Genomic DNA, 115,343 nt, shown 5'->3' with positions numbered 1-115,343 from the left:
CCATTCATACCCATGAACACGGTGACCGTCCACGCGGCATCAAAGTCTCTCCTGATGGCAATACTTATCTTGCAACATTAGAGTACGGCAACAAGTTCATGGTGCTAGATAAGGACTTTAACTTTGTACGCACTGTCGATACTGGCGAAACCCCTTATGGCATTGCTTACGATACAAAAGGCGAGCGTATTTTTGTCGCAACTAATAAACAAAAAGCATTGCAGGTATTTGATGCTAAGACTTATGAAAAAGTGAAAGATATCCCAACTGGTAACCGTTGCTGGCATTTCACTTTCACGCCTGATGACAAACAAATCTTGTTGGCATGTGGTAAATCAGACGCCGTTTTCGTCATTGATGCTGAAAAACTGGAAGTTACTAAGCAAATCGAAGTGAAAGATATGCCTTGGGGCATCGTGACCTATCCAAAATCAATGGGTAGCCTCGATAAAAAATAGAAATGGAAATAAAGTTGCCAACTAGTCTGGTGATATAAAAAACAGTGTTTCAATAAAAAGCTCCTATCCGTGATAGGAGCTTTTTTTATGTCAGCTTTTCGATAATAAAAGCCCAGTCTCTTGGGTCTACAGGAGTAATTGATAAACGATTACCACGCTGTAAGATACGCAAATTTTCTAGCGCTGGCGTATCTCGCATCTCTTTCAAACTTAACAAGCGCGTCTTACGCACTAACTTCACATCCACATTAAACCAGCGCGGGCTTTCTGGCGTGGCTTTAGGGTCAAAGTATTTATGCCCTTCTATAAACTGCAAGCGATCAGGATAGGCAAGGGTAGCAACTTCAGCAATTCCAGCGATACCAGGTTCATCACAATTGGAATGATAGAACAGTACGCCATCGCCAACCTGCATCTGATCACGCATAAAATTGCGCGCCTGATAATTACGCACACCATACCAATCGACTGTTTGATTTTCAAAGCCAGCTAGATCGTCAATTGAAACATCAGATGGCTCAGACTTCATTAACCAATATCGCATTACGTTTTCCTGTCAAAAATGATTGTCTATGATAATCTATATCCAATCCAATTGAATAAATCTTACAATGACAAAACCACAACAAAAAAACGTAATTGGTACCGCATTACAAACTTGTAGCTTAGATCCAATCACAGGTTTTACTCGCTCAGGCTGCTGCGAAACTGGCGCTGAAGACCTTGGCAGCCACACAGTGTGTGCACAAATGACTGAAGAGTTCTTAGCATTTTCAATATCAAGAGGAAATGATTTAAGCACACCACGCCCTGAATATGGCTTTGCAGGCCTAACGGCTGGAGATCGCTGGTGTTTATGTGCAAGCCGTTGGCTAGAAGCATCAGAGGCTGGATTTGCACCGCCGGTGATTTTAGAGGCTTGCCATGAAAAGTGCTTGGAGATTGTTAGTCTGGCTGATTTGAAATATCACGCATTAAGATAATTGGTGATAAAAAGTACGCGCCACACCCACCCTTAAGCATTAGGGAGTTCTCCACGGACATAGCCTAAGCCAGCATCCTGAACCAAAAAGGCTCAAGTGGTAACAGCCTAGAGCGCATTAGGTACACCCGCCACAAGTGCTCTAAAAGAACACCTATTAGGGCGCGCACACAACAACTCGAATGACTAAAACCGATGCTATAAACTAGTTCAAGGAATTATTAGCCTAAACCACGCCGCAGAGAACAAACTGTATAACCTGACGTTTTATCTTTAACAATAAAACGATTGAATTGATTTTACTCTACTTACCAGAAAATTCTATTACCTATTTAAATATATATTACTTCTCACAAGCTTGATCAATTTGATCTTGCATCATTAAGATTCTACGCTTGATATCTCCAATATTCACATCACCGCTTTTACTATTTAACAGCTCGTATGACAAATTAAGCGCTGTCATAATGGCAATACGTTCAACCCCGATGACCTTACCACTGTCTCGGATATCACGCATTTTCTTATCTAAATAATTAACGGCATTCAGTAAACCAGGGCGCTCTTCATCCGTGCACGACACAGTAAAGTCACGCCCCATGATATTGACATCAACGCCTTTAATTTCACTCATTAGCTTTTACTCAACAATCATCATTTATTGAAACTCAAGGCAGGCTTTGCATTAACGCTTCGATACGCTCACTAGCTTTTGCCATATTAGCTTTTAACAGCGCTGTATCAGATTCCATCGTGCCTAGGTCAACACGTAGACGCGCGTTTTCATCACGCAACTCGTTATACAGTGCGATTAATTGCAACAGTTTTTGTTCCAGTGCTGATAAGTCTGCGTCCATACACTCACTATAATTGAAAAAATTGATTGTAGTCAATACTTAACAGTGATTTTTAAAAGTATTACAACACATTGTAAAAAAAATTGTCCAGGATAATTATCTCCTTTGAATCTTTAAGCGCTATAATTGTCGCTGTTGATAGGTGCCGAGTTTGTGATTAAACGAACAAGGTGAAACTGGGAAATAGGTGCGCTAATATTTTATTAAAGTATTGCAATGCCTACGCTGCCCCCGCAACGGTAAGTGAGCATGATTCCAAATCATTCTGTTTTACAATAGACCACTGAACAGCGCTATTTTATGGCGCATATTTGGGAAGGTGTAAAACATAGACCTCACAAGCCCGGAGACCGGCCTCGCGACAATTAGTTGGGAATACCGCGGGGTGACGGTTTATCAGAACGTACTGCATAGGCCAATCACCTTGATGCAGTTGCCTTTCGTTTCGATGCTTTAAACTCTCCAGTATTTCCTTTTTCACAGTTGCATGCGGGGTCGCATGTCACAAAAGGAAATCGAATGAACAAGAAAGTCATCGCAGGGCTGATCAGCCTTGCGTTTTATCACACCACATCTGCTACAGAAAGCATCAACTTAGACGAAGTTGTTGTCACAGCATCCAGAACATCACAAGCCCGTGAAAACGTCATCGGCGACGTCACAGTGATTGAGCGCCAAGAAATTGAACGCATGGGGGCAGGCTCTGTGACTGATGTTTTGCGTATGCAGCCAGGTGTGCAAATTAACGCTAACGGTGGCGCAGGCACCTCTAGCAGTGTTTACCTACGAGGCACAAACGATCAACACGTCGTGGTATTAGTGGATGGCTTACGTATCAACTCCGCGACATCAGGCACGACTGCCTATGAAAATATTCCATTGGCTCAAATTGAGAGAATAGAAATTTTGCGCGGCCCCGCTTCAAGTCTTTATGGCGCAGATGCGATTGGTGGCGTGATTCAGATATTTACCCGCAAAAACTCATCTGAAAAGCCATTGATCAATGCCGCAGTTGGGTTAGGTTACTTCAACACAAAAACAGCAGAGTTTGGCATCAATGGTGGCTTCAAAGCACTTAAATATGGTGTCAATATCAGCAGCATGGATACGGATAGCTTTTCTGCCAAACGTATTCGTACAGGTGAGGATGATGATAATGACGGTTATCACAATTTAAGCACCTCTGGCTTTTTAGAGCTTGAATTAAAAGAAGGCCACTCTTGGGGACTGCAGTATTTTGAAAGTAAGGGCCGTAATCATTACGATAGCGGTTATAACAACTATGGTAACCAGACGCTGCAAAGCTATGCGTTTACCAGCAAAAATCAATTTACCGATGCATGGCATAGCACGTTCAAATTAGGGATGGGTATCGATGATTCAGACAGCCATGCACGCCCAGTGACTAACATAGCACTTTCTTCCTACAACCCTAGTGGTGTTACAAACTATCGCACTGAACAAAAGCAACTGACCTGGCAGAATGATTTGAAATTACCAGTAGGGATGTTAACCCTGCTGTATGACCGTTTGGAACAGGATGTTGATAGCGATCCGGGACCTAAAGTAAAGTTTAAAAAAGAACGCAACAATGATGGTTTTATGGCTGGCTATTTACTTAATTACAACAAGCACTCATTGCAATTATCAGTACGTGAAGACCACAATACTCAGTTTGGCAATTACACTACGGGTGGTGCCGGCTACGGCTTTCGCATTACGCCTGAATGGCGCGTAACAGCAAGTTATGGCAAAGCATTTAAAGCGCCAACGTTTAACCAACTGTATTACCCAAGAATTACAGGCTTCTCTGGGAACCCAAATTTAGACCCAGAGAAATCACGCAATCGCGAAGCTTCTGTTCGCTATGAGGTTCGTCAATTTTCGGCTGGCATGACAGCTTTTTATAATGACATTGAAAACTTAATCGTCAATGGCGACCCTGTGAAGAATGTGAATCAGGTAAACATACAGGGCGTTACTTTTGACGGAAATTGGCACATCACCGACAACCTAACACTGGCTGGTAACTTTACAACGCAATCACCAAGAATTGAAAAGTCAGCAAATATCAGTGAAAACGATCAGTTATTAGATAGGCGCGGTAATCGCTATGGCGCACTCAGCTTACTACACACATGGGGAAATTTACAGTGGGGCTCTGAAGTTATCGGAGCATCAACACGCTACAACAACTCCACCAACACAAAACCAATGAGAGGTTATATGTTGGTTAACTTAAGTGCCAACTATAAGCTCTCACCTGAATGGAAGCTGGAAGCGCGTGCAAATAACGTGTTCGATAAAAACTATATTCTTTCTTACACTGGCAACACAGCAACTTCTGTGCCTTACAACACAGCAGGCAGCAACTTGTTTGTAGGTTTGCGCTATAACATGCAGTAGTCATTGCAACAATCCTTGGGTGAGTGAAAACTCGCCCAAGAAAAACGCATTTACGCTAAAATCGTGTTCTATTTAATTGTATTTTTAAAATGACTCAACCGGAGGCTGCACCTATCATGCTAACACTTTCTAAAACACAACAAATTCTTATAGGTGTTGCGCTTGCTACACTTATTTTTGTGACGCGCGGCCATCACTTTGCTTCTATCAATAGCTTGCCTAGCGCTTCTTATGCTGTATTTTTTCTTGCTGGTTTATATCTAAGCCCAGCCTTAGCATTTGCAGCGTTATTAGCCCTATGTGTGGGGTTAGACCTTTATTCAGTGACGTTCCAAGGCGTTAGCAACTTCTGCGTGACACCTGCGTATGGCTTTTTATTACCGGCTTATGGTGTGATGTGGTTAGCTGGTCGCTGGTTTGCAAAACGCTATAGCTTTAGCACCAAGGCAATTTTACCTTTAGTGGCGAGTGCTACGATTGCCGGTGCGGTAGGTGAGTTGTTCTCTAGCGGTGGTTTCTACTTCTTTGGTGGCCGCTATGCTGACCCAACCATTGCTGAATTTGGTGCGCGTTTAGTGAAATACGCACCTAACCAATTTGAAAACCTAGGCTTCTGGTTAGCAGTTGCAGCGGTAGTACACATTGCTTTTGCATTAGCTAGCGGTGTAAGTCGCGCTAAAGCATAATTTAAATGTCATCTGATGATAAAAACACGCGCCATACCTCACGTATGGTGCGTAAAAAAGCAGTGATTGATGCTGCGATTGAACAAGCAAACCAAGAAAAAGGCTTGTTATTAGTACTCACAGGCAATGGTAAAGGCAAAAGTTCATCTGCGTTTGGCATGATGGCGCGCGCTTTGGGGTACGGCATGAAAGTGGGCGTAGCGCAGTTTATCAAAGGACGCAGTGATACTGGTGAAGAAGCCTTTTTTCGTGGCCAGGCCAACGTAGAGTGGCATGTACTGGGTGAAGGCTTCACCTGGAATACACAAGATAGAGAACGCGATACAAAAACTGCACAAGCAGGATGGGCCATTGCGCAACGCATGTTGCGCGACCCTGACATTAAACTGGTGATTCTGGATGAACTCACCTACACCATGAAATATGGGTATCTTGATCTGCCCCAAATATTAGCAGATATTGCAGCGCGACCTGCGATGCAACATGTGGTGGTGACTGGCAGAGGCGCTCCAGCAGCGCTCACCGAGATGGCGGATACCGTCAGCGAGATTATGGACATTAAACATGCATGGCGTGCTGGCATCAAGGCCCAGCCAGGCATAGACCTTTAAAGAACAGCTATGACTACCTGCAGCGCTGTACTCATTTCAGCCCCAGCATCTGGGCAAGGAAAAACCTTTATTACAGCGGCGCTGGCACGTGCATGGCGCAATCAGGGTTTACGCGTTCAAGCATTTAAATGCGGCCCTGACTTCTTAGACCCGATGATTTTAGAAGTTGCCACGGGGCGCCCTGTATACAACCTAGATTTTACGATGTGTGGCGAAAGCGATGCGGAAGCGCAACTCTATCGCGCGGCACAAGATGCTGATTTGATTATCGTCGAGGGCGTGATGGGTCTGTATGACGGCTCCCCCTCAAGCGCAGATATTGCAGTTCGATTTAACTTACCTGTATTACTGACAATAGATGCCAGTGGCATGGCACAAACGTTTGGTGCGCTAGCCAACGGTTTGCTATCACACTACCCTAAGCTAAAATCGGCAGGCGTCGTTGCGAATAAAACTGGGAGCGTGGGGCATGGAAAATTGCTGCACGACTCACTACCACCACACATCAACTGGTTTGGCGCATTACAAAAAAACGCAGCATTGAGCTTACCGGAGCGGCATCTTGGCTTATTCCGTGCAGGCGAAATCAGTGACCTGGAGCAGAAAATTGAGGATGCAGCCAGTGCACTTGCACAAGATTTATCGCGCCCGCCTACAGTCACATTTAGTGTGCCAAGCACACTACCGCCACCTAAACTCCTTGCTGGCAAAACAATCGCCATCGCAAGGGATGAAGCATTCTGCTTTATTTATCAGGCCAACTTAGACTGTTTGCAAGACATGGGAGCATCGCTGCGGTTTTTCTCGCCATTAGATGACCACATATTGCCAGAAGCCGACGCCTACTGGCTGCCCGGCGGCTACCCTGAGCTGCACCTAAACAAAATCAGCACCAATTTAGCCATGAAAAATGCCCTACAGGCAGCCTTTGATGCGAACAAACCGATACTGGCCGAATGCGGCGGCATGATGGCATTATCTACCTGCTTAAATGATGAACCTTGCTTTGACTTGCTATCAGGTGTGAGCAAAATAGAAGACCGCCTACAGGGGCTAGGTTCACTAAAAGTCACATTACTGAATGATGAGCTGGGCGCACATACTTTTCACTACGGTAGTTTTACAACAGAACTAACGCCTATCGCCACCGCTAAGACCCGCTTTGGTAAAGTTGAGAATATTTACCAGCATGGTTCGATTATCGCGAGCTTTTTGCATTTTTACTTTGCCTCTAACCCCAATTTAGCCGCACAGCTTTTTACAGTAAGGTAAGCCAAATGCCTTTAATCAAACCTAGATTAATCAGTATCAGCATTTTGCTATTGAGCCTCTTTACAGGCACGGCGCATAGTGCGACATTACTTGGCATTGTCACTGACAGAACCGCACCCGCCGCTGCTGAAGCAGCGAAAAACGCCCTTGCCGCACGCAGTGGCGACCACATTATCTTACGCTCACAATCGCAGCTGATGGCGGCAGACAGCCGTACATTAAAGCGCTGGTTACAAGAGGCAGATGCAGTATTTGCCGTAGCCCAGTATGCAGAATCATCTGCGCAGCTGCAGCGAGCACTTGATACGCTCAAGTCTGAGTCTGCAAAAATGCAGCCGGCTACGTTCATGGCATTTAATGGCGATAGCGCACTTTCACTCAGAAGCCGCTTTAACAAAAGTGAGGTCAGTGATTTTTCTGAAGCAAAAGCACTGACACAAACCCAGGAAAAAACGCCAGATGCGCTTGTAGCCTCTGCACAAAAACACGCAGCTGCGGCAAAGTGGCTGGCTCTCAGCGACGTTTGGCAAGCTGGCGGTCAGGAAAACTTGGCCGCATTTATGGTGTATTTATTAAGTGCCCAGTCTGCAAAAAACAGTACGCCATTACCTAGCGCCAAGCCCATGCCTCCGATTCGCCTGCGCGTTAATGGTAAAGAGTTAGCGGCGAATCATGTAGTATTTCCATCGCCCGCCAAGCACAACCTTAAAACGACATTAGCGGTGCTGGATTTAAGCACCAGCGACCCGCAGGTGGCAGACGCAATTTGCGCGCAAGCCCAACAACAAGGCACCAATTGCGTTGCGGTTATGGCTAAATGGGGTGATGCATCCAAGCAAGCCATAGAAAAACTACCATCCATGCTGGCTCCAGCCAAACTAAGCGGGTTAGTGGTATTGCAAGACTTTGTGGTGGGAGCGGCTGAAGGTCGAGAATCGGTCACCACACTCATCAAGAAATTAGACGTGCCGGTATTTAAGGCGATTCGACTCACCGACCGCAGTGCGACTGCCTGGCAGCTATCTGAAGATGGCCTGCCTACCAACTCCATACAATATCGTGTGGCGATGCCAGAGGTACAAGGCAGCAGCCAGCCTATGGTGGTGGCCGCAACGGGCACCCCAAGCATTGATAAACTGACCGGAGTAGAGCTGCGCTTGCCTGAGTTGCTACCCACGGAAATTAACTCACTGGTTAGCCGTGTGACAAACTGGCAGGCCCTGCAGCGCAAGGCTAATGCAGAAAAACGCGTCGCAATTATTTACTATAACCATCCACCCGGACGCCATAACATCGGTGCCGACAACTTGGATGTGCCACAGTCTTTATTTGATATTTTGCACAGCATGCAAGCGGCCGGCTACCAGACAGGCGAGCTACCGGCCACACACGAGGCGCTGTTAGATTTAATGCAGGATAAAGGCGTGAACCTGCCTGAAAACAACGAAGAGCTGAGCAACATGCTGCCCAAGGTGGCCACCATGGATAACGCGAGTTATGCACAGTGGTTCAATACCCTACCGGCCGTGGTAAAGGGTGAAATGGTGCAAGGCCCGCTAGGGCGCCTACATGCAGAGATTGTGGCAGCACAAGCCGCCGGCGAGCTAGCCATTGCCCATAACCGCCTCACTAAATCTATGCGCGAACTACATCACTTAGTGGAGGGCGTTGATCACCCAAAGCGTAGTGAAGCCATTAAGCTATTGGCAGAACTCAATGACGGCTATGAGGTTTGCTTGAGCCAACACAGCCCCTGCGCGGCAATGGATGCCTTGAAAACACGCATAGCCAATTTAAATATTGAGGGCTTGCGTGGCTGGGGACAAACGCCGGGCAAGGTCATGGTTGTTAACAAAAAAATGGTATTTCCCGGCATACAGTTTGGCAATATTTTCATTGGGCCACAGCCACCGCGTGGCTGGGAAGTAGACGAAGAGCTACTGCATGCCAACACCACCATCCCGCCGCCGCATCAATATTTAGGTTTTTATCACTGGCTTAAAGATAGCTTTAAAGCCGATGTGCTGGTGCATCTGGGCCGACACTCCACTTACGAGTTTTTACCAGGCAAAGCCGTGGGGTTATCTGCAGAGGATTACTCGCGAATTATTGCGGGCGACTTACCCGGACTGTACCCCTATATTGTGGATGGCGTAGGTGAAGGTACACAGGCCAAACGGCGCGCACTGGCGGTGATGATAGACCACTTAACCCCGCCACTGACCGCCACCACGCTGTACGACCGCCTGCTCACCCTGCGTCAGGTAGTGGAGAGCTACGAGTCTTCCAGCTCGGACACCATGCGGATTGCATCTGCCAAAGAAATACGTCGCCTGGTAGAAACACTGGAACTGCGCGCCGAGCTGGAGTCCAGCATGGCAGATGTACTAAAAGTGCGCGGCATCAATTTTGAGCAGGCAGACGACGATTTATTAGCGCATGAGGTCGGACACTACCTGACCAAACTTCAAGAGAAATTCATGCCGCACGGCTTACATGTGTTTGGTCGCCCGTGGTCTGATGCCTCATTGCAACTAATGCTGGATTCGATGGCACCCAATAAGACTGACAATATTAGCGCTCAGATACGCGACAATTTAATCGACTCGCCCAAACTGGAAATGCAAGCGCTGCTGCATGGCTTAGAGGGCGGCTTTATTGAGCCGGGTAAGGGCAATGATCCGCTACGCTCACCTGAAGCGCTGCCGACAGGGCGTAACTTCCATGCGCTGGATGGTGACGTGTTACCGACGCCGCTTGGCTTTCAGCTAGGCTACAACATGGCGGACAACGTGCGTAACCGTGACGATATTACTAAAAGTGAAGGCGTTATTTTATGGGCATCGGATGCCGTACGCGATGAAGGCGTGATGGTGAGCTTTATTTTATCGCTAATGGGCATTACGCCAGAGTGGAACTCACGCGGCATTGTGCAAAAAATGCAGCTAGTACAATCGCCAGAATCAGATACCAAGCGCTATGACGTTATCGTCACCACTTCCGGCCTGTTCCGCGACCTTTACCCTAACCTGATGCAATGGATTGATATTGGCGGCAGAATGGCATTGGCCGCATCGGCAAAAAGCATATTGCAAACCAACCCAGACTTAGCGAGCGCGCTAGATTCAGCCTTAAAACCACTCGCAAACAGTCCCCGTGGCAATGAATCCATGGCGAGCAACGGCGTGGCCATGCATTGGGTAAAACGTACGCAAGCACTGTTAGCGCAAGGCATGCCAGCAGAGCAAGCTGGACGTGAGGCAGCCTGGCGTATCTTTGGTGATGCACCAGGCGCCTATGGTGCCGGTGTGAACAGCTTAGCCGAACGCTCAGGCGCATGGCAAAGCCGCAACGAAGTTGGCCGCGCCTATTTGCAACGCATGGGGCATGCCTACGGTGTAGATGCACAGGGTGAACCTGCACACGAAGCGTTTGATACCTCATTACACAATATTGGCACCACCTACCACGGCCGCGCATCTAATTTATACGGCCTCATGGATAACAACGATGCTTTTGACTACCTGGGCGGTTTATCCCTAGCGATTGAAACCATCACTGGCAACAAGCCACAGGCACGTATCCTAAACCATGCAGACCACAAGGGCTTCACGGATGAGCCGCTGGAAACGGCATTGCTGATGGAACTGCGCGGGCGTTATTTAAACCCATCGTGGATTAAGCCACTTATGGGCCACGGCTATGCTGGCGCACGCACCATGAATCAGGCATTTATGGAAAACTTATGGGGCTGGCAAGTGACGCGCCCGGATATTATTAAAGACTGGGCGTGGAACGAAGTGAAACGCGTGTATATTGATGACGACTTAAAACTAGGCCTGAATCAATTTTTAGAGCAAGGACACAACGCCCAAGTTAAAGCCAGCATGGTCGCACTAATGCTAGTGGCGGCACAAAAAGGTTTCTGGAAGCCAGATACGGCTAGTGCGCAGCAACTCTCACAAACGCTGGCCAAGTTAGTCATCAAAAATGGCTTACCCGGTAGCGGCCATACTGCCCCTAACCACCCGATGTGGGCATGGATGAGCCAACACCTAAATGCAGAAGACAAAGCTGGACTGGCGCGGGTACTGGCCAAGGCGCGTGGTTACGACAAGCCGCAATCCGTTAGCGAAGCTTTACAAAGCCCAACACAAACCGCACAGCATGATGCCCCTCAAGTAGCCCCTAACAAGGCTAGCAAACAGATGGCTGCGAAGCAGTCACCAACCAGCGCGGCCAAAGCCAAGCCAGAAAAGCCTATCAACAAAGCAGTCCGCGCTTATGAGCTGACCGTAGAGACGGTCAAAGACAATCTCATCTGGATACTGTTACTGTTGCCTATTTTTGCGCTAGGGCTTTGGTTTGGCACCCGCAAGCCTACTACATAAAACCATCAAGATAACTAGCAATTAAGATTACTATGGAAGACCCATCATATGTCTATTAACTTAAACTCCCTGCATAGCGCCATTACTTGGCTGTTAGAACCAGTGATTATCGTCTTAATCGCGGCAGTAGTCATTGCCGTATTAGAAGCCGGCTTAGCTATTGGTGAGCGTTTATTTGGGCTCAAGCAATTACGCAAGGCTGGCGAGCAAGCGGTGCTGAGGATAGCGCGCAAACGTCTGGAACGTGCAGACTTTTTAGCGCGCATACCGCCCATGCTTGGTCTAATGGCAACAATTATCCCGTTAGGGCCAGGGCTTGCCGCATTGGGCCAAGGCAACCCATCGTTACTTGCACAAGCGGTCACCACCGCATTTGATGCCACGGTACTAGGTTTGCTGGCTGGCATCATTGGTTTGGTGATAGGCAAATGTCGCCGCCGCTGGTATGAAGATGTACTAGTGTCCCTGGAAACACAATCAACATCATCAGCACAATAAATCACATAGACTATTCAGCCCTAACATCATCATGCAGAAAAAGCGCAGCCTAGACAGTCGTTTAAATGGTCGTTTCAATCACGAAGACGAAGACCCGCGTGCCAGCCTAGTGAACTTGGTGGATGTGATGCTGGTATTTGCCTGTGGCTTATTAGCTGCACTCAGTGCCGGCCAGCAATCTACCCTCACCCGCCCGCAGGAAGTCAATAAGGGCAGGGAAATTGACGCCCCGGCCAAAGGTGAACAAAGCGCTGGCAGTGGCTATGATGCCATCGGTCAAGTGTATCGTGACCCGAAAACGGGCAAATTGTTTTTGATTGAATCCACAGCGGAAGCTGACAAAGGATCAAAAGGTAAGCCTTAATGCAAGATTTTAGTTACCCAGAGCAAGATAAAGAGGCGATTTATCGCGTGATTGCAGAGCGCCGCGATATGCGCCACTTTCTGCCAACGCCGGTCGCCCCAGAAATACTCACCAAGATTTTACACGCAGCCCATCACGCCCCCAGCGTGGGCTTGATGCAGCCGTGGCGCTTTATTAGGATTACCGATATCAATACGCGCCAGCAAATTCATCAGCTGGTAGATCAAGAGCGCATCCATACGGCACAAGCCATAGGTGAGCATGAAGACACCACACGCATGGCTGAGTTTCTGCGTTTGAAAGTAGAAGGAATATTAGAGTGCGGCGAGCTTATCGTCGTGACTTTATGCGATAAACGGGAAGAACACATCTTTGGCCGCAGAACCTTGCCGGAGATGGACATTGCCTCCGTGAGCTGTGCGATACAGAACATGTGGCTGGCATCGCGCGCAGAAGGGCTAGGTATGGGCTGGGTGTCTATTTTTGACCCCGTGGCGCTAGGCGCATTGCTTAATATACCGAGCGGAGCCAAACCAGTAGCCATTTTATGCCTCGGCCACGTCAGCTCGTTTTACAAAGAACCGATGCTGATAGAAACCGGCTGGAAACAAGCCAAACCGTTGGCCGATATGGTGATGGAAAACCAGTGGAAAAGTACAGAATGAGGTATCCGCAGCGTATCGTATGCCTGACCACCGAGCCCACAGAGGTGCTGTATCTTCTAGGTGAGCAAGACCGTATTGTCGGTATTTCCGGCTTTACCACCCGCCCCGCCATTGCGCGTAAGGAAAAGCCAAAAATCGCCGCATTTACCAGTGCCAAGATTGATAAAATCTTGGAGCTCAAACCTGATTTAGTGATTGGCTTCTCCAACCTGCAGGCGGATATCGCCGCATCGCTGATTCGTGCTGGGGTAGAAGTGCATATCTTTAACCAGCGCTCTATTGCACAAATGCTGAACATGATTGCCACCGTTGGCAGCCTAGTTGGCGCTTCGGATAAGGCGTTTAAACTGATTGCAGAACTAGAGCACAAAATACAGCAGGCAAAAGATACCGCATCTCAATTGTCAGCAAAACCCGTTGTGTATTTTGAAGAATGGAACGAGCCCATGATTTGCAGTATCAAATGGGCAGCCGAGTTGATTGAAATCGCCGGCGGGAAAGATTGCTTTCCTGAGCTATCGCAGTTTCACAGTGCGAAAGACAGAACAGTACAGTCAGCCCGAGTGATCGAGCGCCAGCCTGACATTATCATCGGCTCATGGTGCGGTAAGAAATTTCAGCCCGAGCAAGTCATTGCCAGAGAGGGCTGGCAAACCATCCCTGCGGTAAAAAATGGCTTGGTATTTGAAATTAAATCGGCAGATATCCTGCAGCCCGGGCCATCACTGATTACCCACGGGTTACAGCAGGTGCAGGCCATTATCCAGCAATGGGCCTTGGCACACAGCAATTAAACGAACTTAGAGAAACCATATGGCTACACATCTTATTTTAGGCGGCGCACGCTCAGGCAAAAGCGCTTTTGCAGAGAAACTGGCGTTGGCATCTGGCCAGCCGGTCACTTACATTGCCACAGCACAAGTGTACGATAAAGAATTCGGCGCACGTGTTGACCAGCACAAGACTCGCCGCCCTGCGCATTGGGCAACCCTAGAGCAGTCATTTAACCTAGCGGAGGCGCTGCAAACGCATGCCAAAGCAGATACCTGCATTATTGTAGATTGCCTCACTCTTTGGCTGGCGCAATGCATATGCCCGGACTGTGACCGGCCAGATAATTTAGACTGGCAACATGAGCGCAGCAGGCTACTAGAAGTTCTGCCTAAGCTGGAAGGGACTGTATTATTGGTCAGCAACGAGGTGGGCATGGGCATAGTGCCTCTAGGTGAAATTAACCGTCAGTTTCAAGACGAGCAAGGCCGCCTCAACCAAGCAGTGGCGCAGTGTGTAAATAAAGTCAGCTTTATTGCTGCAGGCCTGCCACTTACCCTAAAAGGCTAACTATTTAAAGGATGAATATGGAAATCACGACTTTTGAACTACAAGGTGAATATATAGAACTTTGTAACCTACTAAAACTTGCAGGCATTGCCAATAGCGGCGGCCAAGGCAAAGTGATGGTGAGTGACGGCATCGTGCAAGTAGATGGCCAGATTGAAACCAGGCGCACTGCGAAGATACGCTCAGGCCAAGTTGTAGAGTGCCTAGGACAAACAGTTAAGGTGTTATAAACGCAGGTGCAAAACAGATTACGCTTAACTGACACGAAGCAGAATTAACCAAGTGGCTAATGGCATCTAATCAGTACGCGTTTAGAAGAACAACCACGTCAAAAACCTAAGCTGACAGGCTTGGGTTAATTGGTAACCCGAGCACATCCCAATCTAAATGCTGCTCTACGCAATCGGCCAAACGGTTTAGCTCGTCGTTTTTAAGCTGCTCATAATCAAAGTTCGGCTCAGTCTGCAGTCCAGCCCATGCCAACCAAGCTGCGCATGCTTCTTTGTGGTCAAACAGCCCATGCAGATAGGTACCGGCAATTTGATTATCTTGCGAAACTGCTCCCTCTGGGCGATTTTCAAGAGAGAGTGCTGGCGTGTTGAGAGCTGCGCCTGTTGTCACCCCCATATGGATTTCGTAGCCAGCCACTTGCGCATCGGCAAACGCCAAATGCCCGCTAACCTGCTTCAGCTGTTTGGTCTGCTCTAACGTGGTTTCCATGTCTAGCCAGCCTAAACCCTCACTAGAACCCGCATCACCTTCTATGGCATAAGGGTCATGGATATGTCGTCCCAGCATCTGAAAACCACCACAAATGCCTAATACCTTGCCGCCATAGCGCAAATGACGAGTGAGCGCTTGCTCCCAGCCATTAGCTCGTAGAAACTCAAGGTCGCCTCTTACATTCTTACTGCCAGGCAATATCATCAGGTCCGCAGCCGGTATTTCTTCGCTCACTTTAACAAACTGGAAATCTACCTGAGGGTGTAACCGCAGTGCGTCAAAATCGGTGTGGTTACTGATATGGGGAATCACGGGGACTACTACTTTTATTCGCTTGCCAGCAGTTGTATCGCTCGACTGCTGTTGCTTCGGCACTGAATCCTCGGCCTCGATATGCAAACCATGCAGATAGGGCAGCACGCCTAATACCGGTTTACCTGTTTCCTGCGTAAGCCAGTCCAGCCCAGGCTGTAATAATGCAACATCACCACGAAAGCGGTTTATGACAAAGCCTATCACGCGTGCGCGCTCGCTTTCAGAAAGCAAGGCCATGGTACCAACTATATGTGCAAACACGCCGCCGCGGTCAATGTCTGCAATTAAAATCACTGGGCAGTCTACCGCCTCTGCAAAGCCCATATTGGCAATATCACGGTCACGCAGGTTAATCTCGGCCGGGCTGCCAGCACCTTCCACCACCACACACTCGTATTGCAACTTTAAGCGCTCCCAAGAAGCTAGTACGGCGCGCATGGCTGTCGGCTTATAAGCGTGGTAGCCCATTGCTTCCAAGTTGCATGCAACCTTACCGTGCACAATCACCTGGCAACCAGTATCCGAGTTAGGTTTAAGCAATACAGGGTTCATATCGGTATGTGGTGCTAAACCACAAGCTTGTGCCTGCACCGCTTGTGCTCGCCCGATTTCACCGCCATCCACTGTCACCGCTGAATTTAACGCCATATTTTGCGGCTTGAATGGGGCAACACGCACACCTCTGCGATACAATACACGGCATATCGCTGCAACCAGCGTACTTTTACCGGCATCTGATGTCGTTCCCTGAACCATAAGTGATTTAAATGTCATTTGATTATTATCCCATAAATACCTATAGCACAGCCCTCGCGGTGATTGCGGCTGTATTATTAGATGCACTGCTAGGAGAGCCTAAACGCTGGCATCCACTGGTTGGCTTTGGTTGGCTTGCACACACTGTTGAACGTGCTTACAACAAAAACATGCTGCCTCGCAATGCCCGAGTTATCGGTTTATTGGCTTGGCTATTGCTACTGTTACCTTTTGCCACAATAAGCTATCTAGTAACACTCAATGCATTTGTGGGAGCCGTAGTAGCATGGGTCGCTGATGTCACCCTGCTTTATTTCGCCATCGGCGCTCAAAGCCTCACCCTGCATGCAAAAGCAGTGTTCAAACCGCTATCTGAGCAAAACCTCACGCAAGCTCGCCATGCAATTAGTATGATTGTCAGCCGCGATACTTCGCAGCTTAACGAAACGGAAGTCGCTACCGCCACGGTGGAATCAGTGCTGGAAAATGGTAATGACGCAATATTTGGCGCGATTTTCTGGTTTGTATTATTTGGCGGTACTGGCGCAGTGGTTTTTAGGTTAGCCAACACCCTAGATGCCATGTGGGGTTATAGAACCCCACGCTTTTTATACTTTGGCTGGGCAGCCGCTCGTTTAGATGATCTATTGAACTTAATACCAGCACGCCTCACTGCGCTAAGCTACGCCTTATGCGGGCATACCAAAAGTGCATTAAAATGTTGGCTTACCCAAGCCAGTACTTGGTACAGCCCTAATGCCGGGCCTGTGATGTCAGCAGGCGCTGGCGCACTACAAGTGAAGCTTGGTGGCAATGCGGTGTATCACGGGGCAGCCAAACAACGCCCTACATTAGGGATGGGAACATTAGCCAACCCTCAGCATATTTTAAATGCGGTCAAACTCGTCAGGCGTAGCATCGTACTCTGGTGTATCGCGATCATGCTGGGTTCAATACTCATCAACTTTACAGGAAGCCATTACCTTGCTTGAACATGGCGGCAACTTAAGCGCTGCGATAACGCGGTATGGAATTCCACTAGAAAACTGGCTGGATCTATCGACAGGCATTAATCCCAACCACTATCCAATCCCAGAGATGACGCCCAGCCTATGGCAGCAACTACCCAATGACGAAGATGGATTGATTAACATCGCCGCCAACTATTACGGCTGCCAATCCTTACTGCCCACCAGCGGCTCGCAAGCTGCTTTGCAAGCCCTGCCCAACCTTAGGTCTTTAGGCACGATTGCTATGCTCAAGCCCATGTATCAAGAGCACGCCCATGCGTGGCAACGCTGCGGACATCAGGTACTAAGTTTTAATGATTTAAATGACGAGCAAACGCTAAACAAAGCTGACGTGGTTTTGCTTTGCAATCCAAATAACCCGACGGGCAAACAATTTTCCGCGCCAGATCTACTCCACTTACATACGAAGCTTGCCAGCCGCGGCGGCTGGTTAGTTGTGGATGAAGCGTTCATGGATGCAACGCCAGAACACAGCATCGCACAGCACTCACACTTAGAAGGCTTGTTTGTGTTGCGGTCACTTGGTAAGTTCTTTGGGCTAGCTGGCGCCAGAGTTGGGTTTATGCTCGCCGCAGATGGGCAACTAAAAAAACTACAGGAAACACTAGGCCCATGGACATTAACAGGACCTAGCAGATTCATTGCAAAGCAAGCATTGCAAGATAAAGCCTGGCAAGAAAACACCCGCAACATCTTAAGAGGCAGTAGCCTACGTTTAGCAGCATTACTAAGCCAATACGGCTTAACGCCAACTGCGGGCACTGCTTTGTTTCAATACGTGATGACAGCGCAAGCCCAAGCGCTACAAGAAAGATTGGCAGCTAAAGGTATTTGGGTCAGGTTATTTAAAGAACAGCCCGCACTTAGGTTTGGCTTACCGCATGACAAGGGCTGGCAGCAATTAGAAAGCGCGCTTCAATCACTGTAGCCGCCTAAAGATTTCGACATGGCTAACTATGACAGCAAACACTCTATGTCGGCCAACAATTAGCGATTAACAAAATGGATTCTAGGCACAGCGTCACTCAAGGTTATTTGCGTGACACTTGCGTGATCAATCACCAACCTAAACAAACCCTTTAACGGCATATTCAACGCATCCGCCAACATCGCGCGTATCACACCGCCATGCGTCACAACTGCGACATTTCTCCCGGGTAAGCGATTACTCACTTCCTCTGTGAACGTTTTGGTTCTGTTATATAGCTGGGTGAAGCTTTCACCATTGGGTGGTGACAAATGCGCATAATCATGCGCCCAAACATCAAATACATCGCGCGGTATGCTATCCCAAGGCTGCATTTCCCAGTCACCGAAATGTAACTCTTTTAGCCTATCATCAACCTGCATTTCACCTAAATTAAGCGCTCGCGCTAACTTAGTACAACGCTGCAATGGGCTCGCATAGACCGCATCAAACTGAATACCATCCAACTTTGATAGTAAGGCACTGCACTCTGTTTCAAAGTTGGCCGAAACATCCACATCACTCTGCCCATAGCAAACGCCTGATGGAATATTAAGGGATGTATGCCGAATCAAATGTAAATTCATAATTGCTGAGCCCAAACGAGCAAGCCTAAATAAAATGCTAACTCGGTCATTTGCTGCATTGCGCCTAAACAATCACCAGTATAGCCGCCAAGCCAAAGTTTAATTTTGTTACGCCACCAAATCCAAGCAAGCGCAACTGGCGTTAAGCAACAAGCCGCTAGCCACAACCAGTCATTCACATTCAACATGACCGGAGAAAAGTTCCAATAAAACAATGGGATAGGCAGCGTACCAAATAGCACCGCAATGCATAAATCCCCAACTGGCACTTTAGTGGCAAGCGGCTTCGCTTTACCCTCATCTTTTACATAGTTTAAATCCGCCATCACAAGCAACGCACACAAACGGCTAAGCGAGTGCCCCACTACTAAGATAAACGGTAAAAAATAGGCAGGTAAGGCATTTAATAGCTGGTATTTTGCAAACAGCGTAAAGAACAAAGCAACAGCACCATAAGTGCCAAGGCGCGAATCTTGCATAATCGCCACAATGCGCTCTTTATCCCAACCGCCCCCTAAACCATCCGCGCTATCGGCTAAGCCATCCTCATGAAACGCACCGGTGATATAAATCGTCATCGCCATGCTAATCAATACTGCAATATTTTGTGGCAACACCTTACTGCTAAGCACAAAAGCACCCGCACCAATCATGCCGACAAAAATCCCCACTAATGGCAGATACTTAGCTGACCGATTTAAATCTTCAACGTGAAAATCACCAAACACCGGCACGGGAATACGCGTAAAAAAGCCAACCGCCAGCAACATATAGCGTCGCTCGTTACGCAAGAAGTTAATCATGAAGTGTCCTAATCACAGTGCATCCCTAATCACGGAGTATCTTTAGTGCTCACACCAGCACTTTCGAACGAGGCCATTTCATTCATAAAATTAACCGCAGCCTGCAATAAAGGATAAACCAAGGCAGCACCCGTGCCCTCGCCCAAACGCAAACCGATATCTAGTAAAGGCGTTGCTTCAAGATGTGCCAACAAACGGCGATGTCCAGCCTCGCCAGAGCAATGCGTGAATACACAATACTGCAAAATATTAGGTTGCAATTGAGAGGCTACTAATAGTGCCGATGTCGCAATAAACCCATCAATCAATAGTACAGAATGTTGCTCAGCGGCACCTAACATCGCGCCAGCCATCATCGCGATTTCATAGCCACCAAATGTTGCCAGCACATCCAGGATGTTTTCACCACTGACATGATGAAATTCTATGGCCCGCCTAAGAATAGACAGCTTTTGTGCCAAACCGGCATCGTCTAACCCCGTCCCGCGGCCAACACACTCGTCAATAGAGATTCCACACAACACACTCATCAAACAACTAGCAGATGATGTATTACCAATCCCCATCTCGCCAAAGCCAAACACATTGCACCCAGCCAATGCTTCCTGCTTTGCCAAAGAAGCGCCTGTTTCCAGCGCTTGCTGGCATTGTGCAGCGGTCATAGCGGGCGCCTGCAAGAAATTAGCAGTACCAGCTCCCACTTTTGCGTGAATTAAATCGGTGTTGGCATCAAACTCATAATTAACGCCAGCATCAATCACCCGCAACTGCATATTATTCTGCCGTGCAAACACATTAATCGCAGCGCCACCGTGCAAGAAATTAAGCACCATCTGCGCAGTCACAGCTTGCGGATAAGGGCTAACGCCTGCGTTTACAATGCCATGATCACCAGCAAACACCAATAAGGTAGGGTTAGAAAGTTGCGGCGCTAAGGTTTGTTGAATCAAGCCTACCTGTAACGCAATCGCCTCCAACTGCCCTAAAGCACCTAATGGTTTGGTCTTATGATTAATTTTATCAACAAGCGCAGCCTTCAATGACTGATCTAATGATTGGATATTTGGTAACCCTATATTTGGTAATTTTTTGTTTAAATTCATAGAGAAAGATTTTACATGAGAGCAACCGAGATAACACCACCACTCTGAACAAACTTTAGCATTAAAAATAAATATGCATAAATTGAAAATAATTTTTGTCAGTTCATTATTTAGTTGCTATAATGCGCGGCTTGCAAACATTAAACCGAAGTTTGTAAGTAGTAGTAAGGAAGGCCGGGTAGCTCAGTCGGTAGAGCAGCGGATTGAAAATCCGCGTGTCGCCAGTTCGATTCTGGCCCCGGCCACCAGAATTTATAAGGGGTTAGCTTTTGCTAATCCCTTTTTCATTTGGTGAACGTGACTAAAACGTGACAATTTAATCACGTTATCTGAAGCCAAAAAATCAATCCGACTTGCCGCATTTGCCAGATGTTCAGTAGCAAACTTAGCGTATCGATCAACCATTGACCGCGTTTTCCAACCTCCTAGTTCTTTCAGTTCATCACAACTGGTGCCAGCTTGACGATGCCAAGAAGCCCAAGTGTGACGCAAGTCATGAAATCTAAAGTCTTCTAACTCTGCTTTCTTTAACGCTGTAATCCACGCAGAGTTCGTAATGTTGTAACGAATCGGCTCACCGTTGTAAGTAAAACAAAATTTTGAATGCTTTCCAACTTGCTCCTGAAGAACAGCAACAGCACTTCTATTTAATGGAACCCCTCTCGGTGTACCATTCTTAGTTTGGTTTAACCAAGCAGTGTGTCTGTTTAAATCCACCCTACTCCATTCCAAACCCAGAATTTCCCGAGCGCGGCACCCCGTCGCTAAAGCAAACTTCACAACAGCTGCCAGATGATCAGGACAAACAGCGATTAGCTTATCTGCCTCATCTCTAGTCAACCATCGATCACGCTCCACCTCACCCGATAACAAACGAATTTTAGGGATATGATCTATCCACTGCCATTCATCACGAGCCATCCGCAATAAACTACGTAATGTCGCTAAGTAACGATTCACGGTTGCTGGTTTGTTTCCTTTTTTAAACTCACCTTGAATCACAGACCAAACCACGTCACCGTTGATCTGGTTTAGCATCAAGTCACCTAAATAAGGATGCAAATTACAACATATGCGCTTTACGTCACGATAGCTTTTGAGCGTTGCTTTAATTTCGAGATACCGAACAACAGCTTCTTTCCATGAGCGATGGGGCTTAATACCAAAATTCACTTCCTTATACGAATCTAGCTTTAATTTAGCTAAATACGCTTCGGCTTGCGCTCGGTCTTCAGTCCCAGAACTCTGGCGTACTCTTTTGCCGTTTGAGAGTGTTGCATTGATCCACCAATAGGGCGAATCACCTCTCTTGTAGATTCCGGTTTCACGGGCCATATAAACTCCTCTCCGGCCCGCCCTCGCTGCTTATATTCCTCCAACCAAAGATCCAAGTCAACTTTGTCATACACCAGACGGCGACCAAACTTCACCGCTGGAATATCCAGTTCACTCAGAAGCGTGACACCTATTCCTAGGTAACACGCAGCCTCGTCTTTAGAAAGACAACGTACAGCAGGCAAAGGCAGATCGTTATCTTTCATTGTTATTCACCGTTAGAGGCTTTGTTATAAGCTTCACGCATCGCGCGCACTTCTTCATCGATATAGGCTTCGTTGATCTCAGCATTGATATCTATCGTATTAAAGGCTTTGGCCTTTAAACCCACTTTTTCTTTAATGAGTGCTTCAAAGGTAGTGCCTTTATTCATCGATTGGTTATTAATGTGATGCCCTAAGTCTTCAAAGAAGGGATGAATCGCTAACTCATAGTCGGTGTAACCTTCAGCAGCCATCCATGTGGTTAATGCACTAAAAGCACGATCTAAGGCAGCTTCTTTATTGGGTGCGCGTGTGGTGTTAAAGCGGGGTTGTAATGCGCCTCCGTTGGTTTCCCAATCTAGCGAGGAGAGGGCAGCCCATAACGGATGGATGGGCCAGCGTGATCGTGTTTGATCAATATGATTAGGAATAGACAGCTTTAACCATTCTGTTGTGGCGTATGACCATAAACCGTTAAGATTAGCTAATACCTCAGTGAGTTTAGATAAATTCTTCTGTACTAGAAATTGACGCTTAAATTCAAACTCTAAACGCCAGATCGGTTCACCTTGTTGCCAGTGAGCTAGTTCCCATAATGGAATTAGATAAAACTTCTTACTTTTATCAATCTCAAATAGCTTGTCATAAAGACGACCAGCAATGACACCACCTAAACCAATCGCCCAGCCAGTGAAGTGACCATCAATAGAGTAGGCATTGATAGACTCAGCGTGTGTGATCCATGCTTCACGATGCCATGACTCCATATCCTGATGTGAAACAAAATCGACAAACATATCAACACGACTGACGTTTGCGGTTGATTCTAATGCACCTAGTTGTGACAGTATCGTTGATAGGCGATGTTCTGCATCTTTAGGGGATAGATGGGTTAGATATTCACTAGAAAGCTTTACATAGGCCATTGGCACAGCTTTATTCGGGCGTGATAACTGAATACGAAAGGCGTTATCTTCCAGTACATAACTAAACATGGAAGTGCCTTTGTCTTTGACCTCAAATAGATGATCACCTAGTTTGAGTTGTGCTTTAGCTTGCTCTTGGGGATTGTCGGATTGTGCTTGTTTCTTTAACTGAATCAGTTGCTCATGAACTTCTGGGTGTAAGTTACCTTGATAAGACAGATATAAACTATCAATCCCCCATCTTAAAAACTTAACTTCATGTTGGTTAATGCTGTTATTAGTAGCTGTGTTACTAGGCACCGCTACTGCTTCACGGTCTCCGTCCTCCACGCTGACGCGTGTGTGGGCGGCATCCCGTGAAGCAGTTTGGTTGTGTTGTGTATCTGGCTTTGTCATATCCATTCCTTTGGAATTTACCAGCAAGCCGATTTGGCGATCTGGAATGGAATGAACTTTAGGGATTAGTGCTCGATGACTTTGCTAGTGAAATTAGGGTACTTTTAACTAACAGGTTTTTGTTTCATAAACTGATACGCAAACTGGCGAAGGTTATTAGCAACGTCACCTATATCAGAATCACGATCTTTAGAGGCTATCTTTAATTGCTCAACAAATAGCTTATATAAATCCTCTGCACTTAATGAAGGAGTGTTTATTTCAAGTAAAACTTGCATAATTAAACGTTGTAACTGATACACACGATTTTCGCGTTTGGTGAATTTACCTTGAAAAGCTTTTTTAAGCTTCTTAATGAAGCCTTGATCATCCTCGAGAATAGCCTGACTGACGCGCCTTGAAATGGACTGGCAACCAATAACCGTAGGATCAATTTTTATTGCATTAAATAAAGCTTTATCACCTTCTGCACCGCCTTTTCGGGCAATAGCAACTAGCTCATTTATGTAAAGGCCAAAAGTGAGGAGCGACTTAAAATTTAGGTTTATAGAGTGCGTCACGCCAAGCAGCAAAGGCAATGCCAAACGTGACTCTTCGTCCAGCTCAAAATCAAACCCATCCTCAGATTCAAATGCATCCTGTAATGCAGCAATACCTGCTTGAGGTGGATTGTCTGAAGCAGCCATTTCTTTAACCTTATCAGCTAATCCAAAGACAACAACAAATCGAGCCAAGTGCTCAGGGTAAGATAACTCATACAAATGATGCCACGATGCTGACTCAGATTGAGTGGTGAAAATTTTGTCTCTTTTTTCACGAATCGAAACCTGACCATCTTTTATAATTCCTTCATACGTAGGAATTAAAATAATAAGTTTTAACAGATCGGCAGAAGATAACTTACCGAGATTCATAAGTATTTAACAAAAGACCAATAAGGTCCCCTTCATTTCTGCACATAAAAATGAAACTCGGCTAGCTGTACTTTTCGCTGCCTCTCTATGAATGGATTCAAACTCATCTCCTGTAGTTAAGTCGTATAGTTTTGAGTTAAACTGTTCTAGTTCTTTTTTAATCGAGCCTTGCTTTACATTTACAATTTTCAAATATCGAGAAAGTTGCATCAGCTTTGGCTCACGCTTCTCTTCTACATATTTTACATAGCGAGTAAGTAGTTTAAATTTTGATTTAAGTTTCACTTCATTTTTTATATCTTCCTGACTGTGATCTTTTGTCCAATACTCTACTGCTATCTCTTCAATCTCAGAAATCAAATTGGATATTTTGTTAAATGACTCAGCTTCTTTTTTCTTTTTTTCAGCATGCGCCCAGTGATACCTAGTGAATGAGTATGCAGCAAAAGATCCCAATAGAACTGCAAATATAGGCACATATGGTGTAAACCATTTTATGCTATTTTGATATTGCACAAGACTTAAATTCAGCAACTCTATTGAGTCACGTAACTTTTCATTTACAAGTAGATTTTCCTTAATAGTATCAGCCAAAACTTGGCAACCATTACTTGTTGGCATAAAGTAAAAAAATTCGTAAATATCTGATGACAAATCTGATTTTTCAGAACATATATATGCCATTATGATTTTGTTGGTACATAAGTTTTTGAATTATATTTTGCCGTATTCACGTATTCAATTATCTTACTTTTAAAAAACTCAAAGTCCTCATTCGTATATTTAATTTCAATTTTTCTATGAAATTCTTCTGCTGTAATAAAACCATATTTTACTAAACCAGCGAAACCCTCAGACAAGAATGATGAGCCATAGCTTTCAACTTCATCATCGATAATAATTTCAAGCTTCTCATTTGGTTCAAGACTATCTAATGCTGGCTTCAGAAAGTCTTCTCTAAAAGTCTCACCACTACGGTTACCATCAGACCTAAACCTTCCGATAGGATCAGAAGAAAAGTCTTTTCCTATATTTAATATTTTCATTTTATTGTCCTATAATTTTATTTATACAATCACAGTCCATATGATTAAAGTGCCGCTAACAGGATTATCAAAACGCGAAGTCCTTACCGACTCTGAACCATCTTTAATTTCCAACTCAAACAATCCCTTCAAGCTTAGAATTGATAAAGACCCGTCTCGCCTTTGGCGTGTGAACTCAAGAAGATCTTGCAGCCCCTTACCTCGATCAGGTTCATCTGTACTAGTTCTATCAAGCTGGACAGCAGCCTTCAAAAGAGTTTCATCCCTCTTTCTTTCAAGAATAGGAAAAGTTGATAAATACTCAAGTAATTTTTCTTTAAATTTTGATGCTGGTAGAGATTTAGGTATTCCTATACCTTGGTCATAAAATACTACTTTTAATTCATTATTTGAATTGTCGAATGACGCTGTTAAATACCAATTTTTGTCCCCTTCAGAGTAACCCTGTTCTTTAGGATAAGCATGATGAGATACATTAACTATGGCTTCCGACAATCCACTATGTAAAAACATCCATTTATTGATTTCGTCTCCAATAATGTCTGTAATACTGGTCTTTAATATTCTTGTCTTTTGATCATCACCGCACCGACCTTTAATGTATTTTACGATATGTCTATTTTGTGTAGTTTCATTTTTTAATTTATCAAAATTAACTGGTTTTGTTCTAAAAAGCTCAAAGAATCCAAGATCACGAAAGCTTATAAGGATTTCTGGATCCCAATTGGCTATGCTGGGTCTTAGTCTGTTCCTAATTGCGTCATCCCATTTTGAAAGTTCAGCTGTTAATACCAATGATGCTGATGTTGATATAGACTTCAAATAATCAAAATTCACCATGCCAAGCTTATAGACTTTGTGAGGCACAATTTTATTTTGAGTCAACTTTCGAATTGCATTAAAGTGAAGTGCTGTTGACTCAAGATCATTATTAAAATTTAATCGCTCCGGCAAAACAATTGTTACTTTGTGGCCTTTAACGAATGCGCTCAGCAATCCATCACTTATGTACTTATCAATCCATTTATTTAAACCTGAACCACTTACCTTATTGTAATTATTAGATTTTTTATTTAGCCTAGTTTTTCCTTGCCTGTGTTGTAACCCAATTTTTACGTCAAACTCTCTACGCCATCGTGTAAGCTTTTTCATGAGCTTTTTATCATCCTGATGTGATTCTTATTGTTATTTATGATTAAAAGTAATGATAGCGCAAACTCTGAAGTAACAGCTTTTTGTTTTTGAAAAACTTATTTATTATGACGTAGCCATAATGAATTATAAAAATATGGGCTACCCACTAATATACTGTTGAACTATAAAACGTATTATAGGAAATAAGATGCATCCCTTAGAAGACAACGAGAAAACAACGAAATCCCAAACATACCTAGATAGGCAAGTAAAAGATTTAGCATCTCATATTATTGGAGCTAAAGATGGTCTTGGAAATACAATCACCAAGGTATTCGCAAGCGGAGACGAGTATGTAATTTATGAAGTAGGAGATCTTCCAAAGATTGAGTCACTTAAGGTGAGGATTTATACAAAGATAGAGGATGATCTAACAGCAGTACGTAACTTTCAACAAGTGAAAGACGCTTTTGATCGTATAAAATCCGTGCTTTACAAAACAGGTGCTGACTCATCATTTCAGCACAGAATGGCTGCGGCATTATCACGTGCTATATTAGGTGATATTGAAGATTCAAAAACATTATTTGGTAAGATCGAGTCAGATGCGAATGAAGATTATAAGCATAAGGTAATTGGAAGATTATGCTATTTAGCAGGGGCATTTCTATTAACCTTGATATTAAGCATTTTTGCGATATTAACTTACATTTTCCGAAACTCGGAGCTACTAACTCACAATATAGAAGTTCCAATTATTTTGTATGTAATAGCATTTGGGAGTCTAGGTGGCTTTTTATCAATATCCTATAAAACAAAAGATGTAATTGCCCAGAGGGCAATCAGTTATTGGATGTATTCGGTTTATGGTGCTGAACGTCTTGTTATATCAATAATTGCGGCTATTGCAACATATATACTGATGAAGTCTGGGATTATATTCACTTCTTTTGCAGAGGCAAAAAATGGATTGTATTTCATATTGTCCATGTGCTTTGTATCAGGCTTCAGCGAAACCCTCATACCAACATATATGGGAAAATTAGAACAAAATGCTTAATCCTTTTGAAATAACGTGACAATTTTGTCACGATTTAGCGAGCCTAAGTGAGTGAGGACGGGCCTAAAACAATATATTAATGATGATTTTTAAAGTTGAAAATCCGCGTGTCGCCAGTTCGATTCTGGCCCCGGCCACCATCTAAATTAAGCTCACTTTTAAGTGGGCTTTTTTGTTTTCTGAGCTAATTAAGCACTTAACTGAATTTAAATGTCGAAGGCTAGCTATAAATATTGCATAATTAGCGTTAGCTAAATCTTTATTGATATAGGAATAGCAATGGCCAATGTAGAAGTAGTAATGATAAAAACAGAAGAGATTGATTTTGATCCTGAAAATCCTCGCTTCTATCGCCTTAATAAGTCCCAATCTGAGGATGCCGTTATTGAGGAAATGCTAGATGACGAAGGCGCTCAGGATCTAATGCTCTCAATTGGTCAAAAAGGTTACTTCCCTGGCGAACCATTACTTGTTATCAAAGAACAGAGTGGTCGATATACAGTAATAGAAGGTAACAGACGTTTAGCCGCTGTAAAACTTTTGAATGGGCAAGTTCTTCCTCCTACAAGAAGAAAAACAAGTATAGCTACCATTATTACTGAAGCTATTGAAAAACCACCTTTTGAACTTCCTTGTTTAGTTTATAAAACGCGTAAAGAAATACTCAGATACCTTGGCTATCGCCATATTACTGGCATTAAAGAATGGGATTCACTCTCTAAAGCTAAATATCTAGCCCAACTCCGAGATGAATTTTACAACGGTGTAGAGCAACAAAAACAATTGAAAGCCCTAGCAAAGGATATTGGTAGCAAACCTGGATATGTGGGTCAGTTGTTAACGGGCTTAGCAATCTACCTTCGCGCAGAAGATTCAAAGTTTTTTGGATTGAATTTAGAGCCAAAAGATATCGAATTCACATATATAACTACTGCATTAGGTTATAAAAAAATACATGAATGGCTTGGACTTCAAGGCAGCACTGATATAGAAATAGCGGGGCTTGTAGAAGAAAATCTTAAATTTGCTTATGCCTGGATGTTTATTAAAGATCAACAAGGTCAGACAATACTTGGAGAAACACGTAAGCTGGATGAATTAGCCGCTGTGGTGGCAAGCGATGACGCTAGGACTGTTTTAATGGAAACAGGTAATCTTGCTGAGGCATATCTGTACACCGAGGGGCCGCAAGCCTCACTTGAAAACGCATTAGATTCAGCAATTAAAAATGTGAAGGTTGTGTGGAGTATGATACTCAAAATCTCACCTTTAACAACAAGCCATCAAGCATTGGCGGAAAAGCTTTTTGAGGATGTTAAGTCTATTCGTAACGTTATCCGCGATAAATTAGAAGATTGATATGCTCACAAGGTTAGATACCCCTCCTAAAGGCGCTGATTCTTTTATTTGGACTGACTTTGTTGAACTCAGAGCGCTAATTCACCCTGATAAGTGTTTTTCTAGAGGTGACTTAGCAGGTATTGAGCATCGACACAGGGATTTGACCGGTCATGGATTCAATGTAGAGACCCGATGGAAACAATTAGCTGACTTCGCCTTTATACGTCAAATTGAATTTGATGATAGCTATCCTTTTGAAGTAAGCGATGATGGAGACACAATAGTCTGCAATTTTGATGCAAGTCAAAAGCAGCTAGCGTACATAACCTTACTAATAGCTTCCTGTATGAGAAACATTGAGAGTGCTAGGCAAGGTGATTTCGCACGCTTATTTGAGTTAACTTGTTTTCAAGTGTTTAGTAAATTGATGCCTGAAGGAAGCGAGATTCGGGCTACCTGGGCGAATGGGGGCCCAGAGGCTCCTTACATAGGTACTTTATATGACAAAATGCAGGCTATTGCTAAAGATTTAAGATGTACTCCAAATTTCAAAGCTCGTGATTTCAGAACTAATGACAGAGGCGATGGTGGAATAGACTTAATTGCTTGGCATCCGATGACGGACAATAGACCAGGCATGCCTATATCTTTTGCTCAATGTGGTTGCTCTAAAGATGAATGGACATTTAAACAGCTAGAAGCATCACCCGCGAAACACTACTCTCACTTACCCGTAATGCATCCATGGGCAACTTATTACTTTTTACCACTAGATCTCCGTCATACAGATGATGGATGGGCGGCAGAAAGCGATATTGGTCAAGCAATTATTGTTGATCGACTAAGGATGACTAGACTATTAGAGCAATACAATTTGTTTGCAAGCCTACCTGCCATGCCATGTGTTCAGGAGACAATTGACTACATCTATAGTTGACTTTATTTTTAGCGAATTCAACTGACATTTTTAAAACTTAATCCCAAATCGCAGGCAGCGCCTTTGCTACAGCCTCAAATAATGGAGGCGGAACAGCGTTACCAACTACCTTGTATTTCATGCTTAAGCTTGAATTTAGTGTTTCAGGAAATATAAAATCTTTTGAAAAGCCTTGCAAGCGAGCAGCTTCACGATAACTAAAGCGTCTTGCCTTATCTTCTGTAGTAAAAGCCCACTTATCATCACCAAGTTTAGTCATTATTGGACTAACAGGATGCAGAGGCATGTGCCTTGGATTACTAACAATAGTCTTTGAAGGTTCTGACCAATCTCTTCTGCGATCTCTAGACATGTAATACCAGTGAAAATCGTAGTCGTAAAACTCGCCTTCGGGCCACAGCGGAAGGTCACCAATTGCATCTTTAATAGTTACGTATGCATCTAGGTCTGGACCATGAGTAATTTCTGGGAATTGGTAAGTTAGCCCGAAATCACTACGTATGCCAACTATAAAAATTCTTTTACGCTCTTGTGCAACGCCATAGTGAGCTGCATTTAATACCTTGTATTTAACATCATACCCTGCATCAGAAAATATTTTCAATTGATGATCTAATAAGTGCTTGTAATTTGATCGCACCATACCAGACACATTTTCCACAATGAAAGCTTTGGGCTTGATTGCATTTAGTGCCCTCGCGAACTCTAGATACAGATAGTTAATAGTGCTATCTGCTTTACGCAGCCCTCCCTGTGAAAAACCTTGACATGGATAACATCCTACAAGTAGGTCGGATTTTGGAAAAGCTTCAATATCTGCGACAGACCCTAGGATATAGTGTGTTTCTGGATGATTTGCCACATAAGTATCTTTGGCGTATGGAATGATGTCATTTGCCATTAAGACGTTGAAGCCCGCTTTAATGACGCCAGCATCTGAGCCGCCACATCCTGTAAATAGTGAAACTGCTGTTGGTTTTATGATCATATATAAAATTATAACGGGTAATTAGAAATATGGTCACACAATCAAAATGTGATTGAAGGAAAAGTATAATTAAACTATAAAGTGCACAAGTAATTTCCATAAGATTTCTGAATTGTGCTCAGCTTTTCAACTCCATCCATTTACGAGCGATCAAGACCAAGCCATTGCAACTAAGGCCTCTTGAGATATCTCTGGACTTCATCTGCATTGATAGACGTTTCTTAGTTTCTATGTTGTAACACTTCAAATTCCTTCTAGCACTACATCACCACCATCAGTCCGCAAGTTTTGTATGGTGTTATCTGCATGTTTTGCAGATTATCAAATCCCCATTTGACAAAATTCTAATTAAAAAAATTATATCCTTTTGATTCTATTGTAATTTTATAACAAATATAAATATGGTACGTAAATTGCGATCAGTGTGAAGAATGTTTTTCGACGACAACTTCAATCACACTTAGAAAGCAAACCTCTTTTGAATACAACAAATCCAAAAGCCTCTATTTGGCCTCATGTTGCTTGGACATATCTACTTTTTTGGTACTTAACCAGTACCACTCAGCTTTTACTCTCCACTTTTGGTATTACTTCTTTTGAGGGATTAAAAGACACGACCCTAACTGCTGTGTTCTGGCTGATTCCGATACTCTTACTGCCAAAACATACCAAAAAAGTGAGTGCCATTCTGGGGGTTGCTATTTGGTTGTTTGCGTTGCCTGCTTTCGGATATTTTCTAATTTATAAACAAGAGCTTTCACAAAGTTTGATTTTTATTATTTTTGAATCCAATAAGGCCGAATCATCAGAATATCTTCTGAACTACTTTACATTCCCAATTTTATTTAAATTCATCATTTTCTCGATTATTCCTATATTCATATGGAAGAGAATCCCTAATCATTTAGCGATATCAAATAAAAAAGGTTACGTTTTTGCACTCATCATATTGATGCTATTTATCGCGCATCCGATTAAAAAAGCGGTGATGGTTGGCAAGGCCAGTGTTGCTTACAAAAATTTAAACAAACACCTAGTATCGGCTCCGCCATGGCAGCTGATTTTAGGTTACTCAAACTATCAAAGAGAGTTAAAAGAGGTTGAATCATTCTTAATGAAATTCAACCAAACACCACCTTTAGATAACTTTTCAGAACTTAAAAAACCATCGCCTACTACGGTAGTGATTGTGATTGGTGAATCATCAACACGCTTGCATTTTGGCCTGTATGGCTACCATCGGGATACCAACCCAAAGCTTAGCGCAATCAAGGACGAGCTATCTGTGTTTAAGCACGTTTATGCTTCAAGACCTAACACCATAGAAAGCCTAGAACAGGTACTAAGCTTTGCTGACCAAACAAATCCTGATTTATATAAAACTAAGCCCACATTAATTGCAATGATGAAACAAGCCGGCTACAAAACATTCTGGATTAGTAATCAGCAAACATTAACGGCAAGAAATACCATCTTAACTACATTTGCAAAACAAACAGATAAGCAAATATGGCTCAATAATGCCCGCGCGCAGAATTCCTATAGTTTTGATGAAAAAGTACTTGAGCCATTCAGTGAGACACTCAAAGATAATGCCGAGAAGAAGTTAATTATTGTGCATTTAATCGGCACACATATGTCTTACAAATACCGCTACCCTAAATCGTTTGATTATTTTAAAGATAGCAAAAATTTATACGCTGGGCTGTCTGAAGATAAAATCCAAAAGATTAATGAATATGACAATGCAGTTCGTTATAACGACAGTATTGTGTACGACCTGATTCAAAGATTAAAATCAACCAATCAGCACAGTATGCTTACTTACTTCTCCGATCATGGTGATGATGTTTACGACTCTAACAATCATGAGTTTCAAGGCAGAAACGAATATTCACCAACCTTGCCTATGTACGCCGTTCCATTTATCACTTGGTCGTCTAAAGACTGGTTTACCAACGACCTACTTAAAAACTCTGCGACTTTGGATAGGCAATATAGCAATGCAGACTTTATTTACACTTGGTCTCAATTGATGGGAATAACTTACAAGGGCTTTGATCAAGCAAAGAGTATTGTCTCTAATAAGTTTAAAGACTACCCAATCATCGTTGGAAATCCTTATGATGCAAAATCACTCAAAAAACTTGAAATAAATTAGCGCTCGTCCATTTTTTGCGTGATTGCAAATGACAGTACTTTTAAAGCCCACGCTAATGTGTGGCTTTTTCTTTGCAGTGACAGCTCATGATGCACTCAAATAAGTGCTAAATAAAGCAATAGCCCAGACAAAGCCACATCCACAATTTGTGTGGATAACTTTGTGGGTGCGATGGGGATAGCGCGTGTAAGTCACTGGCGGATATATCAAACGGCTAATCGTAGAAGTTTTGAGCAATAAGCTTACATGAGGTTAATCGCTAAATATTATTAACAGCCCCACCTTGCAACACGTTTATTTAATCATGCCAACTCTTAATATAGGCTTGATTGCTTCATTCCAATTGAAAACCGCATATTTGCGACTTAATGCTGGCCGCATTTCAACATCACGCCCAACCCAACTTAATCTTAAGTATGTTCTTGCACTTGGATTTGTCACATTACTGTCATAATATTGTAATATTAGGCGCACTTATCAAACAAAACTCAAAGTAACGCAGCCCCTTTAGTTGATATTGTGCGAGCAGTTTTAATCAACTGCATCGAGCAGACGCATATAGGCGCCTTAGCCTCTCTCTTTAGAATGCCATCAACAACTTTTGACAACTTCTTTAACAACAACTTTTATGGTGATTACATGAATATAACCAGAATGCCAATTGCCTTGCTAGCTATGATGAGTGCATCATGGTTCAACCCTGCATTCGCTTTAGATTTGTATGTCGACACTAATACGCAACAGATTTACGCTGCACCAGGTGACAATCGCGTCAAATTAGGGTCTTTTGAGAAAAAAGAAGAGATCGACCAATTAAAGGCAACGCTAAAAGCAGAAATTGAAGCAGAGCTTAAATCAAAACAACGCACTCAAGCAGATAAGCAGGCGCCCACCACAAAAGTAAGCAATAGCTTAGATGCAGATTCGACAAATACAGATTTGAGCGATGACGTTGCCATAACACCAGCCCAACCAAAAGAGAAAAAGGGCTACACCCCAGCTAATCTCAGCTACGGGAAAAATGGTTTCGAGTTTAGAACGGATGATGATAAGTTCTCACTCGCAATTCAAAATAGAGTACAAGCACGCTTTGCAGAGCCGTTTGATGGCGACCCGCGCACACTGGCGGACTTAGATAAAGACGAAAAGTCATTCATGATTCGTCGGGCGCGCACCAAGCTTAATGGGCATGCATACGTCCCTTGGTTAAAATATTACCTGCAATACGATTGGTCTCAACCTGTACTGAGAGATTTGAACTTAACTGTAGACAAATACAAATGGGCTCAAGTACGAGTTGGCCGCGGCAAGGTCTCTTACAATAATGAACGGATTACTTCATCTGGTAGCCAACAATTTGTTAACCGCTCTATTGTTAATGACATCTTCACGGTTGACCGTCAACAAGGTATTGAAGTGAAAGGGAATTTGTTTCCAGGTGCTTGGTATGACATGATTTACTATGCTGGTGCATTTACAGGGCTAGGCGTAGGTGAGAGAAATAATGACGATGGCAACATCATGTACTCTGGCAGATTGCAGTGGAATGCACTGGGTGGCGAAATGAAGTTTAGCCAATCTGATATCGAGCGTCATGAGCAACCCGCATTAAACATCTCTGTGGCAGCCAATTCAAATCGAAGCAAATGTACAGCCTTTGAAACAGATAGCAGGAGCTGTAGAAACCTAACGGATTTGATTACGCCAACTAAAAATAGGTATAGAGATCCCTCTAAAGCTTTTGCTGATGGTGGCGCAAAGTCTGGCCAATACGAAATCAGCCAAATGATGGAAGAAGTGCATTTCAAATGGAATGGCTTTTCTTTCTTGCATGAATTGCATGCGAAAAGAATTAAAGACACTCTCAATAACGATGAAGAAACAAAATTACTTGGTGGCTTTGTTCAAGCGGGCTATTTCCCACATCGTCAAATAGCTTTTATCCCGGAAAACCTTGAGCTAGCTGGGCGATACGCTTTTGTAGACATGGATACTGACCGTGACCATGATAAGCAGACCGAACTAAGTGCTGTGATTAACTACTTTTTGGAAGGTCACTTCAACAAACTAAGCTTGCAACTAAGCCGGCTCAGTGTAGAAGACCCGATTAAGCTAGAAAAAGATGATGAAACTAGAGTTTGGGCGCAGTGGGACTTTTCTTTCTAACACCCTCACCAATTCCGCACGTAAAAATAGCGCCTATTGGGCGCTATTTTTCGTAGTCTAAAAACTAATTGTGGCTAAGTCTGTCAATTGCTAAGAGATTGATGGTGTTTGAAAGTCACTTGCGTGGATAGCAAACAAGAGCAAGCAGATCACAGAACTCTATTGGTCTGACACTTTGGACTTCAGCTTTGCTGACTGCTTTGCGGCCTTCTTAATTGCATCCGCTGCTGCCCTTGCCTCATCACTGTCAACTAACTCACGCTTTAGTACATCATTTTGTATCGCATTACGTAAAAACTCATCTTCAACCTTTAAGGTTGGACTGATTTTTTTCAACTCTTTTTTCAGCGCCAAAAGCATATTATCTGTTGTAAGTAGTGCTGCTAAAGAAAACTTACTAGTTGCCTGTTGCTGCTGAAAGAAAGCTGTCATAGAACTTTGTGTAAATCCTTCTCGACTTAGCGTACCAAAGCATTCAATCAGTTGCTGGTTTTTGGGGGACGTTTTTATTAAATCAACTTCAAAGATAAGTGATTTATCTATTGGTTGTTTAAAGTAAATTTTATAGACTTGCCAAACAGCACCATTAGTTAATACAACCCATTCAATACCATGATTCGCACCATAATCAATAGCTTGTTTAATATGGTTATCTTTAAGCTCCACGTTAATGGCTTTTGCTTCAAGCAAAAATCTAACATCTTCACCTACCTTAACAGCCAAATCTACATAGGTTCCACGTATTGCAAACTCAGTTGTAATTTCAGTATACTTTTTATACCCAAGTAGCTCAGCAAGCATATCAGCCAATATTACTACTGTATCAGACTCGCTAATATCTCTATTCTTCGCCTCAGCAAGTATGGTTTGAAAGCGCTTTAGATTATTGACTATGCGATCTACTACCTTTTTTGGTATTGCCATACTTCCCCCTATTTTCTACGAAAATAACAAGCAGCTAGAGCATAACGCAGTTTGTATCATTTTGTAAAATTAGGTACCTATAATTCCAAATATTAAAATCTTGTTTTTTAAAACCTTAAGTTCTGCTTTGTATGCATATTATGATTTATTCAATAATATTTAAGCTTTGTACTTTATAAGTTATTTTTTGTATTACCATATGGTAGTCATAAGAAAATCAGTTTGTGTGACATGCCAGTTGTGTCTAGTGTTGCTGACAATTAATCGCAAACAAAGGATTATTTTTGGCTCCCTCTTATTTATTAGTTACTTCAGGTTTATTTAATGAGCACATACAACGAAATCGACGCCCATGACTTATCGGTCATGCTGACCACACAATCTCTGTTATTAGTGGATGTACGCAATGACGACGAAGTGGCACGTGGTGTGATTCAAAATGCAATACACATCCCACTCGCGATGCTGCCAGTGCAGTATGAGTCACTCACCAAAGCAGACAGCGTTGTATTTTACTGCCACAGTGGCGTGCGCTCTGCTCACGCGGCAGCCTTTGCGGCAAGTAAGGGCTGTAAGCATGTATATAACTTAGCTGGTGGCGTATTAGCTTGGGCTAGAGCGGGCTATCCGTTTGTTCAAATCAACACACCATCTAAATAAAAACACTATCCAAGCAACACAGGAAAACTAACATGGATTTTGACAAAGTAGTCGATGCAACAGGCTTAAATTGCCCTTTGCCAATTTTGCGTTGCAAAAAGGGGTTAAGCGACATGGCTGCGTCTCAAGTATTAAAAATAATCTCTACCGACCCAGGCTCAGTGAAAGACTTTAATGCCTTTTGCGTACAAACAGGACATGAGCTTTTATTATTAGAAGAAGACGAAACCGCATTTACGTTTTATATTAAAAAACGTGCGAGCTAATGAATGTTAGTTTAGGTGATAGTTTGAGTTTCACCTAAATACGAATCATGCAGCGACACCAGCAGTATCAAAAAAAATAGCTAGCCCATGGGCTAGCTATTTTTACGACTTGTGACCTAAAGCCTAAAGTTACTTAAGCTTTGCCAACTGACTGACCAACTTATCTAGGTTTGCACTAAAGTCAGCCACACGTGCTTTCTCTTGCTCTACCACCGCAACCGGCGCTCTTGCCACAAAACTTTCGTTATTGAGTTTTGCGTTTGCTTTGTTGATTTCGTTTTCTAAGCGTGCGATTTCTTTACTTAGACGCTCTTTCTCCGCCGCGACATCAATCTCAACTTTAAGCATCAGTTTAAAATCATTCACCAACATCACCGGCGCATCAGCTTCTGGCAACTCAGCAACAATCGCTACATCTTCCAGCTTAGCTAATGCTTTTAGGTAAGGTGCGTAGGCAGCTAATGCTTCTGCATCACCCGCAGCAAACAGTGGCACCCGCGCGGCTGGGGAAATACCCATTTCGCCACGTAGACTACGGCATGCATCAACAGCTTGTTTCAGCTGCGCCACCCAAGCCTCTGAGGCTTCGTCCAATTTATCCGCCTGCGCTTTTGGATAAGTTTCCAACATAATGCTGGCGCCATGTTTTTCTGTCATCGGCGCAATTGTTTGCCAAATCTCTTCGGTAATAAATGGCATGATAGGGTGCGCTAAGCGCAAGATGGTTTCCAATACACGTAACAAAGTACGACGTGTGCCGATTTTTTCTGCCTCATTGCCATTTTGTATCTGTACTTTGGCTAGCTCTAAATACCAATCGCAGTATTCATCCCACACAAACTCATAAATCGCTTTTGCGGCCAAATCGAAACGGTAGTCTTCAAACGCGCGCTCAACCTCAGCTTCTGTGCGTTGCAATATGCTCACAATCCAACGGTCAGCTGATGAGAACACACGACCGCCTTCTACGCAACTACCAAGGCCAAAGCCATTGTCCTGACCTTCTGTATTCATCAGCACGAAACGCGTTGCATTCCACAATTTATTGCAGAAGTTACGGTAGCCATCACAGCGTTGTAAATCAAACTTAATGTCACGGCCTGGGCTGGCTAATGCGGCAAAGGTGAATCGCAGCGCATCGGTACCATAGGCGTTAATACCTTCTGGAAACTCCTTACGTGTGCGCTTCTCGATTTTCTCGGCATCTTTTGGATTCATCAAACCGGTGGTGCGTTTTTTAATCAGCTCATCCAGACCAATACCGTCAATCAAATCGATTGGGTCTAACACGTTGCCTTTAGATTTACTCATCTTCTGGCCTTCAGCATCGCGAATCAAGCCGTGTACATACACATGCTTGAACGGAATCTTGCCAGTGATATGCGTGGTCATCATCACCATACGCGCTACCCAGAAGAAAATAATATCGAAACCTGTCACCAACACTGAGGATGGCAAGTACTGCTGTAAAGCAACATTGGCAGCATCTTGCGCTTCGTCACCAGTCCAGTCTAAGGTTGAGAATGGCCATAATGCTGATGAGTACCATGTATCTAGCACATCATCGTCGCGTTTTAAGTTGCCTGTATAGCCATCTTTTGCCGCAAGTGCTTTGGCTTCTGCTTCATCATGCGCCACATAGACTTTGCCGTCATCAGAATACCAAGCCGGGATTTGATGCCCCCACCATAACTGGCGAGAAATACACCAGTCTTGAATGTTATTTAACCATTGATTATAAGTGTTTACCCAGTTTTCAGGATAGAACTTGATTTCGCCACTGGCAACAACGTCCAATGCTTTTTGCGTAATCGATTTACCATCAGCCGCAGGCTTGCTCATGGCAACGAACCATTGGTCGGTAAGCATAGGCTCAATCACCACATTGGTACGGTCGCCACGCGGTACTTTTAGTTTATGTTTCTCTGCCTTGACCAAGTAGCCTTGCGCTTCTAAGTCTGCTACCACCTGTTTACGTGCAGCAAAACGCTCCAACCCAATCAGGTTGGCTGGCATCTCAATAGCTTGCTTGCTAGAGCCGTCTGCCGCCCACACTTCAGCTGCTGCTGGCACAAAGCCTTGTAAATTAAGAATAGCAATTTTATCCAAGCCCTGACGTTGGCCGACCATATTGTCGTTAAAGTCATGCGCAGGCGTCACTTTCACTACACCGGTACCGAATTCTAAATCTACATAGTCATCGGCAATAATCGGAATTTCACGGTTGCATAATGGCAACTGTACAGTTTTACCAATCAAGTGTTTATAACGCGCATCTTCCGGATGCACCATCACCGCTACGTCACCCAGCATAGTTTCTGGACGTGTGGTTGCAACAGTCAACATGCCTGAACCATCTACAAGCGGATAGTTGATGTGCCACATAAAGCCGTCTTCTTCTTCCTGCACCACTTCTAAGTCAGATACCGCAGTGCCTAGCTTCACATCCCAGTTCACCAGACGCTTGCCGCGGTAAATCAGGCCTTCGTTATAAAGCTGCACAAACGTCTTTGTGACTGTTATGTTGAGGCCTTCATCCATGGTGAAGCGCTCACGACTCCAGTCCGGGGAGGTGCCTAAGCGGCGCATTTGTTTAGTGATGGTACCGCCTGAGTATTCTTTCCATTCCCACACTTTTTCAAGAAATTTTTCACGCCCTAAGTCATGGCGCGATACGCCTTGTGCATCTAATTGGCGTTCCACCACGATTTGGGTAGCAATACCGGCATGGTCAGTGCCTGGCTGCCACAAAGTATTATCACCGCGCATGCGGTGATAACGGGTTAATGCATCCATTAACGTCTGGTTAAAGCCGTGCCCCATGTGGAGCGTGCCTGTCACGTTTGGTGGAGGCAATAAAATACAGAAGTTATCTTGCTTAGCAGTATCTAAACCAGCCGCATAGTAGCCCTTCCCCTCCCAGAATTCATACCATTTACTTTCAATGGTTTTCGGGTCGAATGATTTTGCTAACTCTTTATTTTCTTGCATCTTTTGTGGGGTGTTGTCAGTTGTCATAACCTGACATTTTATCACAGGGCAAACCTGCTGTTATAGCGCCAGATAGCTTGCGAGAAAAGAAAGTAAAATAGCCACAAGAAATATTGAAAAGTGCACAATTGACCAATGACCGTAACGCTGCCTGAGTGCCTGTGGCGTGATGCCAGAGATCACAAATAAGCGTTGATTTTTAGGTTTTGCAATTAGATGCCGCTCGCCCTTTAGTAATTGCGCCTGTTTAAGCTTTATTTCAGAACTAGCCTGCTCACGCGCTAGCGCCCACTCATGCATATCGATCTCACCATCTCGGTTGAGGTCAAATCGCAGTAAAAGTCTGGATTTAGATTGCTTCCATTGCGAAAGTAGCTTGCCAACCTCGCGGTTGATTTCGGCCTCGGTATGGGCTTGCGTACTGGTGTCTAAATCACCCAACACATAAATAGACTTATCCGCAAACAACACATCTTCAATATAGCGATGCCCATTTTGTGTAATGACATGGCGACTAGCTGCGTAAACATCAGCACCTTTCGGGTCAACCACACACACGCCAGACTCATCATGCAGCTCAAATACCTGCTCGCTAACTTGGTAATCCTCTAAACGCCACATGTAATTGCTATCACGCGCGTACACCCACAACCGAAACCAAACACAAGGCACACCTTGTATCGGGCTGCGCATAGGGGTTATATGTTTGGATTTTCCGAATAACTCAACATAACCTTGGGCAGCCGATGCAATCGTTGAGATGGGCACTTCAGATATCGCAAGCAGCCGTTTGTAGTTAAATGCCCAGGCAAATATAGCCACCAACGCACTTAACCCAAACAACATGGGGAGCTGGTGAGCCTGACGGTCGTGATAATCTAAATATACACCCGCCAGTACTAGACCAATACAAACACATAACGCTAGCGGATTTAAATAATAACTACGAAACTGCACACACTACCTATAGCTTTGCATTAAAGCGCTGACCAACCTCAACATCTGTCAATTCGGCCGAGGAGAACTTAAGTAGCTGTTCTTTTACAAAACCAAATAGTCTCGCCACAATTAAATCTGGAAACTGCTGAACACGGACATTGTTAATGTAAACGCTATCGTTATAAAACTCGCGCCGATCCGCAATTTGATTTTCAAGCCCGGTGATACGGGTTTGTAACATGAGAAAGTTTTGGTTCGATTTAAGCTCAGGATAATTTTCAGCCACCGCAAAAAGGCCACCCAAACCAACGCGCAGCGCACTCTCTGCCTGCCCCAATGCCGCAACATCGTGATGGTCGCGCGCGTCATTGACTTGGGTGCGTGCCTGAATGACTTTCTCAAGCGTTGCCTGCTCATGCTGCATATACTGCTTACAAGTATCAATCAGCTTAGGCAACTCATCGTGCCGCTGCTTTAGCAACACATTGATATTGGACCATGCTTTTTCAACGTTATTTTTAACACTGACCAAGCTGTTATACGTAATCACAAAATACAACACCACTACAGCAATCACTATCCACGTTAACATCGTATCCCCTTATTTTTATTTATATGGCCTACATGATGAGGGATAGTATCACTGACTGTTGGGATATTAAATATCTGCCATTAATAACGGGTTGACTTTTTCCCAGTATCGAGAGAACCGCTTTAATCGTCTTTCACTAATTCTCACATTGACTAACTTTTGCACAGGCTGCCATCTCGGTGCAAATGGCGCTAAAATCTCTCTGATTCTTAAGTTTGGCGTATCCTGTGTGAGCACTTGCCCAACACCCTTACGCATCAGCACTTCATGCGTATCGCCAACCCATACCTCAACATTCATCATCTCATTCACACAGTCCGCCACAAACTGCAAACGATTAAGCGACCAGTGGCCGCAGAGCACAGGGTCAAACACAAAGATTTTAGGATATGGCTTACCCATCAACTCGTTATGCGCTGACAGCATCTCATCATGCACAAAAATAGCATTCGCCTGAAAGTCATGGGCTGCTTTCATTGGTAGTGATTTAAGTGGGTATTGCTTGGTGCTCGAAGCGACTGATGGCGTAAATAAGCGTGCACTCAATGCCTCGTAACTGGCATCAAACGGGCATTGCACTGTACATGTCGCGCAATACTTTCCACCGGTATAGCGCTCCAAGTTTTCTTTATTGAAGTAATAAGGTTTAGAGCTAAAGGTAGAGGCAACCCATTGCCAGGACAAATGGTTACTTGCAAAATCACCATCCAACAAATGTGCTTCAAACCAATCAGCCGCCTCACGCCAGTCTATTTTAAGATGATGCACAACATAACTGGCAAACCACATGCGGGCATGGTTATGCACGTAACCATTGTCAAGCAACTCTTTCACAAAGCCATCCATGCAAGGCAAGCCCGTGTTCGCTTGTTTAACGGCATCGCTAAGTGGCTGGTACTGAATATCTACTTTAGGTGGCTCCATTTCACTAAAGATTGCATTACCTTCATAAAGCCAAACTTGCCGCCAATAATCGCGCCAAGCTAACTCCATCATGAGCTTTTCGCCTTGTGCACCAAACTTCTTTTTCACAAAGGCAAATACTTCATTGAGCGTCAGGCAACCATGACGTAAATACGGTGACAAATGCGTGACCGCACCATTGATAAAGTTACGATTACGGCCATATAGCGTAGCATCAACAGCATTGAGCTTCCTTAGCCCACTCGCTCTACCGCCAGACCACTCCACGGCAAGGTCCGGGCCTTTAGCCGCAGAGAAGATGCGCCGAATATAATGCAACCTTTCTACCCGATCACTAGGGATATTAAGTTTTTGTGCAGAGCCCATCGATGTATTTCCTACAAGGTTAAGGAGGTACTACATACCACCCAAAAGGGTACTCCTTTTATGCAAAATTTAATATTAAAAAATATTGAAATATCATGCAATAATAATCACCGATGTTTACGATTATCAATCTATAACCCTTTTTAGCAGGATATCAAATGATAGAATCAGCATGGATTTGGGGCGCGCTTGGTCTGATACTGCTTGCCGTTGAAATGGCAACTGGAACCTTTTATGTATTATGGTTTGGCATTGCAGGCTTATTTGTTGCATTTGCACTGTGGTTGTTTCCAAGCCTTTCCATCGGCATTCAATTAGTGATGTATGCCGCACTCTCATTAGGCTCATTAGCCATTTGGAAACTCAACTGCAAGAAAATCGAAACCCATTCACGCGTTGGACAAGCACAAGGCGAGGAAATCGGCCGCATTGGCACAATGATTGAAACTAGCAGTGCATCCCAAAATGGCAAAATTCGTTTTACGCAAGGCCTAATGGGTAGCAAAGAATGGGTTGCCGTATCAAACGAGACTATCGAATCAGGTAAAAATGCAAAAGTAGTAGCGGTTGAAGGCAACACACTTAGAGTGCAAGCAAATTAATTACTCAGCTTAATTTTAATAGGATAACTATCATGGAAATAATATCAATTTTTCTAGTACTTGCAGTCATCATTGCAATCATCAAAGGTGTACGTATCGTGCCACAGGGTGAAGAATGGGTGGTGGAAAGATTTGGTAAGTTTCACCAGATTTTAGTCCCGGGCCTAAGAGTGATCATCCCTATTTTTGACGCTGTCAGCTACAAAGTAACCACCAAAGACATTATTTTAGATGTGCCTGAACAGGAAGTGATTACACGTGATAACGCCGTGATTCTTGCTAATGCAGTGGCTTTTATTAAAGTTAGCAATATTGAACGCGCAGTGTATGGCATTGAGAACTTCCGTGAAGCGATGCGCAACATGGTGCAAACCAGTTTACGCTCCATCATTGGCGGCATGGATTTAAACCAAGCACTCACCTCACGTGACCGTATTAAGTCTGAGCTAAAAATCGCTATAGCAGATGAAGCATTAGACTGGGGCTTAACAGTTAAGTCTGTAGAGATTCAAGACATCAAACCTTCGCCTAATATGCAGGACGCAATGGAACGCCAAGCCGCAGCAGAGCGCGAAAGAGTTGCGGTAGTGACCGAGGCAGAAGGCGCAAAACAATCACTTATTTTAAATGCTGAAGCACGCTTAGAAGCCGCACGTAAAGATGCTGAAGCACAGATGGTGGCGGCAAAAGCATCTGCAGAATCCATTAAGTTTATTACAGAAGCCGTGCAAGAAAATAACGCGTCAGCAATGTTCCTATTGGGCGACCGCTACATTACGGCACTACAAAAAATTTCGTCATCTGAAAACAGCAAAATTGTTGTCATGCCTGGCGACTTGGTAGGTGCTGTTAAAAGCTTGGTAGGTGGCAAGTAAATAGCTTTTAATCAACAGATCTTCCGTTTCCTTCCCTCTACAAAAGGAAGGAACATTAAACACTACATACAGTACAAGCTGGGTCTTTACTTAGCTTGATTGTCCGCCACTCCATAGCGAGCGCATCCAGTAGCAACAGCCTGCCCTGCAGGCTATCCCCAATACCCATAAGGATTTTCAGCGCCTCGGCCGCTTGGCAAGTGCCGATCATGCCCACTAGTGGTGCAAACACGCCATTCGTTGCACAACGCAAATCACTGTCTTCACCATTGTCTGGAAACAGGCAGTGATAGCATGGGCTGGCATCCGAGCGCATGTCATATACCGTGACCTGCCCCTCAAAACCAATGGCAGCACCAGACACCAACGGTTTTTTCAGCTGCACACAAAGGCGGTTCAACAGATAGCGCGTCGCAAAATTATCACTACAATCAATGACGACATCCGCCTGTGCAATCAGCTTCTCAAAATCAGCCTCAGATGACCTTTCACAAACTGTATTCACCGTGACTTCTGGATTAATGGCTAACAGTGTTCTTTGTGCTGACACCGCTTTATTCACACCCACAGCGCTTGTGGTGTGTACAATTTGACGCTGTAAATTAGTTAAATCCACCACATCGAAATCACAGATGGTGAGTGTGCCCACACCCGCTGCCGCCAAATATAAGGCCACTGGTGAGCCTAAGCCACCTGCACCCACGATTAATGCGTGGCTATGTACTAGTTTATCTTGCCCTTCATATTCAATCTGCGGTAATAAAATATGGCGGCTATAACGGAGAAGTTGGTGGTCATTCATAAATTAATGCAATTGTCCTGCTTCGATCATGGCATTATAGAGAACATAAGGAGAAATCCAAGTGACGATATGGTCAAATTCGCCGTTAGGGTCATCCGCACTTCTAGGTTCGTGGCTTACGAATACTTTTTTAAGTGTTGTAGGCAAAATTGGATTTGCACTTTCATCAGCGCCTCCTGCCACCTCAGATCCTGTGGACCCTATAGAGTAAATAACTGCCACTGCATTATTAATCAAATAATTTGTCTCTGGAGAGGCTCCTGAACAAGCCAATGTGGTAATCCCCGTTGAACTACTACAAATCCTAAGTTCTGGGATTAAATTTCCCATACCTACAATAGCAAGGCCATCCGTCGCATTATTCGTTGTAAAGTCTGGTGTTGCTGTATTTGTTGGTGTACTTGTTGTACTACTTTGCGCAACCGCATACATAATACGATTACCCCATGCATCAACAAGATAACCCTCTAGATCCGTTGGTTCTAAACCTAACGTTGCTGCAGGCAAGAATCCTAATTGCTTATCACACTGCCCGCCTGCTAATGGATTTGCATTTGAGCTGTCGTCAGGAAATATACTTGTCCCATTATTTGTTGCAGGACAAGGTAACCTACCATTTGCCTGCGCATAACCGAGCAATGCTCTGTTAGCTAATTCAAGTGTGTTTTCAGTTTGTGATTGCGCAAGCTGATTGCGTTGTACTTGCAACGGAAGCAAGAGTGCGCCAATAACAAAACCTAAAATGACAATGACTATCGCCATTTCAACCAAGCTGAAACCTTGCTGCCTAGTATCAACTTCTAATTGCATATTAAAATTACTCATGGAGATACCACCACAACTTGATCCGTGTTTGTAGATGTTTTTAGCTGAGTGTGACTGTAGACATAATCTTGCCAACCATTACTCACAATAACATTTGTATTTTCTGCCGCACTTAAGTAGCTTGAAATATCACAAAAACCATTAGGGTTTGCAAGCGAAGTTGCAACCAAAGCACCAACCTTATTATTAACTCCAACTGTAATCTTAGGGGGTGAAGTCGAGCTCGAACAAGTGGACCCACTAACGCAATTGCTAGAAACCGCGTAAGTAATATATTTTTGCCACTCGTTTTGTAAGTACCAAGCAGGGAGCTGCCCACCCGCTGCGGGTAAAGATGTGATTACTTGACTTGCATCACAGGCAGCCAATGTAAACGTACCACTTGTATTATTCGAACAAGTTGCTTGGTTAGTGGTATTTGAACACCCGCCTGTTGAAACTGAAAATGAGCCTGTTGTGCTAAATCTGTTAATACCAGCCACTGTAGCAGAACAACTACCACATGCATTACAGCTAAACTGCACAGCCCCGCTCGCTCGTTTACAACTCCCTTCACCAGTGCAGGTGCAAGTTTTTCGGTCGCTTGCGGCAACTAAGCATGCCCCAGTTGGTGCATTGGCGGCAGATCCTGTGGCTACAAAGTTTCCATTTGTACGAGTAAATGCAATATTACTCACCACACTAAAATTACAATTACAAGCTCTAGTAGATGTGCAGCTACAAACATGTTCTGAAGATGCTACTACAGGTAACAAACCTCTAAGGTTTCCTTTTGTACACTGGTTCGGATTTGCAACGGAACCAAACCCAGCAGCAAAAGGATAATATCCTTTTGTTTGGTAGTAATCGTTTAGTGTGCTTTTAGCTTCTTGCAGCGCTCGCTTTTCGACACCATACATAAGCTCATCAATAGTGATGTAAACCAATTTATCATTAAAATAATATGGCTTTTGAAAGGTATTATCACTGTCACTAACGTTACGTTCATCCTCGCCCATAATGAATTGATTGTCATCAAACACGTTAGATGGATATCCATAGTTTTTAAATGGCTGAGAGTCAGAAGCTCTTACGATTCGGTCTAAATACTGTTCGGGTGTTGGGGGTGGCAGAACACTAGATCTATCTTGGTTACCCAAAGGTGCGCCTGGTGCAATAATTACGGCAGCTACCCGATCTGAAATCAGATTTCCATTACGGTCTAAAACCGTTATCCAGTCAGTTGTTTTAGTCAGTAATGCAGGGCTGATAATCGGGTTAAATGAAGGCGCTTGATATTCACGCACCAGATTACGCGAAACAGCATACCAAAGCCTATTGCCTTGTGCATCACGCCAATCTCCACCCAACCCTACCTGAGGATCAACACAGGGGTTTGTTTGTCCCAATATGGGGAGTTGCCCAATAAGAAACTTATAATCAAAAGTACCTGTATAACAGTCACTTTTACCATCATAGCCCCCACCTCCAGCCCTATCAGGAAAAGGCATCATTCCTGGCACCTGGGGATGACTCACAGCCCAAGCCATTAACGCTGTTTTAGCTTCATTCAACGCAAGATTAGTCTTCACAACTTGCTTAGCCTGCAAATTAGCCGCATCAAATGCTTTGAACATATAGGCAACTGCACCTAAACCTAATATAAAAGCCATTAAAAGTAGTGCTGCACCCCGTTGAAAAGAACTAGGTGCTTTTATATTAAATGAGTGTGTGGTTTTACAATTCATTGCTTATTATATTCAGTGCTATTATTAGGATTTCCTATAGATAGCTGATTATGCTCAGCGACTCCAACCTCTTGCAAACTAAGTCTTTTTGCCTTTTCCACCACTTGTAGCTCTTTGATTTGGCTAGTTTCAGGCTCATACATCTGCCCCGCTTTTAGCCGTATCTTTTTACCGCTGGCCTGTACATCAACACCCTCTGTACTTGCGGCTTTGCTTGAAAAGCCTCGGCGGTTAATTCGCCCAATTTGCACATTATCGACAGCACCATCTTCTTGCACGGCTTGGTTATTAATCCAAAGCGTACCTTTAACCCCATCGCTGCGCTTCACGTAACCTTGCATGGTAATTGGGCCAGTAATTTCGACAGAGGCATTATCAGCATCGCTTTCAGATGGCTCATTTTCTTGAGTAGTCACTACTTTTAACTGCTGACTTTGTCTAAGCTTATCAAGCCGCTCACGGTCAGCAGGCCTACTAAATAACCGCCCAAAATCATCATTTGGTGCGGCTTGTATTGCATTGAATCCAACACTTAATAGACTAAAGATAATCACTTTAATAAGTAAGTTCATCATGACGATGGCCCCACTACCGCTTGAATTGGCGCAGGCTCGCGCAAGGTAAGCCAATCTAGCTCACATTGTGCGTGTAGGTTTGCTATTAACTGCGCACTTAAAGCACCACCTTCACTCAACCTGGTAATTTCGCAGTCTCTCAATATCAGGGCTGCGGCATTAGCCCCACTTAAAGATTCCGTCAGTTGCAACAAATCGCCCTCATGTAACATATCCAGCTCAAACTGCATGATGGATCGATTTAATGCAAACCCACCTAGGTTTGTTGCAAAGGCAGGGGTATATTTTTCCTGTTGTTTAATACTGTATTTGATGCCAAATAATTTATGGCTTTTGTGCTGCGCTCTTAAACTTTCCACCCATTCGATACGGCGCTCTTCACCCACAAAGCCTTTGTTAATCAGCGCTTGGTATTGCGGCAAATACTCGGTGATGATCTCTTTTTCTAACCCAGATGACTGATAACGCTGACGAGCTGCATTTAATTGATTTTGCTGTGTGAGTAGGGCTTGCTCCTGTTCGGTACCATATTGTTGTGCAAACACAATACACGCCACCACAACGACAATAACCGCACCTAATACAGCTAGCGGTATTTGAAGTTTTTTCCAGTCTTTCTGCTCTAGCTTCATGATGGTTGCGCCTCAGCCGCACTGACTATCTCATCTTGAGCAGGTTTAAGTACTATTTTTAATTTAAAAAATGCAGGTTGCTTTTGTGCGGACTGTTCGTCTGTGGTACTTCCCTGCAAGCTAACAAATGAGCTCACGTTCACAGGCTCTTGTAACACAACCACTTCTGCCACCCTAGCATCTGCCTTAATGTTAGCAACAAACTGATTAAGGCTGTTTAGTGCACGGCGATAATCTCCCGTGAACCCTGATATCTGTGCCGTCAAAAAAGCTACTTCCATTAGTTTAGTAGGGTCTGCCGGCGGGGCCATATTGGTAATCGCTTGCTCTCCGCTAGCTGCGCTAGGCAATTGCGTAAACTTATCCAGATCATTGACATTTGTGTCATTGGTAAGCACCCAGTGCAACCTATCCACCTGCACCTCATCTAGTGAGCCCTTGGCAGTCGGGTCTAGCGCCGCGCTGATGACCTGCATCATGCGCCTTGGCGACTTTGGAAAGCTGGCGATGCTTTTATCTAGCTCCACCGCCACTTTTAAATCGTTCGCACTAATCTGAGTAACCGGGAAATCTTTTGCTGCTTCGTCATATCGGTGCTGCTGAATCAAAGTGTCTTGCTGCGCTTGCTCAAAGGCTGTTTTCTGATCCAGCCCCTCCTTGAACATCCACCCAGCAGCGACTAACCCAAAAAACCCAATCAAGGCAGTGCCAATGGCTAACCCCTGTTTTAATTTATTAAACTGAAAAGACTTGGTGAGCCAGTCTGGCGCTAGGTTATCAACAAAGTGTCCATTTGCCAGTAATTGCATATGCATTAACTCTGGTTTTTCTTGAAGCAACTTAGCTGGCAAGCCCAATGTTTTTGCTAGATTGCTGAGATTCACATCTACACAGTTCAAGCCTTGTTCTTGGCTGATGCCTTGGCTAATTTGCTGCGTCGTCCCATTAGCACTAACTAACGCTAGATTGAGGGGCGTGTCGCGCGAAATATAACGCTGACTCATTAAGTAAAGACGCGTTTTTTCAATTTCAACCAGATAGAAATAGCCGATTTGCCCAGAGGCTTCTGGCACATTAGGCACTAGCCGGCTCATGCGCAAACACCCATGATGAAAATAAGTCTGCCGGAGCCCTGAAGAAAGTTTTTCGCAGAACAAAAGATGAGGTGCCGTTAGCTTCAACTGCTTCATCAATACCAGGCTTAGCATTGGAAGTAAGTAAACGCCCACCAACTGCGATTCCTGTGCCTTGATGATGGCAACCCAAGCCTGCAAAAAGTCATCTTTACTGATAGCCACAAACAAAAAGTTATCGTCTTTGCGTTTGTCTTTGTCTCGATCAACAAAGTGTGCAGTTCGGTAATCCAACCCGCGATAATGTTGATTTAACTTGCGAGTCACCAGCTCATGTTTTGTGCTGCCTGAGGTGTGCGGCAAACTCTCTAGCCTAAAGTCTTCTTCTACTGCATCTGCAATTAAATACACTGGACTTGATGAATATTGCTGCAAAAATGCTGCAAATGCCTGATGCCCCGCTTCGTCGTTCTCAAAAGTTTGGCTACCGTGCAGCTTGCCCGCATGCCAAACACCAACCAACAGCTGGTTGGCCGTCGCACATAACACTAGTTTTTTGGGGTTGGCGAATATCATGCTTTTATATCAAATCACTTAAATTTTAAGCTTACTAAATGAGTCATACACAGGGCCCAATACTGAGAACATAATGAATGCAAGAATGCCACCTAACAACACAGTAAGTGCAGGCTCTATCATTTTCAACATTTTTTGCATGGCATCGTTCACATCACGGTCATAAAAATAGCTAATGTTAAGTAGCGATTTATCCAAGGCGCCGGTGCTCTCTCCCACTTTAATCATCCGGACTACAAGCTGTGGAAACAAGCCGGCATTGCGAAAACTCTCACTCATCGCATCCCCAGCATTAATCTGGGTATGCACCCGCGTAAGTGCGTCTGCCACGACTCGATTGCCCACGATGTTTTCACATATTTTAATCGCATCTAAAATAGGAATACCCGTTTGATACATCAAAGCAAAGTAACGGGCAAAACGTGCCATGATGATTTTATGTAAAATTGGCCCGGTAACAGGGATATTTAATTTAAACAAATCAAAGCGATAACGTGCTGCTGGGTTTGAACGAATAGCGGCTGCCATCATGACAACTGCAGCCACGGGCAAGCCTAGGATCAACCACCAATAGTTAACAAACGCGTTAGACATAGCGATCAGGATCTGCGTATTAAGCGGCAGTTCTTGCCCCATATTGCGCAAAAAAGACACCATTTGTGGCACAACATAAATCATTAAAAACACGACCGCTAACGACACAACCACCGCAACAAAGGCTGGGTAAGCTAATAGCTTTTTAGTCTGTGACATTAGCTCATCTTGCCAGCGTATCGTATTAAACAGGTTATTCAATACCACTGGTAACTGCCCTGTACGCTCACCCGCATCAATCAAGCTCACAAACACATCACTAAACACGGCGGGATGCTCGGCAAGCGCTTGAGATAGCATCTTACCGCCCTCTACCTCGGCACTTATGGCTCCTAATACTTTTTGGAAATAAGGATTATTGCTACTCTCACTCAAGTCGTTCAAACACTCCAGCAGGGGCACACCTGCGCTGGAAAGCTGCTCTAGCTGAAAGCAAAACATTACCAAGTCCTGATTGCTGACTTTATTACGGTTAAATAAACTAGTCGACCTTGCAGCTAATCGAAACGTAATTAAATCCAGCCCCATACGCTCAAGGCGAATTTCAAGATCCACCTCATTTAGCGCATCCACTTGCCCCATGGCGATGCGGCCCAATTTATCAACGGCTTTATAGCTAAATGATGGCATAAATTATGTACTAATCCTGCTAGTTAAGTCGATCACCCGCATCACCTCAGTCACACTGGTATACCCTTCTAGAATCCGTCGCACGCCATCTTCCGCCAAGGTCACAAACCCTTTATCTAGCGCAACTTTTTTCAGTTCATCTAAGTGAGCGCGACGAGAAATCAGCGCATCCAAATCACTATCGATGCGTAGCAACTCGATAATGGCCATTCGCCCTCTATACCCAGTTTGGTTGCAATGTTTACAACCTTTTGGTTTGTAAATTTGCGTTTTATCATTAGGCTTAAGCTGCAAAATCTTCTGCTCAAGATCATCTGGCTTATACTTTTCTTTACAATGCGGACACAACACCCGCACCAAGCGCTGCGCCACAACACCAATAATGTTACCTGCCATAATGTCAGGCAAGATGCCAATATCGGTTAAGCGTGGAAAAGCCCCTAATGCAGAGTTGGTATGTAACGTACTGAATACTTGGTGCCCAGTCATCGCCGCGCGAAACGCCATCATGGCGGTATCAGCATCACGAATTTCACCCACTAAAATAATATCGGGGTCTTGCCGCATAATAGATCGAATACCATTCGCAAAATCTACCTTATTCACCTCGGCTACAGAGGTCTGGCGCATCATGGTGACTGGATACTCCACAGGGTCTTCCAGCGTCATGATATTAACCGACTCAGTATTCTGATGCGTGAGCAATGAATACAACGTGGTTGTCTTACCACTACCTGTTGGACCAGTTACAATCAAAATGCCCTCAGGGCGAGTCATCATCAACTGCAACTCATCTAAGGTCTCTGGACGCAGCCCCATACGTTCCATCGGGATAATCGACTTTTCACGATCTAACACACGCAAGACAATATTTTCGCCATGGATGGTTGGATGCGTCGACACCCGAAAATCGATAGGGCGTCCACATAAGTTCATGTTCAGGCGGCCATCTTGTGGCGCCCTTGTTTCGGCAATATCAAGCCCACTCACTACCTTTAGTCGAACAGCTAAACCACCCCAGTAGCTTTTATGCAAACTTCTAATTTGCTGTAATACGCCATCGATTCTATAACGTATACGTAAAAATGCCTGTTCTGGCTCAAAGTGGATATCTGACGCACCACGCTTCACAGCGTCCATCAACAATGCGCCCACTAATCGCACCACAGGTTGCGTATATTCATTATCGTCAACACTTAAACTCTGATAATCAATTTCACCTGTTTCAATTTCCCGCAAAATGCCATCTACAGATAACTCATACCCATAAAACTGATCGATGACTTCTTCAAGCTGCGCTTCTGCTGCCAACACGGGTTTTAATTGAATCTGCCCACCCAACATGGCTCGCAACTGATCTAGCGCAACCACATTGAACATATCAGCCATGGCGACCACCATGGTTCTGGCTATCGCATCATAAGCTACGGGCAACAAATGATATCGACGCGAAAAGTCTTGCGGCACCATTTGCAGTGCCTCAAGATCAGCCACCACCGTAGACAAATCAATACTATCCGTCCCAATGGTATGCGCAACCGTATCACGCACCATCGCCTCAGTCACAAACCCTAGACGAACGAGCTGACGCCCTAATGGCAAGTCGTTATGCTCTTGCTCTATCAGCGCAATGCGTAGCTGGTCTTGGCTGATTAAGCCCTGTTGCACCATCAGCTCGCCTAAACGAATTTTACGCCGCTGTTCAGCCATTAAATTTAGCCTGTTTATTGATGTTCATTATTATTTTTTCATTTATCTGGTCGGCACTACATTTATCTTAAATAACTCACTTGTGCTGCAATACACCAAACAACACACCGCTGTAGAAAAGATAATCACTGCAATGCACGAATCCTTGCCACTAACTGGGCTCGGTCCGGACTTGTTGCGCCCGTTATATTCAGCAATTCAAGTGCTCGCTGATATTGCACTAACGCCAACTTTGGCTTACCTAAATGCTCTAAGCTAATCGCCAAGTTAAATGCATAGTCTGCACTAATCGGTGCATACTGACTTGCATTGAAATAGGCAGATTGTGCAGAGGCCCATTGGTTCTGTGCGGCATATAAGTTACCTAAAGCTGCATGTAAATTAGCTGCCTCAGGCTGGCGTGCCAACATACTTTTAATTTTACTCTCCGCCCCTACACCATCAGCATTCACTTCCAAATCCGCCATCGCAGATTGCGCGATAGTATTTCTAGGTTCGATTTCTGTGACCTTGCGATACCAACCAATCGCATCCATATTTCTATCTTGGCGCTGCGCGATTGCTGCCATCCCCAGCAGAGCATCAACATTTCTTACATCTTTTTGTAGCACTTGACGATACTTTTGCTGCGCCGTGCTGTCATCTCCGCGGTTAAATGCCTCATAAGCCGCTAGTAAGGTTGGGTCTACCCCTGCAACAGGTGTTTTGCTCACAAGCTTGATGGACTCTTTCTGCTCAGACGCTTGATTATCGCGCTGATTACCTTCATCGGCTTTCACCTGCTTACGCGCACTAACAGCAGCGGTCTTCTGAGGTGGCACACGCAACTCATCAGTTGCCAACTCACCACCAAATACCTGGGAGTTTACTTTTGCACCTGACGTAGGTTTATCTAACTCAGGCTTTACCGCTTCATTATTAGCTTGATGCTGTCTGCCAGCTTCACTCGCATTCACGTCAATCTCATGAATAGCCTGCTCAGTCATGCTGGCTTCTTCACCTAACTCGCTTGGCAATACTGAATCTGGTGCTACACTAGCTTCTATCGTTTCAACATGAACGACTGGGGTGACCGGTGCGACTGGCTTTACCACCACCACTTCATCAGCAAATAGTGGTTGTAAATACTGATAGCCTTGTAATCCCAACAAAATCATTAAAGCACCAGCGACACCTATTAATATAAGTGCAGAGCGTGAACTGGAAGCTTTTACTGCCTGATTAGCAACAAACACACTAGCCGCGGCTTGTTGACGCCCTTCTTTTGTAGCACTACCCTGTGCTTTTAAACTAGCAACGCTTGCCATCGCCGCCTCATTAAAAGCATCTGCTTTGCTTTTTTGCTTAGTTACGCTGTTGGTTGGCGGAACATTAGGCTTAGTAGTGACATCCTCTTTTAATTTAACATCAGGACTAATCAAGCCAGCCTCTTCAGCGAGAGATAAGCCTGTGTCATTAAAAGCGCCATCATCTGCACTTGACGCAAACGACACCGTACTATCGGTCGATAGAGCCTCATTCATACCCACCGGTGATGGAGAGTCAAATGGCGCTAAAGTCAATGCATCCGACGTCAAAGACTGCGTCTGCTCAGCGCCTTTAGCTTTCTGCTTATCTTTCTCGGCGGTAGCCAGTGCTTTAATTAGCAAACTCATTTGCTAATTACCTTTCACTCTCGGCGTCTAATGTATTTCCCAGTTGCTGCGAAGGCAGATACTGTTTATAAGAGGCCAACTCATCACTTTCTAGGCTGGCGTTAACAATCACTGTCGGCCGTAGGAAAATAACCAACTCGGTTTTGCGGTTTGCATCATTCTGCCCAGTAAATACTTTCCCGACACCAGGCACCTTTGATAGGCCCGGCACTTTATCAGTATTCGTCAGCACATCATCTTGCATTAAACCACCAAGCACGGCTGTGTTACCGCTCAGAATCTGCAACATCGACTCCATTTCGCGCACTTGTATTTCAGGCACCAAACTTTCAATCGTTAAATTAGGATTTGGGTCTTTTTTGAACCCCAACACCCTTGAAACAGTTGGTCTGATATTAATATTCACATTACTCAAATCATTAATTTGAGGGGTAACACTCATCACGACACCAACAGGCACAGTATTAGGCGTGGTTGTCACAGTCGACAATATGCCCCCCCCCTACAGAACCCTGTGACTGCTGCGACTGCACCGTAAAGTAAACCAAATTATCAACCACTTTTAATACTGCCGTTTGATTATTAAGCACCATCAATTTAGGGCTAGACAACACTTTAGTTGATCCAAACTGCTCAAGTAAGTTAATAGATGCTGCAATATTACCTATTTTGCTGATTGGATTGAGATATCCAGCAACAAATCCCCCATTAGTAGCCACCCCAAATGCATTCGCCGTCGTAGTGAAGGTATTCCCTGTAGCGCTAATGCTGTTAGTTTGTGCACCCAATTGCTGCCTAAACTGAAAACCACTATTAGTCGCACTGTTATTTAGCCTGCTCCAATCAATACCAGCCTGAAAGCTATCACTAAGCCTCACTTCAACAATGGTAGCTTCAATCAACACCTGGCGCTTAGCACTAACAAGCACCTTATCCAGAAACTCCTGGACTCGCTCATGTTGCTTGTTGGTGCCACGCACACTGATAACACCAGCTTCACGGTTAGAAATGACATTGGCAGCAAACAAGGTTTTGTACTCAGTAAAAGCCTGTTGTGCATCCGTTTTTACATTAGCCTCAGTTTTTTGCGCACTCACTCCAGCGGCACCCACCGCCCCCTCTTTACCGCCTTGATTATCAAGGCGTGCCGATTGCTTATCTGCCTCTAATCTACCAATAATGATTTCTTTATCACTCTCTGCCAACAATGCGGTGATATTTTTTTCCAAGGTTTCCCAAAAGTGATTATTGGATTCACTTTTAACCGTAGTACGAGAACTATTATTCGCGCCCGTGCCTGACGTATTACTTGTTGTACCGCCGCCCGCATTAGAGCTCTGACCAGTACTGGAAATTTGACCATCCACCCCGATAAAACCAGCAGCATCACGCGACATATTCACATAATCCACTTTATAAGTTCTTAATACTGGTTGATCTGGCGTAATCGTCAGCACATTACCCTTAACGTTATAAGTCAAATCAACCTGTTTAGATAAGCGCTCTAGAATTGCCGGCAAGGTTTGGTCTACGGCATTTAAAGTCACACGCCCTTGAATGGCAGGGTGAATATCAACATTAAGCTTGCTGTCTCTTGCTATCGCAAACAACACCTCTTTCACTGGTGTGTCGTACACAACAATGCTGTAAACAGGCTCTTTAGCTTTAGGAGTAGGTGGCGGCAGATAAGGACTGTTAGTGACCGGCTTAGGAATAGCCGATGAAGATGTAGCTGGTTTTGTTATTACAGAAGGTGTTGAAGTATTTTGTCCATCAATATGCCCCTTTGATGGCTGAACTTTAGATTGATGCGAGCACGCTGTCATACACAAAACCAAGATCATACTCAGCATTGCTAATACTGTTTTATTATTCATCACGGCTTGGTTACCCCTAATTCTGCAACTTTATCTATTCGCTATGCATCTAGTTGCATGATACCGCAAAAATACAAATAGCAACAATTAGTTACAACGATAAATCAAGGTTATTGATTAGGTAACATACAAAAGTCCATTTTAAACACAGCTTGTATTAAATTCCACATGCTCAGACTGCTATCAACCTTAGTAAACGCCATTAAATTAAGCCATCACTAGCTAATATAGAAATTATGGCACTATCACTTCAGGAGCTAGCGCCATATCTTTACTAATACCAGCCAACGTCCTCAAATATGGCCGACTATTTTTAACATACGGCGGCAAGCTTTTTAAGGCGGCTAGTGCGTCCACCCTCTGCTCATACACACCATACAAGACCACTGTATACAAACCATCTTTTTGGTGCATACGATATAGGTAGATATTGTCTACCTCCACTTGCTGACTTAAACGCTCAAGCTCCATTGTTAACTGATGCTCTTCGCCCTCTGCACCCATCGGTAACGCGTTAGGTACCGATTTAATTTGTAGCAACACCGCACCGGGCTTTGCACTCTGCAATAACTTACTCATCGCATCCAAACGCTGATTCACCAAGCCTGCGCTGCTTTTGCTTTCTGTAGCATCAGATTTATCGCTAGCAATTACCGTCTCCTTCAAAACCGCTGGCGTACTAGCATTAGCCAACGCGGACAAATCATTGACACCCATTTGCGTGTTGGTAACAGCAACTGCGGATTGCTTTACCACCTGAGGCATGCTGGGCTTAGTTGCGGATAACTTAGCTATAGCAGGCTGAGTTTGCTGTACCGTCACATTAACACTTGCTTTCTGAGCAGTCGATTGCTGCCATAACATCACTGCGATTGATATAGCACTTAAAATAACAAGCAAGCCTATAAACCAAGTTACAAATTGCTTATATCGGCCAAACCGCTGTCCATAAGCACTTTCTGCAAACTCACTGTCTTGGATAGCGGCCTTAATGTGCTTAGGAGTTACCTGATAGACATTATCAGCAAACGCTGCCAGCAACGCCTTATCCGCTAAGATATTAACGCGTCTCACGAGGCCCTGTGCGGCATGTGATAGCTTTTTAATTGATGCATCCGTAAACAAATGTGGACCATGATAACCTGCTGCACGGAGTCTAAAAATTAAATACTCACCCACATCTTTGGTTTGTAATGGCCCCAAATTAAAGCGATGCGTAATGCGCTCGCGTAGCTGGCGAATTTGATCCTGATTTAAATTTTCATCCAGCTCTGGCTGACCAAATAACACAATCTGTAGCAGCTTATCTTGCTTAGTTTCCAAGTTGGACAACAAGCGAATCTCTTCCAGCGTTGCCAACGGCATGCCTTGTGCTTCTTCAACAAAGATCACCACTTGGCGACCTTCTGCATGGCGACTCAACAGATGGTCTTGCAATGCTTGCATCACCTTTAATCTATCGGCATCTTTAGGTAATTGCAGTTGTAGCTCAAAAGCAATCGCATGCAACACATCTTCAGGCGCTACACTTGGGTTCGCAAGATAGATGCTCTCAATTCTTTCAGGAAGTATCGTTTGCAACATCCGGCACAACATTGTTTTGCCGCTACCTACCTCACCAACCACTTTGATAATGCCTTCACCATTAGCAATGGCATACACTAAAGCATCAAGTATTGCCCCTCGATTACCACCAGAAAAGAAAAAATCTGTGTTTGGTGTAATCTTAAACGGGGGCTGCTGCAAACCAAAGTGTGGATAATACAAGTAATTTCCTAGAGAGGATCAGTAGTAACGATTATTCATCTTGCGTATTCATACGACTATACAGCGTTGTACGATTCACACTTAGCAATTTAGCAGCCTGACTCAAGTTGCCATGCGTCATCTTCATTGCTGCATCAATATAAGCACGCTCCCAAGACTTAAGCACCGCATCCAAACTGACATTCACTTGGCGCTGCAGGTGTTTTTGCGCTTGCGCCGTCATGCTCGCGTCATCGTTAAAATTAAACGTATCAGTGGTTGATGCTTGCTCACTTAAATCAAACTCGGCAATCAACTCACTTTCTTTAACGGTCTTACCAGAGTATTTGGCAATTAACCGTATCACAATATTTCTCAACTCACGCACATTGCCCGGAAAATCATAATCAAGCCACCGCACCTCGGCTTTAGTCTCAAGCTTAAATGGTGTCTTGTCGATTTGCTTGGTATAAAACTCAATAAAATGTTCACGCAACAAATGCTTATCATCCGTCAACTCACGTAGCGGCGGCACATGCACCGTAAACACACTCAAACGGTGATATAAGTCCGACCTAAACTTACCGGCACGCACTTCTGCTCTTAAATCCCGGTTAGTGGCAGCCACGATGCGCGCGCGACTTTTACGCGTTTGCGTTTCACCAATACGCTGATACTCACCATTTTCCAGCACGCGCAAAAGCTTAGCCTGCAGCTCTAAGGGCAATTCACCAATTTCATCTAAAAATAAAGTCCCTTCACCCGCATCCTCAAAATAGCCAGCATGTGCGGCCACTGCGCCAGTAAACGCGCCTTTTGCGTGCCCAAACAAGATAGATTCTGCCAACAATGGCGAAACCGCAGCACAATTAACAGATAAATAAGGATATAACAAACGCTGACTTGCAAAATGAAAGCTGCTCGCCACCAACTCTTTACCGCTACCAGACTCTCCTTCAATCAGCACAGGAAATGGAGAGTCTGCGAACTGCCTAATCTGCATACGTAGCGCCTGAATGGGTAGGCTATTGCCAAGCAAGCCACCATGCTCTTGCTCCACCCGCATTTCATTCAACTCAACGTCTTGAACCTTGAGCGCATTCAACAACATGTCTTTAAGCTTTTCTACATCACAAGGCTTCGCAATAAAGTCTACTGCCCCTAATGTCAGCGCATGCTTCACATTGACGTCATCACTTTGGCCCGAAAGTACATGAATTTTAATAGTAGGTGAATGTGTTAGCAGTGCGCTAATCACTTTAAAGCCTTCTTCTGGTGTATGTGGAGTAGGCGGCAACCCTAAGTCAACCAAAGCCAAAGCGGGAGGGGCATCTAACTGCTGAAGCAAACTCTTCAATTGCGTGTACGACTCAGCCACGCATACTTCAAAATATTTACTCAACACAAAATGTAAGGTATCAGTGATTAGCGGGTCATCATCAATAATCATCAATACAGGACGTAGTGCTGCCATTAACAAACCCTTTTTTTAAATTAGATAACAACTGTAACCAACGCCACTATAGCCTGAATAGTTTGATGTATCAATACTTTCACCAGCGTGTAACATGGGGCGAAATCCATGGGTCAAAATCGAAGTGAAACCCATCAAACAAATACACTCGTCATTTAAAACAATCATCGAACTGTTTTAACCAACTGTTCGCAACGAACAATTATTGATGATCATAAAAAAACATGAACACAAACATTCAACAACAGTTAGCCCGGCTAAATCAACAACTCAGCTTTCTGACTTTAATCTAATGCCAGCATTTGACTAGATAAGGTATCCCGGTGTTTTTTCAGATGGGCCAAGAACTCGGTGCCACTTAACTCTCTAAGCTTCTGATTTAATTCTTTATCATCACTTGGGAAACTAAAAATCGACGCATTTTGTACAACCGCTTTCAAACCACCATGCTCAGAGTCCTGAATGATGTTTCTTACCTTATCCTGAACTTTCTCGGTGGCTGGCGTATACGGCACAATAATCCAAAAGTCACTGCCTATCCTAGCAACCAGATCCGTATTCCTAAAGGTTTTTTTAAGATGGCTTGTCATTGTGACAAGCTGCTCAGCGGCCTCTTTTGCACCATAAGCATTACCAAGCTCATTTTTATCGCCGTGATCAATATGAACCAAACCGAACGGCATCGGGCACAGATATCTCGACATGATGGCCATCAGCCATTCAAATATAAAAAGAAAACGATCTTTATTCTCAATGTCTTCAATTAGCATGATCTTCTGAACCCCACATTAAATTTAATGATTGGTTGCGATAACTGCCAGTACAAATTCACTTAGATGCCGAGCAATACTTTAGTATGCACTTGATACTATCTTAATAGAATTAAGTTAATCAAGAGTAATTTTACTTAGCGGAAAGGTAAAGCAGAAAGAAATAAGCCTCACATCGCTGTGAGGCTTATTAAATATGGGGTGGCTGATGGGGCTCGAACCCACGACAACAGGAATCACAATCCTGGACTCTACCAACTGAGCTACAGCCACCATAGAGACTTTAAATTTTTATGGCCTGCCCGACAGGAATCGAACCTGTAACCCCCAGCTTAGAAGGCTGGTGCTCTATCCGGTTGAGCTACGGGCAGATTTTGGTTACAAGACTTTATGTCATCTACAACATAAAATACTATACTTTTCGGGCTGACTTTTAATTTGGGTGTTAAAAGAAAAACTTACTTTTAACACCCAAAAATTTTGGTCGGCGTGGAGAGATTCGAACTCCCGACATCCTGCTCCCAAAGCAGGCGCGCTACCAGGCTACGCTACACGCCGAAGAGGCAGTAATATAACCAAAACTAAGATTAAGGTCAATCGCTATATGCTAAAATGACGTTTTATTTTACAAATTAATTGAATTTTTAGATTCTGACACCCAATGACTGCTCAAATTATCAATGGCAAAGCGATTGCCGACAATTTATTAGACTCAATCAAAGAAAGAATCAACCAACGCCTGCTAGCCAACAAACGAGCCCCAGGGCTTGCGGTTATCTTACTAGGTGAAGACCCTGCCTCTGCTATCTATGTGCGCAACAAACGCCTAGCCTGTGAAAAGGTTGGCATTCGCTCCGTTGCCTATAACTTACCGACATCAACTACTGAGCAAGAGTTACTTGCTTTAATCGCGCAGCTCAACCAAGACAACACGATAGATGGCATTCTGGTGCAGTCACCACTGCCGCCGCAAATCAAAGAGGAACACGTCATTGAATGCATTAGCCCGAATAAAGACGTAGATGGATTCCATCCATACAACATCGGGCGCTTAGCTGTACGCCAGCCTACGTTACGCTCATGCACGCCATTTGGTGTAATCAAACTACTTGAGGCAACCAACATCAACCTCATGGGCTTAGATGCTGTTGTAGTTGGGGTGTCGAACCACGTGGGTCGACCAATGGGCTTAGAGCTACTGCTAGCAGGCTGCACCGTGACTAGCTGCCATCGCCACACCAAAGACCTAGGGAAAATTGTCGCAAATGCCGACTTAATCGTTGCCGCAGCCGGCAAAGCTGGCTTAATCAAAGGTGAGTGGATTAAGCCTGGCGCCATCGTGGTTGACATTGGCATCAACCGTTTAGAAGATGGTCGCATCTGTGGCGATGTTGATTTCAACATAGCAAAAGAGCGGGCAGGCTGGATTACCCCAGTACCTGGCGGCGTGGGTCCAATGACTGTTGCCACCCTAATGGAGAACACGCTACTTTCGCTAGAGCTTAGCGAACAAGACGCCATTATTTAATCGTATTAAATCAATTAGATAGAGGTATGTAAATTACGGTTTTGCATCAAACCGTTAATCAGTGTACACTCATGCGCTAATTTTAGAACTAGCAGTTTAGCTAGTGCAGTTTTCAATATTTTTAACTTTTTTGTATTTGGGTAATTATTATGGCAGATGTAATTAGTAAGCAGTTCACGCCTTATCAGCCGAAGCCTGATGAAGAATACATGAGCAAAACTCAGCTAGCGCATTTTCGTTCAATTTTAAATGACTGGAAATCTGAGCTAAGCCAAGAGCTTGATCGCACCGTACACACGATGCAAGATGAAGTGACGATGTTTGCTGACCCTAACGATAGAGCCAGCCAAGAGTCTGATATGACGCTTGAATTACGCAACCGCGACCGCGAGCGTAAACTCATCAAGAAAATTGACGAAACCTTACGCAACATCGAGCACGATGAGTACGGTTACTGCGAAGGTTGCGGTATTGAGATTGGCTTAAAACGCTTAGAAGCACGCCCTACCGCCACCCTATGTATCGATTGCAAAACTTTAGACGAGCTTAGAGAACGCCAAGTCGCTAAGTAAGCACTCAAACTTACCGTTTAACGCATTTAAGCTTTCTTATTCAATCAACTTAAATATGCTCTAAATCATTTGATAACAAAAAGCCCGCATAAGCGGGCTTTTTGTTATCTAGCAAGCGATGACGTTTTAATATTACTCGTCAGCTTCTGTTTCAGCTTTTGCTTCTGCAACTGGCGGATCAATCAAAGCTTTCATGCTTAGACGTACACGACCTTTTTCATCAGCCTCAACCACTTTCACCTTCACTACATCGCCTTCTTTCAAGAAGTCAGCAACTGCATTTACACGTTGATGTGCAATTTGTGAAATATGTAGCAAGCCATCTTTACCTGGAATCAAAGTAACGATTGCACCGAAATCAAGTAACTTGATCACAGTACCTTCATAGGTTTGACCCACTTCAACTTCAGCAGTGATTTCTGCGATACGGCGTTGCGCTTCAGCACCTTGCTCAGAGCTAGTGCATGCAATTTTCACAGTACCGTCATCTTCGATATCAATCGTTGTGCCAGTTTCTTCAGTTAAAGCACGAATCACCGCACCACCCTTACCGATCACATCACGGATTTTTTCAGGGTTGATTTTCATCGTGATAATGCGCGGTGCAAATTGTGACATTTCAGCACTAGCACCACTCACCGCTTGTTTCATAATACCCAAGATATGCGCACGGCCTTCTTTAGCCTGGGCTAAAGCCACTTGCATGATTTGTGCAGTGATACCTGTGATTTTGATGTCCATTTGCAAGGCAGTGATACCATCTTCTGTACCAGCTACTTTAAAGTCCATATCACCCAGGTGATCTTCATCACCCAAGATGTCAGTCAACACAGCAACACGGTTACCTTCTTTGATCAAGCCCATTGCAATACCTGCAACGTGATTTTTCATTGGTACGCCAGCATCCATCAATGCTAAACAGCCACCACATACAGAAGCCATTGAGCTTGAACCGTTAGATTCTGTAATCTCAGAAACCACACGCATCGTGTAATCAAAATCCTCTTTAGCTGGTAATGCAGCCACCAAAGCACGTTTAGCTAAACGGCCATGACCGATTTCACGACGTTTTGGTGTACCTACGCGACCAGTTTCACCAGTTGCGTATGGAGGCATGTTGTAATGCAGCATAAAGCGGTCATTGTATTCGCCTTGCAATGCATCAATGGTTTGCTCATCGCGGCCAGTACCTAATGTAGCCACTACTAACGCCTGTGTTTCACCACGTGTAAACAGTGCTGAACCATGTGTACGTGGCAACACGCCAGTACGGATACTGATAGGACGCACAGTACGTGTATCACGACCATCAATACGTGGCTCGCCATTTAGAATTTGGCTACGTACAGTTTTAGCTTCTAAATTAAAGATTTCGTTTTTAATTTTGTTAGCTTCAGAGGTTGAAGTTTCTTCAGTAATCAACTCACCTAATACACGGCTGGTGATTTCATCTAATTTAGCTGAGCGTGCGCCCTTCGCTTTAATTTGGAATGCAGCATTAATATCAGCAGCAGCTAAGCTAGCTACTTTTTCAATCAATGCAGTATCTGGCTCTGGAGCAACCCAGTCCCAAGCATCTTTACCAGCCTCAGCTGTTAATTCGCCAATCATTTTAATCACAGCTTGCATTTGCTCATGACCATAAACAACCGCGCCCAGCATCACTTCTTCTGAAAGCTCTTTAGCTTCAGACTCAACCATCATTACAGCAGTTTCAGTAGCAGCAACCACCAAATCAAGCTCGGTTTCTTCTAATTGCACTTTAGTCGGGTTCAATACGTATTCTTCATTGATATAACCAACACGTGCCGCACCTAGTGGACCGTAATATGGAATACCTGACAATGACATTGCTGCTGATGCACCGATAATTGCAGGAATATCTGCATCGATTTCTGGATCTGATGACAACACAGTTGCCACCACTTGCACTTCGTTATAAAACGCTTCTGGGAACAGCGGGCGTAATGGACGGTCGATCAAGCGGCTAGTCAGTGTTTCTTTTTCTGAAGGACGGCCTTCACGTTTGAAAAAACCACCTGGGATTTTACCCGCAGCATAGGTTTTTTCCATGTAATCTACAGTCAATGGAAAGAAGTCTTGACCTGCTTTAACTTCACGCTTGCTGGTAACTGCCACTAACACTACCGTATCACCGTAGCTCACCATCACTGCAGCATCTGCCTGACGTGAGATTTCACCAGTTTCAAGGGTTAGCGTGTGCGCGCCGTATTGAATACTTTTAGTAACTTTATTAAACATTTATTTTCCTTTTTCAACAGACTGTTATTCACTACCCAATAACAATCTAACAATAAAAAAAGCCGACGCATATTGATGCTATCGGCTTTTTACAGCAATTATATAAGTGAAGCCAAAAAGCTAAGCACTTTTATAACTGTTACTTACGCAGACCTAAACGTTGAATCAATGTTTGATAACGGCTAGAGTCTTTACGTTTTAGATAGTCTAACAGGCTACGACGTTGGCTAACCAAAGCTAACAAACCACGACGTGAGTGGTTATCTTTTTTGTTAGATTTGAAATGCTCTGTTAGGTATGTGATACGGCTAGTTAAAAGTGCAACTTGCACTTCTGGGCTTGCTGTATCATTTGGTGCGCGTTGATATTCTGCAACGATTTTCGCGGTGTCTTGTGCTGTAATTGCCATAACTTTTTCCTAATTTAGATGTTTTGCGTCAATACAAAAGTAGCCTAGAATCTGTTTTAGAAACCAACCCACTCATGCATTCATTTACATGAACCGTGCATTATAGTGACAACTTTACTGCTTAACAAGTTATTTTAGCAAATAGCCTTTAATTATTTACTTGCTGCATCAATCGCTTAGGTGCAATCTTTCCGTCACTTTGTTGCTCACCCAGGCCTAAAAACACACTCCGCTCATCATACAGGCGCAACAAGCCTGCTGGTATATTGCCACTCCGCCACACTGCCTGACCTTGCATTAAATAAAAAGCACTATCAGCATCGAGTATCACAGATGGCAAATAATCCACCGCTGTTTCAGGCGGCGCTAATTTAGCCAATCGCTCCTCACTACCCAGCGCTTCAAATGCCTCTAAAGTAATGGTTTCAGCAATCACATAATTCGCAGTGGCAGTTCTACGCAAACCAATTAGATGTGCGCCACAGCCCAAATGTGCGCCTATATCTTCGGCGAGGGTGCGAATATACGTGCCTTTAGTACAGGTTACTTCAATTTCAGCGACATCACCCGCAAAACTAAGCACTTTAATGGCATGGATAGTGACCGTACGCACCTTACGTTCAATTTCCACACCTTCACGCGCATATTCATACAGCGCTTTACCCTCGTGCTTTAAAGCTGAGTACATGGGTGGGATTTGATTGATAAGGCCAACAAACTTGCGGCAAGCTTCACTAAACTGATCGCGAGTGACATTGACAGGAAAGGTGTTGAGCACTGCGCCTTCAGCATCGCCAGTAGCCGTTGTAATGCCTAACTTCATGGTAGCGTGATAGGTTTTATCTGCATCGGTTAGATAATGAGCAAATTTAGTTGCCTCGCCAAAGCAGAGTGGCAATAAGCCTGTTGCCAATGGATCTAAAGTGCCAGTGTGGCCGGCTTTGGCCGCCTGTAGCAACCACTTAACTCTTTGCAGCGCTTGGTTAGAAGAAAAACCTAAGGGTTTATCTAATAACAGAATACCGTTAATATTTTTTTTGACTCTTTTGAATTGCAAAGGAAGGTAACTTCTGAGAATTAAGACTTATTTTTATCTGAAGCGATCGCCTCATCAATTAATTTAGACATCATCATGCCATTATCAATCGATGCATCGTAAACAAAATGCAATTGTGGCACTGTGCGTAATAGCATACGTTTTGCTAACTGCGTACGTAGAAAACCTGCTGACTTTTCAAGCCCTTGCTGCATGCTTTCACTCGCTTTGGCGGCGCTGTAAAAAATCTTAGCATGCGCCATATCGCCAGTGACTTCAACAGCAGTCACCGTGACCATGCCCACGCGCGGGTCTTTAATTTCGAACATTAACAAATCTGCGATTTCTCGTTGCATTTGCTCAGCCACACGGTGACTACGTGAAAAATCTTTTGCCATTCTAATCCTAAATAACGCTGAACTTACTCTCTTAAACCTTGGTCACTTAAATCTTGAGCCATCTAGATATTAGCTATCTAACCTCATCACCCATAGAGCCCACATCAACGCCAAAACTAAGCGTCAACATAGTTAAGCACAACCAGATACAACCTAAATATATGCAGATTGTGTAATCTTTACACTACAACAATCGCATGCCTACAACACATAAAGGTCATAGGCATTTACTGTTAACTATAAGGTACGCGCTACTTCTACCATTTCATACACTTCTAAGATATCACCAACCTCAATATCGTTGTAGCCTTTTAATGACAGACCGCATTCAAAGTTGTTTTTAACTTCTTTAACATCATCTTTAAAGCGTTTTAGTGAATCCAACTCACCAGTATGCACGATCACGTTATTACGCAAGATGCGTACTTTAGAGTTACGTTTAATCATACCGTCTTGTACATAGCAACCAGCAATCGCACCAATTTTAGAAATACGGAACACTTCACGTACTTCTACTGTACCAATCATGCTCTCTTTTTGCTCTGGTGCCAACATGCCGCCAAGCGCTGCTTTGATTTCGTCTACTGCTTCATAAATAATGTTGTAGTAACGTACATCCACACCTAAAGTATCAATCAATTTACGTGCGCCAGAGTCGGCACGCACACTGAAACCAATCAACACTGCTTTAGAAGCTGCTGCCAAGTTCACATCTGACTCGCTGATTGCACCAACACCGGTATGAATAATATTCACTTTCACTTCGCTGGTAGATAGTTTTTGCAAACTTGTCGCCAATGCTTCGTATGAACCCTGTACGTCCGACTTGATAATCAAACCAAGTGTTTGCACTTCGCCTGATTCCATTTGTTCGAACATGTTTTCCAGTTTTGCCGCTTGCTGTTTAGCAAGCTTCACATCGCGGTATTTACCTTGACGGAACAATGCAATTTCACGTGCTTTACGCTCGTCATTCAACACGATCACTTCTTCACCCGCGCTAGGCACATCAGACAAGCCTAGAATTTCCACTGGCATAGATGGGCCTGCCTCTTGAATATCTTTACCAGTTTCGTCCAACATCGCACGCACTTTACCAAACGTAGTGCCGGCTAAGATCATGTCGCCACGTTTCAACGTACCTGACTGCACTAGAATCGTTGCCACTGAACCGCGACCTTTATCTAGACGGCCTTCAATCACCAAACCTTTTGCTGGGGTATTTTTAGGCGCTTGTAACTCTAACACTTCAGCCTGCAACAGCACAGCTTCTAGCAAGTCATCAATACCTTGACCAGTTTTCGCTGAAACTGGACGGAACATGACGTCACCACCAAAGTCTTCTGGTACAACTTCTTGGCTCACCAACTCCATTTTTACGCGCTCAGGATCTGCATCTGGCTTATCAATTTTATTGATCGCAACAACAATCGGCACACCCGCTGCTTTAGCATGGTGAATCGCCTCAATCGTCTGCGGCATCACGCCATCATCTGCTGAAACAACCAGAATCACGATGTCGGTCGCTTTAGCACCACGCGCACGCATCGCAGTAAACGCTTCATGGCCTGGAGTATCTAAGAATGTCACCATTCCGCGCGGTGTTTCTACGTGGTAAGCGCCAATGTGCTGCGTAATACCACCAGCCTCACCCGTTGCCACACGGCTACGGCGGATGTAATCCAACAATGAAGTTTTACCGTGGTCTACGTGACCCATCACAGTAACAACAGGTGGACGTGTTTCCATGACAGCTTCAGCATGTTCAGCTTCTTCGATAAACGCATCAGGATCATTCGGTGCTGCAGCTTGGGCTTTATGACCCATTTCTTCCACAATAATAATCGCGGTTTCTTGGTCCAGCACTTGGTTGATGGTTACCATCATGCCCATGCCCATCAAAGTCTTAATCACTTCGCCTGACTTCACTGACATTTTGTGCGCCAAGTCAGCCACAGTAATCGTTTCCGGCACTAATACTTCATATACCAACGGCTCGGTTGGCGCTGTAAAGGCATGCTGCTGATCATCATCATGATGCTTATTGCCGCCCTTACCTTTAGGCGCACGCCAGCCAGCTTTACCACCTGCAACATCCCCACGTGTTTTTAATCCACGCTTCTTGTTCTCAGCATCAGTCCACTCTTTATTGTTACCTTTGCCTTTTTTCGCATCTTTTGCACCTGGTTTTTCAGCACCTTCTTTGGCGACAGGCTTATGCAATGTACCTTCTGAAAGCTTAGCTGCTTTTACTTTAGCCGCTTCAGCTTCTGCCAGTTTTCTAGCTTCTTCGTCTAAACGACGTTGTGCTAACTCTTCTTTTTTGCGCTTATCTTCTGCTTGCAATGCTAACAACGTAGCATGGCGCTTAGCCTCTTGTTCACGCAGCGCAATCTCTTCTGCACCAAGCAAATCTTTACGACTAATGGTTTGCTGTCTAACGACAACTTTTTCAGGCTCAACCACCGGTTCAACAGGCGCTTCGATTGCTACTGGCGCGACAACTTCAGGCTCCGGAACAACCACAGCTTCAACCACTTCAGGCTCAACGACCTCCACAGGCAATGGCTCTTCGACCACTGGCGCGATTACCTCTTCAGGCACATCAACCGGCTCAACCACGTCTGCAATGGTTTCAGCAACAACGTCTTCCACAATTTCATCTTCAGCCATGTCAGCATCTTCACGCTGTTCTATCACACGTTTTTTACGAACTTCTACTTGAATCGTGCGTGCTTTACCGGTGTTGTCGGTTTTTTTGATTTCTGTGTTTGATTTACGGGTGAGCGTAATTTTATTTTTAGGAGCAAGCGTACCGTGCTCTTTACGCAAATGATCCAGCAATGCCGATTTGTCATGTTCACTTAGCTCATCATCTGCGCTTGTTTTATGCACGCCAGCACTTTTAAGCTGTTCTAATAACAATGCCGTTGGCAGCTTTAATTCGCCAGCAAATTGTTCTACGGTTGTTTGTGCCATCTTGTTGCTCCAGTATTCTTTTTTCTAAGCTTTATTGCCTAGCATTACTACTCATTATTACTTAGCCTCAGTTCGGTCAACGTTCATTGACCGATACCCACAAAGCTCTACATTTGAATGTTATTTAAACCCAATATCACTTAAACCAAGGTGCGCGTGCAGTCATAATGAGTGCCTTTGCTCGCTCTTCGTCCATATTCGTCAACTCAACCAACTCATCAATCGCCAGTTCAGCCAAATCATCCATCGTTGAAATACCTTTTGCCGCTAATTGATGTGCAGTCGCATCATCCATACCTTCTAACGTCAACAAGTCTTCAGCAGCTTCTTCCACTTTTTCTTCTTTAGCGATAGCCTCTGTCAACAATGCTGCACGAGCACGTTTACGTAATTCTTCTACCGTATCTTCATCAAAAGCTTCAATTTGATTCATTTCAGCCAATGGAACATAAGCGATTTCTTCCAAAGTACTAAAGCCTTCTTGCACTAGAATTTCAGCCACCTCTTCGTCCACGTCCAACTTTTCCATGAACAATTGACTAACACCAGCATACTCTTCTTGATTTTTCTGTGCAGCTTGGTCAACCGTCAAGATATTGAGCGTCCAACCTGTTAACTCTGATGCTAAGCGCACATTTTGACCATTGCGACCAATCGCTAATGCCAATTGCTCTTCTTCCACCACAACATCCATGCTATGTGCATCTTCATCCACAACGATGCTAGATACTTCAGCTGGTGACATTGCGTTAATGACAAATTGCGCTGGCTCCATGCTCCATAAAACGATATCCACACGCTCGCCAGCTAACTCACCAGTCACCGCTTGCACGCGTGAACCGCGCATACCAACACAGGTACCAACTGGATCCAAACGCTGATCATTGCTCTTCACTGCAATTTTAGAACGCAAACCAGGATCACGTGCTGCTGAACGAATTTCCAATAAACCTTCTTCAATCTCAGGCACTTCCAACTCAAACAAGCGCACTAAGAACTCTGGCGTGACTCTAGATAAGATCAACTGAGGACCACGACCACTGCGCTCTATGCGTAGCAAATACGCACGCACACGGTCACCAACACGTAAGTTCTCTTTTGGAATCATTTGCTCACGCGGCAACAATGACTCAATGCGACCCACTTCAATAATCGCATTGCCTTTTTCCATACGCTTGATTACACCAGTCACCAGCTTTTCATCACGCGCCAAGAAGTCTTGCAAGATTTGCTCGCGCTCAGCCTCACGTACTTTTTGCAAAATCACTTGCTTAGCAGCTTGTGCTCCAATACGGCCAAACTCAAGGTTTTCTAAAGGCTCTTCGTAATAATCGCCAATCGTTAAGCCTTTTGAGCGGTCATCTTCCTCATCGATTTGATAGGCCGAGTTTTCGAGCAAGTCGTAATCAACATACTGCCAGCGTCTAAATGTTTGATACTCGCCAGACTCACGATCAATTGCAACGCGCACATCGGCATCATCGTGATGTTTTTTCTTTGTAGCCGAAGCCAAAGCCAGCTCCAACGCGGTAAATATGACGTTTTTATCAACGTTTTTTTCATGCGCCAAGGCATCTACCAACAATAAAATTTCACGACTCATTTTCAATCTCCGACTATATATTGCAGGTTAACTGCCTTATTTATTAAATTCTTACACTACAAACACTTGCATTTAAAACACTGGATTTAACCGTGCTTTATCAATATTACTAAGCGCCATTTTGTAGATTGCACCCTCAAAATCAAGCATCAAGTGCCCATCTTCAACGCCTTGAATCAATCCTAAAAAGGTCTTTCTAGGCAAGGTAGTCTCTGTTGCATTAGGTCCTTCATCTTTCACACCAACGCGCAACTTAATAGATACACGTTCACCAACAAACCGTAGGTAGTCAGATTCTTTCTTCAGCACGCGATCTATGCCTGGTGACGACACTTCCAAGCGGTCATAATCAATTTCATGCTCAACCGCTAGCAAATTACCTAATTGGTTGCTTACCAGCACGCAATCGTCAATATTTACGCTATCTTTCATATCAACAGGATTTTGTTTATCAATAAACACGCGCAATAATTTGCCACGATTGGAAATCTCCAAATCAACAAGCTCATAGCCTAACTGACTTACCGACTTTTCTATTAACGTTTGCAAATCTTGCATAAACTCCACCCTTTACTCTCACCGCACAATCTGAACATGAATACGCAGATTGCAGAAACAAAAAATGGGCACAAAGCCCATCAAAAAATTCATCCGCATTATACCAATCAATTCAATGAATTGGAAACACTACAGTTAATAAAGTTTGCTTTTAACGCTTTTTACATAAATTACCCGCTTATATTCTTTTTAGTTATAAATTTATTCAAAATAATTATTTTTAATTATTAAATAGTTTATTTATAGTGCGTACTTTCTTACTTATTCAACATTAACAGCCAATATGACAAGCAAGCTAATCACACAAAATGTTACTCAAGAGATTTTACGTACTGTTGAAAATCTTAAGCATGGCACTGGATTTGGCTCAGTTGAGATCATCGTACATGAAGGCCGCGTGACACAGATTGAGAAAAGAGAAAGGCAACGCTTTAGTCAAGGCAAGCCAAGCTTACACAAAGGAAATACGTCTACTGCACTGAACACAATCAACAGTGAAGCGACTTAAATAATAATTCATTAGGCTTGTACTGGACAACCAAAGCGCAACCCTACTTAGCATTGAAATAAAAGGAACATCATGCAAACTAAAAGTAATCTTTCATTGAGTAAAAAGCTAGCAAAGCCTTTACTAATAAGCGGCCTATTTCTTAGCGGTAGTTTTGCATACGCTAATGAAGCTGAAATCAAACTTGCTGAAAACACTCAGCAAGCAGCGAGTAGTGTTGAAGACTTAGAGCAACAAGCGAAAGTAAAAGCACGTTTAAATGAAATCGCTGCAGAAGCAAAAGCGGCTGCAAAAGCCACAAACGGCTATTACGTAGAACGTAGAAGTTACGGAACGCAAAAAGAATCAGAGCCGCCACGTTACGTTAAACAAGCCAATAAAACTTGGTTGAAGGATTACGATGCTTTCAATGATGTGAACTGGTTAGATTTAGGTTTGGAATACCGTGCGCGTTATGAACATCGTGATAACGATTTTCGTCGCGCCGATGAAAATGTCGATGATCCATTGCTATTGCGTACACGCGCTTATGTTGGTGTGAAAGAGATTTTGGATCCGTTGCGTTTTGCTGTTGAAGTGCAAGACTCTCGCCGCAACCATGGCGACTACTCTCGTAGCTACGATACACGCGATGTGAATCAAGCCGATATTTTACAAGGTTATCTTGAGTTGCATTTCAAAGAGTCCATTTTTGGCAAAGATGACCTAGGCAATAATCGCCCATTCTGGGTTCGTGGCGGCCGCTTGGCTTGGGAGTCACTGGATCGTCGCTTGATCGCACGTAACGAATGGCGCAACACAACTAACACGTTCCAAGGCGTACGTGCCAACATTGGCGAAAAGAAGAATGATTGGCAATTAGAAGCGTTTGCCGTTAAGCCAGTGCAGCGCTTTACCCGCAGCCTAGATGAAGTAGATCACTCACAAGATTTTTATGGTGTTATCGGTGACTGGCGCGGCTGGTCTGAATATGTCACTTTGCAACCTTACTACTTTTTGCTGAAGCAAGACGGTAACAAGGTTAAATACAATTCTAACGGCCAAGAGCTAACAGGCGCAACACTCAGCTCGGCTCAAATCGACCGTAAGATTCACACCGCTGGCTTACGCGCTTATGGTGCTTTTAATTCTGGCTGGGACTACGACACTAGCTACGTTAAACAATGGGGCAACCAAGATCGCTTCTTGAGTAACATATTGGGTAGCATCAATGTAGACCACGAGGCTTACTCATATGGTGCCGAAGTGGGATACACCTTTAAAAATTCTTGGAAGCCTAGGGTAAGTGCTTACTATGGCGTAGCGACTGGTGATAGCACTCCAGCGACAGGCACAGACCGTACTGACAGCCAGCGCTTTGAACGTTTATTCGGCTTCGCCCGCCCTTGGTCTAACAATGACTATATCCAGATGGAAAACATCAGAACACCTAAGTTGCACTTGGAGTTTGAGCCGAAAGTGTCTTTCCTAGAGAACGTTAAAGTGGACACGAGCTTCAGCTGGTACCGTTTGGATGATTCATCTGATCGCTGGCAAGCTGGTAACAACCTTCGTGACAGAACTGGTGCTAGTGGCAACGATTTAGGTAAAGAAGTTGACTTACGTGTGCGCTTCCCAATCAACCAATATGCGTCACTGAACATTGGCTACGCACATTTTTGGGGTGGCGATTTCGTAAAAGAGAATGCTCGCAAAGTTGCAGGTGAGGCTAATCGTAATGACTCATCCGATTTCTTCTACACCGAGTTAACCGTATTAGGCTTTTAATCATTAGAAAACTAGAAAGAAAATACCATGCAAACATTTAAACACTTAAAGAAAGCCTTGTTGATTAGCGCGCTGTTTGTGCCGCTAGCCAGCTGGGCTGCAGATATCGCTTTATTAAACGTATCTTACGATCCAACCCGCGAGCTTTATGTTGATTACAACAAAGCATTTGCAAGCTACTGGAAAGCTAAAACTGGCGATAACGTCACCATCAAACAATCCCACGGCGGTTCAGGTAAACAAGCGCGGGCTGTGATTGATGGACTTCCTGCCGATGTGGTAACGCTCGCTCTGTCTTACGATATTGATGAGATTAGCGCCAAAGCTAAGCTTATCCCTAAGGATTGGCAAAAACGCTTAACGCACAATAGCTCACCGTATAGCTCTACCATTGTGTTATTGGTGCGCAAAGGTAATCCTAAAAACATTAAAGACTGGAATGATTTGATTAAACCAGGTGTTTCAGTGATTACCCCTAACCCTAAAACATCTGGCGGTGCACGTTGGAATTATTTAGCGGCGTATGCCTATGCACTTAAGCAAAACAACAATGACGATGCAAAGGCACGCGAGTTTGTAGGAAAACTCTTTAAAAACGTACCGGTACTTGATAGTGGCGCACGTGGATCTACCACGACCTTTGTAGAGCGCGGCATTGGCGATGTATTTATCTCTTGGGAAAATGAAGCATTCTTAGCGCAAAAAGAACTTGGTCCAGACAAGTTTGAAATTGTCATCCCATCTTTATCTATTTTGGCTGAGCCACCTGTCACCATTATCGACAAAACTGTTGATAAGCGCAAAACACGCACAGTGGCACAAGCTTATTTAGAGTATTTATATAGCGAAGAGGGTCAAGAGATTGCCGCTAAAAACTACTACCGCCCGACACTAGCATCTGTCGCTGCTAAATATGAGAAGCAATTTCCTAAAGTCAACTTAATCAAGATTGATGATGTATTTGGCGGCTGGCAAAAAGCCCAAAAAACGCACTTCTCTGATGGCGGTACATTTGATCAGATTTACCAAAAGTAACCACCAGCTCGCCTGCTTTAATGTTTTAAAAGGATATAAAAATGACAGCACCAACCAACGCAACTTCACCGATTGAGCAATTAAGATTGCAACTAAAAGAGTCTCTGTTTTTAGATTTAGATGACTATGGCTTAGTTGAGCAATCAACCGGTGAATTTAACAGTACGTTTTTAGGCGTTCAATTAAACACTGCATTTCAACCTATTTATGACATAGCAGCAGGCGACTTAATCGGTCACGAAGCATTATTACGCCCATCACTTGGAGGCGAACTGACAAGCACGCCAGAGTTCGCCTTCACTTATGCCGAGCAAACAGGAAAACTAGTACAGTTTGACCGTGTTGCCCGAACATTACATGTACTTAACTTTAAACAAATTTATGCAGAGAACGGGTTACTGTTTCTGAACGTTCACCCTAAACTGCTAGTTTCAGTGAATACGCACGGCAAAGTATTCGAGCGCATATTACATGCCAATTCGGTCCCTACTCACCGGGTCGTCATTGAAATCAAAGAAAGTGAAATTGAACAAGACAAACAGCTGTCAGAAGCCATCGACAACTATCGTGATAGAGCATATCGAATTGCTATTGACGGCTTTGGCGGTAAAAAGTCCCACATTGATCGCCTCTGGAAACTATCTCCTGATTTTGTTAAGTTAGACTTAAGCATCATTCAGCAAGCCGAAGGCAACCACCGCGTACAGAAAATACTGCCAGGCTTAATTAACTTAATTAAAGAAAGTGGCGCACAAGCCATCGTCACGGGCATTGAAACACAAGCGCAGCTTGATATTGCAATTGAATCAGGCGGATTATTCGTTCAAGGCTACTTCTTAGCAAGACCCGTCAACGCCAAGGCACTTCAACCATCATTGGCACTTAACAAGCTAGCCTCACTCAACAAGGCTGCATAAACACGCCACGTATCGACTACCTAACACATAATTAAATACCATTTAATTATATAAAAATAACAAAATATTATTTAATTGTTATTTAGCTATCGGTTACATTATCACGCGCTTACAACAGATTTAGAAGACTATGGCTAAACAAAAAAACATCCTACCAGGCTTTAATTTATCACTCGGCTTTACGATATTTTATTTAAGCCTGATTGTACTTATTCCATTATCGGCTGCCTTTATTAAGACGACAGAGTTATCCATACCAGAGTTTTGGGAGGTCATTACTGCGCCACGCGTAGTGGCATCTTACAAGCTAACGTTTGGGGCATCATTTATCGCTGCCATCATCAATGCTGTATTCGGTTTACTGACAGCATGGGTATTAGTTCGCTATCCATTCTCAGGTAAAAAATTTATAGATGCGTTAGTGGATTTACCCTTTGCCTTACCTACTGCAGTAGCAGGCATTGCGTTAACAGCCGTTTATTCTGGTAACGGCTGGATTGGGTCATGGTTAGAACCATTAGGCATCAAAGTCGCCTTCACACCAATCGGCGTAATTGTTGCCCTTACCTTTATTGGCTTACCGTTTGTTGTGCGCACGGTACAACCTGTACTAGAAGACCTAGAAGCCGAAACAGAAGAGGCCGCAGCTAGCTTAGGGGCGAATCGCTGGCAGACCTTTAGCAAAATCATATTCCCAGCAATCTGGCCTGCTCTGCTGACCGGTTTTGCATTAGCTTTTGCGCGTGCGATTGGTGAGTATGGTTCAGTGATATTTATCGCAGGCAATATGCCCATGGTGTCTGAAATCACGCCACTCATCATCATTACAAAACTAGAGCAATACGACTATGCTGGTGCTACAGCAGTTGCCGTAGTCATGTTGGTGATTTCATTCCTGCTGTTATTCGCGATTAACGGTTTGCAATGGTGGTCAAATCGTCAGCGCATTGCAGCACGGTAAGCTATTTCACATTCCCAATAAATTTATATTAGGTCATTTATGTCAGGTATCACACCATCACAATATAGCAGCTATCACAGCAAAGTAGCGCGAAGTCGCGCTACCTCTGAGCCGATATGGATACGCTATGCATTAACCACCATTGCCCTAAGTTTTTTAGCCTTATTTCTATTTGTGCCGTTAGCAGCGGTGTTTACTGAGGCTTTGCGCAAAGGCTTTGATACCTACATTACGGCATTAATCGATCCTGATGCATTGTCTGCAGTTAAACTCACCTTTATTGCAGCACTTATCGCAGTTCCGCTAAATCTGGTATTTGGTGTTGCCGCTGCATGGGCCATTGCCAAGTTCGAATTTAAAGGCAAAAGCATTCTTATCACTTTAATTGACTTACCGTTTGCGGTATCACCAGTGATTGCCGGCTTAATTTATGTGCTAATTTTTGGGCTACAGGGCTGGTTTGGCTCAGCACTAGTCGATAACGACATTAAAGTCATCTTTGCGATACCAGGCATCGTCTTGGCTACGATATTTGTTACTTTTCCATTTGTCGCTAGAGAGTTAATTCCATTGATGCAAGCTCAGGGAAAAGATGAAGAAGAAGCAGGGCTGGTATTAGGTGCTTCCGGCTGGCAGATTCTATGGCGCATTACGCTACCGAATGTGAAGTGGGGCTTGTTATACGGGGTGATTCTTACCAACGCACGCGCAATGGGCGAGTTTGGTGCTGTTTCGGTCGTCTCTGGACACATTCGCGGCATGACTAACACCCTGCCACTGCATGTAGAGATTTTATACAACGAATATAACTATGCAGCTGCATTTGCTGTTGCCTCATTACTTGCCTTACTAGCGTTAGTCACGTTGGCACTCAAAACTTTTGTCGAGTGGCAAGTTGCACGCAATGCGAGCAATAACGAAGCTGCTTAAGGACCATGTTTAATCGCGAGCTATCGCACTATCATCATATTGGAACACAACCATGAGTATAGAAATACGTAATATTAGAAAGAATTTTGGCCAGTTTAGCGTACTGAATGATGTGAGCCTAGACGTACCTAGCGGCGAGTTAGTTGCATTGCTAGGCCCGTCAGGTTGCGGTAAAACAACATTACTACGCATCATTGCAGGCTTAGAAACACCAGACTCAGGCAATATCTTATTTTATGGTAACGATGCAACAGAGCGTCAGGTGCGTGAGCGTGAAGTCGGTTTTGTATTTCAACACTATGCATTATTCCGCCACATGACTGTCTTTGAGAATGTGGCATTTGGCTTACGTGTGCGGCCTAAGCATACTCGCCCATCAGATGCAGAAATTAAACGCCGCGTGCACGAACTCTTAGCACTTGTGCAATTAGATTGGCTTGCGGATCGTTACCCACCACAATTATCAGGTGGTCAGCGTCAACGCATCGCACTCGCTCGCGCTTTAGCAGTTGAACCTAAAGTCTTACTGCTGGATGAACCATTTGGTGCACTTGATGCAAAAGTACGTAAAGAATTGCGTCGCTGGTTACGCCGCCTACATGATGAACTGCACATCACCAGTATTTTCGTGACACATGACCAAGAAGAGGCACTAGAAGTAGCCGACCGGGTTGTCGTCATCAATAAAGGTAAAATTGAACAAATCGGTACGCCACAAGAAGTCTACGACAAACCTGTGTCACCATTTGTATATCAATTTTTAGGTAACGTGAATCAGTTCGATAGCCAAATACACGAAGGTGCTGCAAACATTGCTGGCGTCAATCTAAAGTTAGACTCGCATCATGATACGCAAAATTCGCCGGCATTAGCCTTTGTTCGCCCTCACGACATTGAAATCTACAATGCACCTAAGGAAGATCGTGTCGGCTTTGAAGCAATTGTACGCTATGTAAATGCAGTTGGCCCACTGGTTAAAGTAGAGCTAGAGCGCGCTGACCATACAGAAGTAATCGAAGCAGAACTCACACAAGAGCGCTTCCGTGAGCTAGCGCTAGTAGAAGCGCAACATGTATATATTTACCCAAGAAATGTACGTGTGTTTTTAGCGTAAGTCATTTAAAACATGAGGAAGAGCCCAAATCTTTAGGCAATACAATTTCTTCCCTTTTCTTTAGCTACATACAACTGTCTATCCACCTTAGCGATGAACTTGATAGCCTCATCGCTATGTGTGGGAATAACCGTACTAATGCCAATACTAACCGTCAGTAGCTGACTAACCAAAGATTTTTCGTGTGCGATCTGTGCTTTAAAAATAACATTACGACATCGCTCCGCTATCTTAATCGCTGCCGCTTCATCTGTTTCTGGCAAGACTAATATAAACTCTTCACCACCATACCTAGCAAAGAAATCTCGTGACCTTGTTGCAACACCACTCAGCACTTTTGCCACATGCTTCAAGCACTCATCCCCTTGAATATGCCCATAGTAATCGTTGTATTGCTTAAAATAATCAATATCTAGCATAATCAATGAAAGTGGCTGGCGGTTACGCTTAGCATTGCCCCATTCCACCTCCATCACAGAATCAAACATGCGCCGATTAAAGACGCCAGTCAATCCATCTTTGAATGAGAGTTCTTCCAACTGCTTTTGCAGCTCAATCAGCTTCTGCTCCGTGTCTTTTCTTTCAGTGATATCGAACATAAACCCAATGAGTGAATCTACCTCACCATCTTCTTTGCGCACGACATGTACAACATCGCGAATCCAAATATATTCACCGTCTTTAGTTAAAGCGCGGTAATCCGCCTCATGATCAGTCCCTGCTTTAGATTGCGCCACACAAAAATCTACAACCCAAGCCCTGTCCTCAGGATGCATTCTCGACGCCCAATCCTCTACAGTTAGCCAGCTATCAGGAGACCAGCCTAATAAAGCCTCAATTTGAGGGCCAATATAAGAAAACTGCAAAGTGCTCCAGTTTATCTTCCAAGGAATCGCTTTAGTCGACTCCAGCAACGTTTTGTAAACCGCGCTATCAGCGTCAAGATATTCGTCAGAAATGCTCATTTAAGATCCAATATGCAAGAACAACAAACGTGATCCAACTCATCACTCCAAATATGCTGCTAAAGAACCGTTTGTTGTAACCATTAAGGACATGCTGTGTCCTAAACTTATACTAGCTTTACAGGATATTAACATACCAACAATATGAGCACATACCATCGGATAAAGCACAATCTGTACTTAAAAATGAAAAGAACAGGCGTATAGCCCTTTGCTGCAGTTTGGATTGAGCTAATCCATACGAATGGAAGAAAATATGATGAGAAATAGAGACTTAGCCGACTCCGATCAAGCCGCGATGAGTCACTGATTTGACGGACATAAAAAAACCCCACTACATGCGTAATGGGGTTTTTTGGTATAAATAGCTTGGCAGTGACCTACTTTCGCATGCAAGGAGCATACTATCATTGGCGCTGGTTCGTTTCACGGCCCTGTTCGAGATGGGAAGGGGTGGTTCCAAACCGCTATGGCCGCCAAGCATAACTGGTGTCTCGCATGTTTAACCTTCAAACACACAAGCGATTATGCTGTGTTGCCGTCTCATTTTCATGAGGCGTCTGTAACAAATTGGAAGAAGTAAAGTCATCGAAGTGTTCACTTCGGTTTAAATAGGGGTATTGATTACATTATCTTACTTTAGTACAACCATAGACTCGAACATGTTCAAGTTTTAAGGTTATAGGATCAAGCCTCACGAGCAATTAGTAACGGTCAGCTTAACGCATTACTGCGCTTCCACATCCGTCCTATCAACGTCCTGGTCTCGAACGACTCTTTAGGGGGGTTAAACCCCCAGGGAAATCTCATCTCAAGGCGAGTTTCACGCTTAGATGCTTTCAGCGTTTATCTCTTCCAGATTTAGCTACCCGGCTATACCACTGGCGTGATAACCGGTCCACCAGAGATCTGTCCACTCCGGTCCTCTCGTACTAGGAGCAGGTCCCTTCAAATTTCCAACGCCCACGGCAGATAGGGACCAAACTGTCTCACGACGTTTTAAACCCAGCTCACGTACCACTTTAAATGGCGAACAGCCATACCCTTGGGACCGGCTACAGCCCCAGGATGTGATGAGCCGACATCGAGGTGCCAAACTCCCCCGTCGATATGAACTCTTGGGAGGAATCAGCCTGTTATCCCCAGAGTACCTTTTATCCGTTGAGCGATGGCCCTTCCATACAGAACCACCGGATCACTATGACCTGCTTTCGCACCTGCTCGACCTGTCCGTCTCGCAGTCAAGCAACCTTATGCCATTGCACTATCAGTACGATTTCCGACCGTACCTAGGTTACCTTCGCACTCCTCCGTTACTCTTTGGGAGGAGACCGCCCCAGTCAAACTGCCCACCATACACGGTCCCCAGTCCGGATTACGGACCTAGGTTAGAACCTCAACAACATCAGGGTGGTATTTCAAGGTTGACTCCACGACATCTAGCGACGCCGCTTCATAGTCTCCCACCTATCCTACACAAATCTTGTCAAAGTCCAATGTAAAGCTACAGTAAAGGTTCATGGGGTCTTTCCGTCTAGCCGCGGGTAGATTGCATCTTCACAAACATTTCAACTTCGCTGAGTCCCGAGAGGAGACAGTGTGGCCATCGTTACGCCATTCGTGCGGGTCGGAACTTACCCGACAAGGAATTTCGCTACCTTAGGACCGTTATAGTTACGGCCGCCGTTTACTGGGACTTCAATCAAGAGCTTGCACCCCATCATTTAATCTTCCAGCACCGGGCAGGCGTCACACCCTATACGTCCACTTTCGTGTTTGCAGAGTGCTGTGTTTTTATTAAACAGTCGCAGCCACCTTTTCACTGCAACCCCATCGGCCTTCGAGAGTAAATCTCTACAACCTACCGGGGCGCACCTTCTCCCGAAGTTACGGTGCTAATTTGCCGAGTTCCTTCTCCCGGGTTCTCTCAAGCGCCTTAGAATTCTCATCCTACCCACCTGTGTCGGTTTGCGGTACGGTCTCTATACAACTGAAGCTTAGTGGCTTTTCTTGGAAGCATGGTATCAATCACTTCACGTACAAGTACGCTCGTTATCACGCCTCAGCATTGACTCTCCGGATTTGCCTAAAGAATCTGCCTACACGCTTGAACCGGGACATCCAACACCCGGCTGACCTAACCTTCTCCGTCCCCACATCGCATTGTATACAGGTACAGGAATATTAACCTGTTTCCCATCAGCTACGCATCTCTGCCTCACCTTAGGGGCCGACTCACCCTGCGCCGATGAACGTTGCGCAGGAAACCTTGGGTTTTCGGCGAGGGAGCTTTTCACTCCCTTTATCGCTACTCATGTCAGCATTCGCACTTCTGATACCTCCAGCATTCCTCACAGAACACCTTCGCAGGCCTACAGAACGCTCTCCTACCATGCATACATTCCGAAGAATGTAGCATCCGAAGCTTCGGTTACGTGCTTAGCCCCGTTACATCTTCCGCGCAGGACGACTCGACCAGTGAGCTATTACGCTTTCTTTAAATGATGGCTGCTTCTAAGCCAACATCCTGGCTGTCTATGCCTTCCCACTTCGTTTTCCACTTAGCACGTCATTTGGGACCTTAGCTGTCGGTCTGGGTTGTTTCCCTCTTGACCACGGACGTTAGCACCCATGGTCTGTCTCCCGTAATTGCATTTCTCAGTATTCGGAGTTTGCAATGGTTTGGTAAGTTCTTATGAACCCCCTAGCCATAACAGTGCTCTACCCCCGAGAATGATATACGAGGCACTACCTAAATAGTTTTCGGAGAGAACCAGCTATTTCCAAGTTTGTTTAGCCTTTCACCCCTATCCACAGCTCATCCCCAAATTTTTCAACATTTGTGGGTTCGGACCTCCAGTACCTGTTACGGCACCTTCATCCTGGCCATGGATAGATCACTTGGTTTCGGGTCTACACCCAGCAACTAGACGCCCTATTCGGACTCGCTTTCGCTACGCCTCCCCTATCGGTTAAGCTTGCTACTGAATGTAAGTCGCTGACCCATTATACAAAAGGTACGCAGTCACGGAACAAGTCCGCTCCCACTGTTTGTATGCATACGGTTTCAGGATCTATTTCACTCCCCTCCCGGGGTTCTTTTCGCCTTTCCCTCACGGTACTGGTTCACTATCGGTCGATTACGAGTATTTAGCCTTGGAGGATGGTCCCCCCATGTTCAGACAAGGTTTCTCGTGCCCCGCCCTACTTGTCGTTACCCTAGTTCCACACACGGGATTTCGTATAAGGGGCTATCACCCTCTATGGCCGGACTTTCCATTCCGTTCTACTATCGCATGTGCTAAAAATAACAGGCTATTCCATGTTCGCTCGCCACTACTTACGGAATCTCGGTTGATTTCTTTTCCTCGAGCTACTTAGATGTTTCAGTTCACTCGGTTTGCCACCATCTCCCTATATATTCAGGAGCGGTTACCCTTGCGGGTGGGTTTCCCCATTCGGACATTTCCGGATCAAAGCTTATTTGCCAGCTCCCCGAAACTTTACGCAGGCTATCACGTCCTTCATCGCCTGTAATCGCCAAGGCATCCACCATATGCACTTATTCGCTTGATCCTATAACGTTAAAACCTGAACCCTTTTTAAATTCAGATCTCATGATGCATGAGACATCCGTCATAGGTGTTTCTAAAGCAACTTTGTCATTATTCCAAGGTTATAGAATAATGACTGGTTTATCTTACTTCGCTTGTTTTGCTTAATTTAATAAGCTTAAGAACTTTCATTCTTGAAACTGAGCAGAAGCAAAATGTTTCGATTTTGCAATCAATTACTACCCATTTTGAATACACACATATCATCACAATAATGTGTACTCACTTTACTTCTTCCATTTTGTTAAAGAACAGTCTAGTTAAAAACTAGAAGTAAAGATTCATCATGAACACTTACTTCTAATTTCTTACTCACAACATCAATGCTACCGTTTATATTTTATTGAATAAAATATTGGTGGAGGATAACGGGATCGAACCGTTGACCCCCTGCTTGCAAAGCAGGTGCTCTCCCAGCTGAGCTAATCCCCCATTTTCAGGTGAATCTGGTGGGTCTGGATGGACTCGAACCATCGACCCCCGCCTTATCAAGACGGTGCTCTAACCAGCTGAGCTACAGACCCTCAAGGTTTACTAGCGTTTCCGCCAATGTTTGGTCAATCATTGATGCTGCTGACTACTAACAACTGATAAGTGTGAATGCTTGCAAAGTAAAGACGTCTCTAGAAAGGAGGTGATCCAGCCGCACCTTCCGATACGGCTACCTTGTTACGACTTCACCCCAGTCATGAATACTACCGTGGTAATCGTCCTCCTTGCGGTTAGACTAACTACTTCTGGTAAAACCCACTCCCATGGTGTGACGGGCGGTGTGTACAAGGCCCGGGAACGTATTCACCGCGACATGCTGATCCGCGATTACTAGCGATTCCGACTTCATGTAGTCGAGTTGCAGACTACAATCCGGACTACGATCGGCTTTCTGGGATTGGCTCCACCTCGCGGCTTGGCAACCCTCTGTACCGACCATTGTATTACGTGTGAAGCCCTGGCCATAAGGGCCATGAGGACTTGACGTCATCCCCACCTTCCTCCGGTTTGTCACCGGCAGTCCCATTAAAGTGCCCAACTAAATGATGGCAATTAATGGCAAGGGTTGCGCTCGTTGCGGGACTTAACCCAACATCTCACGACACGAGCTGACGACAGCCATGCAGCACCTGTGTTAACGTTCTCTTTCGAGCACCAATCCATCTCTGGAAAGTTCGTTACATGTCAAGGCCAGGTAAGGTTTTTCGCGTTGCATCGAATTAATCCACATAATCCACCGCTTGTGCGGGCCCCCGTCAATTCCTTTGAGTTTTAATCTTGCGACCGTACTCCCCAGGCGGTCTACTTCACGCGTTAGCTGCGTTACTCATGGATTTTACTCCACCAACAACTAGTAGACATCGTTTAGGGCGTGGACTACCAGGGTATCTAATCCTGTTTGCTCCCCACGCTTTCGTGCATGAGCGTCAATATTATCCCAGGGGGCTGCCTTCGCCATTGGTATTCCTCCACATCTCTACGCATTTCACTGCTACACGTGGAATTCTACCCCCCTCTGACATATTCTAGTCTTGTAGTTTCAAACGCAGTTCCCAAGTTGAGCTCGGGGATTTCACATCTGACTTACAAAACCGCCTGCGCACGCTTTACGCCCAGTAATTCCGATTAACGCTTGCACCCTACGTATTACCGCGGCTGCTGGCACGTAGTTAGCCGGTGCTTCTTATCAAGGTACCGTCATTAACACAGTTTATTGGACTGCATCGTTTCTTCCCTTGCGAAAGAGCTTTACAACCCGAAGGCCTTCTTCACTCACGCGGAATGGCTGGATCAGGCTTTCGCCCATTGTCCAAAATTCCCCACTGCTGCCTCCCGTAGGAGTCTGGACCGTGTCTCAGTTCCAGTGTGGCTGGTCGTCCTCTCAGACCAGCTACTGATCGTCGCCTTGGTGAGCTTTTACCTCACCAACTAGCTAATCAGATATCGGCCGCTCCATTAACGCAAGGTCCGAAGATCCCCTGCTTTCCCCCGTAGGGCGTATGCGGTATTAGCCAACCTTTCGATTAGTTATCCCCCATTATTGGATACGTTCCGATACATTACTCACCCGTTCGCCACTAATCATTCTAGCAAGCTAGAAATCATCGTTCGACTTGCATGTGTAAAGCATTCCGCCAGCGTTCAATCTGAGCCAGGATCAAACTCTTCAGTTTAATTTCTGACTATTACTTTTTCCTCTTGCGAGGTGGTTATTTCGCTTTTGCTTTATTACTTAAGATAATTAAGTAATGACTCAAATTCATTGTCAAGGTTTGTATTACTACAATCTTGTCATAAATTTAAGTGTAAGCACTTGTTTTTCTGAGTCTGATCTTAATACCAATCAACTAAGTTAAATTTTAATGTAAACACTAAAACAAGTTAGTTGCGATTAAGTCAGCTGCTTTATTCACAAGCACCCACACTTATCAGTTGTTATATTGTTAAAGAACTTTTTGTTTCCGTCGTTACGCTTTGCGTTAACGAGGTGCGCATTATACAGAGCTTTTACCGCTCGTCAACCTTAATTTTGTAATATTTACTCATTAAAATTAACCGTACTTTTTACTGCGCCTTCTACTATCTACTGCTTTTTCGCTAACAGTGTTTCGTCAGCGAGGTGCGCATTCTACAGAGGTTTTAATTCTGGTCAACCCCTAATTTCAATCTGTTACATAATTGTTACATTTGAAAATCAAGGTCTCACACAAATAGGAACGCCCCGTCATTTTTATGACGGGGCGTTTGATATAAATAGCTTGGCAGTGACCTACTTTCGCATGCAAGGAGCATACTATCATTGGCGCTGGTTCGTTTCACGGCCCTGTTCGAGATGGGAAGGGGTGGTTCCAAACCGCTATGGCCGCCAAGCATAACTGGTGTCTCGCATGTTTAACCTTCAAACACACAAGCGATTATGCTGTGTTGCCGTCTCATTTTCATGAGGCGTCTGTAACAAATTGGAAGAAGTAAAGTCATCGAAGTGTTCACTTCGGTTTAAATAGGGGTATTGATTACATTATCTTACTTTAGTACAACCATAGACTCGAACATGTTCAAGTTTTAAGGTTATAGGATCAAGCCTCACGAGCAATTAGTAACGGTCAGCTTAACGCATTACTGCGCTTCCACATCCGTCCTATCAACGTCCTGGTCTCGAACGACTCTTTAGGGGGGTTAAACCCCCAGGGAAATCTCATCTCAAGGCGAGTTTCACGCTTAGATGCTTTCAGCGTTTATCTCTTCCAGATTTAGCTACCCGGCTATACCACTGGCGTGATAACCGGTCCACCAGAGATCTGTCCACTCCGGTCCTCTCGTACTAGGAGCAGGTCCCTTCAAATTTCCAACGCCCACGGCAGATAGGGACCAAACTGTCTCACGACGTTTTAAACCCAGCTCACGTACCACTTTAAATGGCGAACAGCCATACCCTTGGGACCGGCTACAGCCCCAGGATGTGATGAGCCGACATCGAGGTGCCAAACTCCCCCGTCGATATGAACTCTTGGGAGGAATCAGCCTGTTATCCCCAGAGTACCTTTTATCCGTTGAGCGATGGCCCTTCCATACAGAACCACCGGATCACTATGACCTGCTTTCGCACCTGCTCGACCTGTCCGTCTCGCAGTCAAGCAACCTTATGCCATTGCACTATCAGTACGATTTCCGACCGTACCTAGGTTACCTTCGCACTCCTCCGTTACTCTTTGGGAGGAGACCGCCCCAGTCAAACTGCCCACCATACACGGTCCCCAGTCCGGATTACGGACCTAGGTTAGAACCTCAACAACATCAGGGTGGTATTTCAAGGTTGACTCCACGACATCTAGCGACGCCGCTTCATAGTCTCCCACCTATCCTACACAAATCTTGTCAAAGTCCAATGTAAAGCTACAGTAAAGGTTCATGGGGTCTTTCCGTCTAGCCGCGGGTAGATTGCATCTTCACAAACATTTCAACTTCGCTGAGTCCCGAGAGGAGACAGTGTGGCCATCGTTACGCCATTCGTGCGGGTCGGAACTTACCCGACAAGGAATTTCGCTACCTTAGGACCGTTATAGTTACGGCCGCCGTTTACTGGGACTTCAATCAAGAGCTTGCACCCCATCATTTAATCTTCCAGCACCGGGCAGGCGTCACACCCTATACGTCCACTTTCGTGTTTGCAGAGTGCTGTGTTTTTATTAAACAGTCGCAGCCACCTTTTCACTGCAACCCCATCGGCCTTCGAGAGTAAATCTCTACAACCTACCGGGGCGCACCTTCTCCCGAAGTTACGGTGCTAATTTGCCGAGTTCCTTCTCCCGGGTTCTCTCAAGCGCCTTAGAATTCTCATCCTACCCACCTGTGTCGGTTTGCGGTACGGTCTCTATACAACTGAAGCTTAGTGGCTTTTCTTGGAAGCATGGTATCAATCACTTCACGTACAAGTACGCTCGTTATCACGCCTCAGCATTGACTCTCCGGATTTGCCTAAAGAATCTGCCTACACGCTTGAACCGGGACATCCAACACCCGGCTGACCTAACCTTCTCCGTCCCCACATCGCATTGTATACAGGTACAGGAATATTAACCTGTTTCCCATCAGCTACGCATCTCTGCCTCACCTTAGGGGCCGACTCACCCTGCGCCGATGAACGTTGCGCAGGAAACCTTGGGTTTTCGGCGAGGGAGCTTTTCACTCCCTTTATCGCTACTCATGTCAGCATTCGCACTTCTGATACCTCCAGCATTCCTCACAGAACACCTTCGCAGGCCTACAGAACGCTCTCCTACCATGCATACATTCCGAAGAATGTAGCATCCGAAGCTTCGGTTACGTGCTTAGCCCCGTTACATCTTCCGCGCAGGACGACTCGACCAGTGAGCTATTACGCTTTCTTTAAATGATGGCTGCTTCTAAGCCAACATCCTGGCTGTCTATGCCTTCCCACTTCGTTTTCCACTTAGCACGTCATTTGGGACCTTAGCTGTCGGTCTGGGTTGTTTCCCTCTTGACCACGGACGTTAGCACCCATGGTCTGTCTCCCGTAATTGCATTTCTCAGTATTCGGAGTTTGCAATGGTTTGGTAAGTTCTTATGAACCCCCTAGCCATAACAGTGCTCTACCCCCGAGAATGATATACGAGGCACTACCTAAATAGTTTTCGGAGAGAACCAGCTATTTCCAAGTTTGTTTAGCCTTTCACCCCTATCCACAGCTCATCCCCAAATTTTTCAACATTTGTGGGTTCGGACCTCCAGTACCTGTTACGGCACCTTCATCCTGGCCATGGATAGATCACTTGGTTTCGGGTCTACACCCAGCAACTAGACGCCCTATTCGGACTCGCTTTCGCTACGCCTCCCCTATCGGTTAAGCTTGCTACTGAATGTAAGTCGCTGACCCATTATACAAAAGGTACGCAGTCACGGAACAAGTCCGCTCCCACTGTTTGTATGCATACGGTTTCAGGATCTATTTCACTCCCCTCCCGGGGTTCTTTTCGCCTTTCCCTCACGGTACTGGTTCACTATCGGTCGATTACGAGTATTTAGCCTTGGAGGATGGTCCCCCCATGTTCAGACAAGGTTTCTCGTGCCCCGCCCTACTTGTCGTTACCCTAGTTCCACACACGGGATTTCGTATAAGGGGCTATCACCCTCTATGGCCGGACTTTCCATTCCGTTCTACTATCGCATGTGCTAAAAATAACAGGCTATTCCATGTTCGCTCGCCACTACTTACGGAATCTCGGTTGATTTCTTTTCCTCGAGCTACTTAGATGTTTCAGTTCACTCGGTTTGCCACCATCTCCCTATATATTCAGGAGCGGTTACCCTTGCGGGTGGGTTTCCCCATTCGGACATTTCCGGATCAAAGCTTATTTGCCAGCTCCCCGAAACTTTACGCAGGCTATCACGTCCTTCATCGCCTGTAATCGCCAAGGCATCCACCATATGCACTTATTCGCTTGATCCTATAACGTTAAAACCTGAACCCTTTTTAAATTCAGATCTCATGATGCATGAGACATCCGTCATAGGTGTTTCTAAAGCAACTTTGTCATTATTCCAAGGTTATAGAATAATGACTGGTTTATCTTACTTCGCTTGTTTTGCTTAATTTAATAAGCTTAAGAACTTTCATTCTTGAAACTGAGCAGAAGCAAAATGTTTCGATTTTGCAATCAATTACTACCCATTTTGAATACACACATATCATCACAATAATGTGTACTCACTTTACTTCTTCCATTTTGTTAAAGAACAGTCTAGTTAAAAACTAGAAGTAAAGATTCATCATGAACACTTACTTCTAATTTCTTACTCACAACATCAATGCTACCGTTTATATTTTATTGAATAAAATATTGGTGGAGGATAACGGGATCGAACCGTTGACCCCCTGCTTGCAAAGCAGGTGCTCTCCCAGCTGAGCTAATCCCCCATTTTCAGGTGAATCTGGTGGGTCTGGATGGACTCGAACCATCGACCCCCGCCTTATCAAGACGGTGCTCTAACCAGCTGAGCTACAGACCCTCAAGGTTTACTAGCGTTTCCGCCAATGTTTGGTCAATCATTGATGCTGCTGACTACTAACAACTGATAAGTGTGAATGCTTGCAAAGTAAAGACGTCTCTAGAAAGGAGGTGATCCAGCCGCACCTTCCGATACGGCTACCTTGTTACGACTTCACCCCAGTCATGAATACTACCGTGGTAATCGTCCTCCTTGCGGTTAGACTAACTACTTCTGGTAAAACCCACTCCCATGGTGTGACGGGCGGTGTGTACAAGGCCCGGGAACGTATTCACCGCGACATGCTGATCCGCGATTACTAGCGATTCCGACTTCATGTAGTCGAGTTGCAGACTACAATCCGGACTACGATCGGCTTTCTGGGATTGGCTCCACCTCGCGGCTTGGCAACCCTCTGTACCGACCATTGTATTACGTGTGAAGCCCTGGCCATAAGGGCCATGAGGACTTGACGTCATCCCCACCTTCCTCCGGTTTGTCACCGGCAGTCCCATTAAAGTGCCCAACTAAATGATGGCAATTAATGGCAAGGGTTGCGCTCGTTGCGGGACTTAACCCAACATCTCACGACACGAGCTGACGACAGCCATGCAGCACCTGTGTTAACGTTCTCTTTCGAGCACCAATCCATCTCTGGAAAGTTCGTTACATGTCAAGGCCAGGTAAGGTTTTTCGCGTTGCATCGAATTAATCCACATAATCCACCGCTTGTGCGGGCCCCCGTCAATTCCTTTGAGTTTTAATCTTGCGACCGTACTCCCCAGGCGGTCTACTTCACGCGTTAGCTGCGTTACTCATGGATTTTACTCCACCAACAACTAGTAGACATCGTTTAGGGCGTGGACTACCAGGGTATCTAATCCTGTTTGCTCCCCACGCTTTCGTGCATGAGCGTCAATATTATCCCAGGGGGCTGCCTTCGCCATTGGTATTCCTCCACATCTCTACGCATTTCACTGCTACACGTGGAATTCTACCCCCCTCTGACATATTCTAGTCTTGTAGTTTCAAACGCAGTTCCCAAGTTGAGCTCGGGGATTTCACATCTGACTTACAAAACCGCCTGCGCACGCTTTACGCCCAGTAATTCCGATTAACGCTTGCACCCTACGTATTACCGCGGCTGCTGGCACGTAGTTAGCCGGTGCTTCTTATCAAGGTACCGTCATTAACACAGTTTATTGGACTGCATCGTTTCTTCCCTTGCGAAAGAGCTTTACAACCCGAAGGCCTTCTTCACTCACGCGGAATGGCTGGATCAGGCTTTCGCCCATTGTCCAAAATTCCCCACTGCTGCCTCCCGTAGGAGTCTGGACCGTGTCTCAGTTCCAGTGTGGCTGGTCGTCCTCTCAGACCAGCTACTGATCGTCGCCTTGGTGAGCTTTTACCTCACCAACTAGCTAATCAGATATCGGCCGCTCCATTAACGCAAGGTCCGAAGATCCCCTGCTTTCCCCCGTAGGGCGTATGCGGTATTAGCCAACCTTTCGATTAGTTATCCCCCATTATTGGATACGTTCCGATACATTACTCACCCGTTCGCCACTAATCATTCTAGCAAGCTAGAAATCATCGTTCGACTTGCATGTGTAAAGCATTCCGCCAGCGTTCAATCTGAGCCAGGATCAAACTCTTCAGTTTAATTTCTGACTATTACTTTTTCCTCTTGCGAGGTGGTTATTTCGCTTTTGCTTTATTACTTAAGATAATTAAGTAATGACTCAAATTCATTGTCAAGGTTTGTATTACTACAATCTTGTCATAAATTTAAGTGTAAGCACTTGTTTTTCTGAGTCTGATCTTAATACCAATCAACTAAGTTAAATTTTAATGTAAACACTAAAACAAGTTAGTTGCGATTAAGTCAGCTGCTTTATTCACAAGCACCCACACTTATCAGTTGTTATATTGTTAAAGAACTTTTTGTTTCCGTCGTTACGCTTTGCGTTAACGAGGTGCGCATTATACAGAGCTTTTACCGCTCGTCAACCTTAATTTTGTAATATTTACTCATTAAAATTAACCGTACTTTTTACTGCGCCTTCTACTATCTACTGCTTTTTCGCTAACAGTGTTTCGTCAGCGAGGTGCGCATTCTACAGAGGTTTTAATTCTGGTCAACCCCTAATTTTGAAATAAATCTAATTAATATTGAATGTAGTTTTTGCGGCACTTTTTATTACTTTTACTTCCTGCTTTTTGCTACTTGTCGTTAACAGTGCCTCGTTAGCGAAGGCGCGCATTTTACAGGGCCAAACAATCCAGTCAACCCCAAACCTAGCACGTTACAAAATTGTTACATTTGCAAACTTACGCTTGCCAACCTGGGCGACAACGGTACTGCCTTTATTCAACACAAAGGCTTTATCAGACACCTTTTCACCCCCCAACTTAACACCACCCTGCTCAATAGCACGGAACGCTTCTGAGGTGCTAACAACCAAACCAGCTAATTTAAGCAACTGTGCAATACCTACTTGCTCAGCATCAATAGTCACCGTCACTTCTGGCACATCATCTGGAATACCGCCTTTTGAACGCGTCTGGAAATCCAGCAATGCTTTGTCAGCATCTTCTTTACTATGGAAGCGTGTAACTATTTCTTGTGCAAATTGAACCTTAATGTCTCTAGGATTTGCACCTGCCGCCACATCAACCTTCCACTGCGCAATGGTTTCCAATGACTCAAACGAAAGCAACTCTATATAACGCCACATTAGCTCATCGGAGATTGACATGATTTTGGCAAAGATGATTTCCGGCGCTTCTGCGATACCTATATAGTTACCTAAAGATTTAGACATTTTATTAACACCATCCAAGCCTTCCAATAATGGCATGGTAAGCACGCACTGCGGACTCTGCCCTGCTTGCTTCTGCAGCTCACGTCCCATCAATAGGTTAAATTTCTGGTCTGTACCACCCAACTCAAGGTCAGCATTTAACGCAACAGAGTCATAGCCTTGTAATAAAGGATAAAGGAACTCATGAATTGCGATTGGCTGGTTACCTTTAAAGCGCTTAGAAAAGTCGTCACGCTCCAACATACGTGCAACGGTGTGACTGGCAGCCAATTTAAGCATGCCGGCAGCACCAAGCTCAGTGAGCCATTTAGAATTAAACACAACTTCAGTTTGCTCTGGCTTCAGAATCTTAAACACTTGTGCAGTGTATGACTTTGCGTTTTCCTGCACCTGCTCAGCCGTTAATGGTGGGCGCGTTGCGCTTTTACCTGTTGGATCACCGATCATTCCAGTGAAGTCGCCAATCAGGAACAGCACTTGATGCCCGAGCTCTTGCAACTGACGAAGCTTATTAATAAGCACAGTATGCCCAAGATGTAAGTCTGGCGCCGTCGGGTCAAAACCCGCTTTAACTCTTAACGGCTGGCCTTTTTTAAGCTTCTCGACCAACTCGGCTTCGATTAACAGTTCATCTGCTCCGCGTTTGATGACTGCGAGCTGTTGGCTGATTTCAATATTCACGTTTTAACGTCCTTAAACTCTATTATTTTTTACCGCTAGTTTATTTGTATAAACTTAATTTTCTGTTAGTATCAAGAGCTGAAATAATTAAGTAAAGGTTAGCCCGTGTATATCAACGAGCCCAATCATCACCAATCAACCCAAGATTCTATTTTAACGCAAAACGCCAATAAAGCTGAACGTAAGTTGCAGCGCCTTTCAGCGCGCAAATTTAAGTTGCGCTGGATATTAGCGATTTCCTGCTTACCATTATTTGGTATCTACACCGCTTTTGGTATTGCGCCTCAAACTTTAACCACAAATATCGCTACGTCTATGGTGGTTGAAGAGGTAAGCTTACCGACGCTAGAGCAAGCATTAAATGATGAGGTCAGTTTAGCTGAAAAGTTTTGGTATAAAGATTACGTACGTAGAGACGACACATTACAGAGCGTTTTAGCCAGATTAAATATTCGCAATCGCGATGCGATTGAATTTATTCGCTCGGATAGCGTTGCTAGCGAAATTGCACGCTCTATCATCCCTGGCCGCCAAGTAAAATCGGAAACCGATGCCGATGGCAATCTGTTTCATTTTGAATATCAAATCAGCGCCGATCAGTTTTTAACGGTTTCGAAAACTGCTGATGGTTACGAAGCCCATCAAGATGACCGCGTTTTAGAAGTTCGCCCAGTATTAAAATCCGCAAAGATTAATAGCTCATTGTTTGGTGCAACCGATGCTGCCAACATTCCAGACCATATTGCCATCCAACTGGCAGATATTTTTGAAAGTGAGATTAACTTTCATACCGATTTACGCCGTGGCGATCGATTCAATGTCATTTACGAAGGTAGTTATGATCAGGGCGAGTTAATTAAAGCAGGTGAAGTGTTAGCCGCTGAGTTTGTGAACGATGGCAAAGTTTATCGCGCTGTTGGTTTCCGCGATAGCAACAACCAAATGCAATACTACACACCAGAAGGTAAGAGTATTCATAAATCATTTTTACGCTCACCTTTAGAGTTCAGCCGCGTAAGCTCTGGCTTTAGCGTAGCGCGCTTTCATCCGGTTCTGCAAAGAATGCGCGCCCACAAAGGAGTAGACTTTGCAGCGCCAACTGGCACACGCATCAAGGCCTCCGCTGATGCTGTTGTTGATTTTGTAGGCACCAAAGGCGGTTACGGTAATGTCATCATCCTTAAACATGCGAATGGCGTAAGTACAGTTTACGGGCATCTTTCACGCTTTGCACCAGAACTACGTCGCGGATCAAAAATCACCCAAGGTCAAATGATTGGCTTTGTGGGAATGTCTGGCGTAGCAACGGGACCACATTTGCATTATGAGTTCTTAATCAACGGTAAGCATCAAGACCCAATGAAAGTGGCGTTACCAAAAACCAATGCGATACAAGGTGGCAATAAGGCTCAATTTGAAGCTATCAGCAGCCGCATGACGGCTCAGCTTAGATTGCTAGGCACGAGCAATATTGCCGCTTTAGAATAAATATCTAAAATTAGATATCATCATGGCTAGCCAGCTTTTCATCGGGTTGATGTCGGGCACTAGCCTTGATGGTGTTGATGTTGCATTGGTAACATTCAACCATTTGCAACACCCTCAGCTACTTAAAACGCATTTTGTTGCTTACTCGCCAACATTGCGTGCACAAATCCTCGCCCTACAACATCCCACAGATAACGAATTAGAAACAACTGCGCTAATCGGCAACACACTTGCTCGTTTGTATGCGACAGCAGTCAATGAGTTATTGTCGGCAGCAAAAATTGATGCCAAGTCTGTCACCGCAATTGGCTGCCATGGACAAACCATCAGACACCGCCCAGAGCTAGGCTTTACCATGCAAATTGGGAATGCCGCATTGCTAAGTGAACTCACGGGGATTACCGTGATAAGTGACTTCAGAAGTAGAGACATTGCCGCTGGCGGTCAAGGCGCACCCTTAGTACCTGCGTTTCATCAAGATGTTTTTGCTCACAAAAAGCATAATCGTGCGATTATCAATATAGGCGGCATTGCGAACATTACCTACCTGAGCAGTAGTGGCGCGATATTCGGCTTTGATTCAGGCCCGGGCAACATGCTACTGGATGCATGGATTAAACAACACCTAGGCTTAGACTACGATGCTGATGGCCAATGGTCTAGCACTGGCAGGATCATAGAGCCATTGCTGGATGCCATGTTAAGCGAACCTTATTTCTCGGCGCCACCGCCAAAAAGCACGGGGCGGGATTTATTTAACGACGCATGGCTGAACCATTGGTTAACCACGCAACAATACGCACCCAATGATGTTGCGCGCACACTGGTTGCATTAAGTGCACTCTCTATTGCGAATGCCATAAACCAGTACTGCAGAGAGATAGACGAGATATACCTTTGTGGTGGTGGCGCTAAAAACAAACTATTGGCTAGCGACCTACAGTCGCTCATGGGGCAAGTACGCTTAGAGTCGACGGATAAGCTAGGTATGGGCGTTGACTGGGTTGAGGCAATTGCCTTCGCATGGCTGGCGAAAAAGTGCCTATCTCAAGAAAGTGCTAACCTACCAGAAGTCACTGGCGCAAAAGGCTTACGTATTTTAGGTGCGATTTACCAAGCATAGTAAGTTTTTATCGTTCATCTGCCCGCTTTGATAAAGTATAATCACAGTCAATGATGATTAGAACTGCAAAAACACCATGAAAAACAATACAAGTACAGCGACACTCAGCTTTGACAATGGCAAATCTCCAATTGAATTACCAATGCTCTCAGGAACATTGGGTAATGATGTGATTGATATCCGCTCCTTAGGCAAACATGGGGTATACACTTACGACCCTGGTTTTATGTCTACCGCTGCATGTAACTCCAACATTACATTTATTGATGGAGAGCAAGGCCTGCTGTACCACCGTGGCTATCCGATTGAAGAGCTGGCTGAACACTGTGACTACTTAGAAGTTGCCTACTTGCTAATGCATGGCGAACTACCAAACGTGACAGAAAAGAAGCAATTTACTGACACGATTACCGGCAGCACCATGCTGCATGACCAACTCAGTAATATTTTCCGCGGATTCAGACGTGATGCACACCCAATGGCGGTCATGGTTGGCGTAGTTGGCTCGCTCTCGGCATTCTATTTTGACTCGATGGATATTCTGAATCCAAAGCATCGTGAGATCTCTGCACACCGTTTATTAGCAAAAGTGCCAACGATTGCGGCTTGGAGCTATAAGTACAATATTGGCCAACCATTTATGTACCCGCAAAACCATCTGAATTATGCGGAAAACTTTATGTACATGATGTTTGCCACGCCATGTGAGCAGTACGTACCTAACCCTGTATTAGCAAAAGCATTTGAGCGGATTTTGATCCTACATGCAGACCACGAGCAAAATGCATCAACATCAACAGTACGTCTAGTTGGCTCTAGTGGTGCGAATCCATTTGCTTGTATTTCAGCAGGTATTGCATCGCTTTGGGGTCCTGCACATGGCGGTGCAAACGAAGCCACGCTGAATATGCTTGAAGAAATTGGTGATGTTTCACGCATCGGTGAGTTTATTAACCGTGCAAAAGATAAATCAGATAGCTTCAGGCTCATGGGATTTGGCCATCGTGTGTATCGCAACATGGACCCAAGAGCCGCTATCATGAGAAAAACCTGCCATGAGGTGTTAGATGTACTTGGTTTAAATAACGACCCGATGTTCAAACTGGCATTAGCGCTAGAAAAAATTGCACTAGAAGATGAATACTTTGTGTCACGTAAGCTCTACCCTAACGTAGACTTTTACAGCGGCATTGTGATGCGTGCGATGGGCATTCCAAACAGCATGTTTACCGCCATCTTTGCGCTTGCCAGAACAGCGGGCTGGATTGCACAATGGTCTGAAATGCATTCAGACCCTGAAGCCAAAATTGGCAGACCGCGCCAACTTTACACCGGATCAGAAAAAAGATCGTTTGTTGAGCTAAATAAACGATAGTGATACAACACAACCAAGGCACGGTCTTGTTTGATCAAGCCTTGGTTCTTCTTGATTCAGAGATTACCTCCATTAGCGCTAATCTAGGTTAAGTGTTTAACCACCAATCTAGTTTGACACTCCGGCACCATCTCCCTAACAACTTAACCCTACTTGCCTGCGACATGCAGTGCTGCTTTTGTGAGCAAGTGCGCACTTACTGGCGCAGTAATAAATAGAAATACCGTGGCGATTATTTCACGCAAGCTAATGCCATCACCTGTCACACTAAAATAGATAGCCGATGCCACGACCATCGTGCCTACACCTAGCGTAGTGGTTTTAGTTGGCCCATGCACACGCATAAAAAAATCTGGCAACCTCGCCAAGCCAATTGACCCTAGCAAGGTAAAGCTGGCTCCGACCAAGATCAGAAATGAAATAAGGCACTCCACCCAAATACTCATTCGATGATGTTCCCACGTAACATGTATTTGGAAAAAGCCACCGTCCCCACAAAGCCCATGATAGCTATCAGCAGCGCGGACTCAAAGTAAGCACTATTATTCATGTAGATACCAATCAGCACTAGCAGTGCAATGGTATTAATGTATAGCGTATCTAACGCAAGCACACGGTCCGTCATATCTGGCCCAATTACCATGCGATACAAGCTAAGCATCATCGCTAATCCAATCATCAAAAATGCGATGGGTATCACGGTATTTAGCATGAGAATATCTCCTTTAACGGCTGCTCATAGCGCGACTTAATGGACTGAATCAAAGCATCGGCATCCTCTACATTAAGCGCATGTAATTGTAGCACCCAACGCGAACGGTCAATATCAATCGAAACTGTCCCTGGTGTTAACGAGACAATGCTGGCGAGCAAAGTGCCAACAAACGGATCCTGCATATCTAACGGAACCTCTACGAAGGCCGGTTTGATTCTATCTAGCGGACCAAGTACCAATTTTGCCACATCAATACTGGCAATCAAAATATCCCAAAGTACTATGCCAAAAAGATGGATAGCAGGTAATAACTTTATTGTCTCTGAACGCTCTGGCCAAAATCGCTGTGTTAATACTGGCAGGATAATGGCTAAAATGAGCGCCAAAATAAAATGTGCGCTAGAAGAAGCGTTATTGAGTGCAATCCATACCATAAATATCATCACTGATAGTGCTGGATGCGGCAACAAGCGACTCATGGCCTGGCTCCTCTTTGAATATCAGCATGGTGAGGAATGACTGCCTTAATGTAGTGTTCTGGCATATGCAATTGCTCTGCTGCTCGTTGCGTAAAATCAGACAAAGGTCGCGCAAAGATAACTAACAGCAAGGATACGGCAATTAAACCAAAAGTCGCCGCATACTGACACATGCTATTTTGGGGTGACACTACTTGCGGGGTAAGTGCCATGTCATTTGGCATTTCCCAAAACAAACGACTACCGGCTTTAGCCAGCGCGACTGTTGTGATGAGGCTTGCTACCAGTACCACCGCCCATATTGCCGGCATCATTGAGCCTTCCTTCACGGCAAAAAGTACCATGAGTTTGCCAATGAATCCTGAAAATGGTGGCAAGCCAGCCACTGTTGCAGCAAGTATGAAATACCCAAGCTTGAGCTTATTGTCAGATACCCACCCTGTAGCAACAAATGTGTCGCCAACTCGACCACGCGCATTACTAATCAGCCCAGCCATCATAAAGAATGCTGCGCCGACAACAGCTGACTGCACTAAGTAGTAAAGGCCTGCAGCCGTTACCACCTCATCATTTAAAGACGGCGCAATCAACAATAGTCCTGCAGAACCCAATATAAGCCACGCAACCAAGGACTGTAGGCTTTTTGCACTTAATACGCCTAATGTAGCAAATGCTATCGTTGCTAATGCCGCGACAATTAACCAGCCATCTAGCAAGCCATGCATCACTGGTGCGGCATTAAAGGCGATCATCTGCACATGCAGAATAGCGACAACACCAACTTTAGTCATCATCGCAAACAGAGCAGCGACTGGCACACCTGCCGCACCGTAGGCATGAGGCAGCCAAAAGGAAAGTGGCAACACCGCCGCTTTAAGCAAAAACACCGTCATCAACAATGCACCAGCAAGCCTAACCAGCGAGGCTTCTGTCGCAGGTACAGTTTTAAGCTGCATCGCAATATCAGCTAGATTCAGCGTACCTAGTGTGCCATAAATCAACCCTAGTGCTACTAAAAAAACCGCAGAGCCTGCTAGATTGAGCGTGACATAAGCAAAGCCCGCACGACTTTTATTTAGACCACTACCATGTGCCAATAGAATATAAGAGGCAAGCAACATGACCTCAAAAAAAACAAACAGGTTGAAAACATCGCCCGTTAAGAATGCACCATTAATGCCAACCAACTGCAATTGAAACACCGCATGGAAATGCCGTCCTTTGCCATCAAAACCAGCACTCGCATAAAGTAATACTGCTGCAGAAAGCACTGCCGTGGTGGTGACTGCCAAAGCAGCCAACCTATCGGCCACCAGCACAATCCCAAAAGGCGCCGGCCAGTCACCCAATGCATAAACAAGCGGCGCAGGTTGGTCTGCAAGCAGTAACAAATTAACGGAAACTGCCAACAATAGCATAGCTGCCAATGCGCCCACGCTCCGCTGCCAGCTGAGCTTACAGGCGCTCATCACCAATAGCACGATGCTAGCGATGAATGGCACTAATATAGGTAAAATTGGGCTGTGATTCATGGCTGATGTTTTTGTATATGGCTAGGTAAGGAATCAACTGTTTTTTCTATCATGTCGATATGATCATCGCCTGACTCGGACAATCCGCGCAACGCCAGTGTCACAATGTAGGCCGTCATGCCGAAGCCAATCACAATCGCAGTCAATACCAATGCCTGAGGTATCGGATCGGTATAACGCGTGATATCAGCACGGATGATTGGCGGTGCATTCATCACCAGCCTGCCGCTGGCAAAAAGAAATAAATTAACGGCGTAAGAAATGAGTGTCAGGCCAAGAATAACCGGAAACGTACGTGCGCGTAACATGAGATAAACGCCGCAGCCGAACAGTAAGCCTATTGCGCTAGCCAATATCGCCTCCATCAGACGCTCCCCCCTCGAACATTTATTCGCCCCAACTCAGTCAGTATCAACAGAACCGTCGCCACGACGACCAAATAAACACCCAAATCAAAAATAATCACTGAGGCTAACGCTATGTCGCCAACCAGTGGGATTTCAATATGCCCATGCGCACTGGTAAGAAAAGGGCGAACAAAAAACCAGCTTAGCAAGCCCACGCCTGCAGCCAACGCCAGCCCAAGCCCTAAGATAGGTGAGTATGATTTCGGCAACCTATCTTCTGCGAATGAAAAACCGCCAGCCAAAGATTGCAAAATCAATGCAACGCCGGTGACTAGGCCAGCGACAAAACCGCCGCCAGGCATATGGTGCCCTCTCAAAAAGAGATAAACGGCTACCGCTAATGCTAACGGCAATAATGGACGCATTAACATTTTCAAAAATAAAGGATGCGCATCGGCTGCCCATAAACGGCCAGCACTATCATGCATTGGCTGTAACAGACGCAATTGATTTAACAAAGCATGCGTACCTAGCGCCGCCATTGCCAGCACCGTAATCTCACCCAATGTATCAAAACCGCGGAAATCGACGAGGATGACATTCACCACATTACTTCCACCACCGCCCGGGACTGACTGCTGAAGATAGAAGTCAGAAATTGTACTAAACGAACTGGTCAACAGCTCAAAACTTACAAACGCCATCCCCAAACCAATCGCCAAAGCCAGCAGGACATCTCTACCTACACGGATACGAGATGACTCTCTCGGTGTAGATTGCGGCAAATAATGCAGCGCAAGCAGCATCAGCACCGTGGTGACGACCTCTATTGAAAGTTGAGTCAATGCTAAATCTGGGGCAGAGAAACGCACAAAAACCAAGACCACGACCAAGCCCACGACACCAATCAGAATAATGCTTAACAAACGACGATGGTGCATAAATGTTGCACCTAGCGCTCCCAATACTAATGCAGATAAGGCGATTACACTGGCAATATCTAATGGCATGGTAGATACTGTATTGTCTAGACGACCACCGCTAATAAATGCCCAACTGCCATAAACCAATACAAATACAAAGAACACCGCGATGTAGCGCTGCAATGATCCATTATCAATTGTTAACATAATATTTTCTGCATATGCTGCTAACCCTTGATAGGCTCGCTCAAAAAGCATACGGCTACTAAGCGTTGGTAGTTGGTTATTCCAATGTACCAAGGTACTGCGCATCATATATAGACCAACACCACCAGCTAATGCTATCAGACTCATCAGGAATGCGAGGTTAAATCCATGCCAAATTTTTAAATCGTAAACTGGCAAGGCTGATTGCAAGCTAGCTCCGGCGGCAGCGGCCAGCAAAGCACCTACAGACCAAGCAGGAAAGATACCGACAAGCAAACATAATACAACCAGTATTTCCATCGGCACACGCATCCAGCGTGGAGGCTCATGAGGCTGGCGGGGCAAATCAACAGGCTGACCATTGAAGAACACATCATGAATAAAACGTGCTGAATAGGCGACCGCTAAAACACCAGCGATGGTGGCAAATATTGGCAAAATCCAAGGTGAGCCTCCAAACCCATGAAACACGATAGACTCAGTGAAGAACATCTCTTTGCTTAAAAATCCATTCAGTAATGGCACGCCGGCCATAGAGCCAGCTGCGAGCATCGCTAACGTTGCCGTAATCGGCATCAGCTTAAACAAACCATTAACACGCCGCATGTCCCGAGAGCCACATTCATGGTCAATAATGCCGGCAGCCATAAACAGCGATGCTTTAAATATTGCGTGATTGATAATATGGAACACCGCTGCAACCACTGACATCGGTGTACTTAATCCAAAGAGCAAGGTAATTAAACCAAGATGACTAATCGTTGAGTAAGCCAATAAACCTTTAAAGTCATTACGATACATCGCCAGATAAGCACCGTAAACCAGCGTAATGCCACCGACTGTACTCACGCTAAATAACCAAGCATCAGTACCTGAGAGTACAGGGTAAAATCGTGCGAGTAAGAATACGCCAGCTTTAACCATCGTCGCCGAGTGTAGATAGGCAGAAACAGGCGTAGGGGCTACCATTGCATTTGGCAACCAAAACTGAAATGGAAATTGTGCCGATTTAGTAAAGGCACCTAGTAACACCAAGGTAAGAATCGTGGGGTATAACGGGTCTGATTTTATTTGGGCTACCGCTACAATGACATCTGTCAGCTCATAGCTACCGGCAACTTTGCCTAGAAGCAAAACGCCAGCAAACAAGGCCAATCCACCTACACCGGTAACCACCAACGCCATCCGCGCAGCAATTCTAGATTCATGTGATGCAGATTTATAAGCAATCAATAGAAAAGATGAAAGGCTGGTCACTTCCCAAAACACCACCATCATGAGTAGGTTTTCTGAAAGTACGATGCCTAACATTGCTGACATAAACAGCAGCAATAATGCGTAAAAGCGTCCTAACTTGTCATCACTCGGTAAATAATAGTGGGCATACAAAACGACTAACATGCCAATACCTAGGATTAGCATGGAGAATAGCATGCCCAAGCCATCAAGGCGGAATGAGAGGTTCAGGCCAACATTCGGTAGCCAATCAAAATGGGCAATGACGGACTGCCCACTCATTGCGATAGGAAAAAGTGGCGCAAGTAATCCTAGACATATTGCCATGACAGCACCAGCGGCAATAGCGGTTGATTTTCTCCCGTGCTGTTCAACAATTAACGGAAGAGCGACCCCAGAAAATGCAACAAAAAGCGCTAAGGGCAACAAGGTTGGCAAGTATGCACTTTCAATCATTGCAAATGATCAATCAAAAATATCATGCGCGATTAAATTCTCATACCTGAAGAACCAAAGTTGGTGGGATTGAGATGCTCTTAGCATCAATGATAATGCTTAATTATTATATATTGCTATGAGGCTGATATTATTCAGCACAGATTTTACTTACGCTTCATACTTACACTACGAACGAAAAATAGCATCACTTTGCTTACTGTAAATAAGGCTTTAGTGCTTTAGATAAGCAAACACGCTCGATTAGCCGGATGCTTATATCTCCAAGCATCCAAGTTAACACGAGCGTGTAAATTTGCGTTTAACTGAATCTTAAGCAGAAAAAGATGAGCCACAACCGCAAGTAGTTTGCGCATTTGGGTTACGAATCACGAATTGTGAGCCCTGTAAGCTATCTTGGTAATCAATCTCTGCGCCCATCAAATACTGTAAGCTCATCGGATCAATTAACAATGTCACGCTGTCTTTTTGCACCTGCGTATCATCGTCGTTCACTTCTTCTTCAAACGTAAAGCCGTATTGAAAACCTGAACAACCGCCGCCGCTCACAAAAACACGTAACTTAAGATCTGGCGAACCTTCTTCTTCAATTAACTCTTTTACCTTTTTAGCCGCATTATCGGTAAATACTAAAGGTGAAGGAATGTCTAATTCCTGAACTTCTGCAACTGTACTCATGGTGTACTCCTAAAATTTCAATTAAATATCTTTTTACTAATATGCGACCTAATGCAATGAATTTCAATAGTAAATGCCTATAAGCTTTACTTTATTCTGCTTTATCGTCCAAATAAACTAACTTTCCCTCTATCACCGCGCCTGTATGCATCTCAAGGGTATTGTAATAAACATCGCCCGTCACACGCGCTTTAGTTTGCAGCTCTATAAATTGTGCAGCCTTCACTGGGCCAATCACAGCACCGTTAATCACCACTTTTGAAGCAGTGATTGCCCCCTCTATGCGACCTAGCTCACTAAGTATTAGTGTACTTGGCTGGTCATTAGGTTCAGCAACAGCACCGATGACTGTACCATCAATGCGCAAACCGCCTGAAAAATGAATGTTGCCTTCAACACGTGTACCCACGCCAATCAAAGTGTCTATCGTATTTTGAACGCGATTACTTTTTTTAAAAAACATCTTAAATCCTCTAAACTTTGGTAGCTTACTTACAGACCACAACTACTCATGGGACAACAATATAAAGATAATAGCTATTATCTTTTACCGTTCATCATATTTTTATAAAAAGCTAAATCCTCTTTAATATGAATATTTTCATCTTGAACCTCACGCAGCTCTTTAGTTAAAACACTCTGTGCTGCCTGTTCAATTTGTAACTGCCGTTCTACTTGGATCACCTTTGTATTTAAAGCCTGATTATCAAGCACAGTCTGCCGTAAACTCTCGCTGCCAGTCGCAAACTGCCAATAAGCAATTAAATAGCCGACACCCATAAATAGAAACGTAGCACCTAGCTGAAAATACCACGGGCGCTTAGACCTCACTGCAACTTGTTTAGCAGTTAATCCAAAGTGACGACGTATTCTACGGCGAACTGGCTTCATTTGATCAAGGCAGCAACGGTAAAACTTCTAAACCGCTGCGCTCATCAAAATCAAACATGATATTCATATTTTGCACAGCCTGCCCAGCAGCTCCTTTTACCAAATTATCCTGTACCACCACTAAGGTTAAGTAACCCGTCGTTTGCTGTTTATGCAATGCAATACGTAATTGGTTGGAACCACGTACTGAGCGCGTTTCTGGCAAAGCACCTGCTGGCATCACATCTACAAAACGCTCATGTTGATAACGTTGCTCATACAAGGCTTGCAAATCTACAGTGTTAGCAACATCAGTCAGTTTAACGTAAATTGTTGAAAGCATGCCACGTATCATTGGTATCAAATGCGGCACAAAAATAAACTGAACATCTGCATTCGCTAATTGTGTCAGTTGCGCATGAATCTCTGGGTGATGACGGTGCCCAGCCACACCATATGCTTTCATACTATCACTGGCTTCCGCAAACAGCGTAGCCACTTCAGCTTTTCTACCTGCGCCAGAAACCCCTGACTTAGCATCAGCGACAATCGGTGCTGAAAAATCAATATAGCCTTGCTCCAGCAACGGTGCTAACCCTAGCAACACTGTCGTTGGATAGCATCCAGGGTTACCAATAACCTTAGCTGACTTAATATTTTCACGATAAAGCTCTGGTATGCCGTAAACAGCGTCACGTAAAACATCTGGACAGCTATGTGGCATTTTGTACCACTTTTCAAAAACACCCGTATCTTGCAAACGAAAATCTGCTGCAAGATCAATGACTTTAACGTTAGCATCCAACAGCGCCTGCGCCTGACTCATCGCAACCCCATGTGGTGTCGCAAAGAACACCACATCACATGCGCTTAAGTTTGCGGTAGCAGGATCAGAAAATGCTAAATCAACATAGCCGCGTAAACTAGGAAACATATCAGCAACTGGTAGCCCAGCTTCGCCACGTGAGGTAATCACCGTCAACTCTGCGTGTGGGTGCATTGCCAGTAGGCGCAACAACTCAACCCCCGTGTATCCAGTGCCGCCTACAATACCGATTTTAATTTTCTTAGATGCCATTTTCTTTAATTAATTTACCAAGTGTTCTGATTATAAGCGCTCTATCTTTTTCATCCAATAAAAAAGGCCGCCAAAGCGACCTTTTTCAAATCCAACCGCCAAATAGCGTTTAACGTATTAGCGTTTAGAGAATTGTTTACGACGACGCGCTTTGCGTAGACCAACTTTTTTACGCTCAACTTCACGTGCATCACGTGTTACGAAACCAGCATGTGACAATGCACTTTTCAATGTAGCATCAAAATCGATCAAAGCACGTGTAATACCGTGACGAACCGCACCAGCTTGACCAGACTCACCGCCACCGATTACGTTAACCATGATGTCGAAGCTAGCTGTGTTGTTTGTTAACTCTAAAGGTTGACGCAAAATCATGCGTGATGTCACGCGTGAGAAGTACTCATCAACTGGCTTGTCATTAACAATGATGTTGCCTTTACCTGATTTTAAGAATACGCGCGCTACAGAACTTTTGCGGCGGCCCGTACCATAATTGTATTTACCGATCATTTTTTATCCTTAGATGGTCAATGGTTGCGGTTGTTGTGCCGCGTGGTCATGCTCACTACCTGCATAAACCTTCATTTTTTTGATCATTGCATAGCCTAAAGGACCTTTAGGCAACATGCCTTTAACCGCTTTTTCTAAAGCGCGACCTGGGAAACGATCTTGCATTTTAGAGAATGTTGTTGTGCTGATACCGCCTGGGTAACCAGAGTGGCGATGGTAAAGCTTACCATCTGCTTTATTACCAGTTACTTTTAATTTGTCGGCATTAATAACAACTATATAATCACCTGTATCAACGTGAGGCGTATAAATTGTTTTATGTTTGCCGCGTAAACGGTGTGCAACTGCGCTAGCTAGACGGCCTAGCACTAGGTCTGTGGCATCAACCACAAACCAATCGCGCTTCACTTCGTGTGATTTTGCTGAAAAGGTTTTCATTGTGTTACCAATACTGTGAGCTAAAAAAATTAAGAGGCGGATTTTATGCTAAAGAAATATGTTTTGTCAAACAGTATTATACTGTTCACTTAATATTTTTAAGTTTATTACCAACTTGTAACCATATACTTTAAGCACTATATCAAACAAATAACATCCATATATTTATTTGTTATTCATACCAATACCTACTGGCATGAATTGTGCTTTTCATTTATGGTAAAGTAGCATTGATTCACAATGGTTTTACCATATAAGCAAGCAAGAACAAGATTCTAACAGACCAGATTAACAATGCAATCAAAATTTAGTATAACAATTTGAAAACAAACATATTTTGAGACTATTTATACCCCTTATTTTAGCCTTCTACGCCAATGCGAGCTTTGCACTCAGCTTTGGGGACGCTACGCTTAAATCATATTTGGGTGAGTCTCTGATTGTTAAATTAAATGTCACTGACGTCGAAAAATCACCAGATTCTAATTGCTTTACGATTACTGACACAAATGAAACACCTGCTTTTAGAAAAGCATTTTCAACATTAACGCCATATAAAGACGGCTACCAACTCACTATTACAACACAAACAGTGATTACTGAACCGATTTTAGGGTTACGTGTTTCATACAATTGCGAACCTCAGCTCAACCGTGATTACGTTTTATTACTAGACCCAGCAGCTCACCGCGGTGACATGCCCAACACCACAAGCACCACCAACCAAGCGGACGATATTAACAATCAGTCGCCTGACGCCAGCCACAAAACCAACACTCTCAGCACTACTAATCACACGACAGAGGCCGTCTCTGCTAACAATACGACGAGCAAACCGCAGACCAAAGTAAAGCGGAAATCAAAAAAACGTCAATCAAACTTATCTACTAATGCGAATGCAAACATTGCTGATCAAAAAATAATGGAAGCCTATGTAGGCAAACAGCAGAGTTCTGCCAAGCAAACACCAGCAGCATCCGCAACACCTGCGACGGACAATAGTGATCGTGTAACTCCCATCAAACCGAGCACCTCAAGCAAACCATACCTAAGCATTTCTGGTGGCAGCCAGACACCAGACACATTGGGCGGACAAGCAAATCTAGGCCTCAAATTTGAGACGCAAATTGACTTAAACCGTGCCCCCCCTATTGCAGCTGTTGATAATGCTGAAATGATGGATGAAGTAACCGTCATGACAAACCGACTAACACACTTAGAGAAACAGATTGTCAGCCTGCAAGCGCAAAACAGCCAATTAAGAAATGAAGCAATACTTGCTAAAAAAGAGTTAGAGAGTAAACAATTCAGCTGGCTAGATTACCTTCTCATCGTAGCTGGTGGCGCTATACTGATAGCTGCACTTGAGTGGCTACGCCGCACTTTTATTGCCAGACGCTTAATTAAACAGGAGCTAAACTGGCTTGATACCGAGGATACAGACGACGGTGACGATGAACCGGCATTCTCTGTCACGACCCCAGCCGCTGATAACAAACCTACTAGGAATAACAGCTTCTCAGCATCGTTTCTTGATGAGCAAGCGGATGGTGGCCATGGTAAAGTAGAGCCCACCAAAACCGGCACACTATCATTTACTGAGCATGTAAACGATGATCATGACAGCATCATTGACAATGCGGATGTTTTTATAGAGCATGAACGCCCATTACTGGCGATTCAGTTATTGCAGAATCACTTGAATGACTTTCCGATGGAGTCTCCAAAGATTTGGCTTAAGTTACTGTCACTGATTGCAGCTGAAGGCTCAGAAACTGAATATGAAACTGCCACGGCTGATGCCAATAAATACTTTAACATCAGGGTACCAAGCTACTCTGAAGCTAAAAATGAAGACCACTCTTCGATTGAAGACTTTTCAAATATCGTTGCCAGACTCGAAGGCGTTTGGGGCTCACCGTTTGCGGTTAAGTTCTTAAATGATTTGATTTACGACCAATATGCACAACCGGCTGAAGGGTTCTCGGCAAACAATTTTGAGGAGTTATTCTTCCTCAAAAGAATCGCTGAGTTGCTAAACACTGGCGTTTCTACTAGTCAACGCACGCTATACCGAACTGCTTCAACAACACCTAATGACGATAGCCCAGCCCGTACCAATTTAGATAACTTAGCATTTAATGAAGCGGCTTTTGGCGACGACTTATTACTTGAACAAGCTTTACCAACTGAAACCACAGAAAAACCAAACAATAGTGCAATCACAGATGAAGACTTCACCGTTGCGTCTTTCCTTGATACGCCTGAGCAGGTGAAGCCAAATAAGCTGACTAAAGAAGAGGCTAATTCGCAGTTTGAGAATTCTGCTTTTCAAAAAGTGCCATCCTATGATGTAGATATGCTGGTAGATTTTGATGACCACATTGAAGTTGAAGTGCCAACCTTGAACGATGATGCAAACAGCCCGCAGCCTACCCAAGACATGAGCCAACCACTTCTAGAGAAGAGTGCAGAGCCTCATGAGACGACAGAGGAGCTACACTTCCCATTGAATGTCTATCCTGAAGAAACTACGTCTGAAGATAGCACGGCAACAAAAATTAAGGATAAGCCAACACCTAAAAACGGCAAGGACTCCAACATTATTGAATGGGATTTACCAAAGTTAGACTCTTAACAACGCCGACGCCAGCAATTATTGTTCGCGCTAGGCTTCAATAAGCGTTGATTAAGTAATGTGCCAGCAGCCCGTAGAATACAAACAGACCAAACCAATTATTACCCAAAAACGCTTGGAAGCATTTTGTCCTCATACGGTCTCTAATGAGATAAAAGTGATAAACCGCAACAGCGCCGGCAAGAGCCAAACCAGTGTAATAAGCGAACGATAGCTTTAATTGATAGCCCACAATGCCAAGTAACAGCAACGTAGCGCCATAGCACAGCATAATGGCGACAACATCAAAGCGCCCAAAAGTGATGGCGGAAGATTTAATCCCTATTTTCAGATCATCTTCCCTATCCACCATTGCATATTCAGTGTCGTATGCAATCGCCCAAAACACATTAGCTAACAAAAGTAACCACGCAACGATAGGCACACTATTACCAATCGCAGCAAATGCCATCGGGATGCCAAAACCAAAAGCGACGCCCAAATAAGCTTGTGGCATCACAAAAAACCGCTTCGTTAGTGGGTAGGTCAGTGCTAAGAACAATGCCAGCACAGATAACTGTATCGTTAACGTGTTCAATAAGCAGACCAATCCAAATGCGGCAATACTTAACCCTAACGCTAAGCCATACGCCTCTTTCTTAGTCACTTCTTTATTGGGTAATGGGCGATTTTTAGTGCGCTCAACCAAGCCATCATATTGACTATCTGCAATATCGTTCATCACACAGCCAGCGCTACGCATTAATACAGTACCAGTGACAAATATCAATACGATAATCCAATCAGGCTTACCCGCGCTGGCAATCAACAACGCCCATAACGTAGGCCAAAGTAACAGCAAAATGCCAATTGGCTTATCTAAACGCATCAGGCGTTCATAACTGTTTATCTTTTTGACGATGTTGGGTGTATTCATGAGCAAATGATATTGGGAAGAAAAACTTCAGTGACCATAATAGTAGCGCAGTTCAGACTGAACACCGAGCGTCGCGCCCACAGGCTTGCTGGCTTATCTGCCAAATGTTGAATTGCATGCTGATATAGCACATGATTTGGCGATAGTTTCTTATAACTTAACGCTGTGCGCTTTACTTTGGGATTAGCAAATAAAGTTGCGCCAAGCGGCTTATTGCCTAACTTACCTAGATCATGCCACACACCACGCAAGCTTTTTCTGGGCAGGATGCTATGTGCAAACACCATAGGACTTTGTCCACCATACAATAATACATCGCGAACCAATACGATTTTATCTGCCGATAAATTGAGTGGTGCCGCTTCGTCACGGATAGGCTTGAGAAAGTTAACGGCTAACGGCACGACATAAAAGTCTGAGTAACGCTGCTGTAGCCTAGCGGTTAATGATTGGTTATTAATCAGCCACGGACGATATGCATGACTTAGTAGTGGCTTTACTAACCAACGATAACGGGCTTGAGAGTTATGTTTACGATTTTTCACTTCTAAAATTATCGCATGTTGTTAATAGATTCAATTGTCATGCAGTTACACCTTCACCAACTCACCAGCACTGCTCATCCAGCGTTCTAAATGCTGCTCTACTTCTGTAGGATAGTTTTTAAGCAATGTATCTGCCATTGTTTTTGCGGTTTCCAGCAAATCCACATCGCGTTCTAAATCAGCAATTTTCAACATCGGCACACCACTTTGACGTACGCCCAATAGCTCACCAGGGCCGCGAATCTGCAAATCAGCCTGTGCAATCACAAAACCATCATTGCTTTCATAAATCACTTTTAGTCTTGCACGCGCAGTATCGGACAGCTTATTTTGGTACAACAAGATACACGTGCTTTTTGCAGAACCCCTACCCACACGCCCACGTAATTGATGCAATTGCGACAAGCCCATGCGCTCCGCATGCTCAATCACCATCAAGCTGGCATTGGGAACATCCACACCAACTTCAATTACAGTTGTGGCAACCAGAAGCTGTAAATGTCCTGCGCTGAATTCAGCCATGACCGCCTGCTTTTCTGATGGCTTCATGCGGCCATGCACTAGGCCAACTTTCAATTCAGGGAACTCATCTTGCATCAGCGCATACGTGTCATTGGCGGTTGCCAACTGCAACGCTTCAGACTCTTCAATCAATGGGCATACCCAATAGGCCTGATTGCCTTGCAAACACGCCTCACGCACACGCTGCAAGATTTCGTCACGCCTAGCATCGGAAACTATTTTCGTGACGATAGGCGAGCGCCCAGGTGGCAATTCATCAATCACGGATACATCAAGATCGGCGTAGTAGCTCATCGATAAGGTTCGCGGAATTGGTGTGGCAGACATCATGAGCTGATGCGGCTCTGGCTGGCCTTTTTGGCGTAGCGCCAAGCGTTGGTGCACGCCAAATCGGTGCTGCTCATCAATAATTGCTAAGCCTAGATTTTTAAAGCGCACCGCCTCTTGGAATAAGGCATGCGTGCCGACAACTAGCCTTGCATCACCGTTGGCAATAGACTCAAGCGCCGCTTCGCGATCTTTCTTATTTTGACTACCGGTGAGCCACGCAATCTTGATATTTAACGGCATAAGCCAACTTAGCATCTTGCGATAATGCTGCTCCGCCAATATCTCTGTGGGCGCCATTAATGCAACTTGCCAGCCATTTTCCATGCATTGCAGTGCGGCCATGCACGCTACTATCGTTTTGCCGCTCCCAACATCCCCCTGCAACAAGCGCTGCATAGGGTGTGCTTGCGTTAAATCACGCTCGATTTCTAATGCGACTTTTTGCTGTGCGCCGGTTAAAGCAAATGGCAAGCTTTTCAGTAACGCAGACACCAGTTGCTTAGATGGCTTAAATTGCGGAGCACTTACACTCCGCCGCCGTGCATAATGTTTGCGCATGGATAACTGCTGCGCCAACAACTCATCAAAAGCCAAGCGCCGCCAATGTGCTGTGGTCTTATTATCTAAAGCGCGCAGATTGACATCCGGGCTTGGGTGATGCAACGCGATGAGACTGGCCTTAAAGCTTGGCAAGTCTAAAGTTGCGTACACTTGTGCAGGTAAAGTTTCATGCATATCAGCCTGCTGCAACGCAATGCGTATCGCCTTACGCAAACTTGCCTGGCCAAGCCCTGCAACTGTTGGATAAACTGGTGTTAGGGTTTCAGCAACCACAGATTTTTCACCCACAGCCTTACAGGTAGGGTGCACCATTTCATAACCAAAAAAGCCGTTGCGCACCTCACCATAAACACGGACTTTCGCACCGACTTTAAGTGCGTTGATTTGGCTGGGATAGAAATGTAAAAAACGCAAAGTGAGCTGGCCACTTGCGTCTTCTAATTTGGCAATGAGTGCCTTACGAGGCTTATAGGTAACTTCCGCATGAACAATCTCCCCCTCCACCTGCGCGGATTCGCCCATGTGCAAATCACGAATGGCTGTTACATGCGTTTCATCAATATAGCGCAGTGGCAAATGTAACAATAAGCCCTGCAAATTAGCGATACCAAGCTTAGCCAAATTGGCAACTAAGGGCTTGCTGAATGCTTTGATTTGACTAAGCTGTGTCACATTGAATGATGCTAGCCAAGAATAAACACATGCGTAAACCTCATATCACGCCTACCTAATATAGACATTAAGATAGGCGTCAATCGCATTTATCCTTGGCAAGTCTGAGAAATTAAACCACCATCACCGCGTCAGCCTCAACCAGCGCTGCGCGTGGTAATGAAGCAACACCAACCGCAGCACGTGCTGGGTAAGGCTGGCTAAAGTATTCAGCCATAATAGTGTTCACTAAAGCAAAGTGAGATAAGTCTGTCAGAAAAATATTCAGTTTAACTACATCAGCCAAACTACCACCCGCAGCCTCAGCCACTGCTTTTAGGTTTTGAAATACGCGGTGAATTTGTGCTTCAATACTATCCACCATTTGCATGGTTTCTGGATCTAGGCCGATTTGGCCAGACATATAAACGGTATTACCTACTTTTACCGCTTGAGAATAGGTACCAATTGCCGCTGGTGCACCTTGTGTTTGAATAATTTGTTTTGTATTAGCTGTCATTTAATAAACCACTCTTTGTTAAAAAAATAATGCGTAGCAACTACTGTGCGCTTGCTTTTGCATTCGAATTTTTGCCATTACCGGCAACATTACCCTTGGTGCGATTAATACGCACCACATCAGGAATCTTACGCAGGCCACGCATAAGCTCGGCTAGATGCAATCGGTTTTTTACCTGCACGGTAAAGTATAAATTAGCATATGCACTACCGTCAGCCTCTTCAACACTGACGTTATCAATATTAGAGCCCGCGTCCGCAATACCTGAAGCAATTTGCGCCAACATACCAGGCTGATTTGCCACGGTTAAGTTCAAATTCGTTTTGAATAGCCTTGAGCTTTCAGGCTCCCATTCAACATCCAGCCATTTATCTGGGTCTAATTTAAACTTACGTACACTAGGACAATCATGCGTATGAATCACTAAGCCCTTATCTTTATTGATAAAGCCTAAAATCGGGTCTCCAGGGATCGGTCTGCAACAAGGCGCAAATTGCACCGCCATGCCTTCAGTGCCACGAATCGTGATGGTGTCCAATGAGGCAGCTGGCAGCTTGGTATGCTTCTCTGCATGGTCATCTGTCATCGCCACCAACTGGTGTGCCACCATGACGTTCTGACGCTTGCCAAGGCCGATGTCAGACAGTATTTCTGCTTTTTTCTTAACGCCGTAGTCACGAATCAACTTTTGCCAATGATCTTCTGAAATCTGGTTAGGATCAACATGCAAAGCGCGCAATGCCTGATTAAGCATACGCTCACCTAAATGCGCAGATTCAGTAGACTGCTGCGACTTCAAGTAGTGGCGAATGTGCGC

96 protein-coding genes, 8 tRNA genes, 6 rRNA genes and 1 riboswitch (2 of these 111 only partly in view) are annotated in these 115,343 nt (G+C 44.5%); of the genes, 38 read left to right on the top strand and 72 right to left on the bottom strand.

Annotated features, from left to right (window positions below; all coding sequences use genetic code 11):
* Positions 1–458: the end of a glutaminyl-peptide cyclotransferase gene (locus FG24_RS05395; RefSeq protein WP_036301797.1), read on the top strand. It extends 664 nt beyond the left edge of the window; 458 of the gene's 1,122 nt are visible here — the last part of the coding sequence; its start codon lies beyond the left edge, outside the window; it ends in the stop codon at positions 456–458.
* Between the two features lie 85 nt (positions 459–543).
* Here FG24_RS05395 and FG24_RS05390 read toward each other — a convergent pair whose 3' ends face one another.
* Complete coding sequence (locus FG24_RS05390; protein WP_036301795.1) at positions 544–1,002, bottom strand: EVE domain-containing protein; 459 nt, start codon at positions 1,000–1,002, stop codon at positions 544–546.
* Positions 1,003–1,069: 67 nt separating this feature from the next.
* Between FG24_RS05390 and FG24_RS05385 the strand changes: the two genes are divergently transcribed.
* Entirely contained in the window at positions 1,070–1,441 is a 372-nt protein-coding gene (locus FG24_RS05385) for a DUF2237 family protein (RefSeq protein ID WP_036301793.1), read from the top strand.
* Positions 1,442–1,783: 342 nt separating this feature from the next.
* Here the strand turns inward: FG24_RS05385 and FG24_RS05380 are convergent, their stop codons facing one another.
* On the bottom strand, positions 1,784–2,074 hold the full coding sequence (locus FG24_RS05380) for a cell division protein ZapA (protein ID WP_036301792.1): 291 nt from the start codon (positions 2,072–2,074) through the stop codon (positions 1,784–1,786).
* Between the two features lie 34 nt (positions 2,075–2,108).
* Complete coding sequence (locus tag FG24_RS05375; RefSeq protein ID WP_051901443.1) at positions 2,109–2,297, bottom strand: hypothetical protein; 189 nt, start codon at positions 2,295–2,297, stop codon at positions 2,109–2,111.
* A 123-nt stretch (positions 2,298–2,420) separates the two neighbouring features.
* Positions 2,421–2,670, top strand: a riboswitch (cobalamin riboswitch).
* Positions 2,671–2,816: 146 nt separating this feature from the next.
* Here FG24_RS05375 and FG24_RS05370 point away from each other — a divergent pair.
* The 11 genes from FG24_RS05370 to FG24_RS05320 all read left to right on the top strand — a co-directional run bounded on the left by FG24_RS05370 (position 2,817) and on the right by FG24_RS05320 (position 14,761).
* The gene (locus FG24_RS05370) at positions 2,817–4,703 is read left to right on the top strand and encodes a TonB-dependent receptor domain-containing protein (protein WP_036301787.1); all 1,887 of its coding nucleotides are present in this window, start codon (positions 2,817–2,819) and stop codon (positions 4,701–4,703) included.
* 89 nt (positions 4,704–4,792) lie between these two features.
* Positions 4,793–5,389, top strand: a complete 597-nt coding sequence (locus tag FG24_RS05365; protein ID WP_235189719.1) for a hypothetical protein — start codon at positions 4,793–4,795, stop codon at positions 5,387–5,389.
* A 5-nt stretch (positions 5,390–5,394) separates the two neighbouring features.
* Positions 5,395–6,000 (top strand): cob(I)yrinic acid a,c-diamide adenosyltransferase, encoded by a 606-nt coding sequence (gene cobO, locus FG24_RS05360; protein WP_036301783.1) that lies wholly within the window; start codon positions 5,395–5,397, stop codon positions 5,998–6,000.
* Positions 6,001–6,009: 9 nt separating this feature from the next.
* Positions 6,010–7,272, top strand: coding sequence for a cobyrinate a,c-diamide synthase (locus FG24_RS05355; protein WP_036301781.1), 1,263 nt, complete (start codon positions 6,010–6,012; stop codon positions 7,270–7,272).
* A gap of 5 nt (positions 7,273–7,277) precedes the next feature.
* A complete protein-coding gene (locus FG24_RS05350; RefSeq protein WP_036301778.1) occupies positions 7,278–11,663 on the top strand; it encodes a cobaltochelatase subunit CobN in 4,386 nt (1,461 codons plus the stop codon).
* Positions 11,664–11,711: 48 nt separating this feature from the next.
* Positions 11,712–12,161, top strand: coding sequence for a MotA/TolQ/ExbB proton channel family protein (locus FG24_RS05345; RefSeq protein ID WP_036301776.1), 450 nt, complete (start codon positions 11,712–11,714; stop codon positions 12,159–12,161).
* A 31-nt stretch (positions 12,162–12,192) separates the two neighbouring features.
* Positions 12,193–12,525: a DUF2149 domain-containing protein gene (locus FG24_RS05340; RefSeq protein ID WP_036301774.1), complete on the top strand. Its 333-nt coding sequence runs from the start codon at positions 12,193–12,195 to the stop codon at positions 12,523–12,525.
* Positions 12,525–13,190 (top strand): 5,6-dimethylbenzimidazole synthase, encoded by a 666-nt coding sequence (gene bluB, locus FG24_RS05335; protein ID WP_036301773.1) that lies wholly within the window; start codon positions 12,525–12,527, stop codon positions 13,188–13,190. The genes FG24_RS05340 and bluB overlap by 1 nt, the downstream gene beginning before the upstream one ends.
* Positions 13,187–13,984, top strand: coding sequence for a cobalamin-binding protein (locus FG24_RS05330; RefSeq protein WP_036301771.1), 798 nt, complete (start codon positions 13,187–13,189; stop codon positions 13,982–13,984). The genes bluB and FG24_RS05330 overlap by 4 nt, the downstream gene beginning before the upstream one ends.
* A gap of 19 nt (positions 13,985–14,003) precedes the next feature.
* Entirely contained in the window at positions 14,004–14,531 is a 528-nt protein-coding gene (cobU, locus tag FG24_RS05325; RefSeq protein ID WP_036301769.1) for a bifunctional adenosylcobinamide kinase/adenosylcobinamide-phosphate guanylyltransferase, read from the top strand.
* Between the two features lie 17 nt (positions 14,532–14,548).
* A complete protein-coding gene (locus FG24_RS05320; RefSeq protein ID WP_036301767.1) occupies positions 14,549–14,761 on the top strand; it encodes an RNA-binding S4 domain-containing protein in 213 nt (70 codons plus the stop codon).
* 106 nt (positions 14,762–14,867) lie between these two features.
* Here the strand turns inward: FG24_RS05320 and FG24_RS05315 are convergent, their stop codons facing one another.
* Positions 14,868–16,325 (bottom strand): cobyric acid synthase, encoded by a 1,458-nt coding sequence (locus FG24_RS05315; RefSeq protein WP_200876904.1) that lies wholly within the window; start codon positions 16,323–16,325, stop codon positions 14,868–14,870.
* Positions 16,326–16,336: 11 nt separating this feature from the next.
* Here FG24_RS05315 and cbiB point away from each other — a divergent pair, with 11 nt between their 5' ends.
* The gene (gene cbiB / locus FG24_RS05310; RefSeq protein ID WP_051901442.1) at positions 16,337–17,317 is read left to right on the top strand and encodes an adenosylcobinamide-phosphate synthase CbiB; all 981 of its coding nucleotides are present in this window, start codon (positions 16,337–16,339) and stop codon (positions 17,315–17,317) included.
* Complete coding sequence (gene cobD, locus FG24_RS05305) at positions 17,310–18,284, top strand: threonine-phosphate decarboxylase CobD (protein WP_036301765.1); 975 nt, start codon at positions 17,310–17,312, stop codon at positions 18,282–18,284. The genes cbiB and cobD overlap by 8 nt, the downstream gene beginning before the upstream one ends.
* 59 nt (positions 18,285–18,343) lie before the next feature.
* Here cobD and cobC read toward each other — a convergent pair whose 3' ends face one another.
* From cobC to cobT, 3 genes are read right to left on the bottom strand one after another with little or no spacing between them, the layout of a single operon-like run.
* Entirely contained in the window at positions 18,344–18,910 is a 567-nt protein-coding gene (gene cobC, locus FG24_RS05300) for an alpha-ribazole phosphatase (RefSeq protein WP_036301763.1), read from the bottom strand.
* Complete coding sequence (gene cobS / locus FG24_RS05295; protein ID WP_200876869.1) at positions 18,907–19,713, bottom strand: adenosylcobinamide-GDP ribazoletransferase; 807 nt, start codon at positions 19,711–19,713, stop codon at positions 18,907–18,909. The genes cobC and cobS overlap by 4 nt, the downstream gene beginning before the upstream one ends.
* Positions 19,714–19,742: 29 nt before the next feature.
* Positions 19,743–20,816, bottom strand: a complete 1,074-nt coding sequence (gene cobT, locus FG24_RS05290; protein ID WP_200876868.1) for a nicotinate-nucleotide--dimethylbenzimidazole phosphoribosyltransferase — start codon at positions 20,814–20,816, stop codon at positions 19,743–19,745.
* A 172-nt stretch (positions 20,817–20,988) separates the two neighbouring features.
* Between cobT and FG24_RS05285 the strand changes: the two genes are divergently transcribed.
* A tRNA-Phe gene (locus FG24_RS05285) sits at positions 20,989–21,064 on the top strand.
* Positions 21,065–21,068: 4 nt separating this feature from the next.
* Here FG24_RS05285 and FG24_RS05280 read toward each other — a convergent pair.
* From FG24_RS05280 to FG24_RS05255, 6 genes are all read right to left on the bottom strand, one after another.
* The gene (locus FG24_RS05280) at positions 21,069–22,151 is read right to left on the bottom strand and encodes a tyrosine-type recombinase/integrase (RefSeq protein ID WP_036301761.1); all 1,083 of its coding nucleotides are present in this window, start codon (positions 22,149–22,151) and stop codon (positions 21,069–21,071) included.
* A 208-nt stretch (positions 22,152–22,359) separates the two neighbouring features.
* The gene (locus tag FG24_RS05275) at positions 22,360–23,676 is read right to left on the bottom strand and encodes a hypothetical protein (RefSeq protein ID WP_036301760.1); all 1,317 of its coding nucleotides are present in this window, start codon (positions 23,674–23,676) and stop codon (positions 22,360–22,362) included.
* 104 nt (positions 23,677–23,780) lie between these two features.
* The gene (locus tag FG24_RS05270) at positions 23,781–24,590 is read right to left on the bottom strand and encodes a hypothetical protein (protein WP_036301759.1); all 810 of its coding nucleotides are present in this window, start codon (positions 24,588–24,590) and stop codon (positions 23,781–23,783) included.
* Positions 24,591–24,596: 6 nt separating this feature from the next.
* Entirely contained in the window at positions 24,597–25,274 is a 678-nt protein-coding gene (locus FG24_RS05265; RefSeq protein ID WP_036301757.1) for a hypothetical protein, read from the bottom strand.
* A complete protein-coding gene (locus FG24_RS05260; protein ID WP_036301756.1) occupies positions 25,274–25,636 on the bottom strand; it encodes an STAS-like domain-containing protein in 363 nt (120 codons plus the stop codon). The genes FG24_RS05265 and FG24_RS05260 overlap by 1 nt, the downstream gene beginning before the upstream one ends.
* A gap of 21 nt (positions 25,637–25,657) precedes the next feature.
* Positions 25,658–26,788 (bottom strand): hypothetical protein, encoded by a 1,131-nt coding sequence (locus FG24_RS05255; protein WP_036301755.1) that lies wholly within the window; start codon positions 26,786–26,788, stop codon positions 25,658–25,660.
* Positions 26,789–26,978: 190 nt separating this feature from the next.
* Here FG24_RS05255 and FG24_RS05250 point away from each other — a divergent pair, with 190 nt between their 5' ends.
* The 3 genes from FG24_RS05250 (at position 26,979) to FG24_RS05240 (ending at position 30,108) form a co-directional block, all read left to right on the top strand.
* Complete coding sequence (locus tag FG24_RS05250) at positions 26,979–27,830, top strand: hypothetical protein (protein WP_036301753.1); 852 nt, start codon at positions 26,979–26,981, stop codon at positions 27,828–27,830.
* Between the two features lie 279 nt (positions 27,831–28,109).
* Positions 28,110–29,189: a ParB N-terminal domain-containing protein gene (locus FG24_RS05245; RefSeq protein ID WP_036301751.1), complete on the top strand. Its 1,080-nt coding sequence runs from the start codon at positions 28,110–28,112 to the stop codon at positions 29,187–29,189.
* 1 nt (position 29,190) lies between these two features.
* Positions 29,191–30,108, top strand: coding sequence for a hypothetical protein (locus tag FG24_RS05240; RefSeq protein ID WP_051901441.1), 918 nt, complete (start codon positions 29,191–29,193; stop codon positions 30,106–30,108).
* Between the two features lie 37 nt (positions 30,109–30,145).
* Here the strand turns inward: FG24_RS05240 and FG24_RS05235 are convergent, their stop codons facing one another.
* Positions 30,146–31,096, bottom strand: coding sequence for a DNA cytosine methyltransferase (locus tag FG24_RS05235; RefSeq protein ID WP_036301749.1), 951 nt, complete (start codon positions 31,094–31,096; stop codon positions 30,146–30,148).
* A 478-nt stretch (positions 31,097–31,574) separates the two neighbouring features.
* Here FG24_RS05235 and cptA point away from each other — a divergent pair, with 478 nt between their 5' ends.
* Together cptA and FG24_RS05225 are read left to right on the top strand one after the other, a co-directional pair.
* Entirely contained in the window at positions 31,575–33,257 is a 1,683-nt protein-coding gene (gene cptA, locus FG24_RS05230; protein WP_051901440.1) for a phosphoethanolamine transferase CptA, read from the top strand.
* A gap of 639 nt (positions 33,258–33,896) precedes the next feature.
* The gene (locus FG24_RS05225) at positions 33,897–35,423 is read left to right on the top strand and encodes a porin (protein ID WP_036303994.1); all 1,527 of its coding nucleotides are present in this window, start codon (positions 33,897–33,899) and stop codon (positions 35,421–35,423) included.
* Positions 35,424–35,582: 159 nt separating this feature from the next.
* Here FG24_RS05225 and FG24_RS05220 read toward each other — a convergent pair whose 3' ends face one another.
* Positions 35,583–36,347: a type I restriction enzyme HsdR N-terminal domain-containing protein gene (locus FG24_RS05220; RefSeq protein ID WP_036301747.1), complete on the bottom strand. Its 765-nt coding sequence runs from the start codon at positions 36,345–36,347 to the stop codon at positions 35,583–35,585.
* Positions 36,348–36,671: 324 nt separating this feature from the next.
* On the opposite strand from FG24_RS05220, the gene FG24_RS05215 reads away from it, so the two are divergent.
* Together FG24_RS05215 and FG24_RS05210 are read left to right on the top strand one after the other, a co-directional pair.
* Complete coding sequence (locus tag FG24_RS05215; RefSeq protein ID WP_036301745.1) at positions 36,672–37,007, top strand: rhodanese-like domain-containing protein; 336 nt, start codon at positions 36,672–36,674, stop codon at positions 37,005–37,007.
* Between the two features lie 32 nt (positions 37,008–37,039).
* Positions 37,040–37,273, top strand: coding sequence for a sulfurtransferase TusA family protein (locus FG24_RS05210; protein WP_036301744.1), 234 nt, complete (start codon positions 37,040–37,042; stop codon positions 37,271–37,273).
* A 129-nt stretch (positions 37,274–37,402) separates the two neighbouring features.
* Here the strand turns inward: FG24_RS05210 and FG24_RS05205 are convergent, their stop codons facing one another.
* From FG24_RS05205 to FG24_RS05190, 4 genes are all read right to left on the bottom strand, one after another.
* On the bottom strand, positions 37,403–40,291 hold the full coding sequence (locus FG24_RS05205; RefSeq protein ID WP_036301742.1) for a valine--tRNA ligase: 2,889 nt from the start codon (positions 40,289–40,291) through the stop codon (positions 37,403–37,405).
* A gap of 33 nt (positions 40,292–40,324) precedes the next feature.
* The gene (locus FG24_RS05200) at positions 40,325–41,221 is read right to left on the bottom strand and encodes a hypothetical protein (RefSeq protein WP_036301740.1); all 897 of its coding nucleotides are present in this window, start codon (positions 41,219–41,221) and stop codon (positions 40,325–40,327) included.
* 7 nt (positions 41,222–41,228) lie between these two features.
* Complete coding sequence (locus FG24_RS05195; protein WP_036301738.1) at positions 41,229–41,795, bottom strand: LemA family protein; 567 nt, start codon at positions 41,793–41,795, stop codon at positions 41,229–41,231.
* Between the two features lie 66 nt (positions 41,796–41,861).
* Positions 41,862–43,085 (bottom strand): FAD-binding domain-containing protein, encoded by a 1,224-nt coding sequence (locus tag FG24_RS05190; RefSeq protein ID WP_036301736.1) that lies wholly within the window; start codon positions 43,083–43,085, stop codon positions 41,862–41,864.
* Between the two features lie 158 nt (positions 43,086–43,243).
* Here FG24_RS05190 and FG24_RS05185 point away from each other — a divergent pair, with 158 nt between their 5' ends.
* Both FG24_RS05185 and FG24_RS05180 read left to right on the top strand, forming a co-directional pair.
* Positions 43,244–43,687, top strand: coding sequence for an NfeD family protein (locus FG24_RS05185; protein WP_036301734.1), 444 nt, complete (start codon positions 43,244–43,246; stop codon positions 43,685–43,687).
* Positions 43,688–43,719: 32 nt separating this feature from the next.
* Positions 43,720–44,562, top strand: a complete 843-nt coding sequence (locus FG24_RS05180; RefSeq protein WP_036301732.1) for an SPFH domain-containing protein — start codon at positions 43,720–43,722, stop codon at positions 44,560–44,562.
* Positions 44,563–44,617: 55 nt separating this feature from the next.
* On the opposite strand, the gene FG24_RS05175 is transcribed toward FG24_RS05180, so the two are convergent.
* The 17 genes from FG24_RS05175 to FG24_RS05100 all read right to left on the bottom strand — a co-directional run bounded on the left by FG24_RS05175 (position 44,618) and on the right by FG24_RS05100 (position 61,786).
* A complete protein-coding gene (locus FG24_RS05175) occupies positions 44,618–45,364 on the bottom strand; it encodes a HesA/MoeB/ThiF family protein (protein WP_036301730.1) in 747 nt (248 codons plus the stop codon).
* Between the two features lie 3 nt (positions 45,365–45,367).
* On the bottom strand, positions 45,368–46,189 hold the full coding sequence (locus tag FG24_RS05170) for a type II secretion system protein (protein ID WP_051901439.1): 822 nt from the start codon (positions 46,187–46,189) through the stop codon (positions 45,368–45,370).
* A complete protein-coding gene (locus tag FG24_RS05165) occupies positions 46,186–47,841 on the bottom strand; it encodes a hypothetical protein (RefSeq protein WP_235189718.1) in 1,656 nt (551 codons plus the stop codon). Before FG24_RS05165 ends, FG24_RS05170 begins: the two co-directional genes overlap by 4 nt.
* A gap of 71 nt (positions 47,842–47,912) precedes the next feature.
* Positions 47,913–48,491, bottom strand: coding sequence for a hypothetical protein (locus tag FG24_RS05160; protein WP_036301727.1), 579 nt, complete (start codon positions 48,489–48,491; stop codon positions 47,913–47,915).
* Complete coding sequence (locus FG24_RS05155) at positions 48,488–49,123, bottom strand: hypothetical protein (protein WP_036301726.1); 636 nt, start codon at positions 49,121–49,123, stop codon at positions 48,488–48,490. The genes FG24_RS05160 and FG24_RS05155 overlap by 4 nt, the downstream gene beginning before the upstream one ends.
* On the bottom strand, positions 49,120–50,772 hold the full coding sequence (locus FG24_RS05150; protein WP_036301724.1) for a hypothetical protein: 1,653 nt from the start codon (positions 50,770–50,772) through the stop codon (positions 49,120–49,122). Before FG24_RS05150 ends, FG24_RS05155 begins: the two co-directional genes overlap by 4 nt.
* Before the next feature lie 18 nt (positions 50,773–50,790).
* On the bottom strand, positions 50,791–51,996 hold the full coding sequence (locus FG24_RS05145; protein ID WP_036301723.1) for a type II secretion system F family protein: 1,206 nt from the start codon (positions 51,994–51,996) through the stop codon (positions 50,791–50,793).
* 3 nt (positions 51,997–51,999) lie between these two features.
* Entirely contained in the window at positions 52,000–53,706 is a 1,707-nt protein-coding gene (locus tag FG24_RS05140; protein ID WP_036301722.1) for a GspE/PulE family protein, read from the bottom strand.
* 125 nt (positions 53,707–53,831) lie between these two features.
* Positions 53,832–55,361 (bottom strand): tetratricopeptide repeat protein, encoded by a 1,530-nt coding sequence (locus FG24_RS05135; RefSeq protein ID WP_036301720.1) that lies wholly within the window; start codon positions 55,359–55,361, stop codon positions 53,832–53,834.
* A 7-nt stretch (positions 55,362–55,368) separates the two neighbouring features.
* On the bottom strand, positions 55,369–55,842 hold the full coding sequence (locus FG24_RS12995) for a type II secretion system protein GspD (protein ID WP_432205670.1): 474 nt from the start codon (positions 55,840–55,842) through the stop codon (positions 55,369–55,371).
* On the bottom strand, positions 55,826–57,238 hold the full coding sequence (locus FG24_RS05130) for a secretin N-terminal domain-containing protein (protein WP_432205667.1): 1,413 nt from the start codon (positions 57,236–57,238) through the stop codon (positions 55,826–55,828). Before FG24_RS05130 ends, FG24_RS12995 begins: the two co-directional genes overlap by 17 nt.
* A gap of 234 nt (positions 57,239–57,472) precedes the next feature.
* On the bottom strand, positions 57,473–59,005 hold the full coding sequence (locus FG24_RS05125) for an ExeA family protein (RefSeq protein ID WP_036301718.1): 1,533 nt from the start codon (positions 59,003–59,005) through the stop codon (positions 57,473–57,475).
* A 31-nt stretch (positions 59,006–59,036) separates the two neighbouring features.
* The gene (locus FG24_RS05120) at positions 59,037–60,458 is read right to left on the bottom strand and encodes a sigma-54-dependent transcriptional regulator (protein ID WP_036301716.1); all 1,422 of its coding nucleotides are present in this window, start codon (positions 60,456–60,458) and stop codon (positions 59,037–59,039) included.
* A gap of 284 nt (positions 60,459–60,742) precedes the next feature.
* Positions 60,743–61,228 (bottom strand): diguanylate cyclase domain-containing protein, encoded by a 486-nt coding sequence (locus FG24_RS05115; RefSeq protein ID WP_036301715.1) that lies wholly within the window; start codon positions 61,226–61,228, stop codon positions 60,743–60,745.
* A gap of 197 nt (positions 61,229–61,425) precedes the next feature.
* Positions 61,426–61,501: transfer RNA gene (locus tag FG24_RS05110), tRNA-His, on the bottom strand.
* Between the two features lie 21 nt (positions 61,502–61,522).
* Positions 61,523–61,599: transfer RNA gene (locus FG24_RS05105), tRNA-Arg, on the bottom strand.
* Positions 61,600–61,709: 110 nt separating this feature from the next.
* A tRNA-Pro gene (locus FG24_RS05100) sits at positions 61,710–61,786 on the bottom strand.
* A 103-nt stretch (positions 61,787–61,889) separates the two neighbouring features.
* On the opposite strand from FG24_RS05100, the gene folD reads away from it, so the two are divergent.
* Positions 61,890–62,756 carry a bifunctional methylenetetrahydrofolate dehydrogenase/methenyltetrahydrofolate cyclohydrolase FolD gene (folD, locus tag FG24_RS05095; RefSeq protein WP_036301714.1) on the top strand — a complete coding sequence of 289 codons (867 nt, stop codon included), beginning with the start codon at positions 61,890–61,892 and terminating at the stop codon, positions 62,754–62,756.
* 149 nt (positions 62,757–62,905) lie between these two features.
* Positions 62,906–63,328 (top strand): RNA polymerase-binding protein DksA, encoded by a 423-nt coding sequence (gene dksA / locus FG24_RS05090; protein ID WP_036301711.1) that lies wholly within the window; start codon positions 62,906–62,908, stop codon positions 63,326–63,328.
* Between the two features lie 132 nt (positions 63,329–63,460).
* Here dksA and pnp read toward each other — a convergent pair whose 3' ends face one another.
* The 7 genes from pnp to rimP form a co-directional block, all read right to left on the bottom strand.
* Positions 63,461–65,590 (bottom strand): polyribonucleotide nucleotidyltransferase, encoded by a 2,130-nt coding sequence (gene pnp, locus FG24_RS05085; protein WP_036301709.1) that lies wholly within the window; start codon positions 65,588–65,590, stop codon positions 63,461–63,463.
* 139 nt (positions 65,591–65,729) lie between these two features.
* Entirely contained in the window at positions 65,730–65,999 is a 270-nt protein-coding gene (gene rpsO, locus FG24_RS05080; RefSeq protein WP_019899902.1) for a 30S ribosomal protein S15, read from the bottom strand.
* 148 nt (positions 66,000–66,147) lie between these two features.
* Complete coding sequence (gene truB / locus FG24_RS05075; protein WP_036301705.1) at positions 66,148–67,056, bottom strand: tRNA pseudouridine(55) synthase TruB; 909 nt, start codon at positions 67,054–67,056, stop codon at positions 66,148–66,150.
* Between the two features lie 20 nt (positions 67,057–67,076).
* Positions 67,077–67,433, bottom strand: a complete 357-nt coding sequence (gene rbfA, locus FG24_RS05070) for a 30S ribosome-binding factor RbfA (protein WP_036301702.1) — start codon at positions 67,431–67,433, stop codon at positions 67,077–67,079.
* 237 nt (positions 67,434–67,670) lie between these two features.
* On the bottom strand, positions 67,671–70,412 hold the full coding sequence (gene infB, locus FG24_RS05065) for a translation initiation factor IF-2 (RefSeq protein WP_036301700.1): 2,742 nt from the start codon (positions 70,410–70,412) through the stop codon (positions 67,671–67,673).
* 136 nt (positions 70,413–70,548) lie between these two features.
* On the bottom strand, positions 70,549–72,015 hold the full coding sequence (gene nusA, locus FG24_RS05060; protein ID WP_036301698.1) for a transcription termination factor NusA: 1,467 nt from the start codon (positions 72,013–72,015) through the stop codon (positions 70,549–70,551).
* Between the two features lie 72 nt (positions 72,016–72,087).
* Entirely contained in the window at positions 72,088–72,573 is a 486-nt protein-coding gene (gene rimP, locus FG24_RS05055) for a ribosome maturation factor RimP (RefSeq protein WP_036301696.1), read from the bottom strand.
* 283 nt (positions 72,574–72,856) lie between these two features.
* Here rimP and FG24_RS05045 point away from each other — a divergent pair, with 283 nt between their 5' ends.
* From FG24_RS05045 to FG24_RS05015, 7 genes are all read left to right on the top strand, one after another.
* Entirely contained in the window at positions 72,857–73,081 is a 225-nt protein-coding gene (locus tag FG24_RS05045; protein WP_036301692.1) for a YezD family protein, read from the top strand.
* 72 nt (positions 73,082–73,153) lie between these two features.
* The gene (locus FG24_RS05040; RefSeq protein WP_036301690.1) at positions 73,154–74,848 is read left to right on the top strand and encodes an alginate export family protein; all 1,695 of its coding nucleotides are present in this window, start codon (positions 73,154–73,156) and stop codon (positions 74,846–74,848) included.
* A 27-nt stretch (positions 74,849–74,875) separates the two neighbouring features.
* Complete coding sequence (locus FG24_RS05035) at positions 74,876–75,883, top strand: sulfate ABC transporter substrate-binding protein (RefSeq protein ID WP_036301689.1); 1,008 nt, start codon at positions 74,876–74,878, stop codon at positions 75,881–75,883.
* Positions 75,884–75,924: 41 nt separating this feature from the next.
* Positions 75,925–76,800: an EAL domain-containing protein gene (locus FG24_RS05030; RefSeq protein ID WP_036301688.1), complete on the top strand. Its 876-nt coding sequence runs from the start codon at positions 75,925–75,927 to the stop codon at positions 76,798–76,800.
* A 130-nt stretch (positions 76,801–76,930) separates the two neighbouring features.
* Complete coding sequence (cysT, locus tag FG24_RS05025) at positions 76,931–77,761, top strand: sulfate ABC transporter permease subunit CysT (protein ID WP_036301686.1); 831 nt, start codon at positions 76,931–76,933, stop codon at positions 77,759–77,761.
* 39 nt (positions 77,762–77,800) lie between these two features.
* Positions 77,801–78,691 (top strand): sulfate ABC transporter permease subunit CysW, encoded by an 891-nt coding sequence (cysW, locus tag FG24_RS05020; protein ID WP_036301684.1) that lies wholly within the window; start codon positions 77,801–77,803, stop codon positions 78,689–78,691.
* A gap of 52 nt (positions 78,692–78,743) precedes the next feature.
* Entirely contained in the window at positions 78,744–79,805 is a 1,062-nt protein-coding gene (locus tag FG24_RS05015; protein ID WP_036301683.1) for a sulfate/molybdate ABC transporter ATP-binding protein, read from the top strand.
* 32 nt (positions 79,806–79,837) lie between these two features.
* On the opposite strand, the gene FG24_RS05010 is transcribed toward FG24_RS05015, so the two are convergent.
* The 12 genes from FG24_RS05010 to tyrS all read right to left on the bottom strand — a co-directional run bounded on the left by FG24_RS05010 (position 79,838) and on the right by tyrS (position 94,388).
* On the bottom strand, positions 79,838–80,770 hold the full coding sequence (locus tag FG24_RS05010) for a GGDEF domain-containing protein (RefSeq protein WP_036301682.1): 933 nt from the start codon (positions 80,768–80,770) through the stop codon (positions 79,838–79,840).
* A gap of 367 nt (positions 80,771–81,137) precedes the next feature.
* Positions 81,138–81,251 (bottom strand): 5S ribosomal RNA (gene rrf / locus FG24_RS05005).
* Between the two features lie 202 nt (positions 81,252–81,453).
* A 23S ribosomal RNA gene (locus FG24_RS05000) occupies positions 81,454–84,346 on the bottom strand.
* A 394-nt stretch (positions 84,347–84,740) separates the two neighbouring features.
* Positions 84,741–84,816 (bottom strand) — tRNA-Ala (locus FG24_RS04995).
* 15 nt (positions 84,817–84,831) lie between these two features.
* Positions 84,832–84,908: transfer RNA gene (locus tag FG24_RS04990), tRNA-Ile, on the bottom strand.
* Between the two features lie 103 nt (positions 84,909–85,011).
* Positions 85,012–86,549, bottom strand: a 16S ribosomal RNA gene (locus tag FG24_RS04985).
* Between the two features lie 583 nt (positions 86,550–87,132).
* A 5S ribosomal RNA gene (rrf, locus tag FG24_RS04980) occupies positions 87,133–87,246 on the bottom strand.
* 202 nt (positions 87,247–87,448) lie between these two features.
* Positions 87,449–90,341 (bottom strand): 23S ribosomal RNA (locus tag FG24_RS04975).
* 394 nt (positions 90,342–90,735) lie between these two features.
* Positions 90,736–90,811, bottom strand: a tRNA-Ala gene (locus tag FG24_RS04970).
* A gap of 15 nt (positions 90,812–90,826) precedes the next feature.
* Positions 90,827–90,903, bottom strand: a tRNA-Ile gene (locus FG24_RS04965).
* Positions 90,904–91,006: 103 nt separating this feature from the next.
* A 16S ribosomal RNA gene (locus FG24_RS04960) occupies positions 91,007–92,544 on the bottom strand.
* The 16S, 23S and 5S rRNA genes sit together here with 4 tRNA genes alongside, the layout of an rRNA operon.
* A gap of 644 nt (positions 92,545–93,188) precedes the next feature.
* Positions 93,189–94,388 (bottom strand): tyrosine--tRNA ligase, encoded by a 1,200-nt coding sequence (gene tyrS / locus FG24_RS04955; protein ID WP_036301680.1) that lies wholly within the window; start codon positions 94,386–94,388, stop codon positions 93,189–93,191.
* A 105-nt stretch (positions 94,389–94,493) separates the two neighbouring features.
* On the opposite strand from tyrS, the gene FG24_RS04950 reads away from it, so the two are divergent.
* The 3 genes from FG24_RS04950 to gltA all read left to right on the top strand — a co-directional run bounded on the left by FG24_RS04950 (position 94,494) and on the right by gltA (position 98,374).
* Positions 94,494–95,876 (top strand): M23 family metallopeptidase, encoded by a 1,383-nt coding sequence (locus FG24_RS04950; RefSeq protein WP_036301678.1) that lies wholly within the window; start codon positions 94,494–94,496, stop codon positions 95,874–95,876.
* A gap of 22 nt (positions 95,877–95,898) precedes the next feature.
* Positions 95,899–96,999 carry an anhydro-N-acetylmuramic acid kinase gene (locus FG24_RS04945; protein WP_036301677.1) on the top strand — a complete coding sequence of 367 codons (1,101 nt, stop codon included), beginning with the start codon at positions 95,899–95,901 and terminating at the stop codon, positions 96,997–96,999.
* Positions 97,000–97,075: 76 nt separating this feature from the next.
* Positions 97,076–98,374 carry a citrate synthase gene (gene gltA / locus FG24_RS04940; RefSeq protein ID WP_036301676.1) on the top strand — a complete coding sequence of 433 codons (1,299 nt, stop codon included), beginning with the start codon at positions 97,076–97,078 and terminating at the stop codon, positions 98,372–98,374.
* 149 nt (positions 98,375–98,523) lie between these two features.
* Here the strand turns inward: gltA and FG24_RS04935 are convergent, their stop codons facing one another.
* The 12 genes from FG24_RS04935 to rplM all read right to left on the bottom strand — a co-directional run bounded on the left by FG24_RS04935 (position 98,524) and on the right by rplM (position 107,843).
* Positions 98,524–98,820 (bottom strand): Na+/H+ antiporter subunit G, encoded by a 297-nt coding sequence (locus FG24_RS04935; RefSeq protein WP_036301674.1) that lies wholly within the window; start codon positions 98,818–98,820, stop codon positions 98,524–98,526.
* Positions 98,817–99,086, bottom strand: a complete 270-nt coding sequence (locus FG24_RS04930; RefSeq protein ID WP_036301672.1) for a K+/H+ antiporter subunit F — start codon at positions 99,084–99,086, stop codon at positions 98,817–98,819. Before FG24_RS04930 ends, FG24_RS04935 begins: the two co-directional genes overlap by 4 nt.
* A complete protein-coding gene (locus FG24_RS04925; protein ID WP_036301670.1) occupies positions 99,080–99,568 on the bottom strand; it encodes a Na+/H+ antiporter subunit E in 489 nt (162 codons plus the stop codon). The genes FG24_RS04930 and FG24_RS04925 overlap by 7 nt, the downstream gene beginning before the upstream one ends.
* A complete protein-coding gene (locus FG24_RS04920; RefSeq protein ID WP_036301668.1) occupies positions 99,565–101,100 on the bottom strand; it encodes a monovalent cation/H+ antiporter subunit D in 1,536 nt (511 codons plus the stop codon). The genes FG24_RS04925 and FG24_RS04920 overlap by 4 nt, the downstream gene beginning before the upstream one ends.
* Positions 101,097–101,465 (bottom strand): Na+/H+ antiporter subunit C, encoded by a 369-nt coding sequence (locus FG24_RS04915; protein ID WP_036301666.1) that lies wholly within the window; start codon positions 101,463–101,465, stop codon positions 101,097–101,099. The genes FG24_RS04920 and FG24_RS04915 overlap by 4 nt, the downstream gene beginning before the upstream one ends.
* On the bottom strand, positions 101,465–104,269 hold the full coding sequence (locus tag FG24_RS04910; RefSeq protein ID WP_088178452.1) for a monovalent cation/H+ antiporter subunit A: 2,805 nt from the start codon (positions 104,267–104,269) through the stop codon (positions 101,465–101,467). Before FG24_RS04910 ends, FG24_RS04915 begins: the two co-directional genes overlap by 1 nt.
* Before the next feature lie 312 nt (positions 104,270–104,581).
* The gene (erpA, locus tag FG24_RS04905) at positions 104,582–104,947 is read right to left on the bottom strand and encodes an iron-sulfur cluster insertion protein ErpA (protein WP_019896533.1); all 366 of its coding nucleotides are present in this window, start codon (positions 104,945–104,947) and stop codon (positions 104,582–104,584) included.
* A 91-nt stretch (positions 104,948–105,038) separates the two neighbouring features.
* On the bottom strand, positions 105,039–105,410 hold the full coding sequence (locus FG24_RS04900; RefSeq protein WP_019896534.1) for a bactofilin family protein: 372 nt from the start codon (positions 105,408–105,410) through the stop codon (positions 105,039–105,041).
* A 77-nt stretch (positions 105,411–105,487) separates the two neighbouring features.
* A complete protein-coding gene (locus tag FG24_RS04895) occupies positions 105,488–105,838 on the bottom strand; it encodes a DUF6776 family protein (RefSeq protein WP_036301664.1) in 351 nt (116 codons plus the stop codon).
* Positions 105,839–105,842: 4 nt separating this feature from the next.
* On the bottom strand, positions 105,843–106,895 hold the full coding sequence (gene argC, locus FG24_RS04890) for an N-acetyl-gamma-glutamyl-phosphate reductase (RefSeq protein WP_036301662.1): 1,053 nt from the start codon (positions 106,893–106,895) through the stop codon (positions 105,843–105,845).
* A gap of 117 nt (positions 106,896–107,012) precedes the next feature.
* A complete protein-coding gene (rpsI, locus tag FG24_RS04885) occupies positions 107,013–107,405 on the bottom strand; it encodes a 30S ribosomal protein S9 (RefSeq protein WP_019896537.1) in 393 nt (130 codons plus the stop codon).
* 9 nt (positions 107,406–107,414) lie between these two features.
* Positions 107,415–107,843, bottom strand: a complete 429-nt coding sequence (gene rplM, locus FG24_RS04880; RefSeq protein WP_036301660.1) for a 50S ribosomal protein L13 — start codon at positions 107,841–107,843, stop codon at positions 107,415–107,417.
* A gap of 337 nt (positions 107,844–108,180) precedes the next feature.
* Between rplM and FG24_RS04875 the strand changes: the two genes are divergently transcribed.
* A complete protein-coding gene (locus FG24_RS04875; RefSeq protein WP_036301658.1) occupies positions 108,181–110,481 on the top strand; it encodes a type IV pilus assembly protein FimV in 2,301 nt (766 codons plus the stop codon).
* 37 nt (positions 110,482–110,518) lie between these two features.
* Here the strand turns inward: FG24_RS04875 and ubiA are convergent, their stop codons facing one another.
* From ubiA to FG24_RS04850, 5 genes are all read right to left on the bottom strand, one after another.
* Positions 110,519–111,397: a 4-hydroxybenzoate octaprenyltransferase gene (gene ubiA, locus FG24_RS04870; RefSeq protein WP_036301656.1), complete on the bottom strand. Its 879-nt coding sequence runs from the start codon at positions 111,395–111,397 to the stop codon at positions 110,519–110,521.
* Positions 111,394–111,942: a chorismate--pyruvate lyase family protein gene (locus FG24_RS04865; protein ID WP_088178451.1), complete on the bottom strand. Its 549-nt coding sequence runs from the start codon at positions 111,940–111,942 to the stop codon at positions 111,394–111,396. Before FG24_RS04865 ends, ubiA begins: the two co-directional genes overlap by 4 nt.
* A gap of 45 nt (positions 111,943–111,987) precedes the next feature.
* Positions 111,988–114,027 (bottom strand): ATP-dependent DNA helicase RecG, encoded by a 2,040-nt coding sequence (gene recG, locus FG24_RS04860; RefSeq protein ID WP_036301652.1) that lies wholly within the window; start codon positions 114,025–114,027, stop codon positions 111,988–111,990.
* 112 nt (positions 114,028–114,139) lie between these two features.
* Positions 114,140–114,526, bottom strand: a complete 387-nt coding sequence (locus tag FG24_RS04855; RefSeq protein WP_036301650.1) for a RidA family protein — start codon at positions 114,524–114,526, stop codon at positions 114,140–114,142.
* A 40-nt stretch (positions 114,527–114,566) separates the two neighbouring features.
* Positions 114,567–115,343, bottom strand: partial view of a RelA/SpoT family protein gene (locus FG24_RS04850; RefSeq protein WP_036301648.1) — the end only. Its footprint extends 1,470 nt past the window's final position; the window shows 777 of its 2,247 coding nt (coding positions 1,471–2,247); its start codon lies off the right edge, out of view; it ends in the stop codon at positions 114,567–114,569.

Source organism: Methylotenera sp. L2L1 (assembly GCF_000744605.1).
Lineage (GTDB): Bacteria > Pseudomonadota > Gammaproteobacteria > Burkholderiales > Methylophilaceae > Methylotenera.
This window is presented reverse-complemented; position numbering and strand designations above follow the sequence as displayed.

What these genes read in the sequence shown, in the direction of transcription:
- FG24_RS05390 (WP_036301795.1), bottom strand. Translation starts at nt 1,002, where the DNA reads ATGCGATATTGGTTAATGAAGTCTGAGCCATCTGATGTTTCAATTGAC.
- FG24_RS05385 (WP_036301793.1), top strand. Translation starts at nt 1,070, where the DNA reads ATGACAAAACCACAACAAAAAAACGTAATTGGTACCGCATTACAAACT.
- FG24_RS05380 (WP_036301792.1), bottom strand. Translation starts at nt 2,074, where the DNA reads ATGAGTGAAATTAAAGGCGTTGATGTCAATATCATGGGGCGTGACTTT.
- FG24_RS05375 (WP_051901443.1), bottom strand. Translation starts at nt 2,297, where the DNA reads ATGGACGCAGACTTATCAGCACTGGAACAAAAACTGTTGCAATTAATC.
- FG24_RS05370 (WP_036301787.1), top strand. Translation starts at nt 2,817, where the DNA reads ATGAACAAGAAAGTCATCGCAGGGCTGATCAGCCTTGCGTTTTATCAC.
- FG24_RS05365 (WP_235189719.1), top strand. Translation starts at nt 4,793, where the DNA reads ATGACTCAACCGGAGGCTGCACCTATCATGCTAACACTTTCTAAAACA.
- cobO (WP_036301783.1), top strand. Translation starts at nt 5,395, where the DNA reads ATGTCATCTGATGATAAAAACACGCGCCATACCTCACGTATGGTGCGT.
- FG24_RS05355 (WP_036301781.1), top strand. Translation starts at nt 6,010, where the DNA reads ATGACTACCTGCAGCGCTGTACTCATTTCAGCCCCAGCATCTGGGCAA.
- FG24_RS05350 (WP_036301778.1), top strand. Translation starts at nt 7,278, where the DNA reads ATGCCTTTAATCAAACCTAGATTAATCAGTATCAGCATTTTGCTATTG.
- FG24_RS05345 (WP_036301776.1), top strand. Translation starts at nt 11,712, where the DNA reads ATGTCTATTAACTTAAACTCCCTGCATAGCGCCATTACTTGGCTGTTA.
- FG24_RS05340 (WP_036301774.1), top strand. Translation starts at nt 12,193, where the DNA reads ATGCAGAAAAAGCGCAGCCTAGACAGTCGTTTAAATGGTCGTTTCAAT.
- bluB (WP_036301773.1), top strand. Translation starts at nt 12,525, where the DNA reads ATGCAAGATTTTAGTTACCCAGAGCAAGATAAAGAGGCGATTTATCGC.
- FG24_RS05330 (WP_036301771.1), top strand. Translation starts at nt 13,187, where the DNA reads ATGAGGTATCCGCAGCGTATCGTATGCCTGACCACCGAGCCCACAGAG.
- cobU (WP_036301769.1), top strand. Translation starts at nt 14,004, where the DNA reads ATGGCTACACATCTTATTTTAGGCGGCGCACGCTCAGGCAAAAGCGCT.
- FG24_RS05320 (WP_036301767.1), top strand. Translation starts at nt 14,549, where the DNA reads ATGGAAATCACGACTTTTGAACTACAAGGTGAATATATAGAACTTTGT.
- FG24_RS05315 (WP_200876904.1), bottom strand. Translation starts at nt 16,325, where the DNA reads ATGGTTCAGGGAACGACATCAGATGCCGGTAAAAGTACGCTGGTTGCA.
- cbiB (WP_051901442.1), top strand. Translation starts at nt 16,337, where the DNA reads ATGTCATTTGATTATTATCCCATAAATACCTATAGCACAGCCCTCGCG.
- cobC (WP_036301763.1), bottom strand. Translation starts at nt 18,910, where the DNA reads ATGAATTTACATTTGATTCGGCATACATCCCTTAATATTCCATCAGGC.
- cobS (WP_200876869.1), bottom strand. Translation starts at nt 19,713, where the DNA reads ATGATTAACTTCTTGCGTAACGAGCGACGCTATATGTTGCTGGCGGTT.
- cobT (WP_200876868.1), bottom strand. Translation starts at nt 20,816, where the DNA reads ATGAATTTAAACAAAAAATTACCAAATATAGGGTTACCAAATATCCAA.
- FG24_RS05280 (WP_036301761.1), bottom strand. Translation starts at nt 22,151, where the DNA reads ATGGCCCGTGAAACCGGAATCTACAAGAGAGGTGATTCGCCCTATTGG.
- FG24_RS05275 (WP_036301760.1), bottom strand. Translation starts at nt 23,676, where the DNA reads ATGACAAAGCCAGATACACAACACAACCAAACTGCTTCACGGGATGCC.
- FG24_RS05270 (WP_036301759.1), bottom strand. Translation starts at nt 24,590, where the DNA reads ATGAATCTCGGTAAGTTATCTTCTGCCGATCTGTTAAAACTTATTATT.
- FG24_RS05265 (WP_036301757.1), bottom strand. Translation starts at nt 25,274, where the DNA reads ATGGCATATATATGTTCTGAAAAATCAGATTTGTCATCAGATATTTAC.
- FG24_RS05260 (WP_036301756.1), bottom strand. Translation starts at nt 25,636, where the DNA reads ATGAAAATATTAAATATAGGAAAAGACTTTTCTTCTGATCCTATCGGA.
- FG24_RS05255 (WP_036301755.1), bottom strand. Translation starts at nt 26,788, where the DNA reads ATGAAAAAGCTTACACGATGGCGTAGAGAGTTTGACGTAAAAATTGGG.
- FG24_RS05250 (WP_036301753.1), top strand. Translation starts at nt 26,979, where the DNA reads ATGCATCCCTTAGAAGACAACGAGAAAACAACGAAATCCCAAACATAC.
- FG24_RS05245 (WP_036301751.1), top strand. Translation starts at nt 28,110, where the DNA reads ATGGCCAATGTAGAAGTAGTAATGATAAAAACAGAAGAGATTGATTTT.
- FG24_RS05240 (WP_051901441.1), top strand. Translation starts at nt 29,191, where the DNA reads ATGCTCACAAGGTTAGATACCCCTCCTAAAGGCGCTGATTCTTTTATT.
- FG24_RS05235 (WP_036301749.1), bottom strand. Translation starts at nt 31,096, where the DNA reads ATGATCATAAAACCAACAGCAGTTTCACTATTTACAGGATGTGGCGGC.
- FG24_RS05225 (WP_036303994.1), top strand. Translation starts at nt 33,897, where the DNA reads ATGAATATAACCAGAATGCCAATTGCCTTGCTAGCTATGATGAGTGCA.
- FG24_RS05220 (WP_036301747.1), bottom strand. Translation starts at nt 36,347, where the DNA reads ATGGCAATACCAAAAAAGGTAGTAGATCGCATAGTCAATAATCTAAAG.
- FG24_RS05215 (WP_036301745.1), top strand. Translation starts at nt 36,672, where the DNA reads ATGAGCACATACAACGAAATCGACGCCCATGACTTATCGGTCATGCTG.
- FG24_RS05210 (WP_036301744.1), top strand. Translation starts at nt 37,040, where the DNA reads ATGGATTTTGACAAAGTAGTCGATGCAACAGGCTTAAATTGCCCTTTG.
- FG24_RS05205 (WP_036301742.1), bottom strand. Translation starts at nt 40,291, where the DNA reads ATGACAACTGACAACACCCCACAAAAGATGCAAGAAAATAAAGAGTTA.
- FG24_RS05195 (WP_036301738.1), bottom strand. Translation starts at nt 41,795, where the DNA reads ATGTTAACGTGGATAGTGATTGCTGTAGTGGTGTTGTATTTTGTGATT.
- FG24_RS05190 (WP_036301736.1), bottom strand. Translation starts at nt 43,085, where the DNA reads ATGGGCTCTGCACAAAAACTTAATATCCCTAGTGATCGGGTAGAAAGG.
- FG24_RS05185 (WP_036301734.1), top strand. Translation starts at nt 43,244, where the DNA reads ATGATAGAATCAGCATGGATTTGGGGCGCGCTTGGTCTGATACTGCTT.
- FG24_RS05180 (WP_036301732.1), top strand. Translation starts at nt 43,720, where the DNA reads ATGGAAATAATATCAATTTTTCTAGTACTTGCAGTCATCATTGCAATC.
- FG24_RS05175 (WP_036301730.1), bottom strand. Translation starts at nt 45,364, where the DNA reads ATGAATGACCACCAACTTCTCCGTTATAGCCGCCATATTTTATTACCG.
- FG24_RS05170 (WP_051901439.1), bottom strand. Translation starts at nt 46,189, where the DNA reads ATGAGTAATTTTAATATGCAATTAGAAGTTGATACTAGGCAGCAAGGT.
- FG24_RS05165 (WP_235189718.1), bottom strand. Translation starts at nt 47,841, where the DNA reads ATGGCTTTTATATTAGGTTTAGGTGCAGTTGCCTATATGTTCAAAGCA.
- FG24_RS05160 (WP_036301727.1), bottom strand. Translation starts at nt 48,491, where the DNA reads ATGATGAACTTACTTATTAAAGTGATTATCTTTAGTCTATTAAGTGTT.
- FG24_RS05155 (WP_036301726.1), bottom strand. Translation starts at nt 49,123, where the DNA reads ATGAAGCTAGAGCAGAAAGACTGGAAAAAACTTCAAATACCGCTAGCT.
- FG24_RS05150 (WP_036301724.1), bottom strand. Translation starts at nt 50,772, where the DNA reads ATGATATTCGCCAACCCCAAAAAACTAGTGTTATGTGCGACGGCCAAC.
- FG24_RS05145 (WP_036301723.1), bottom strand. Translation starts at nt 51,996, where the DNA reads ATGCCATCATTTAGCTATAAAGCCGTTGATAAATTGGGCCGCATCGCC.
- FG24_RS05140 (WP_036301722.1), bottom strand. Translation starts at nt 53,706, where the DNA reads ATGGCTGAACAGCGGCGTAAAATTCGTTTAGGCGAGCTGATGGTGCAA.
- FG24_RS05135 (WP_036301720.1), bottom strand. Translation starts at nt 55,361, where the DNA reads ATGAGTTTGCTAATTAAAGCACTGGCTACCGCCGAGAAAGATAAGCAG.
- FG24_RS05130 (WP_432205667.1), bottom strand. Translation starts at nt 57,238, where the DNA reads ATGAATAATAAAACAGTATTAGCAATGCTGAGTATGATCTTGGTTTTG.
- FG24_RS05120 (WP_036301716.1), bottom strand. Translation starts at nt 60,458, where the DNA reads ATGGCAGCACTACGTCCTGTATTGATGATTATTGATGATGACCCGCTA.
- FG24_RS05115 (WP_036301715.1), bottom strand. Translation starts at nt 61,228, where the DNA reads ATGCTAATTGAAGACATTGAGAATAAAGATCGTTTTCTTTTTATATTT.
- folD (WP_036301714.1), top strand. Translation starts at nt 61,890, where the DNA reads ATGACTGCTCAAATTATCAATGGCAAAGCGATTGCCGACAATTTATTA.
- dksA (WP_036301711.1), top strand. Translation starts at nt 62,906, where the DNA reads ATGGCAGATGTAATTAGTAAGCAGTTCACGCCTTATCAGCCGAAGCCT.
- pnp (WP_036301709.1), bottom strand. Translation starts at nt 65,590, where the DNA reads ATGTTTAATAAAGTTACTAAAAGTATTCAATACGGCGCGCACACGCTA.
- rpsO (WP_019899902.1), bottom strand. Translation starts at nt 65,999, where the DNA reads ATGGCAATTACAGCACAAGACACCGCGAAAATCGTTGCAGAATATCAA.
- rbfA (WP_036301702.1), bottom strand. Translation starts at nt 67,433, where the DNA reads ATGGCAAAAGATTTTTCACGTAGTCACCGTGTGGCTGAGCAAATGCAA.
- infB (WP_036301700.1), bottom strand. Translation starts at nt 70,412, where the DNA reads ATGGCACAAACAACCGTAGAACAATTTGCTGGCGAATTAAAGCTGCCA.
- nusA (WP_036301698.1), bottom strand. Translation starts at nt 72,015, where the DNA reads ATGAGTCGTGAAATTTTATTGTTGGTAGATGCCTTGGCGCATGAAAAA.
- rimP (WP_036301696.1), bottom strand. Translation starts at nt 72,573, where the DNA reads ATGCAAGATTTGCAAACGTTAATAGAAAAGTCGGTAAGTCAGTTAGGC.
- FG24_RS05045 (WP_036301692.1), top strand. Translation starts at nt 72,857, where the DNA reads ATGACAAGCAAGCTAATCACACAAAATGTTACTCAAGAGATTTTACGT.
- FG24_RS05040 (WP_036301690.1), top strand. Translation starts at nt 73,154, where the DNA reads ATGCAAACTAAAAGTAATCTTTCATTGAGTAAAAAGCTAGCAAAGCCT.
- FG24_RS05035 (WP_036301689.1), top strand. Translation starts at nt 74,876, where the DNA reads ATGCAAACATTTAAACACTTAAAGAAAGCCTTGTTGATTAGCGCGCTG.
- FG24_RS05030 (WP_036301688.1), top strand. Translation starts at nt 75,925, where the DNA reads ATGACAGCACCAACCAACGCAACTTCACCGATTGAGCAATTAAGATTG.
- cysT (WP_036301686.1), top strand. Translation starts at nt 76,931, where the DNA reads ATGGCTAAACAAAAAAACATCCTACCAGGCTTTAATTTATCACTCGGC.
- cysW (WP_036301684.1), top strand. Translation starts at nt 77,801, where the DNA reads ATGTCAGGTATCACACCATCACAATATAGCAGCTATCACAGCAAAGTA.
- FG24_RS05015 (WP_036301683.1), top strand. Translation starts at nt 78,744, where the DNA reads ATGAGTATAGAAATACGTAATATTAGAAAGAATTTTGGCCAGTTTAGC.
- FG24_RS05010 (WP_036301682.1), bottom strand. Translation starts at nt 80,770, where the DNA reads ATGAGCATTTCTGACGAATATCTTGACGCTGATAGCGCGGTTTACAAA.
- FG24_RS04945 (WP_036301677.1), top strand. Translation starts at nt 95,899, where the DNA reads ATGGCTAGCCAGCTTTTCATCGGGTTGATGTCGGGCACTAGCCTTGAT.
- gltA (WP_036301676.1), top strand. Translation starts at nt 97,076, where the DNA reads ATGAAAAACAATACAAGTACAGCGACACTCAGCTTTGACAATGGCAAA.
- FG24_RS04935 (WP_036301674.1), bottom strand. Translation starts at nt 98,820, where the DNA reads ATGAGTATTTGGGTGGAGTGCCTTATTTCATTTCTGATCTTGGTCGGA.
- FG24_RS04930 (WP_036301672.1), bottom strand. Translation starts at nt 99,086, where the DNA reads ATGCTAAATACCGTGATACCCATCGCATTTTTGATGATTGGATTAGCG.
- FG24_RS04925 (WP_036301670.1), bottom strand. Translation starts at nt 99,568, where the DNA reads ATGAGTCGCTTGTTGCCGCATCCAGCACTATCAGTGATGATATTTATG.
- FG24_RS04920 (WP_036301668.1), bottom strand. Translation starts at nt 101,100, where the DNA reads ATGAATCACAGCCCAATTTTACCTATATTAGTGCCATTCATCGCTAGC.
- FG24_RS04915 (WP_036301666.1), bottom strand. Translation starts at nt 101,465, where the DNA reads ATGGAGGCGATATTGGCTAGCGCAATAGGCTTACTGTTCGGCTGCGGC.
- FG24_RS04910 (WP_088178452.1), bottom strand. Translation starts at nt 104,269, where the DNA reads ATGATTGAAAGTGCATACTTGCCAACCTTGTTGCCCTTAGCGCTTTTT.
- erpA (WP_019896533.1), bottom strand. Translation starts at nt 104,947, where the DNA reads ATGAGTACAGTTGCAGAAGTTCAGGAATTAGACATTCCTTCACCTTTA.
- FG24_RS04900 (WP_019896534.1), bottom strand. Translation starts at nt 105,410, where the DNA reads ATGTTTTTTAAAAAAAGTAATCGCGTTCAAAATACGATAGACACTTTG.
- FG24_RS04895 (WP_036301664.1), bottom strand. Translation starts at nt 105,838, where the DNA reads ATGAAGCCAGTTCGCCGTAGAATACGTCGTCACTTTGGATTAACTGCT.
- argC (WP_036301662.1), bottom strand. Translation starts at nt 106,895, where the DNA reads ATGGCATCTAAGAAAATTAAAATCGGTATTGTAGGCGGCACTGGATAC.
- rpsI (WP_019896537.1), bottom strand. Translation starts at nt 107,405, where the DNA reads ATGATCGGTAAATACAATTATGGTACGGGCCGCCGCAAAAGTTCTGTA.
- rplM (WP_036301660.1), bottom strand. Translation starts at nt 107,843, where the DNA reads ATGAAAACCTTTTCAGCAAAATCACACGAAGTGAAGCGCGATTGGTTT.
- ubiA (WP_036301656.1), bottom strand. Translation starts at nt 111,397, where the DNA reads ATGAATACACCCAACATCGTCAAAAAGATAAACAGTTATGAACGCCTG.
- FG24_RS04855 (WP_036301650.1), bottom strand. Translation starts at nt 114,526, where the DNA reads ATGACAGCTAATACAAAACAAATTATTCAAACACAAGGTGCACCAGCG.